This is a genomic window from Gottfriedia endophytica, from assembly GCF_017814275.1.
Classification (GTDB): Bacteria; Bacillota; Bacilli; order Bacillales; family Bacillaceae_G; genus Gottfriedia; species Gottfriedia endophytica.
In genome coordinates, this window is the sequence record NZ_JAGIYQ010000004.1 from 173,015 (window position 1) to 288,357 (window position 115,343).

General features: G+C 34.2%; 112 protein-coding genes, 1 riboswitch and 1 other annotated feature (2 of these 114 running past the window's edge). Of the genes, 99 read left to right on the forward strand and 13 right to left on the reverse strand.

The window, feature by feature from the left end; all coding sequences use genetic code 11:
• The 36 genes from rho to J5Y03_RS07680 all read left to right on the forward strand — a co-directional run.
• Positions 1 to 1,262, forward strand: partial view of a transcription termination factor Rho gene (rho, locus tag J5Y03_RS07505; RefSeq protein ID WP_209404186.1) — the 3' portion only. 10 nt of this gene lie to the left of the window's left edge; the window shows 1,262 of its 1,272 coding nt (coding positions 11–1,272); its start codon lies beyond the left edge, outside the window; the stop codon is at positions 1,260 to 1,262.
• Between the two features lie 400 nt (positions 1,263 to 1,662).
• A complete protein-coding gene (locus J5Y03_RS07510) occupies positions 1,663 to 1,908 on the forward strand; it encodes a type B 50S ribosomal protein L31 (protein WP_209404188.1) in 246 nt (81 codons plus the stop codon).
• Positions 1,909 to 2,213: 305 nt separating this feature from the next.
• Positions 2,214 to 2,828 carry a thymidine kinase gene (locus J5Y03_RS07515; protein WP_209404190.1) on the forward strand — a complete coding sequence of 205 codons (615 nt, stop codon included), beginning with the start codon at positions 2,214 to 2,216 and terminating at the stop codon, positions 2,826 to 2,828.
• Between the two features lie 74 nt (positions 2,829 to 2,902).
• Positions 2,903 to 3,970 carry a peptide chain release factor 1 gene (prfA, locus tag J5Y03_RS07520; protein WP_209404193.1) on the forward strand — a complete coding sequence of 356 codons (1,068 nt, stop codon included), beginning with the start codon at positions 2,903 to 2,905 and terminating at the stop codon, positions 3,968 to 3,970.
• Position 3,971: 1 nt separating this feature from the next.
• A complete protein-coding gene (gene prmC, locus J5Y03_RS07525) occupies positions 3,972 to 4,838 on the forward strand; it encodes a peptide chain release factor N(5)-glutamine methyltransferase (protein ID WP_209404195.1) in 867 nt (288 codons plus the stop codon).
• Positions 4,839 to 4,984: 146 nt separating this feature from the next.
• A complete protein-coding gene (locus tag J5Y03_RS07530) occupies positions 4,985 to 5,890 on the forward strand; it encodes a RimK family alpha-L-glutamate ligase (protein ID WP_209404197.1) in 906 nt (301 codons plus the stop codon).
• On the forward strand, positions 5,887 to 6,744 hold the full coding sequence (locus J5Y03_RS07535; RefSeq protein WP_209404199.1) for an ATP-grasp domain-containing protein: 858 nt from the start codon (positions 5,887 to 5,889) through the stop codon (positions 6,742 to 6,744). The genes J5Y03_RS07530 and J5Y03_RS07535 overlap by 4 nt, the downstream gene beginning before the upstream one ends.
• Before the next feature lie 66 nt (positions 6,745 to 6,810).
• Positions 6,811 to 7,584, forward strand: coding sequence for a stage II sporulation protein R (gene spoIIR, locus J5Y03_RS07540; protein WP_209404201.1), 774 nt, complete (start codon positions 6,811 to 6,813; stop codon positions 7,582 to 7,584).
• Between the two features lie 59 nt (positions 7,585 to 7,643).
• The gene (locus J5Y03_RS07545; protein WP_209404203.1) at positions 7,644 to 8,102 is read left to right on the forward strand and encodes a hypothetical protein; all 459 of its coding nucleotides are present in this window, start codon (positions 7,644 to 7,646) and stop codon (positions 8,100 to 8,102) included.
• Between the two features lie 97 nt (positions 8,103 to 8,199).
• Complete coding sequence (locus tag J5Y03_RS07550; protein ID WP_209404205.1) at positions 8,200 to 9,240, forward strand: L-threonylcarbamoyladenylate synthase; 1,041 nt, start codon at positions 8,200 to 8,202, stop codon at positions 9,238 to 9,240.
• A 337-nt stretch (positions 9,241 to 9,577) separates the two neighbouring features.
• Positions 9,578 to 10,144, forward strand: a complete 567-nt coding sequence (locus J5Y03_RS07555) for a manganese efflux pump MntP (RefSeq protein WP_209404207.1) — start codon at positions 9,578 to 9,580, stop codon at positions 10,142 to 10,144.
• 214 nt (positions 10,145 to 10,358) lie between these two features.
• Positions 10,359 to 10,784: a low molecular weight protein arginine phosphatase gene (locus tag J5Y03_RS07560; protein ID WP_209404209.1), complete on the forward strand. Its 426-nt coding sequence runs from the start codon at positions 10,359 to 10,361 to the stop codon at positions 10,782 to 10,784.
• A 23-nt stretch (positions 10,785 to 10,807) separates the two neighbouring features.
• Positions 10,808 to 12,124 (forward strand): methyl-accepting chemotaxis protein, encoded by a 1,317-nt coding sequence (locus tag J5Y03_RS07565; RefSeq protein WP_209404211.1) that lies wholly within the window; start codon positions 10,808 to 10,810, stop codon positions 12,122 to 12,124.
• Between the two features lie 75 nt (positions 12,125 to 12,199).
• Positions 12,200 to 12,643, forward strand: coding sequence for a ribose 5-phosphate isomerase B (rpiB, locus tag J5Y03_RS07570; RefSeq protein ID WP_209404214.1), 444 nt, complete (start codon positions 12,200 to 12,202; stop codon positions 12,641 to 12,643).
• Between the two features lie 184 nt (positions 12,644 to 12,827).
• Positions 12,828 to 13,400 (forward strand): TIGR01440 family protein, encoded by a 573-nt coding sequence (locus J5Y03_RS07575; RefSeq protein WP_209404216.1) that lies wholly within the window; start codon positions 12,828 to 12,830, stop codon positions 13,398 to 13,400.
• A 346-nt stretch (positions 13,401 to 13,746) separates the two neighbouring features.
• The gene (glyA, locus tag J5Y03_RS07580) at positions 13,747 to 14,988 is read left to right on the forward strand and encodes a serine hydroxymethyltransferase (protein ID WP_209404218.1); all 1,242 of its coding nucleotides are present in this window, start codon (positions 13,747 to 13,749) and stop codon (positions 14,986 to 14,988) included.
• A gap of 508 nt (positions 14,989 to 15,496) precedes the next feature.
• Positions 15,497 to 16,126, forward strand: a complete 630-nt coding sequence (gene upp / locus J5Y03_RS07585) for a uracil phosphoribosyltransferase (RefSeq protein WP_209404220.1) — start codon at positions 15,497 to 15,499, stop codon at positions 16,124 to 16,126.
• A gap of 429 nt (positions 16,127 to 16,555) precedes the next feature.
• Positions 16,556 to 16,819 (forward strand): CD3324 family protein, encoded by a 264-nt coding sequence (locus tag J5Y03_RS07590; protein ID WP_209404222.1) that lies wholly within the window; start codon positions 16,556 to 16,558, stop codon positions 16,817 to 16,819.
• 381 nt (positions 16,820 to 17,200) lie between these two features.
• Positions 17,201 to 17,839, forward strand: a complete 639-nt coding sequence (locus J5Y03_RS07595; RefSeq protein WP_209404224.1) for a FusB/FusC family EF-G-binding protein — start codon at positions 17,201 to 17,203, stop codon at positions 17,837 to 17,839.
• Positions 17,840 to 17,938: 99 nt separating this feature from the next.
• Positions 17,939 to 18,880, forward strand: coding sequence for a sugar-binding transcriptional regulator (locus J5Y03_RS07600; protein WP_209404226.1), 942 nt, complete (start codon positions 17,939 to 17,941; stop codon positions 18,878 to 18,880).
• Positions 18,881 to 19,176: 296 nt separating this feature from the next.
• A complete protein-coding gene (deoC, locus tag J5Y03_RS07605; RefSeq protein WP_209404228.1) occupies positions 19,177 to 19,839 on the forward strand; it encodes a deoxyribose-phosphate aldolase in 663 nt (220 codons plus the stop codon).
• 167 nt (positions 19,840 to 20,006) lie between these two features.
• Positions 20,007 to 20,405 carry a cytidine deaminase gene (locus J5Y03_RS07610; protein ID WP_209404230.1) on the forward strand — a complete coding sequence of 133 codons (399 nt, stop codon included), beginning with the start codon at positions 20,007 to 20,009 and terminating at the stop codon, positions 20,403 to 20,405.
• A gap of 188 nt (positions 20,406 to 20,593) precedes the next feature.
• Entirely contained in the window at positions 20,594 to 21,775 is a 1,182-nt protein-coding gene (locus tag J5Y03_RS07615) for a NupC/NupG family nucleoside CNT transporter (RefSeq protein WP_209404232.1), read from the forward strand.
• A 144-nt stretch (positions 21,776 to 21,919) separates the two neighbouring features.
• Positions 21,920 to 22,519: an AmiS/UreI family transporter gene (locus tag J5Y03_RS07620; RefSeq protein WP_209404233.1), complete on the forward strand. Its 600-nt coding sequence runs from the start codon at positions 21,920 to 21,922 to the stop codon at positions 22,517 to 22,519.
• 58 nt (positions 22,520 to 22,577) lie between these two features.
• Positions 22,578 to 23,879, forward strand: a complete 1,302-nt coding sequence (locus J5Y03_RS07625) for a pyrimidine-nucleoside phosphorylase (RefSeq protein WP_209404234.1) — start codon at positions 22,578 to 22,580, stop codon at positions 23,877 to 23,879.
• Positions 23,880 to 24,046: 167 nt separating this feature from the next.
• Positions 24,047 to 26,242 (forward strand): S8 family serine peptidase, encoded by a 2,196-nt coding sequence (locus J5Y03_RS19985; protein WP_209404235.1) that lies wholly within the window; start codon positions 24,047 to 24,049, stop codon positions 26,240 to 26,242.
• A gap of 249 nt (positions 26,243 to 26,491) precedes the next feature.
• Positions 26,492 to 26,716, forward strand: coding sequence for an AtpZ/AtpI family protein (locus J5Y03_RS07635; protein ID WP_209404236.1), 225 nt, complete (start codon positions 26,492 to 26,494; stop codon positions 26,714 to 26,716).
• 3 nt (positions 26,717 to 26,719) lie between these two features.
• Positions 26,720 to 27,100 carry an ATP synthase subunit I gene (locus J5Y03_RS07640; protein ID WP_209404237.1) on the forward strand — a complete coding sequence of 127 codons (381 nt, stop codon included), beginning with the start codon at positions 26,720 to 26,722 and terminating at the stop codon, positions 27,098 to 27,100.
• Position 27,101: 1 nt separating this feature from the next.
• Complete coding sequence (gene atpB, locus J5Y03_RS07645) at positions 27,102 to 27,836, forward strand: F0F1 ATP synthase subunit A (RefSeq protein ID WP_209404523.1); 735 nt, start codon at positions 27,102 to 27,104, stop codon at positions 27,834 to 27,836.
• Between the two features lie 73 nt (positions 27,837 to 27,909).
• On the forward strand, positions 27,910 to 28,125 hold the full coding sequence (atpE, locus tag J5Y03_RS07650) for a F0F1 ATP synthase subunit C (protein WP_209404238.1): 216 nt from the start codon (positions 27,910 to 27,912) through the stop codon (positions 28,123 to 28,125).
• 197 nt (positions 28,126 to 28,322) lie between these two features.
• On the forward strand, positions 28,323 to 28,832 hold the full coding sequence (gene atpF / locus J5Y03_RS07655) for a F0F1 ATP synthase subunit B (protein ID WP_209404525.1): 510 nt from the start codon (positions 28,323 to 28,325) through the stop codon (positions 28,830 to 28,832).
• The gene (locus J5Y03_RS07660; RefSeq protein ID WP_209404239.1) at positions 28,829 to 29,368 is read left to right on the forward strand and encodes a F0F1 ATP synthase subunit delta; all 540 of its coding nucleotides are present in this window, start codon (positions 28,829 to 28,831) and stop codon (positions 29,366 to 29,368) included. The genes atpF and J5Y03_RS07660 overlap by 4 nt, the downstream gene beginning before the upstream one ends.
• Before the next feature lie 22 nt (positions 29,369 to 29,390).
• On the forward strand, positions 29,391 to 30,899 hold the full coding sequence (atpA, locus tag J5Y03_RS07665) for a F0F1 ATP synthase subunit alpha (RefSeq protein ID WP_209404240.1): 1,509 nt from the start codon (positions 29,391 to 29,393) through the stop codon (positions 30,897 to 30,899).
• A gap of 74 nt (positions 30,900 to 30,973) precedes the next feature.
• A complete protein-coding gene (gene atpG, locus J5Y03_RS07670; protein WP_209404241.1) occupies positions 30,974 to 31,828 on the forward strand; it encodes an ATP synthase F1 subunit gamma in 855 nt (284 codons plus the stop codon).
• A gap of 84 nt (positions 31,829 to 31,912) precedes the next feature.
• Complete coding sequence (atpD, locus tag J5Y03_RS07675; RefSeq protein ID WP_209404242.1) at positions 31,913 to 33,325, forward strand: F0F1 ATP synthase subunit beta; 1,413 nt, start codon at positions 31,913 to 31,915, stop codon at positions 33,323 to 33,325.
• A gap of 28 nt (positions 33,326 to 33,353) precedes the next feature.
• Positions 33,354 to 33,755, forward strand: a complete 402-nt coding sequence (locus J5Y03_RS07680) for a F0F1 ATP synthase subunit epsilon (protein WP_209404243.1) — start codon at positions 33,354 to 33,356, stop codon at positions 33,753 to 33,755.
• Between the two features lie 189 nt (positions 33,756 to 33,944).
• Here J5Y03_RS07680 and J5Y03_RS07685 read toward each other — a convergent pair whose 3' ends face one another.
• Positions 33,945 to 34,553, reverse strand: coding sequence for a TetR/AcrR family transcriptional regulator (locus tag J5Y03_RS07685; protein WP_209404244.1), 609 nt, complete (start codon positions 34,551 to 34,553; stop codon positions 33,945 to 33,947).
• A 224-nt stretch (positions 34,554 to 34,777) separates the two neighbouring features.
• Here J5Y03_RS07685 and J5Y03_RS07690 point away from each other — a divergent pair, with 224 nt between their 5' ends.
• The 18 genes from J5Y03_RS07690 to spoIID all read left to right on the forward strand — a co-directional run bounded on the left by J5Y03_RS07690 (position 34,778) and on the right by spoIID (position 52,867).
• Positions 34,778 to 35,431: an HlyD family secretion protein gene (locus J5Y03_RS07690; protein WP_209404245.1), complete on the forward strand. Its 654-nt coding sequence runs from the start codon at positions 34,778 to 34,780 to the stop codon at positions 35,429 to 35,431.
• A gap of 12 nt (positions 35,432 to 35,443) precedes the next feature.
• The gene (locus tag J5Y03_RS07695) at positions 35,444 to 37,294 is read left to right on the forward strand and encodes a DHA2 family efflux MFS transporter permease subunit (RefSeq protein WP_209404246.1); all 1,851 of its coding nucleotides are present in this window, start codon (positions 35,444 to 35,446) and stop codon (positions 37,292 to 37,294) included.
• A gap of 416 nt (positions 37,295 to 37,710) precedes the next feature.
• Positions 37,711 to 38,250 (forward strand): hypothetical protein, encoded by a 540-nt coding sequence (locus tag J5Y03_RS07700; RefSeq protein WP_209404248.1) that lies wholly within the window; start codon positions 37,711 to 37,713, stop codon positions 38,248 to 38,250.
• Between the two features lie 221 nt (positions 38,251 to 38,471).
• Positions 38,472 to 38,876, forward strand: coding sequence for an NADH-quinone oxidoreductase subunit A (locus tag J5Y03_RS07705; RefSeq protein WP_209404250.1), 405 nt, complete (start codon positions 38,472 to 38,474; stop codon positions 38,874 to 38,876).
• Positions 38,867 to 39,385, forward strand: coding sequence for a NuoB/complex I 20 kDa subunit family protein (locus tag J5Y03_RS07710; RefSeq protein ID WP_209404252.1), 519 nt, complete (start codon positions 38,867 to 38,869; stop codon positions 39,383 to 39,385). The genes J5Y03_RS07705 and J5Y03_RS07710 overlap by 10 nt, the downstream gene beginning before the upstream one ends.
• On the forward strand, positions 39,382 to 40,665 hold the full coding sequence (locus tag J5Y03_RS07715) for an NADH-quinone oxidoreductase subunit C (protein ID WP_209404254.1): 1,284 nt from the start codon (positions 39,382 to 39,384) through the stop codon (positions 40,663 to 40,665). Before J5Y03_RS07710 ends, J5Y03_RS07715 begins: the two co-directional genes overlap by 4 nt.
• Positions 40,666 to 40,668: 3 nt before the next feature.
• Positions 40,669 to 41,769: an NADH-quinone oxidoreductase subunit D gene (locus J5Y03_RS07720; protein ID WP_209404256.1), complete on the forward strand. Its 1,101-nt coding sequence runs from the start codon at positions 40,669 to 40,671 to the stop codon at positions 41,767 to 41,769.
• Positions 41,769 to 42,770: an NADH-quinone oxidoreductase subunit NuoH gene (gene nuoH, locus J5Y03_RS07725; protein ID WP_209404258.1), complete on the forward strand. Its 1,002-nt coding sequence runs from the start codon at positions 41,769 to 41,771 to the stop codon at positions 42,768 to 42,770. The genes J5Y03_RS07720 and nuoH overlap by 1 nt, the downstream gene beginning before the upstream one ends.
• Before the next feature lie 33 nt (positions 42,771 to 42,803).
• Positions 42,804 to 43,223 carry an NADH-quinone oxidoreductase subunit NuoI gene (gene nuoI, locus J5Y03_RS07730; RefSeq protein WP_209404260.1) on the forward strand — a complete coding sequence of 140 codons (420 nt, stop codon included), beginning with the start codon at positions 42,804 to 42,806 and terminating at the stop codon, positions 43,221 to 43,223.
• Positions 43,220 to 43,732 (forward strand): NADH-quinone oxidoreductase subunit J, encoded by a 513-nt coding sequence (locus tag J5Y03_RS07735; RefSeq protein WP_209404262.1) that lies wholly within the window; start codon positions 43,220 to 43,222, stop codon positions 43,730 to 43,732. Before nuoI ends, J5Y03_RS07735 begins: the two co-directional genes overlap by 4 nt.
• Positions 43,729 to 44,043, forward strand: a complete 315-nt coding sequence (gene nuoK / locus J5Y03_RS07740) for an NADH-quinone oxidoreductase subunit NuoK (protein WP_209404264.1) — start codon at positions 43,729 to 43,731, stop codon at positions 44,041 to 44,043. Before J5Y03_RS07735 ends, nuoK begins: the two co-directional genes overlap by 4 nt.
• Positions 44,044 to 44,061: 18 nt before the next feature.
• Entirely contained in the window at positions 44,062 to 45,915 is a 1,854-nt protein-coding gene (gene nuoL, locus J5Y03_RS07745) for an NADH-quinone oxidoreductase subunit L (RefSeq protein ID WP_209404266.1), read from the forward strand.
• Positions 45,915 to 47,423, forward strand: coding sequence for a complex I subunit 4 family protein (locus J5Y03_RS07750; RefSeq protein ID WP_209404527.1), 1,509 nt, complete (start codon positions 45,915 to 45,917; stop codon positions 47,421 to 47,423). Before nuoL ends, J5Y03_RS07750 begins: the two co-directional genes overlap by 1 nt.
• Positions 47,424 to 47,426: 3 nt before the next feature.
• Complete coding sequence (gene nuoN / locus J5Y03_RS07755) at positions 47,427 to 48,923, forward strand: NADH-quinone oxidoreductase subunit NuoN (RefSeq protein WP_209404268.1); 1,497 nt, start codon at positions 47,427 to 47,429, stop codon at positions 48,921 to 48,923.
• A gap of 114 nt (positions 48,924 to 49,037) precedes the next feature.
• Entirely contained in the window at positions 49,038 to 49,250 is a 213-nt protein-coding gene (locus J5Y03_RS07760) for a DUF1146 family protein (protein WP_245208807.1), read from the forward strand.
• A gap of 126 nt (positions 49,251 to 49,376) precedes the next feature.
• Positions 49,377 to 50,123 carry a YwmB family TATA-box binding protein gene (locus J5Y03_RS07765; protein ID WP_209404271.1) on the forward strand — a complete coding sequence of 249 codons (747 nt, stop codon included), beginning with the start codon at positions 49,377 to 49,379 and terminating at the stop codon, positions 50,121 to 50,123.
• Positions 50,124 to 50,154: 31 nt separating this feature from the next.
• Entirely contained in the window at positions 50,155 to 51,459 is a 1,305-nt protein-coding gene (murA, locus tag J5Y03_RS07770) for a UDP-N-acetylglucosamine 1-carboxyvinyltransferase (RefSeq protein ID WP_209404273.1), read from the forward strand.
• Positions 51,460 to 51,856: 397 nt separating this feature from the next.
• Positions 51,857 to 52,867 carry a stage II sporulation protein D gene (gene spoIID, locus J5Y03_RS07775; RefSeq protein ID WP_209404531.1) on the forward strand — a complete coding sequence of 337 codons (1,011 nt, stop codon included), beginning with the start codon at positions 51,857 to 51,859 and terminating at the stop codon, positions 52,865 to 52,867.
• Positions 52,868 to 52,930: 63 nt separating this feature from the next.
• Here spoIID and J5Y03_RS07780 read toward each other — a convergent pair whose 3' ends face one another.
• A complete protein-coding gene (locus J5Y03_RS07780; protein ID WP_209404275.1) occupies positions 52,931 to 54,550 on the reverse strand; it encodes a peptide ABC transporter substrate-binding protein in 1,620 nt (539 codons plus the stop codon).
• Positions 54,551 to 54,599: 49 nt separating this feature from the next.
• Positions 54,600 to 54,894 (reverse strand) — a binding site (T-box leader).
• Positions 54,895 to 55,658: 764 nt separating this feature from the next.
• On the opposite strand from J5Y03_RS07780, the gene J5Y03_RS07785 reads away from it, so the two are divergent.
• The 6 genes from J5Y03_RS07785 to J5Y03_RS07810 all read left to right on the forward strand — a co-directional run bounded on the left by J5Y03_RS07785 (position 55,659) and on the right by J5Y03_RS07810 (position 62,211).
• On the forward strand, positions 55,659 to 56,441 hold the full coding sequence (locus J5Y03_RS07785) for a M23 family metallopeptidase (protein ID WP_209404277.1): 783 nt from the start codon (positions 55,659 to 55,661) through the stop codon (positions 56,439 to 56,441).
• Between the two features lie 372 nt (positions 56,442 to 56,813).
• Positions 56,814 to 57,083, forward strand: a complete 270-nt coding sequence (spoIIID, locus tag J5Y03_RS07790) for a sporulation transcriptional regulator SpoIIID (RefSeq protein ID WP_209404280.1) — start codon at positions 56,814 to 56,816, stop codon at positions 57,081 to 57,083.
• A 163-nt stretch (positions 57,084 to 57,246) separates the two neighbouring features.
• A complete protein-coding gene (gene mreB / locus J5Y03_RS07795) occupies positions 57,247 to 58,248 on the forward strand; it encodes a rod shape-determining protein (RefSeq protein ID WP_209404282.1) in 1,002 nt (333 codons plus the stop codon).
• A gap of 142 nt (positions 58,249 to 58,390) precedes the next feature.
• Positions 58,391 to 59,905, forward strand: a complete 1,515-nt coding sequence (locus tag J5Y03_RS07800; RefSeq protein ID WP_209404284.1) for a spore germination protein — start codon at positions 58,391 to 58,393, stop codon at positions 59,903 to 59,905.
• Positions 59,898 to 61,082 (forward strand): Ger(x)C family spore germination protein, encoded by a 1,185-nt coding sequence (locus tag J5Y03_RS07805; RefSeq protein ID WP_209404286.1) that lies wholly within the window; start codon positions 59,898 to 59,900, stop codon positions 61,080 to 61,082. Before J5Y03_RS07800 ends, J5Y03_RS07805 begins: the two co-directional genes overlap by 8 nt.
• A gap of 19 nt (positions 61,083 to 61,101) precedes the next feature.
• Complete coding sequence (locus J5Y03_RS07810; RefSeq protein ID WP_209404288.1) at positions 61,102 to 62,211, forward strand: GerAB/ArcD/ProY family transporter; 1,110 nt, start codon at positions 61,102 to 61,104, stop codon at positions 62,209 to 62,211.
• Between the two features lie 72 nt (positions 62,212 to 62,283).
• On the opposite strand, the gene J5Y03_RS07815 is transcribed toward J5Y03_RS07810, so the two are convergent.
• Positions 62,284 to 62,535 carry a hypothetical protein gene (locus J5Y03_RS07815; protein WP_209404291.1) on the reverse strand — a complete coding sequence of 84 codons (252 nt, stop codon included), beginning with the start codon at positions 62,533 to 62,535 and terminating at the stop codon, positions 62,284 to 62,286.
• A gap of 221 nt (positions 62,536 to 62,756) precedes the next feature.
• On the opposite strand from J5Y03_RS07815, the gene J5Y03_RS20090 reads away from it, so the two are divergent.
• From J5Y03_RS20090 to J5Y03_RS07845, 8 genes are all read left to right on the forward strand, one after another.
• Positions 62,757 to 63,416: an MFS transporter gene (locus J5Y03_RS20090; protein WP_322099559.1), complete on the forward strand. Its 660-nt coding sequence runs from the start codon at positions 62,757 to 62,759 to the stop codon at positions 63,414 to 63,416.
• Positions 63,417 to 63,490: 74 nt separating this feature from the next.
• Positions 63,491 to 64,027 carry an MFS transporter gene (locus tag J5Y03_RS20095; RefSeq protein WP_322099560.1) on the forward strand — a complete coding sequence of 179 codons (537 nt, stop codon included), beginning with the start codon at positions 63,491 to 63,493 and terminating at the stop codon, positions 64,025 to 64,027.
• A 61-nt stretch (positions 64,028 to 64,088) separates the two neighbouring features.
• Positions 64,089 to 64,211 (forward strand): hypothetical protein, encoded by a 123-nt coding sequence (locus J5Y03_RS19990; protein ID WP_280849729.1) that lies wholly within the window; start codon positions 64,089 to 64,091, stop codon positions 64,209 to 64,211.
• A gap of 229 nt (positions 64,212 to 64,440) precedes the next feature.
• Positions 64,441 to 65,412 (forward strand): nuclease-related domain-containing protein, encoded by a 972-nt coding sequence (locus J5Y03_RS07825; protein ID WP_209404293.1) that lies wholly within the window; start codon positions 64,441 to 64,443, stop codon positions 65,410 to 65,412.
• 195 nt (positions 65,413 to 65,607) lie between these two features.
• On the forward strand, positions 65,608 to 66,444 hold the full coding sequence (locus tag J5Y03_RS07830) for a flagellar hook-basal body protein (protein ID WP_209404295.1): 837 nt from the start codon (positions 65,608 to 65,610) through the stop codon (positions 66,442 to 66,444).
• 39 nt (positions 66,445 to 66,483) lie between these two features.
• Positions 66,484 to 67,305 (forward strand): flagellar hook-basal body protein, encoded by an 822-nt coding sequence (locus tag J5Y03_RS07835; protein ID WP_209404297.1) that lies wholly within the window; start codon positions 66,484 to 66,486, stop codon positions 67,303 to 67,305.
• A gap of 99 nt (positions 67,306 to 67,404) precedes the next feature.
• Positions 67,405 to 67,827 (forward strand): 3-hydroxyacyl-ACP dehydratase FabZ, encoded by a 423-nt coding sequence (gene fabZ / locus J5Y03_RS07840; protein ID WP_209404299.1) that lies wholly within the window; start codon positions 67,405 to 67,407, stop codon positions 67,825 to 67,827.
• A 287-nt stretch (positions 67,828 to 68,114) separates the two neighbouring features.
• A complete protein-coding gene (locus tag J5Y03_RS07845; protein WP_209404301.1) occupies positions 68,115 to 68,504 on the forward strand; it encodes a hypothetical protein in 390 nt (129 codons plus the stop codon).
• Between the two features lie 115 nt (positions 68,505 to 68,619).
• On the opposite strand, the gene J5Y03_RS07850 is transcribed toward J5Y03_RS07845, so the two are convergent.
• Both J5Y03_RS07850 and J5Y03_RS07855 read right to left on the reverse strand, forming a co-directional pair.
• Positions 68,620 to 71,376, reverse strand: coding sequence for a DEAD/DEAH box helicase (locus J5Y03_RS07850; protein WP_209404303.1), 2,757 nt, complete (start codon positions 71,374 to 71,376; stop codon positions 68,620 to 68,622).
• Positions 71,354 to 72,979, reverse strand: coding sequence for a hypothetical protein (locus J5Y03_RS07855; RefSeq protein ID WP_209404305.1), 1,626 nt, complete (start codon positions 72,977 to 72,979; stop codon positions 71,354 to 71,356). The genes J5Y03_RS07850 and J5Y03_RS07855 overlap by 23 nt, the downstream gene beginning before the upstream one ends.
• A 312-nt stretch (positions 72,980 to 73,291) precedes the next feature.
• On the opposite strand from J5Y03_RS07855, the gene J5Y03_RS07860 reads away from it, so the two are divergent.
• The 4 genes from J5Y03_RS07860 to J5Y03_RS07875 all read left to right on the forward strand — a co-directional run bounded on the left by J5Y03_RS07860 (position 73,292) and on the right by J5Y03_RS07875 (position 77,471).
• Positions 73,292 to 73,747, forward strand: coding sequence for a C40 family peptidase (locus tag J5Y03_RS07860; protein WP_209404307.1), 456 nt, complete (start codon positions 73,292 to 73,294; stop codon positions 73,745 to 73,747).
• A gap of 260 nt (positions 73,748 to 74,007) precedes the next feature.
• A complete protein-coding gene (locus J5Y03_RS07865) occupies positions 74,008 to 75,639 on the forward strand; it encodes a M14 family zinc carboxypeptidase (protein ID WP_209404309.1) in 1,632 nt (543 codons plus the stop codon).
• A 152-nt stretch (positions 75,640 to 75,791) separates the two neighbouring features.
• Positions 75,792 to 76,712 carry a lipase family protein gene (locus tag J5Y03_RS07870; RefSeq protein WP_209404311.1) on the forward strand — a complete coding sequence of 307 codons (921 nt, stop codon included), beginning with the start codon at positions 75,792 to 75,794 and terminating at the stop codon, positions 76,710 to 76,712.
• 558 nt (positions 76,713 to 77,270) lie between these two features.
• The gene (locus J5Y03_RS07875) at positions 77,271 to 77,471 is read left to right on the forward strand and encodes a cold-shock protein (protein ID WP_209404313.1); all 201 of its coding nucleotides are present in this window, start codon (positions 77,271 to 77,273) and stop codon (positions 77,469 to 77,471) included.
• 129 nt (positions 77,472 to 77,600) lie between these two features.
• Here J5Y03_RS07875 and J5Y03_RS07880 read toward each other — a convergent pair whose 3' ends face one another.
• The gene (locus J5Y03_RS07880; protein ID WP_209404315.1) at positions 77,601 to 78,080 is read right to left on the reverse strand and encodes a CarD family transcriptional regulator; all 480 of its coding nucleotides are present in this window, start codon (positions 78,078 to 78,080) and stop codon (positions 77,601 to 77,603) included.
• Positions 78,081 to 78,401: 321 nt separating this feature from the next.
• On the opposite strand from J5Y03_RS07880, the gene J5Y03_RS07885 reads away from it, so the two are divergent.
• The 5 genes from J5Y03_RS07885 to J5Y03_RS07905 all read left to right on the forward strand — a co-directional run bounded on the left by J5Y03_RS07885 (position 78,402) and on the right by J5Y03_RS07905 (position 82,321).
• The gene (locus J5Y03_RS07885; protein WP_209404317.1) at positions 78,402 to 78,926 is read left to right on the forward strand and encodes a signal peptidase I; all 525 of its coding nucleotides are present in this window, start codon (positions 78,402 to 78,404) and stop codon (positions 78,924 to 78,926) included.
• Positions 78,927 to 79,187: 261 nt separating this feature from the next.
• Positions 79,188 to 80,237, forward strand: coding sequence for a hypothetical protein (locus J5Y03_RS07890; protein ID WP_209404319.1), 1,050 nt, complete (start codon positions 79,188 to 79,190; stop codon positions 80,235 to 80,237).
• A gap of 13 nt (positions 80,238 to 80,250) precedes the next feature.
• Complete coding sequence (gene sipW / locus J5Y03_RS07895) at positions 80,251 to 80,808, forward strand: signal peptidase I SipW (RefSeq protein ID WP_209404321.1); 558 nt, start codon at positions 80,251 to 80,253, stop codon at positions 80,806 to 80,808.
• 109 nt (positions 80,809 to 80,917) lie between these two features.
• On the forward strand, positions 80,918 to 81,436 hold the full coding sequence (locus J5Y03_RS07900; protein ID WP_209404323.1) for a TasA family protein: 519 nt from the start codon (positions 80,918 to 80,920) through the stop codon (positions 81,434 to 81,436).
• A gap of 75 nt (positions 81,437 to 81,511) precedes the next feature.
• Positions 81,512 to 82,321 (forward strand): M73 family metallopeptidase, encoded by an 810-nt coding sequence (locus J5Y03_RS07905; protein WP_209404325.1) that lies wholly within the window; start codon positions 81,512 to 81,514, stop codon positions 82,319 to 82,321.
• Between the two features lie 582 nt (positions 82,322 to 82,903).
• Here J5Y03_RS07905 and J5Y03_RS07910 read toward each other — a convergent pair.
• Together J5Y03_RS07910 and J5Y03_RS07915 are read right to left on the reverse strand one after the other, a co-directional pair.
• Entirely contained in the window at positions 82,904 to 83,224 is a 321-nt protein-coding gene (locus J5Y03_RS07910; RefSeq protein WP_209404327.1) for a helix-turn-helix domain-containing protein, read from the reverse strand.
• A gap of 55 nt (positions 83,225 to 83,279) precedes the next feature.
• Positions 83,280 to 83,417, reverse strand: a complete 138-nt coding sequence (locus J5Y03_RS07915) for a hypothetical protein (RefSeq protein WP_209404329.1) — start codon at positions 83,415 to 83,417, stop codon at positions 83,280 to 83,282.
• Between the two features lie 34 nt (positions 83,418 to 83,451).
• Positions 83,452 to 83,625: riboswitch (cyclic di-GMP riboswitch) on the reverse strand.
• Between the two features lie 812 nt (positions 83,626 to 84,437).
• Between J5Y03_RS07915 and galU the strand changes: the two genes are divergently transcribed.
• The 19 genes from galU to J5Y03_RS08010 all read left to right on the forward strand — a co-directional run bounded on the left by galU (position 84,438) and on the right by J5Y03_RS08010 (position 105,306).
• Complete coding sequence (gene galU, locus J5Y03_RS07920) at positions 84,438 to 85,331, forward strand: UTP--glucose-1-phosphate uridylyltransferase GalU (RefSeq protein ID WP_209404533.1); 894 nt, start codon at positions 84,438 to 84,440, stop codon at positions 85,329 to 85,331.
• Between the two features lie 21 nt (positions 85,332 to 85,352).
• A complete protein-coding gene (locus J5Y03_RS07925) occupies positions 85,353 to 86,024 on the forward strand; it encodes a sugar transferase (RefSeq protein WP_322099564.1) in 672 nt (223 codons plus the stop codon).
• Positions 86,025 to 86,053: 29 nt separating this feature from the next.
• Complete coding sequence (locus J5Y03_RS07930; RefSeq protein WP_209404332.1) at positions 86,054 to 88,021, forward strand: alginate lyase family protein; 1,968 nt, start codon at positions 86,054 to 86,056, stop codon at positions 88,019 to 88,021.
• 34 nt (positions 88,022 to 88,055) lie between these two features.
• Entirely contained in the window at positions 88,056 to 89,414 is a 1,359-nt protein-coding gene (locus tag J5Y03_RS07935) for a phenylacetate--CoA ligase family protein (protein ID WP_245208808.1), read from the forward strand.
• 50 nt (positions 89,415 to 89,464) lie between these two features.
• Positions 89,465 to 90,541, forward strand: coding sequence for a glycosyltransferase family 4 protein (locus J5Y03_RS07940; RefSeq protein ID WP_209404336.1), 1,077 nt, complete (start codon positions 89,465 to 89,467; stop codon positions 90,539 to 90,541).
• A gap of 34 nt (positions 90,542 to 90,575) precedes the next feature.
• On the forward strand, positions 90,576 to 92,075 hold the full coding sequence (locus tag J5Y03_RS07945; RefSeq protein WP_209404338.1) for an oligosaccharide flippase family protein: 1,500 nt from the start codon (positions 90,576 to 90,578) through the stop codon (positions 92,073 to 92,075).
• The gene (locus tag J5Y03_RS07950) at positions 92,076 to 93,284 is read left to right on the forward strand and encodes a hypothetical protein (RefSeq protein WP_209404340.1); all 1,209 of its coding nucleotides are present in this window, start codon (positions 92,076 to 92,078) and stop codon (positions 93,282 to 93,284) included.
• Positions 93,265 to 94,470, forward strand: coding sequence for a polysaccharide deacetylase family protein (locus J5Y03_RS07955; RefSeq protein WP_209404342.1), 1,206 nt, complete (start codon positions 93,265 to 93,267; stop codon positions 94,468 to 94,470). Before J5Y03_RS07950 ends, J5Y03_RS07955 begins: the two co-directional genes overlap by 20 nt.
• Positions 94,471 to 94,578: 108 nt before the next feature.
• Entirely contained in the window at positions 94,579 to 95,817 is a 1,239-nt protein-coding gene (locus tag J5Y03_RS07960; RefSeq protein ID WP_209404344.1) for a glycosyltransferase family protein, read from the forward strand.
• A gap of 4 nt (positions 95,818 to 95,821) precedes the next feature.
• Positions 95,822 to 96,976: a hypothetical protein gene (locus J5Y03_RS07965; RefSeq protein ID WP_209404346.1), complete on the forward strand. Its 1,155-nt coding sequence runs from the start codon at positions 95,822 to 95,824 to the stop codon at positions 96,974 to 96,976.
• Entirely contained in the window at positions 96,973 to 98,364 is a 1,392-nt protein-coding gene (locus J5Y03_RS07970; RefSeq protein ID WP_209404348.1) for a glycosyltransferase, read from the forward strand. Before J5Y03_RS07965 ends, J5Y03_RS07970 begins: the two co-directional genes overlap by 4 nt.
• Positions 98,364 to 99,566 (forward strand): beta 1-4 rhamnosyltransferase Cps2T, encoded by a 1,203-nt coding sequence (gene cps2T / locus J5Y03_RS07975; RefSeq protein WP_209404350.1) that lies wholly within the window; start codon positions 98,364 to 98,366, stop codon positions 99,564 to 99,566. Before J5Y03_RS07970 ends, cps2T begins: the two co-directional genes overlap by 1 nt.
• A 14-nt stretch (positions 99,567 to 99,580) precedes the next feature.
• Entirely contained in the window at positions 99,581 to 100,474 is an 894-nt protein-coding gene (gene rfbA / locus J5Y03_RS07980) for a glucose-1-phosphate thymidylyltransferase RfbA (protein WP_209404352.1), read from the forward strand.
• Positions 100,475 to 100,497: 23 nt separating this feature from the next.
• Positions 100,498 to 101,049: a dTDP-4-dehydrorhamnose 3,5-epimerase gene (gene rfbC / locus J5Y03_RS07985; RefSeq protein ID WP_209404354.1), complete on the forward strand. Its 552-nt coding sequence runs from the start codon at positions 100,498 to 100,500 to the stop codon at positions 101,047 to 101,049.
• An 11-nt stretch (positions 101,050 to 101,060) separates the two neighbouring features.
• Positions 101,061 to 102,080 (forward strand): dTDP-glucose 4,6-dehydratase, encoded by a 1,020-nt coding sequence (gene rfbB / locus J5Y03_RS07990; protein ID WP_209404356.1) that lies wholly within the window; start codon positions 101,061 to 101,063, stop codon positions 102,078 to 102,080.
• Positions 102,081 to 102,083: 3 nt separating this feature from the next.
• On the forward strand, positions 102,084 to 102,953 hold the full coding sequence (rfbD, locus tag J5Y03_RS07995) for a dTDP-4-dehydrorhamnose reductase (RefSeq protein ID WP_209404358.1): 870 nt from the start codon (positions 102,084 to 102,086) through the stop codon (positions 102,951 to 102,953).
• A gap of 40 nt (positions 102,954 to 102,993) precedes the next feature.
• Positions 102,994 to 103,761, forward strand: coding sequence for a tyrosine-protein phosphatase (locus tag J5Y03_RS08000; protein ID WP_209404360.1), 768 nt, complete (start codon positions 102,994 to 102,996; stop codon positions 103,759 to 103,761).
• A gap of 146 nt (positions 103,762 to 103,907) precedes the next feature.
• Entirely contained in the window at positions 103,908 to 104,657 is a 750-nt protein-coding gene (locus J5Y03_RS08005) for a YveK family protein (RefSeq protein WP_209404362.1), read from the forward strand.
• Entirely contained in the window at positions 104,617 to 105,306 is a 690-nt protein-coding gene (locus J5Y03_RS08010) for a CpsD/CapB family tyrosine-protein kinase (protein WP_280849747.1), read from the forward strand. Before J5Y03_RS08005 ends, J5Y03_RS08010 begins: the two co-directional genes overlap by 41 nt.
• Before the next feature lie 358 nt (positions 105,307 to 105,664).
• Here J5Y03_RS08010 and J5Y03_RS08015 read toward each other — a convergent pair whose 3' ends face one another.
• Both J5Y03_RS08015 and J5Y03_RS08020 read right to left on the reverse strand, forming a co-directional pair.
• A complete protein-coding gene (locus tag J5Y03_RS08015) occupies positions 105,665 to 107,218 on the reverse strand; it encodes a right-handed parallel beta-helix repeat-containing protein (RefSeq protein ID WP_209404364.1) in 1,554 nt (517 codons plus the stop codon).
• A gap of 81 nt (positions 107,219 to 107,299) precedes the next feature.
• On the reverse strand, positions 107,300 to 107,455 hold the full coding sequence (locus J5Y03_RS08020; protein WP_209404366.1) for a hypothetical protein: 156 nt from the start codon (positions 107,453 to 107,455) through the stop codon (positions 107,300 to 107,302).
• A 231-nt stretch (positions 107,456 to 107,686) separates the two neighbouring features.
• Between J5Y03_RS08020 and J5Y03_RS08025 the strand changes: the two genes are divergently transcribed.
• Complete coding sequence (locus J5Y03_RS08025) at positions 107,687 to 108,250, forward strand: hypothetical protein (protein ID WP_209404368.1); 564 nt, start codon at positions 107,687 to 107,689, stop codon at positions 108,248 to 108,250.
• Between the two features lie 50 nt (positions 108,251 to 108,300).
• On the opposite strand, the gene J5Y03_RS08030 is transcribed toward J5Y03_RS08025, so the two are convergent.
• Complete coding sequence (locus tag J5Y03_RS08030) at positions 108,301 to 108,840, reverse strand: sigma-70 family RNA polymerase sigma factor (protein ID WP_209404370.1); 540 nt, start codon at positions 108,838 to 108,840, stop codon at positions 108,301 to 108,303.
• 318 nt (positions 108,841 to 109,158) lie between these two features.
• Between J5Y03_RS08030 and J5Y03_RS08035 the strand changes: the two genes are divergently transcribed.
• Positions 109,159 to 109,716 carry a competence protein ComK gene (locus J5Y03_RS08035; protein WP_209404372.1) on the forward strand — a complete coding sequence of 186 codons (558 nt, stop codon included), beginning with the start codon at positions 109,159 to 109,161 and terminating at the stop codon, positions 109,714 to 109,716.
• A gap of 64 nt (positions 109,717 to 109,780) precedes the next feature.
• On the opposite strand, the gene J5Y03_RS08040 is transcribed toward J5Y03_RS08035, so the two are convergent.
• Positions 109,781 to 110,683 carry an accessory Sec system S-layer assembly protein gene (locus tag J5Y03_RS08040; RefSeq protein ID WP_209404374.1) on the reverse strand — a complete coding sequence of 301 codons (903 nt, stop codon included), beginning with the start codon at positions 110,681 to 110,683 and terminating at the stop codon, positions 109,781 to 109,783.
• Positions 110,667 to 113,048: an accessory Sec system translocase SecA2 gene (gene secA2, locus J5Y03_RS08045; RefSeq protein ID WP_209404376.1), complete on the reverse strand. Its 2,382-nt coding sequence runs from the start codon at positions 113,046 to 113,048 to the stop codon at positions 110,667 to 110,669. The genes J5Y03_RS08040 and secA2 overlap by 17 nt, the downstream gene beginning before the upstream one ends.
• Positions 113,049 to 113,541: 493 nt before the next feature.
• On the opposite strand from secA2, the gene J5Y03_RS08050 reads away from it, so the two are divergent.
• A protein-coding gene (locus J5Y03_RS08050; protein ID WP_209404378.1) for a beta strand repeat-containing protein crosses the window boundary here: on the forward strand, positions 113,542 to 115,343 show its start. 1,999 nt of this gene lie beyond the right edge of the window; the window shows 1,802 of its 3,801 coding nt (coding positions 1–1,802); the start codon lies at positions 113,542 to 113,544; its stop codon lies beyond the right edge, outside the window.

Below are 115,343 nucleotides of genomic sequence, written 5' to 3' on the forward strand. Positions count from 1 at the left end.
CGATCTCCGCATTAGAAAATATGAAGTTAAAAGACCTGTATGAGCACGCGAAAGTTTTGAAAATTTCGTATTACAGTAAATTAACAAAGAAAGAATTAATATTTGCAATCTTGAAAGCCCAAGCAGAAAAAGATGGTTTGTTATTTATGGAAGGTGTTCTTGAAATCATCCCGTCTGAAGGATATGGATTTTTACGTCCTATTAATTATTCGCCAAGTTCAGAAGATATTTATATTTCGGCTTCTCAAATTCGTCGTTTTGATATGAGAAATGGGGACAAGGTATCAGGGAAGGTACGTCCACCAAAAGAAAATGAACGCTATTTTGGATTGTTACAAGTTGAAGCTGTAAATGGCGATGACCCAGAGAATGCAAAAGAACGTGTTCACTTTCCAGGATTAACTGCACTTTATCCAAATCGTTTCATGAAATTAGAAACGGAACCGCATAAGTTTTCAACTCGTATCATTGATATGATTGCTCCAGTTGGATTTGGGCAACGTGGATTAATCGTTGCGCCTCCGAAAGCTGGTAAAACGGAATTATTAAAAGAAATCGCAAATAGCATTACAACGAATCATCCTGAAGCAGAATTAATTGTATTGTTGATCGATGAACGTCCTGAAGAGGTAACTGACATTGAGCGTTCAGTAAAAGGTGATGTTGTAAGTTCTACATTTGATGAAACTCCAGAAAGTCATATTAAAGTTGCAGAACTTGTTTTAGAAAGAGCAATGCGATTAGTAGAACATAAAAAAGACGTTATTATCCTGATGGATAGTATTACTCGTCTGGCACGTGCCTATAACTTAGTTATCCCTCCAAGTGGTCGTACTCTTTCTGGTGGTATTGATCCTGCAGCATTCCATAGACCAAAACGTTTCTTTGGGGCGGCTCGTAACATTGAAGAGGGTGGAAGTTTAACAATTCTTGCAACTGCATTAATTGATACCGGTTCACGTATGGATGATGTTATCTACGAAGAATTTAAAGGAACAGGAAATATGGAGCTTCATTTAGATCGTTCATTAGCAGAACGTCGAATCTTCCCTGCGATTGATATTCGTCGCTCTGGAACACGTAAAGAAGACCTTCTAATTCCTAAAGCTCATTTAGACAAGCTTTGGTTAATGAGAAAAACGATGTCTAATATCCCTGATTTTGTAGAAAGATACTTTAAAATGCTTCGTCAAACAAAAACAAATGAAGAATTTTTTGAGATGATGACAGAGGAAAGCAAAAAGATTCCTGTTTCAAGATAAACGAGCTTACTCCACATTTCCTTGTCTAGTTCCGGTGCCTATCTCCTCGGCCGTTTCGCAAATAACAAATGAAGTGGAAAGCACACTTCCTTTGTTATTTACTCCAACGTCTGTCGGAGATGAGCAAGGCACCTACACATTTCCTGGTGTCTAGTTGCGCAAGCTAGCTCTTCGGTCTTTTCACAAAAACTAAGTGAAGTGAAAACCGCACTTCCCTTAATTTTTGCTCCAAAGCCTGTCAGAGCTAAACGAGCTTGCTACACATTTCCTTAATTAAGCAGTTGCATTCTCCTGGTGGAGTTGCTATAATTTCTCTTGTATGTAAAGTGTCTAAGTGTAAAATCACATAGATAAGATAACTCTGATTTCGAGTATTTCAGGGCGGAAGGAGATGAAAATCATGAAACAAAATATTCATCCAGATTACAAGAAAGTCGTGTTCATGGACATTAACACTGGCTTTAAGTTTCTAACAGGATCTACAAAATATTCTAACGAAACAATCGAGTGGGAAGATGGAAACTCATACCCTCTTATCAAAGTTGAGGTAAGTTCTGATTCACACCCATTCTACACTGGTCGTCAGAAATTTGCTAACGCTGAAGGTCGTGTTGCACGTTTCAACAAAAAATACGGCATTAAGTAATAATGTTGAAAAGCAGGCAGGTTATTGCTACTATGCCTGCTTTTTTTACGCACGAATACTTAGTTTCTCCTTGTAAAACATACATTTAATAAAATCCATTTAATAATACATTTTATAAATTACATCATGATATAAAGAGAAGCGTAAGTGGCTTGATTACCTTCGAAAGACATTGGAGCAAAATCCAAGAGATGGTAGCCACTGAAGCTAGACACATAAAAAAACGGAATGAACTGATCAGTTCACCAATATAAACAATAGACAGAAATAATCTTAGATTGATTTGTAGAAAGGTGAGAGGCTTAATGTTTATGATGAGAAGAGACGGTTGGGTCGAGGTGATTTGCGGAAGCATGTTTTCGGGCAAATCAGAAGAATTGATCCGTCGAGTTCGTCGTACGCAGTTTGCTAAGCAAAAATGCGTGACGTTCAAACCATCAATTGACAATCGTTACAGTGAAATAGAAGTGGTTTCTCATAATGGAATGAAAGTCCCTGCTTATGCAATAAGCCAATCATCCCAAATGCTTGATTATGTAACGGAAGATATTGAAGTTGTTGCGATTGACGAAATACAATTTTTTGATGATGAAGTTCTGCATGTAGTTCAACAGTTGGCTAATATGGGAAAACGAGTTATTTGTGCAGGGCTTGATCAAGATTTTAGAGGCCTTCCATTTGGACAAGTACCACAATTACTAGCAATTGCTGAGCATGTGACGAAACTAAATGCAGTATGTGCGGTATGTGCATCACCTGCGAGTCGTACTCAACGATTAATTAATGGAAAACCTGCGTCATTCCATGATCCAATAATTCTAGTTGGTGCTTCTGAATCGTATGAGCCAAGATGCCGTCATTGTCATAAAGTACCTATGGAAGAATCTTTGCATGCAGAATTGCATCATCAAGAGGATTAATAGAGAAACTTGAAAATTAATTGATAGAAATTTATACTGATTAAAATAGACAGGGAAAATGTGAGGTGAAGCAGATGTTTGATCGTTTACAAGCTGTTGAAGATCGTTACGATAAGTTAAATGAATTTCTAAGTGATCCAGAGATACTTAATGATTCGAAGAAGTTAAGAGAATATTCAAAAGAACAATCAGACATTCAAGAAACGGTAGATGCTTACCGCCAATATAAAACGATTAAAGAACAATTAAAAGATGCTAAAGCGATGCTTGAGGATAAGCTTGATGCAGACATGCGTGAAATGGTGAAAGAGGAAATTAGTGAATTAGAAGTTGAAGTAAAAGAACTTGAAGAACGTTTAAAAGTTTTACTAATTCCAAAAGATCCAAATGATGATAAAAACGTAATTGTTGAAATTCGTGGTGCTGCAGGTGGAGATGAAGCGGCTCTATTTGCTGGAACATTATACCGTATGTACAGTCGTTATGCTGAGGTACAAGGCTGGAAAACGGAAATCATAGAGGCTAACTATACAGAGTTAGGTGGCTATAAAGAAGTTATTTTCATGATTAGCGGAAGAGGTGCTTATTCTAAACTTAAGTTTGAGAATGGTGCTCACCGTGTACAACGTGTTCCTGAAACTGAATCCGGTGGACGTATTCATACTTCGACTGCAACGGTTGCTGTATTACCAGAAGCTGAAGAAGTTGAAATTGAAATCCATGAAAAAGATATCCGTGTTGATACATTTGCATCAAGTGGGCCAGGTGGTCAGTCTGTAAATACAACAATGTCAGCAGTTCGTTTAACACATATTCCTACAAACACAGTTGTATCGTGTCAGGATGAAAAATCACAAATTAAAAATAAAGAAAAAGCAATGAAAGTATTACGTGCACGTGTTTATGATAAATTCATGCGAGAAATTCAAGCAGAATACGATCAAAACCGTAAGCAAGCAGTTGGTACTGGTGATCGTTCTGAACGTATTCGTACGTATAACTTCCCACAAAATCGTGTAACTGATCATCGTATTGGTTTAACGATTCAAAAGCTTGATCAAATTATTGAAGGTAAACTTGATGAGTTTATCAATGCATTAATTATGGATGACCAAGCGAAAAGAATGGAACAAGACCAATAATATGACAACTAAGATCTATGAAGCCCTCAAATGGGCTTCTTCTTTTTTAATAGAAAATGAGCGAGACAACAATGTGGGTGAAATTGTCTTGCAACATTTGCTAAAACGAAATCGCACACAATTATTGACTGGTATGCACGATTCTTTAACGAAAGAGCAGTGGGAATTATTTCAGAATTTGCTAGAGCAGCATGTAAAAGGTGAGCCTATTCAATATTTATTAGGTGTTGAGCAGTTTTACGGACGAACTTTTAAAGTAAATGAAGAAGTATTAATTCCTAGACCAGAAACAGAAGAGCTTGTAGAAGGTGTTTTGCATAGAGTTCAAACTATGTGGAATGAAAATGAAAAATTACAACTAATTGACGTTGGTACTGGTAGCGGGGCAATTGCAATTACTTTAGCCCTTGAAAATCCTAATTTACATGTTCATACCATAGATATTGCCCAGGAATCCATTGAGGTTGCAAAGAGTAACGCTGAAATCTTAGGGGCAAGTGTAACCTTTTGGCATGGGGATTTATTAAATCCTTTTCTTGAAAATGGCCAAAAGCTTGATATTGTGGTCTCGAATCCTCCATATATTCCGTATAAGGATTGGACAGAATTAAGTGATCTTGTAAAAGAACATGAGCCGTTTCGTGCACTAGTTGGTGGAGAAGATGGCTTAGATTTTTATCGTCGATTTGCGAATGATTTGCCGAAAGTTCTTCAGAATAAAGCTCTTGTTGCCTTTGAAGTTGGTGCTGGGCAAGGAGAAGATGTTGCTCAATTACTTCAATCATCCTTCCCGATGGCTAAAGTCGAGATAGTGTATGATATTAATGGAAAAGATCGAATGGTATTTATGGAAAAGGTGGACGAATAGTCTACCTTTTTTTACTATTGTTGCTTATTGAACATACTCCCTTTTGTTATTTACTCCACCGTCTGTCGAAGCTAAGCAAGTCTACTTCACTTTTCTGTAATTAATGGTACACTAAAACAAAAACTAGGTGAAAGTAGTAGGGGATAATGGCAGAATACAGTGGATGGATCATACGAAATGGTCATATTACGGCAAACAAATTTACTGAGTTATTTGATATGCTTCAAAATGCTGCAAGAAAAAGCGGACTAGAAGTAAAATTAGTGAAACATCATGAGTTAGTTCCTGTTATTGAAAATGGTAGTCCCGTTTTAAAAGGAAAGTACTCAAATGAAAAACCTGATTTTATCCTTTTTTGGGATAAAGATGTTCGATTAGCACGTCATTTAGAAAACATGGGATTTAGATTATATAATTCAGCCCAAGCTATTGAAAATTGTGATGATAAATCACTTACTCATCAAGTTCTTTCGAAGTATGGTATTTCAATGCCAAAGACAATCACGTCACCTTTACTGTTTCCTAATTGTGATCTCACAGATTTCACTTTCTATCAATATGTTGAGGAAGAACTAGGATATCCATTTGTGATGAAAGAGGTTTATGGTTCGTTTGGGATGCAAGTTTATTTAGTAAGAAATCATTCTGAATTTATGGAGAAAGTAAATCAGCTTAAACACAAGCCTCATGTGTATCAAGAATTTATTCAGTCTAGTTCAGGTAAAGATATCCGTTTACATGTTGTTGGCGATGAAGTTGTTGCTACGATGATGAGAAAGTCAGAAAGTGATTTCAGGGCAAATGTGACGAATGGAGGAAAGATGTATCAATATACTCCTACTGAAGAGCAAGCGGCTTTAGCTGTGAAATCTGCCAAGCTTCTAGGTGCAGATTTTGCCGGAGTCGATTTATTATTTGGTGAAAATGACGAGCCGATTATTTGTGAAGTCAATTCAAATGCACATATGAAAAATATTTTATCATGTACAGGGATAGATGTATCAGAGTTTATTATGGATTACATCTATAAAGATTTGGAGGCAAAGAGATGAACGGATGGATTGTATATACGAGGGAGGAGTCCGTTCGGAACGAATTATTCATTAATAGATTTCTAGAAAATGCACCGTCCTTTGGAATAGAATTACGATTAGTTCTGGTTGAAGATTTAACAATTGGAATTGAAAGACATAATCCAATTTTAAAATACAATGGTGTTATGTGTGATTCACCTGATTTTGTCATTATGAGAACCATTCATCCGGTCCTATCCATTCATTTTGAAGAAATGGGTAGTAGAGTATTCAACTCTGCGTCATCATCACTTCTCTTTAATCACAAATTTAAGACACATCACCAACTAACAAAACTTAAGATTCCAATGATGGACACTTATTATTCAAAAAAACATAGTTTACTAGATAGTAAACTTCCTTTAGATTTTCCGTTTGTCTTAAAGGCGTGTCATGGACGTGGAGGGAACCAAGTTTTTAAAGTGTCTAATCAGAAAGAATTACAATTAGGTCTGGAGAATATTGACGAAGAAGAGATTATTTTACAAAAAATATGTCCTAATCCTGGCAAAGATTTAAGAGTATTTGTTGTTGGAAATGAAGTGATTGGTGCTGTACTCCGTGAATCAAACAGTGATTTTCGTGCAAACTATTCCCTTGGTGGTAATGCGCGTTTCTATGAGCTGAATGAGTCAGAAAAAAGGATCATTCAAAAAGTCACAGGCAACTTTACATTCGATTTTGTAGGGATTGATTTTATTTTTGATGAGAATAACTCACTCATTTTTAATGAAATTGAGGACGTTGTTGGGAGTAGAACACTGAGTGCGACAAGTGAGGTTGATTGTGTCAGTATTTATTTACACTATATCAAAAATACACTAAAAAAATGAGTTTACTAATGTTTAAGATTTAAGGATCTTGTCTAAACTGTTTCCTAGAGGGATGGTGGAGATAAAATGAAAATAAAAATAATTGCTTTTTTTATCATATTATTAGTAAGTTCATCAGTATTAGTACCAATTCAAGATACAAATGCTAAAGGAAATGAAACGGTTATTATTCCAAAAAAGGCTGTTCGATTACGGATTCTAGCAAATAGTGATAGCTCACCTGATCAACAATTAAAAAGAGATGTTCGTGATGCGGTAAATCATCAAATAAATTCGTGGGTAAAAGATTTAACAAGCTTTAAAGAAGGGCAAAAGGTTATTCAAAGTCATTTATCAGATATTCAAAAAACGGTTCAAGAAGTATTAACGAAAGAGAAAAGTAACCAGTCTTTTACAATTACGTATTCGAAGCATGTAAAATTTCCAACAAAATTATACGGAAGCTTTTTCTATCCCGCAGGAGAATATGAGGCTGTGTTAATTAAGTTAGGTGCAGGACAAGGTGCTAATTGGTGGTGTGTTTTGTTTCCACCACTTTGCTTCCTAGATTTTTCAAATGGTGATGCAACAACATCAGTTCTAAAGAAGGAGCAAAAAACTGATGAGAATCAATCAACTAATATCGAAAAACCGCCAGTTGAGTCCGGTGTTACAGTACCTAGAGTAGAAACTAGTAAAGTTAATAAGGGAACCGAGCAAACTGAAGAACATCAGCAAGATGTTCAAGATGGAGATCATCAAAAAGTGACATCAGAAGAAACGACTGAAACAACTACTAAGCCAGAAGAGCAAGTAAAGGTGAAAAGTTTTTTCTGGATGATGATTAAAAAATTATTTTAGTTCTAATCACCTTCCTTGCTGCATATAAGTTAGACAAGCAGAAATAGGGAGGTTTTATGATGAAAATAAGGACATCGACTCGTGAGGATCAATCAGTCATTTATAAATTTTTAGGACAAGCAGGGTTATCCACTGAAGGTATTGAAGAGAATGAAGAAGCCTTTTTCTTAATGGAGGACGAAGCTGGTGTTGTACAAGCCATTATGGGTTATGAACAAGAGGATAAAGAGGTTTTATTGCGTTCTTTAGTTGTATCGCCTACAATTTATTCACAGTACATGTTACTTTTTTTGAAAAGTGTCATGTTAAAGCTTAGTGAAAAACTTGTGGATAACGTATACTTATTAACAAAGCATAGTGTTGTGCAAGATTTGTTTTTACAGCTAGGTTTTCAACAAGTTGATGAATTGGACGTCTCAGAAGAAGTTAAAAAGATGAATCATTATCAAAAAACAATTCAAAATGAAGATATTCTTGTCTATAAAATCAAAGTATTCACAAGTTTATCAACAGATTAACAACTTTTATCCACAATTTGTGGATAAAAGTTGTTTTTAAAACAAAGAAATTTGTCAAAATATGTAGTTTTGAGTGTTTTAGCAGAGGTGAAATAAAATGGAAACGAAAATATGGAATGTGGATAAATTTGTTGATAAAAAAGAAATTTATTCACAAGTTGTGGATGCATCAAGCTTGTTAGCGGAAGGACAAGTTGTGGCATTTCCAACAGAAACGGTTTACGGACTAGGAGCAGATGCTACATCTGATGAGGCAGTGCAAGGTATTTTCCAAGCAAAAGGAAGACCGAGTGATAATCCACTGATTGTCCACATTGCGAGCAAGGAGCAGTTAAAACAGTTAGTTACAGACATTCCTTCACAAGCCGAACAACTAATGGATGCATTTTGGCCAGGGCCATTAACCATTATTTTGCCAAGTAAGAAGAGTGTTTCTTCTTATGTAACGGCAGGATTATCCACAGTGGGTATTCGTATGCCGGACCATCCTGTGGCTTTAGCAATTATTGAAAAAAGTGGTAAGCCGATTGCTGCACCGAGTGCAAATACATCAGGAAAACCAAGTCCAACAACTGCCATCCATGTTTGGGAGGATTTGAATGGGCGAATTGCAGGGATTGTGGATGGTGGTCCAACAAATGTTGGTGTTGAATCAACAGTTATAGACTGCACACAGCTTCCACCAATGATTTTACGACCAGGCAGTATAACTCCAGAAATGATTTCGGAGGTTATTGGGCATATAGAAGTAGATCCATCCACAACAAACAAGATGGAAAAACCAAAATCACCTGGAATGAAGTACACACATTATGCTCCTAATGCTCAGATGACTTTAATTGATGGTAGCCAAGAATTTATCAACAAACTAATCCACAAAGAACAAAAGAATGGAAAAAAAGTAGGTATCCTCACAACAGAAGAAAATAAAGCAGCTTATCAAGCAGATGTTGTAATAACTTGTGGATATCGTAATCGATTAGAAACGGTTGCTACTGGATTATATGATAGTATTAGACAATTTAATGAATCCGGGGTAGATCTTATATTTAGCGAAATGTTCCCTAATGAAGGAATCGGAATTGCAATAATGAACCGTCTGTGGAAAGCGTGTGGACATTCTATTATTAGAGAGTAGAATATGATAAATTTAGCTATTCCTAAAAAGCTCTTTTCTAAAAGATTGTTGCTTTTGAAATTATTAATTTTAAAGACAGAAGTTGATTACAATGGAAGGTGCGAGACTCCTGTGGGAATAGCGGGAAGGCTGAGACCCCGCAGGAGCGATAGCGACGAGTAGGCTCACCGCCCGCCCCAAGGAAAGCGAGTATCCCTACGTTCCAATCAACTAACACCTTCTTGAATAGAAACGAAGTTTACGAGAACATCCAAAATAAAAAAGATAATTTCAATATCCCCTCATATCAAGAAGTGGACTTGCATATCTTTAAATAGCAAGTCCTAGGAGGGGAATCATGGGAAACTTTTCGTTTATAGATGAGCTCGTAACTTTATCATTAATGGCATCTGCACTAGGATTAGATGCCTTTTCAGTAGGACTCGGGATGGGAATTATGAATTTGAGATTAAGGCAAATCTTTAAGATAGGATTAGTAATTGGCATTTTTCACGTCGTTATGCCATTGCTAGGAATGCTTATTGGTTTTGCAGTTTCAGATACATTTGGACGAGTAGCGGTCATTGTTGGTGGTACACTTATACTCGGAATTGGATTTCATATGATGTATACAACATTATTTAGTAAGGAAAAAAATAAATTTTCTCCGTCAGGTATTGGATTATTACTGTTTGCTTTTAGTGTAAGTGCTGATAGCTTTTCAGTAGGAATTGGTTTAGGGATGTTCGGAGCAAGAACGGGGTTAACCATATTACTATTCGGTTTAATTAGTACAATAATGACATGGGCCGGTTTAATTCTTGGCAGAAAAGTTGAACAACAGTTTGGGAAATTTGGCGAACTATTAGGTGGAACGTTTTTATTGTTTTTTGGGTTAAAATTATTGTTTTTTTCCAAGTTATGAAATGAAATAATAGAGGTGTGCTAATAATTTGTTATAGCTCACCTTTTTTTTATGACTTTTATCCCGCATTAATGAGCAGTAAGACTCATACCTAGATTCACTTTATCCCCCATAAAGTTGTAATCTAAGTAAGTTTTTATAAAATAATTGAAAATCACTTAAAAAAATGTGAAAAAAGTACGAAAAAAGTACGATAAATAAAGGAGGACTATTTTTGAAGAAAATATTATTTGTTTGTACTGGGAATACATGTAGAAGCCCAATAGCTGAAGCGTTATTAAAGCATTATTCAAAAGGTGAATTTGAGGTAAAGTCTGCTGGTGTATTTGCGATGGATGGTTCAAAAGCATCATTTAATGCATTAGAGGCACTGCGAAAAAAAGGAATAGAGCATGAACACAAATCTCAGTTGCTAACGAATGATCTAGTAGAATGGGCAACCCATGTATTAACAATGACAAAAGGCCATAAGCAAGTAATTTTATCACAACTTGAAACAGCAAAGGATAAGGTATTCACTCTTTATGAGTTTGTAAACAATGAAGATAAGGATATTTCGGACCCTTATGGTGGCTCACTTCAAACGTACGAAATGACGTTAGAGGAACTAGATATACTGATTTCAAAAATGGTTGAATAAGTAAAGGAAAATGGGGGATTTATATGGTACCGGAGAAAAGGGGTTTAAGTTTACGAATTAAACTGGTCATCTTTACAACTATGCTTGCAATTATTACGTATACAACATCAGCAATATTTATATATGTTATGTATCCCTACATAAAAGAATATATAGATATTAGTGAAAATGTCTATACAATTATTGATTTATCCCTAGGAGTAATATGGTCAGGAATCCTTGCGTTTCTCGCATCGAGCTTCATTACAAAACCACTTATTCGCCTAAAAGAAGTTACAAAAGAAGTTGCTGAAGGGAATTTTGATGTAGAGGTTCCAATTCCAACTTCAAAAGATGAAATTTACCATTTAAGTGTTGGCTTCCAAAGTATGATTGACCAAATTTCAAAAATGGTATTGATTATTGAACAAAATGTTCATCATACTTCGGAAAAAGTAGCGAATATCTCCCGTTCATCTTCAGAAACTGCAGATCAAACTGAAATCGTAACAAGAACTATTGAAGAGATTGCGAAAGGTGGACAAAGCTCTGCAATAGCAATCCAACAAACAGCTGAAATAATGAGCGACATTAATGATTTTGCACATGATATTGAAAGAAATGCAAATCATTCTAAAGAATTAACTACATATATGCAAACAAAATTAATGGAAAGTAAAGAAAGAATCGAACAATTAATTTCAGGAATTAAAACAATTGCTATAAATAACCAATCCTATTTCCAAACAGTAAAACGATTAGAGAATAATGCCTCTGAAGTTGAAAAGATTATTAGTCTAGTAGGCGAAATTGCTGCTCAAACGAACCTTTTAGCATTAAATGCTTCCATTGAAGCAGCAAGAGCTGGTGAGCATGGAAAAGGCTTTGCAGTAGTCGCAGAAGAAGTAAGAAAGTTAGCTGAGCAATCTGCAAAAGCAGTTTCAGGTATTACTTCATTAATTCATAGTATCCAAGAAGAAGTACAAAATGTTGTGAAAGAATTAACCGTTCAAGTAGAAGCAGTGAATGTAGAAGCTGAACAAGGTATGAAAACAGAAACGACTATTACCGAAATGAGTAATATAGTAGGTGAAGTTGTGGTAGCTGTGAACGAAATTACTGGTTTAATCGGGCAACAAGTAATCAAATTAGAAAGAACATCAGAGCAAACAGAAGAGGTTGCTGCTATTGCTGAACAGACATCAGCGGCTTCACAAGAAGTTGCAGCTTCGGCTCGTGAGGCATCAAATTCTGTTGCAGTGATTAATTCGTTAGCTGAAGAATTACAAGAAGGTGCAATGCAACTTCAAGATTCAATTAGTCATTTTAAAGCAAAAGAAATGAATAGTGAGAATAGCTAATAGATAGACTAGGCAAATAGTAGTATAATAAGGGCGTTAAAAATTTTACAATTACACAATGGAGGTCAATCAGAAATGAAAGTAGCGATTGCATCTGATCATGGTGGAGTAAATATTCGCCAAGAGATTATAAAATTAATGGATGAAATGGGAATTGAGTATGAGGATTTAGGTGCAGAATGTGGAGTTTCTGTTGACTATCCTGATTATGCTTTACCAGTAGCAAGAAAGGTTGCTTCAGGTGAAGTAGACCGAGGAATTTTAGTTTGTGGGACTGGCATTGGTATGTCAATTGCGGCTAATAAAGTTGAAGGTATCCGTTGTGCATTAGTACATGATACATTTAGTGCAAAAGCAACACGTGAGCATAATGATAGCAATGTACTTGCGATGGGTGAGCGCGTGATTGGAGCAGGTTTAGCTCGTGACATTGCAAAAATTTGGTTAACAACTGAATTTGAGGGTGGACGACACGAAAACCGAGTAAATAAAATCAAAGCAATTGAACAGAACAAATAATTCGGAAAAGTAAATGCCTAAATTGGACATTTAAACTATTAACATTTTTTAATAGAGAGCTCTGTTATATTTTATTTGTTTTTAGATAGTTTAATTAGGTAGAGAATCCGAATGATTATTGCGGATTCTCTTGAATATTAACAATGTAGCTTAATAGAGCTAATAGGAAAGGACGATAGTTGGGATGATTGAAGATTTTGGACTTGTGAAGCAGCAAATCCAAACACTCCTAAATGAACTTCAAGAGCAGGCTAAATTATCAAGTGAACACGTACTTGTTATAGGATGTAGTACTAGCGAAGTAGTTGGTGAGCGGATTGGCACATCTGGAACAATGGAAGTAGCTGAGAGCTTATATGAGGTTCTTAAAGCTTTTCATGTTCAAACTGGTGTTCAACTTGCATTCCAATGCTGTGAACATTTAAATCGTGCACTCGTTGTTGAAAAAGAAACTGCAAAGAGTTTTCGATTAGATGAAGTAACTGTTACACCAGTACGATCAGCAGGTGGTGCATTAGCAACATTTGCCTTTCATCATCTCGAAGATCCGGTAATTGTTGAATTTATTAAAGCAGATGCAGGAATTGATATTGGGGATACATTAATTGGTATGCACCTAAAACATGTTGCTGTTCCAGTTCGTACTAGTATTAAAAAAATTGGAGAAGCACATGTAGTTACTGCGAAAACTAGACCAAAACTAATTGGTGGACCAAGGGCAATTTATTCGGTAAATGAAGAAACTATTTTACGCTAAAAAAGATTTTTCAATTCGTTTTTCAAGAATAATGAATAGTATGCTCAGGGAAAGATGCATACTACAAAAAATAATTGAATGAATGAGTTAGAAATAAAGGCAGTTACATAGAAGGAATCTCAATAAGAATTAGAGGGATTCCTTTTTTATTATTCAAAAGTTAAATTGATTAGCTTTTATTTACTATTCTAAAAAATAATTAAAAAATGATTTTTTAAACAAACTGTTAAAAAAACTCCCAAATTTCGAATTATCGTGGTAAAATAAAGTGGAAATTAGGTTATTTTCGAATGTTATTCAAAAAAAAAGTTTGATTGTTCGTTTTTTTAATAAGGGGGATGTTAAAATGGAAAATTTAAAAGTGCAAGACCCGTCATTATTCGAAGCTATTCAACTAGAACTTGGTAGACAACGCTCTAAAATTGAGTTAATTGCATCCGAAAACTTTGTAAGTGAAGCGGTAATGGAAGCTCAAGGCTCTGTTTTAACAAACAAATATGCGGAAGGATATCCTTCTAAACGTTACTATGGTGGCTGTGAGTATGTTGATATTGCAGAAAATATTGCAAGAGATCGAGCAAAACAGTTATTTGGTGCAGAGCATGTAAACGTTCAACCGCATTCAGGCGCACAAGCAAACATGGCAGTTTATTTTACAATTTTAAAACATGGCGATACTGTATTAGGTATGAACCTATCTCATGGTGGTCACTTAACACACGGAAGCCCTGTTAACTTTAGTGGATTACAATATAACTTTGTTGAATATGGTGTAGACGAAAACACTCAAACAATTAATTATGAAGATGTACTTGAAAAAGCACGCGTACACAAACCAAAATTAATTGTCGCTGGTGCAAGTGCATATCCAAGAGAAATCGATTTTAAGAAATTCCGTGAAATCGCAGATGAAGTTGGAGCATACTTAATGGTTGATATGGCTCATATTGCAGGTTTAGTAGCAGCTGGCCTTCATCCTAGCCCAGTACCTTACGCTGATTTTGTGACAACAACTACTCATAAAACATTACGTGGACCTCGTGGTGGAATGATTCTTTGTAAAGAAGAATATGCGAAAGCAATTGATAAGTCTATTTTCCCTGGAATTCAAGGTGGTCCATTAATGCACGTTATTGCAGCTAAAGCAGTAGCATTTGGGGAAGCTCTTCAAGAAGATTTTACTCAATACGCAAAATCTATTATTGAAAATGCAAAACGTCTTGCAGAAGGATTACAAAAAGAAGGAATTCAATTAGTTTCTGGTGGTACAGATAACCATCTAATCTTAATTGATGTGCGTTCTTTAAACTTAACTGGTAAAGTAGCAGAGCATGTTCTTGATGAAATTGGTATTACTTGTAATAAGAATACAATCCCATTTGATCCAGCAAGCCCATTCGTTACAAGTGGAATCCGAATTGGTACTGCTGCAGTAACATCACGTGGCTTTACATTAGAAGATATGGATGAAATTGCATCAATCATTGCAGAAACACTTAAAAACCCAGAAGACGAAGCTGTTTTAGAAACATCTCGTCAACGAGTAGCAGCACTTTCTGGTAAATATGAGTTATATCCTAACAAATAATAATTAGTGAATACGACTAGCATCTAAATTAATAGGTGCTAGTCTTCTTTGTGTTCGATCTTTAGGGTTTTTATAGGAATTAGCTCTATTAGAGATTATTTTTGTTTAAATATGATATTGTTCAAGCAAAACGTTGATACTGTAGTTGATTGTAGTGGAAGGTGCGAGACTCCTGTGGGAACAGCGGGACAGGTGAGACCCCGCAGGAGCGTTAGCGACGAGGAGGCTCACCGACCGCCCCACGGAAAGCGAGTATCCTGGAGCGGAAATCAACTTCTCTCATTTCTATATAGCAACAATATCTGTGAGACTCTTGCGGAAAGCGAGTGGATTTTTGCTAATAGCAATAATCTTTTTTTTCAGTGCCATCGCATTAAATAACTTAATAGTAAAAATAATCAAATATAAAAACGTTCACATAATCTTACTTGAATTCTCTTAAAACTTTCTGTAAAATTCATAGGAGTATATAAATGATAGATGTTAGAAGTTGGAAGGAGCGGAATAAATGAGTAAAATTTATGTTTTTGATCACCCACTTATACAGCATAAAGTAACATTAATTCGTAAGAAAAGTACTGGTACAAAGGAATTTCGCGCATTAGTTGATGAAGTAGCAGGATTAATGGCGTTTGAAATTACTCGTGACCTTCCACTTGAAGAAATTGAAATCGAGACACCAGTTGCAAAAGCGAAGGCAAATGTCATTTCTGGTAAAAAACTAGGGATCGTTCCGATTCTACGTGCGGGCTTAGGAATGGTTGATGGTTTCTTGAAGTTAGTTCCAGCTGCAAAAGTTGGACATGTTGGTTTATACCGTGATCCTGAAACTTTAAAGCCGGTAGAATACTATGTAAAATTACCAACTGATGTGACTGAACGTGATTTTATTGTAATTGATCCAATGTTAGCAACGGGTGGTTCTGCTGTTGAAGCGATTAACTCGTTAAAAAACCGTGGAGCTAAACATATTAAATTCATGTGCTTAATTGCTGCTCCTGAAGGGGTTAAAGTATTACAAGATGCACATCCAGATGTTGATATTTACATCGCTGCATTAGATGAAAAGCTAAATGATCATGGTTACATCATTCCAGGTTTAGGCGATGCTGGCGACCGTTTATTCGGAACTAAATAATGTCGATGAGTTAACAGTTCTCTTATTTTAGAGGACTGTTTTTTCTTTAATGTTTTTTCAACCCTATGTTCTAATTAACTACTCTCGTTGTTGGCTACAAAGTTTACGAAAACTCCTATTTAAAGTGACAAGATGCAATGAGCATTTGTTTTATGTATAATAATGAAAAAGAAATTATTATTAAAATTATTTGAATAAACTAAAACTGGAAGCTTATTTTAGTTTTTAGGAGGTGTAAACAATGGCAAGTAATTTGGTATTGCCAAACACTAAAGCGACTCATGCAAAGCCTAATATTAGAAAGGCGATACTTTGCATGGGGTGGACTTTCTTGAAATAAATCGCCCAAATAAGCGTATATCATCATTTCTACTATTCGGCTTTGCACCTTATTTTTATTTTTAATTAAAGAATAAGGGGCCGGCAGAAATGAAATATGTAAAAGCGAATACTATTTTACCAAAAGAATTATTAGCAGAAATTCAAAAGTATGTTCAAGGTGAAATAATTTATATCCCCAAACCTGAAAAGACTTATCAAAAATGGGGTACACGTTCTGGTGGAAGGAAACTAATTGATGATCGAAATACTTCAATTCGAAATGCATTTAAAAATGGTAGGAGTATTCATCAATTAGGTGAGGAATATTATCTTTCAATAGAAACAATAAAGAAAATTGTTTACTCTAAATAACGATAGAAAATAAGGCACTAATGATCGTGAAAATGGATTATTAGTGCTTTGATTTTGGCTTTTTTCTAAATGATAGTTGCTTATAGATTTTAATTTTAAAGACAGAAGTTGATTACATCGGAAGGTGCGAGACTCCTGTGGGAATAGCGGGAAGGCTGAGACCCCGCAGGAGCGTAAGCGACGAGGAGGCTCAGCTCACGCCCCACGGAAAGGGAGCAACCTGGAGTTGTAACGAATTCTAAAATAGGAACAATGTACACGAAAACAGCCTTGTTTTTTATATGGCAAATTTAATTTTAAGTTATTCTATACATTTTCTTTCTTTAATTTATCTCATAAAATAGATACAAAATAGCTACAATCTGTTTAGGAGAGATAAAAATGGAACCATTTTTAAGAAATGACCAGTATAATTTTATAAAAGCCCAGACACAGATTTTAATTAATGGCCATTCGATGACAAACGATAAAGATGTTCTTCGTGCGTTAAAAGAGATTTCAAAAGAAAAAGTGTTCAAATTGTTCATGGATATGAATGATGAGCAAAAAAATATGATCGATCCCATTCACACTATTATAGATAAATCTGATGAAGAAGCATTTTTATTACAATTAAAGCCATATGTAATTCCTTTTAAAGAGGTAACTGAGCAAACATTAAAAAAATTATTTCCAAAAGCAAAGAAGTTAAAGCTTCCATCAATGGAGAATATAGATTTAAAAGAGTTATCTTACTTGAGCTGGGATGATAAAGGTTCAAACAAAAAATTTATCATAACAGAACAGCAAAATAAGCTTATAGGGATACAAGGAACATTTTCAAGCTTAAATAAAAAAGGTATTTGTGTACTATGTAATCGATTTGAAGAAGTAGGAATGTTTCTAACAGAAATAAAAGGTTCAGTTCAAGGTACGTATATAAAAAGAGGGAATCATATTTGCCAAGATAGTCAAAAATGTAATCAAAATATAGCAACGTTAGATAAGTTGAATGATTTTATTGTGCGGCTCAAAAGTTGAGTTAACTGGTAAAGTTGTGTTACATTTTTATAATATTTTGTACTAAAGTAATAAATAACAACTTTACCATTGTTTTACAGAAAAGTGAGATGAACCAAAGTGGAAAAAGGAAAACAACGATTAATTATAGATGCTGCGAGATTATATTATGAGTCAGATTTAAGTCAGCAGGAAATAGCGAAAAAATTAGGGGTATCACGCCCAACAATTTCTAGACTTCTTCAACAAGCAAAGGAATTAGGTTTTGTTCGTATAGAAATTATGGATCCCATGGAAAATAATAAAGAATTAGCAAGAAAGGTAAAAAGTAAATATGGCTTACATACTGTATTAGTGTGTAACTCTCCCATAAATGATGATAACGAAATCATTCAATTTATTGCGAAAAGAGCAGCTGAGTTATTGAATGAAATTGTAACGGATGGTGATATTGTAGGTGTTACTTGGGGGAACACAATGTACCACATTGCGACTAACTTGAAAAAGAAGCGAGTGAAGGGTGTAGAAGTCATTCAATTAAATGGTGGTATCAGTCAATCCCAAGTAAATACATATGCCTCAGAAACAGTAAATTTGTTTGCTGAAGCTTTTAATACAATTCCTCGTTATTTACCCTTACCAATCATATTCGATAACCCTGAAGTAAAGAAGATGGTTGAATCTGATCGCCATATTAGACGAATTATTGAAATGGGGAAACAGGCAAATGTTGCAGTATTTACAGTTGGAACTGTGAAAAAGAATGCATTACTATTTCGAGTTGGCTATTTTAACAAAGAAGAAGAAAAAGACATTCAGCAACATGCTGTTGGAGATATTTGCTCTCGATTTTTTACTGAATCAGGAGAAATTTTCAGTGAAATAATTGATAAAAGAACAGTTGGAATCGAATTAGAAGAATTAAAGAAAAAAGAAAAATCAATTTTAATCGCAGGTGGAGAGAAAAAAATTGAGGCAATCCATGGAGCGCTTTCCGGAAAATATGCCAATTATTTAATTACGGATCAGTTTACAGCTAAACACTTGCTAGAGTTAGAATGACAATGTTGAATAAGCACGAGCGGAATCCATTGAGGAAACCTGTCTGTGCTTTTTTTATTTTGTTATGTATTCGCTTTCAAGTAGGATGGGTTGTTTTTCCTTTTAAGGGAAAATCTAATCCTCTGGAGTTGAACATAATTTCATAAACCATTTTACAAAAGTTCAAGCTGGTGATATAGTAAAAATGTACTTTAAATAGGTTGTCAGACATCTAACGACCTATTATAATAAAAATCTAATACATTTAAGCAATAATCCAATATTGAAAAATGTGTTTCAAATAGGAGCGGATATAAATGGATTTTACAAATTTAATTGACCATACTTTATTACGTGCGGATGCATCTAAAGCTGAAGTTACAAAACTGATCGAAGAAGCGAAAGAATATAATTTTGCATCTGTTTGTTTAAATCCAACATGGGTTTCTTATGCTGCAGAATTATTAAAAGAATCAAATGTAAAGGTTTGCACTGTTATTGGATTCCCTTTAGGAGCTAACACGCCTGAAACAAAAGCATTTGAAACAAAAAATGCGATTGAAAACGGTGCTGGGGAAGTTGATATGGTTATCAACATCGGTGCATTAAAAGATAAAAACGACGAATTAGTTGAAAAAGATATTCGTGCAGTAGTTGAAGCTGCAAAAGGTAAGGCTTTAGTAAAAGTAATTATTGAAACTTGCTTACTAACTGAAGAAGAAAAAATTCGTGCTTGTGAATTATCTGTAAAAGCTGGTACAGACTTTGTAAAAACATCAACAGGATTTTCAACTGGTGGAGCAACTGTAGAAGACGTAGCTCTTATGCGTAAAGTAGTTGGCGAAAACGTTGGCGTTAAAGCATCTGGTGGTGTACGTAGCTTAGAAGATATGAAAAACGTAGTAGAAGCTGGAGCTAATCGTATCGGTACAAGTTCAGGTGTAAAACTTGTAAACGGCGAAACAACTACATCATATTAAGATTATTGAATGAAGAAAAGAGTGAAAGGATAAGTAGGAAATCTTGCATTCTACTAAAACTATTTTTATAGTTTGGAGATTGCCTATTATCCTTTCCTTTTTCTACATAAATACTCTTTCCACGATTATTTAACATCATTTTACCAATAATTTTTGAGGTGAAAAAAATGAATGCAGATCAATTAGTAAAAAAAGCGATAGAGGCAAGAGATTTTGCTTATGCACCTTATTCAAAGTTTAAAGTCGGAGCGGCGATTTTAACAACTAATCAAAAAGTATATAGTGGTTGTAATGTTGAAAACGCTTCATACGGTCTTACAAATTGTGCTGAGAGAACAGCAATTTTTAAAGCGGTATCAGAGGGTGAGTCGAAAGTAGAAGCGATTGCAATCGTTGCTGATACAGATGGTCCAGTTTCTCCGTGCGGAGCTTGCAGGCAAGTTATAGCAGAGTTTTGTCATGAAAAGACACAAATCATTTTAGCTAATCTAAAAGGTGATGTTGAAGTAACGACCATTGATCGTCTATTACCTGGATTCTTTGCTTCTAGCGATTTAAATAAATAAGGTAACCGGTCCGTTTAGATTTTTTTCCAGTTGTTGAAGACGCTCTAACATACTAGTTGATTAGTAATCATTGAAAAAATGATAAAAAATAAAGCAATTTTAATGTTTTACCTGTATAATATATTTTTTAGCAGATTGAATAAATTGCAAATCATCTAGTATATTTATACATCTGACGGAGGAATAATATGAAGTATCTTATAGCAGCATTAGGATTACTTGTTGTATTAGGGATAGCGTATTTCGCTAGTAGTAACCGTAAACAAGTTAAAATTCGTCCTATTATCGTAATGATCGTAATACAAATTGTTTTAGGATATATTTTGTTAAATACTAAGTTTGGTCTTGTATGTATTCAGGGATTTGCTGATGTATTTGGAAAGTTATTCGAATACGCTGGTGATGGTGTGAACTTTGTTTTCGGAGGTCTTTTAAATAACGGAGCAAGTTCATTCTTCTTAGGAGTATTATTACCGATAATATTTATCTCAGTATTAATCGGGATTTTACAATACACAAAAATATTACAATTTGTCATTAAATATATTGGTTTAGTCTTAAGTAAAATTAATGGAATGGGTAAATTAGAGTCTTATAATGCTGTTGCATCGGCAATTTTAGGACAATCTGAAGTATTTATTTCTGTAAAAAAACAAATTGGTCTCCTGCCGAAACATCGTTTATATACACTTTGTGCTTCAGCGATGTCAACTGTTTCAATGTCAATCGTTGGTGCTTATATGACAATGATTGAACCAAAATATGTCGTAACAGCAATGGTTCTGAACTTATTCGGTGGATTTATTATTTCGTCAATTATAAATCCTTATACAGTAACACCAGAAGAAGATATTCTTGAAGTACAAGAAGAAGAGAAACAATCATTCTTTGAAATGCTTGGCGAATATATTATGGATGGTTTTAAAGTAGCGATTGTTGTTGCAGCAATGTTAATTGGTTTTGTAGCATTAATTAGTGCAATTAATGACATCTTTAATATGGTTTTCGGTATCTCTTTCCAAGGAATTCTTGGTTATGTTTTTGCACCGATTGCATTCATTATGGGTATACCACTTCATGAGGCAGTAAATGCTGGTAGCATTATGGCGACAAAACTTGTTTCAAATGAATTCGTGGCGATGATGGATTTAGCTAAACAAGCTCATCAATTCTCACCACGTACATTAGGGATTATTTCTGTATTCTTAGTATCATTTGCAAACTTTTCGTCAATTGGTATTATTTCGGGTGCAGTAAAAGGATTACATGAAAAGCAAGCTAATGTAGTTGCGCGTTTCGGACTTAAATTATTATTTGGTGCAACATTAGTTAGTATTTTAACATCAGTAATTGTAAGTGTTATTATTTAAAAAATTGTAATGAACGTTCAATTGACTTTGTTGATTGGACGTTCAATTTTTCATTTTAGAATGTGAAAAAATTTCAATATTATGCAATATAAAGAGGAGGGTATTGGAAGTTAGACACAGAATCTAATTTTCAAAAGAAAAACTATGTCTACTATAGGTTTACTTTTTTCAGGAGCAACTTTATTTCTAAATAGTCTTGTTTTGTTAAAAAAAGCAGACGCAAAAGCAATTGCGGTTTTTAACTTATTTGTGGGACTACTTCAAGTCATCGTACCCTTTTATTTATTGACTACTACCCCTAATAATGATCCGTGGGCAATCTTCAACACTTCTGCCATTTTCTTATTTGGTTTTACGTATTTATATGTTGGTTTAACAACACTAATGAATCTTAATGGAAATGGATTGGGATGGTATTCAATTTGGGTATCGATTATGGCTGTAATGTATGGTCTTGTATACTTTATTCATTTCCATGATATTTTAAATGGAGTAATATGGTTAATGTGGGCTTATCTTTGGTATTTATTTTTTGCCTCATTGGTATTAAATAAAAAGATTGATCACCATGTAGGTTGTGTTGCTTTTATACAGTCTTGGATAACCCTTACTATTCCGGCTTTTTTGACACTTCTTGGGATTTGGCAAAATCAATATTTAATAAAAGCTTGGTATATTATCTTGGCAATTTCGATAGGCTATTTTATAGTTAATGAAATTAAATTGAAAAAAATTGCTAAATAAGAAATTGGATTTTATATATAAAAATCATCAAAACTCAAATTAAAGGAGCAAGATTACAATGAGAATGGTAGATTTAATTGAAAAAAAACGTGAAGGACATGCTTTAACAACAGAAGAAATTCAGTTTATTATTAAAGGTTACACAAATGGGGATGTACCTGATTATCAAATGAGTGCATTAGCAATGGCAATCTTTTTCAAAGATATGAATGACCAAGAGCGTGCTGATTTAACAATGGCGATGGTAAACTCTGGAGATACAATTGATTTATCTGAGATTGAAGGCATTAAAGTAGATAAACATTCAACTGGTGGTGTAGGTGATACAACAACTTTAGTTTTAGCTCCACTTGTTGCAGCACTTGATGTACCGGTTGCTAAAATGTCTGGACGTGGCCTTGGTCATACAGGTGGTACAATCGATAAATTAGAATCTATTGAAGGTTTCCATGTTGAAATCACTAATGAGCAATTTATTGAATTAGTAAATAAAGACAAAATTGCTGTTATTGGTCAATCTGGTAACTTAACACCAGCTGATAAAAAGTTATATGCTTTAAGAGATGTTACTGCAACAGTAAACTCTATTCCATTAATCGCAAGTTCAATTATGAGTAAAAAAATTGCAGCTGGTGCAGATGCGATTGTACTTGATGTAAAAACAGGTGCTGGAGCATTTATGAAAACAGTTGAAGATGCAAAAGAATTAGCACATGCAATGGTAAGCATCGGTAATAACGTTGGTCGTAAAACAATGGCAGTTATCTCTGATATGAGCCAACCACTTGGTTTTGCAATTGGTAATGCATTAGAAGTAAAAGAAGCGATTGATACATTACAAGGTAAAGGACCAAAAGACTTAGAAGAACTATGTTTAGTACTAGGAAGTCAAATGGTTTACTTAGCTGGCAAAGCAAGCTCATTAGAAGAAGCAGAGGCTAAACTGAAAGAAGTAATGGCGAACGGTAAAGCGCTTGAAAAGTTCAAAGTATTCTTAGCTGGTCAAGGTGGAGATGCTTCTGTAGTAGATCAACCAGAAAAATTACCTCAAGCTAAATTTAAAATTGAAGTACCTGCAAAAGAAAATGGCGTAGTATCTGAAATCGTTGCTGATGAAATTGGAACTGCTGCGATGATCTTAGGTGCTGGACGCGCTACAAAAGAATCTGAAATTGACTTAGCTGTAGGGTTAATGTTAAACAAAAAAATTGGTGATAAAGTAGAGGCTGGAGATTCATTAGTAACAATCCACTCTAACAAAGAGAACGTTGAAGACGTAATGAACATAATCTATAAAAACATCAAAATTGCTGATAAAGCAGAAGCACCAACTTTAGTATATAGTGTTGTAACTGAATAATATTGGAAAAAAGCTTTCTCTTAGGAGGGAGCTTTTTTTATTTTGGACATTTCTGTTTTATTGGTAAGTTTGTGAAGAGTGAAAAAGAAAAATCATTTAGATACATAGACAATAGGTCATTAACAAAAGCTAATGGAAATCTTTTTTCTGAGGAGAACGTATTATTTATGCTAAAAAGACTGACTGTCACTATCTTATTAATCATTTTTCTGGCATCTTCATTACCGAGTCATTCAAGTGCTAAAGACCAAGATCAAGTAGCACTTCTTTCTTTAAAGGAAGGGTCTATTCGTCAAGTGCTGCATTTAATTAAACAAGATTATCCTAATGTGAAAATAAGACATCGTTTTACTGAAACTTTTTATGGAATATCTGTCGCTGGCTCACTGCAAGATCTCACTCTACTTACAAAAATTCCATCAGTTAATGAAATGCATTTTGTTAAAACTTATTCAGCGCATTTAGAAGAAAGTGTCCCTTTTGTAGGAGCAAACCAAGCGAGAAAGTTAAAAGATCCAAAAGGTCGAATGGTTACAGGAGAGGGAATAAAGGTAGGGATAATAGACACTGGGATTGATTATAACCATCCTGATTTAAAAAGAAATTATGCAGGAGGTTATGACACAATTGATTTAGATAAAGATCCAATGGAAACGAAACAAGAAGATTTAAGTACATTTCATGGAACGCATGTGGCCGGAGTTATAGCAGCAAATGGAAAACAGAAAGGAGTAGCTCCAAAAGCTAAACTATATATTTATCGTGCACTTGGACCGGGAGGCTATGGAACAACAGAAACTGTCATTGCTGCTATTGAAAGAGCCGTAAAGGATCGGGTTGATATTCTTAATTTATCACTTGGAAATGATGTCAACGGTCCCGATTGGCCAACAAGTATTGCCTTAAATAAAGTTGATGAAAAAGGGATATTAGCTATTACAGCTGCGGGTAATTCTGGACCAGCACTATGGTCAGTTGGTTCACCAGCAACATCATCTAAAGCACTTTCTGTCGGGGCGAGTTATCCCCCGTTATATTTCCCTTCGATTCTCATTAATGGGAAAGAAAAAATCATCACTCCGATGGTAGGGACGCCTAAGTGGAAACCGAATTTAAAATTTCAAATTGTTGATGGGGGATTAGGTGAAATAAGTGACTTAAAGCGCGTCAAAAATAAAATTGTCTTAATTCAAAGAGGGAAAATTACGTTTTCTGACAAAGTGAAAAATGCACAGATTAAGGGAGCAAAAGGAGTTATTGTTTACAACAATGAAGATGGAAATTTTGCTGGAAAAGTAAAAGGGGAATTTAAGATTCCAGCAGCTACTATATCAAAAAAAAATGGAGAATGGTTAAAAGGGTTAATTAATAAAAAGAAACGCTACATCCAAATTGATAAAGAAAAAAAAGTTGATGTACTTGCAAGTTTTAGTTCTAGAGGTCCGGTAACCGGTACATGGCAGATGAAACCTGATTTGGTAGCTCCAGGTGTTGAAATAAAAAGTACAATTCCAGGAGGATATTTATCACTTCAAGGTACGAGCATGGCAAGCCCTCACGTAGCAGGAGCAGCAGCATTGTTAAAGCAATTACACCCAAAATGGACGCCAAACGATTTGAAAAGTGCGTTAGTTAATACGGCTACACCATTATATCGCAATAAAAAATCCTTATATCATGCATACGAACAAGGTGCAGGTCGGTTAAATATTAATAATGCCTTGAAAACAGAAACGTTAGTTTATCCAACTTCACTTTCATTAGGTGTTACTAAGACTAACCAAGGAAATGTACAAAAAAGCTTTCGTATCAAAATTAAAAATACTTCAGGAGCAAAAAAGCAAGTTGTATTAACTGAGTCAAATGTAACGAAAGGAATTCAGTGGATTTTGCCAACGAATCTTACATTACCACCTTATTCTTCAAAGTTGATTGAAATCAAAGCAATGATTCAAACAAAACTTTTGAAGGATGGTTTTTATGATGGGGCATTATCGATTGTTACGGATACAGAAAAATTAAGAGTGCCATTCTTACTTTTGCAAGGAGAACCTAATTTTCCATCAGTAATGGGTTTTCATTTCGGCAAGGTAAAAGGAACAAATAAATACAAATATGAATTATATCTGCCGAGCAAAGTGGAAGAATATAAAATTGCAGTTTTTGAAGCAGAAACATTCCGATTTGTTAGTATCATTGATGAACAAAAAAATAGTAAACGAGGAATTATCAAAAAAGAACTGATTCTGTCGAACTTTCCAAAAAAAGGTGTGTTTAAATTTGTCATATTTTATAAGCGAAAACAATATGAAAGTGCAATTGAGTCTTACGTAAATGTGGCAAAAACATATGTCGAAGAATAGTTCAATTTTCTTGAAATTTTTAATCATTTTCTAATATTTGAGATTGACACATTTTTGTAACATATTGTATGCTAAATGTGACTGTTTAAAAGAAGAAAAGCAACATGAAAACCCTTTCTAGTTGATTCTTTTTGAACATTTTGTGAACAAATCAAATAAAAGTAGGGAAAATGGTCACAAACGTTGTAAAATAGTAATTGTGGTTATACGTCAATTTACAGAAAAAAAGTATATTATGGAGGGTTGTCTATGCAAGGAAAAAAGCAACAACCTTATAAGGCAATGGCACTTATGTCTTCCATTTTAGCCCAGCTTGTTGGGTGTATACTAATTGGAATTTTTCTAGGTATGTGGATTGACTCAAAATTACATTGGCCTGTACCAGTTTTTTTAATCATTTGTTTGCTTCTTGGCTTAGCAACTGGTGTGTACGGGACGTTAAAACTAATACAGCGATTTTCATCAGGAGACTAGAACATGGAAAAAGTACAATTTAGAAAATTTATTCAATACATGCTATACATTTTGTCAGCTTCCGTGCTCGGTTTTGCTATTACACCCTATAAACCAATCTTCACTGGTCTGATTCTTGGGACAGTCACAAGTTTTTATTGTATGTGGATTCTTCATCGAAAGATTAATACCTTCTTTGATAGAGTCTTAAAAAAACAAAAAGTACGTTCTTTAGGTACGGTACTCTGTCTTTCAGCGGTGGCGCTAACTATGGTCATTGCCATTCGGTATGAAGATTATGTCAACATACCCGCACTAGTTTTTGGACTAATGACAGGACATCTTGTCGTTATGATAATTTTTATGCTTCATCATACATCTATTGGAAGGAAGAGAGGTGAATAAATTGGAACACGGTACATATACTATTGAATTTTTGGGTTTAACGTTCACATTAACAAATATTCTTATGACTACTATTGCTGCACTAATCGTTTTTGTGATCGCAGTAACATGCGCTAGAAATCTTCAATTACGTCCAACGGGAAAACAAAATTTCTTAGAATGGATCGTAGATTTCGTTAAAAACATTATTAACAGTACGATGGATTGGGAAACAGGTGGTCGCTTCCTTACATTAGGTGTAACGCTGCTAATGTACATTTTTGTTTCAAATATGTTAGGTCTTCCATTTGATATTTCTATTGATGGTAAATCTGTATGGAAATCACCTACATCTGACCCACTTATTACATTAACATTAGCAACCCTAGTAGTTGGTTTATCACACTATTATGGTGTGAAGATGAAGGGTTTCAAGGGATATGGAAAAGGTTTCTTTGAACCAATGCCATTTTTATTCCCATTAAAGATTATTGAAGAATTAGCAAATACTTTAACGTTAGGTCTACGTCTTTACGGTAACATTTTTGCTGGTGAAATCTTATTAGGTCTTCTTGCAACAATGGCTACTCATGCATATGCGCATAGTACAGGCGGTGGAATCATTTGGACTGTAATTGCAGCTGTTCCTATGCTGATTTGGCAAGGATTCTCTGTATTCGTTGGTTCAATCCAAGCATTCATTTTTGTTATGTTAACAATGGTGTATCTGTCACATAAAGTTGCAGATGAGCACTAAAAGATTATTAATTTAGTAGTTAGTTAAAATTAATATAAAATAAAAATAAGGTTTAATAAGGAGGAAAATTGAAATGAATTTAATCGCAGCGGCAATCGCAATTGGTTTAGGTGCACTAGGTGCTGGTATTGGTAATGGTTTAATCGTATCTCGTACAGTAGAAGGTGTTGCTCGTCAACCAGAATTACGTTCAACTTTACAAACTTTAATGTTCATCGGGGTTGCATTAGTTGAGGCACTTCCAATCATCGCGGTAGTTATCGCATTCATGGTTTACGGACAAAAATAATTTTAAATTTTTTGTACATAAAAATGGCGAAGTTTGTGTTCACATTTACTTCGCCATTCCTTTATGACACTTTCTTCAAACTTATTAATATTGATCATTCAGCATTCCTTTTTTTTTGGAAGGCTAGTAATATAGACGGCTTATTTTATAAATAATGAAACCTTTGAAAGGAGTGAAGGATTGTGTTAAACGGATCAATGTTCGTTTTAGGCGAAGCTGCTGGCAAAATTCCTTATGGCAATATTATTTTCCAACTTGTGATTTTCGTAATCTTATTAGCACTACTGAGAAAGTACGCTTTAGGACCAGTAATGGGCATCATGAAACAACGTGAAGACCATATTTCGAATCAATTAGATTCAGCAGAGAAAAACAATGCTGAAGCTATGAAATTAGTAGAAGATCAAAAGAAAGAATTAGTTGCAGCTCGTAAAGAAGCACAAGAACTTCTTGAGAAAGCTAGAAAGCAAGCTGATGTACAGCGCGATCAAATCGTTGCAGCAGCAAAAGCTGAAGCTGAAAATATGAAAGAAAACGCTAAGCGTGAAATTACTCGCGAAAAAGAGCTTGCAATTCAATCAGTCCAACAACAGGTTGCTTCTCTATCTGTATTAATTGCTTCAAAAGTACTTGAAAAAGAAGTGAAATCAGAAGATCAATCTGCTATTTTTGAACAATATCTTAAAGAGGTAGGCGACGCGAAATGAGTAACGAATTAGTTGCAAAACGCTACGCAAACGCTCTCTTTGAAATTGCTACTGAACAAAATTTAGTAGAAACCGTTGAACATGATTTACATGTTGTGAAAAAAGAGTACGTACAAAATGTAGAATTACATAAATTTTTACAACATCCTGGTATTACAAAAGAAAGCAAGAAATCTGTTTTAAATGAAACTTTCTCTTCAATTTCAGAAACAGTTTTAAATTTAGTTTGCTTACTTGTTGATCGTCAGCGTTTAAATATTATACCTGATTTAGAAAATGAGTATGTATTAATTGCAAATGCAGCACGTAATATTGCGGATGCAACTGTTTATTCTGTTAATGAAATGCCAAAAGAAGAGCTAGATAAAATCGGAGCGTTATTTGCTCAAAAGCTTAATAAAAATGCAGTTCGTATAACAAACGAAATTGACCCATCACTTATTGGTGGATATAAAGTACGTGTTGGAAATCGCATTTTTGATGGCAGCTTGAAAAATAAGCTTTCTCGTATGGAACGTGAATTAATAGCAAAATAGATTGTAGATAGGGGTGAAATGCATGAGCATCAAAGCTGAAGAAATCAGTGCGCTGATTAAAAAGCAAATTGAAAATTACCAAACTGAAATAGAAGTTAGTGATGTTGGTACAGTTATCCAAGTTGGTGACGGTATCGCTCGTGCTCATGGTCTTGACCAATGTATGTCTGGAGAGTTAGTAGAATTCTCTAATGGCGTAATGGGACTAGCACAAAACTTAGAGGAAAACAATGTAGGTATCGTTATTTTAGGACCTTACACTGGCATTAAAGAAGGAGACGAAGTTCGTCGTACTGGCCGCATCATGCAAGTACCAGTAGGTGAAGAACTAGTCGGTCGTGTAGTTAATTCATTAGGTCAACCAGTTGATGGTTTAGGACCAATTAATGCTCAAAAGACTCGTCCAATCGAAAACGCAGCACCTGGCGTAATGGCACGTAAATCAGTACATGAGCCATTACAAACTGGTATTAAAGCGATTGACGCATTAGTACCAATCGGTCGTGGACAACGTGAGTTAATCATCGGGGACCGTCAAACAGGTAAAACAGCTGTAGCAATCGATACAATCCTTAACCAAAAAGACCAAGATATGATCTGTATCTATGTGGCAATTGGCCAAAAAGAATCAACAGTTCGTGGTCTAGTTGAAACATTACGTAAACATGGTGCCTTAGATTACACAATCGTAGTAACTGCACCTGCATCTTCTCCTGCTCCAATGTTATACTTAGCTCCTTTTGCTGGTGTAACAATGGGTGAAGAGTTCATGTACAACGGTAAACACGTATTAGTAGTATATGATGATTTATCTAAACAAGCTGTTGCTTATCGTGAGCTGTCATTACTATTAAAACGTCCTCCAGGTCGTGAAGCTTATCCAGGGGATGTTTTCTACTTACACTCTCGTTTATTAGAGCGTGCAGCAAAATTAAACGATGAATTAGGCGGAGGTTCTTTAACAGCTCTACCTTTCATTGAAACACAAGCTGGTGATATCTCAGCTTACATTCCAACAAACGTAATTTCAATTACTGACGGACAAATCTTCTTACAGTCTGACTTATTCTTCTCTGGCGTACGTCCAGCGATTAATGCGGGTCTTTCTGTATCACGTGTAGGTGGATCAGCGCAAACAAAAGCGATGAAAACAGTTGCAGGTACGCTACGTCTTGACTTAGCGTCATTCCGTGAGCTAGAAGCATTTGCTGCGTTCGGTTCTGACTTAGATAAAGCAACTCAAGCAAAACTTAACCGTGGAGCTCGTACAGTTGAAGTATTAAAACAAGGTTTACACAAACCACTTAGAATGGAAAAGCAAGTTGCGATTCTTTATGCATTAACTCGTGGATTAATTGACGATGTTCCAGTTGAAGACGTAACACGCTTTGAAGATGAAATGCTTAACTGGATGGAAAGCAATACAAAAGAAGTATTAGCTGACATTAAAGCATCTGGTAAAATTAACGACGAATCAAAACTAAAAGCTGCAATCGAAGGCTTTAAAAAGAACTTCGTTGCATCTAAATAATAATAAATGAAATGAAGGAATGGGTGTAATGCTCTTCCTTCCTTTAACTGTTTATCAGAAGGTGGTGAAAACCTGTGGCATCATTACGTGATATACAATCGAAAATTAAATCGACAAAGAAAACAAGCCAAATCACAAAAGCGATGGAGATGGTTTCTGCTGCAAAACTTAACCGTGCTGACACAAATGCTAAGCAATTTGTTCCTTATATGGAAAAAATGCAAGAAGTAGTTGGAAGCATTGCAAAAGGTGTGAACAGTAGACATCCAATGTTAGTAACTCGTCCTGTCAAAAAGACAGGTTACATAGTTATTACATCAGACCGTGGTTTAGCTGGTGCTTTCAATAGTAGTGTTCTTCGTTCAGTTACAAATGCAATTAAAGAGCGTCATCAATCAAATGATGAATTTGCAATTGTAGTAATTGGACGAATTGGCCGTGACTATTTCAAACGTTTAGGATATCCAATCGTTGAAGAAGTACTAGGTGTACCTGATCAACCTTCATTTGAAGATATTCAAAAGTTTGCTAACCGTACGATTCAAATGTATGAAGATGGTATTTTTGATGAACTTAACTTATTCTATAACCATTTTATAAGTAAAATTTCACAAGAAGTTACTGAAAAGAAACTTTTACCATTAACAGATATTGACACAGGGAAAGCAACAACGAATTATGAATTCGAGCCAGATGAAGATGAAATTTTAAAAGTTTTATTACCTCAATATGCAGAAAGCTTAATTTACGGTGCATTATTAGATAGTAAAGCAAGTGAACATGCATCTCGTATGACTGCAATGAAAAACGCTACTGACAACGCTAATGAAGTTATCCATAAGTATACGCTTCATTTCAACCGTGCCCGTCAGGCTGCAATTACGCAAGAAATTACAGAGATTGTTGGTGGAGCAGCTGCTCTAGGATAAGCAAAGCGGACCAAGCTTGTGAATCTTTAACAACAATTCAGATAAAATGATCGGTTTCAGGAAACAATGCTAGGAGGAAAAGCGATGAGCAATGGTATTATTACTCAGGTATTAGGTCCTGTAGTAGACGTAAAGTTCGAAAATGGCCAATTACCACAAATTTATCATGCACTTAGAGTTCGTCATGAAGCTGCAAGCGCTAATGAAGTAAACATTGATTTAACATTAGAAGTTGCTCTTCACTTAGGTGACGATACTGTTCGTACAGTAGCTATGGCTTCCACTGACGGAGTAGTTCGTGGATTGGAAGTAGTTAACACAGGAAAACCAATTTCAGTACCAGTTGGTAACGCGACATTAGGTCGTGTATTTAACGTGTTAGGTGATAAAATTGACTTAGGTGATGAAATTGGAGAAGACGTACGTCGTGATCCTATTCACCGTCAGGCACCAACATTTGAAGAATTAACTACAAAAGTTGAAATTCTTGAAACAGGTATCAAAGTAGTAGACTTATTAGCTCCTTATATCAAAGGTGGTAAAATCGGTCTATTCGGTGGTGCTGGTGTAGGTAAAACTGTATTAATTCAAGAATTAATCAATAACATCGCACAAGAACACGGTGGTCTTTCAGTATTCGCTGGTGTTGGAGAACGTACTCGTGAAGGGAACGACCTTTACCATGAAATGAGCGACTCTGGTGTTATCAAGAAAACTGCGATGGTATTCGGACAAATGAATGAGCCACCTGGAGCTCGTCAACGTGTTGCCTTAACAGGTTTAACAATGGCTGAATATTTCCGTGATGAAGAAGGACAAGACGTTCTATTCTTTATCGATAACATTTTCCGTTTCACTCAAGCAGGTTCTGAGGTTTCTGCGTTATTAGGACGTATGCCTTCAGCGGTAGGTTACCAACCAACACTTGCAACTGAAATGGGTCAATTACAAGAGCGTATTACTTCAACAAATAAAGGTTCTGTTACATCAATTCAAGCAATTTATGTACCAGCCGATGACTATACTGACCCGGCTCCAGCTACAACTTTCGCTCACTTAGATGCAACAACGAACTTAGAGCGTCGTTTATCTGAAATGGGTATTTACCCAGCTGTGGATCCATTAGCTTCAACTTCTCGTGCACTTTCACCTGATATCGTTGGTGAAGAGCATTATGAAGTTGCTCGTCAAGTACAATCAACATTACAACGTTATAAAGAACTTCAAGATATCATTGCAATCTTAGGTATGGATGAGTTATCAGAAGAGGACAAACAAGTCGTAGCGCGTGCACGTCGTATCCAATTCTTCTTATCTCAAAACTTCCACGTTGCAGAACAGTTCACTGGACAAAAAGGTTCTTATGTACCTGTAAAAGAAACAGTTAGTGGATTTAAAGAGATCTTAGAAGGTAAATATGATTCTCTACCTGAAGATGCTTTCCGTTTAGTTGGACGCATTGAAGAAGTAGTAGAAAAAGCAAAATCAATGGCATAATAAAGGTGCACCCTAGGAGGAGTTTAGTATGAAGACAATGAAAGTCAGTATCGTCACTCCTAATGGACCGGCATATGAAGGCGAAACAGATTTTGTCAGCACAAAGGCAACTAGTGGTGAGCTTGGTATTTTACCAGGGCATATTTCGACTGTTGCACCTTTAGCAACAGCACCTGTTAAAGTTAAAACACAAGCTGGTACCGATTATGTAGCTGTAAGTGGTGGGTTTATTGAAATTCGACCTGAAGCCGTTACAATATTGGCTCAATCCGCAGAATTATCAAATGAAATTGATATTGAACGCGCAGTAGAAGCAAAAAAACGTGCTGAGCAACGCATTCAGGAACACCGTCCTGAAATAGATATTAAACGTGCAGAATATGCACTTCGCCGTGCAATTAACCGTTTAGAAGTTGCGAAGCATAGATAAAAAAGAGAGTCCTTGTGGCTCTCTTTTTTTTTGCCTTTTTAGCTGTTAAATTAGAAAATTGGCCGAATAACTGAAATCATGGCGAATAACTAAGAAAACAGAAGAATAACCGGAAACTCCGCCGGATAACAGAAAACCTGGTAGGCTACACTGAAACCCGACAGAATTACCCAATTTTATAGAGCAGCATCATTTAGATCCAATCCCTGCTGCTACAAAAATACCATTTTTCGCAAGGTAGAGAAGCTGTTCAGCAATATACCTCGGGGTGTACGGCATATCCTTTTCTAACCAGTTTTTGATAGTACTCATTGTCGCACCTGTAATATAGCTAGTTAATAAATCATTAGCTACTTTAATATTTAAGTGATTCGGTTGTAGGTAATGAATTGCCTTTTCATAGCTTTCTTGTAGTAATGTGTACATTCTATTTATAAAAATAGTAGAACCTTTTCTACTTAATAGAACTTTATAAAAATAATTGTTTTCTTCGATGTGTTCAAATAAGTGTAGAAATGATTGATAAGCCATTTCTTCCGGTGGGACATTATTTGAAGGCTCTAAAAATTTAGTTGCCTGAACTAGTTGCTGAAGCATATCTCTGCAAATTTGCCTAATCATATGATATTTATCTTCGTAATGTGCATAGAAAGTAGCACGGTTCACTCCAGCTTGCTTAGTGATATCTTGGACAGTTATCGCATCAAATTCTTTATCAGACATAAGTGAAAGAAGAGCTTCCTGCAATAATAATCTTGTTCGTTTAACACGTGGATCTAATTCATTTTTTATAGACATAATTCTCGCTCCTGTTTATTTAATCATTTTTTCTATACAAAAATAACGAAAATGTTGTTTAAGCAACGGAAATGATATTTTTTATTGGTTGTGAAGAATTTTGATTTCATTATAATTAAGAAATGGATTCATTAAACAACAACGTGTTGTTTAATTAGTTTAGTACATTATGTGTAAGAAAGAAATAATTTTATTTACATCTAGGAAAAATTAAGGAGGACTACATGAGAAAGTTAATTATCGTAAACATTATTACACTAGTCGTTTTAGCAGCTGCGGGAATTGGTGGATATTATTATTATGATCAAGCTACCAATTATATAAAAACAGATAATGCTAAAATTGATGGTCAACAGATTGTTATTTCAGCACCAGCAACTGGTAAATTAGAAGAATGGAACGGGGATTTTGGAAAAACGTTCGGAGCAGATTCTGAATTTGGAAAAATTTTAGCTGCACCGACATCTACTAATTCAAAACCAACAGAAGTACCAGTTTCATTACCAACTTCTGCAACGATCGTTCAGTCAATGGCGATTAAAGATCAATTAGTAGCAGCAGGAACACCACTTGGTTATGCATATAATTTAAATAATTTATGGGTAACTGCCAACATAAAAGAAACACAAGTAGAAGATGTTAAAAATGGTCAAGAAGTGGATGTATATGTAGACGCTTATCCAGATACAACGTTAACAGGAACTGTAGAACATGTTGGGTTAGCAACAGCAAGTACATTTAGTTTACTACCATCAGGTAATTCATCAGCAAACTATACAAAAGTAGAGCAAGTAGTACCTGTAACCATTTCTTTAGATCGTAATAAATCACTGGATATTGTACCTGGTATGAATGTTTCTGTACGTATTCATAAATAAGGGGGATATACAATGTCCACAACAATTATGATTGGTTACGGAATCTTTAGTATTCTAGTATTTATTTTAGTAAATAGATTTGTTGTGAAAAAACAAATTAAAAAAAATGTTCTACAAGAGAAATCAGTTAGTACGAAAAGTTCTGTGGTTGAACATAAAGAATCATCTAAAAGTTCAACGATTGAAAAAATAGAAGATAAAGCAACACAACAAAACTTAGACTTACCTCAAACAGAAGAAATTAAAGAAGAGTCTATTCAAACAAAAGTTAAAAAAACGAACACAAAAGAAACACCTCAAACCTTTAGCACAGGTAAGGTATTAACAGTTTTATTAATTGGTATGTTCCTTTCGTTATTAAACCAAACACTTATCAATGTTGCTTTACCAAAATTGATGACTGAATTTGCTGTTTCAACTTCAACAGCTCAATGGTTAACGACTGGGTTTATGTTAGTGAATGGGATCTTAATTCCAATTAGTGCGTATTTAGTAGAAACGTATACGTATAGAAAATTATTTATAAGTGCAATGGCCTTTTTTACAGTTGGTTCAATTATTTGTGCTTTATCCGGCAATTTTACAATCATGCTGATAGGTCGCTTAATTCAGGCAGTTGGAGCAGGAATCTTGATGCCTTTAGGAACAAATGTTTTTATGGTATTATTCCCACCTGAAAAACGTGGTGCGGCAATGGGATTAATGGGAGTAGCAATGATTTTAGCTCCTGCAATTGGCCCAACTATAACAGGATATGTCATTCAAAATTATAATTGGCATATTTTATTTTATGCTATGACTGTCTTCGGAATAGCCACTATCTTTTTAGGAAAAACTTGGTTCCATCTGGATCGTGCGAGACGTTTCCCTCGTCTTGATTTATTAGGAATCATTTTCTCTTCAATTGGTTTTGGTACGTTACTGTATGGCTTTAGTGAAGCGGGGAATAAAGGTTGGAGTAGCGGTGAAGTAGTTAGTTCGCTGATTATAGCTTTAATTGCTTTAATTATCTTTGTCTTGAAAGAATTAAAGACAGAAGAACCGCTTATTAACTTAAGGGTATTTAAAAATTTCCGATTCTCTTATACAGTTATCATTAACATTATTGTAACAATGGCATTGTATGGTGGGATGATTTTACTTCCACTTTATTTACAAAATATTCAAGGCTACACTCCCTTGCAATCAGGATTACTGTTACTACCGGGTTCATTAATAATGGGAGCTATGGGGCCGATTACGGGTAAACTGTTTGATAAAGTAGGGATAAAACCACTAGCAATCTTCGGATTATTAATCATGACAATTACAACCTATGAGTTAACGAAACTATCAATGGACACGCCATATTTCCATTTGATGTTGCTTTATACGATTCGTTCATTTGGTATGTCATTTATTTTGATGCCAATCTCAACAGAGGGTTTAAACCAATTACCATTAAAAATAATTCCGCATGGATCGGCTGCACAGAATACATTACGTGCAGTAGCTGGATCAGTTGGTACAGCTATTCTTGTTACGGTTATGACAACCCAAACTACAAGTCACTTGGCAGACTACTCAAATGAAATTACAAAAACGAATCCAGTAGTCATGAATTGGGTTCATAACACAGCAATCCAATTATCTCATGCAAGTGGTATACCTGAGCAAAAAGCAAGTGGTGTTGCAGGACAATTATTATACGCTCAAGCATCCAAACTATCGTTTATTAAAGGAATCAACGATGGATTCCTACTTGCTACGCTATTTTCATTTATTGCACTCGTATTAGCAGTTTTCTACGGAGGTAGAATGGTAAAAAAAAGAGTATCAAACAAAACTAATCTAACTTCGGAAAATGAGAGTGTAGCGTCATAAGTTCACGAAACTATTTAAATAGCTTCATTAGGAAAGAACTCCTTTTAATTTAGGGAGTTCTTTTTTTATTAAAGCATCCAAATAAAGTGATACTTCCATCAGTGGGGACTTTTTCATCCCCTACTGATGGTTAGCCCCCTACATCTTCCTCATTTTTCTTTAAATCTTGAGGTGATGGTTTTGCTGTCCGTTAATGCGGGATAAATAAAATTGTTACTAACTTGTTGATAACTTTCCAAAAAAATATGGAAAATGTCTAAAATTCAATTTTACTTAAGCAAAAATTGACTAAAGTCTATCTAAAATTCAATTTTGGACATCAAAAATTATAAAATGAAACAATTTTAGTCTTTTTACATATTGGTAGTTAATGATTATATTGAGATTAAATCCTAATAGAAAAAGGAGCTGCTAATATGGTGTTTTATAAAGATGCTGATCAACTTGAAAAAGAAAGCTTGAGTGAACAAGATGAATTAGAAAATGATGATTTCAAAGTTGCAGAAGAGCTTATTATCTACCTGTTAGACGCGTTAAATAAGTATGCTATTCGTTCGGTTACGCAAAAAAAAGAACCAATTCATGTTACAGATGTATCATTAAATGATTTTGAAAATGCTCAGAATCAGGTTTGGTTAGGTACGCATCTAAAAAAATATGTTAATAAGGAAGACTTTTATTTTAAAAAAATTACACTTCCAAATGATTCGGTTATACTAGGCTACATTCTATATGAAAAAAAATCTACTGATTATAAAATACGTGCTTTTGAGATTGCACCTTCAGAAAATCAACATGCCCCATTATTTGAAAACCTCCAGCTAAATTTAATTGCAATTCCATTATTAGAAGCTAAAAAAGATTTCAATTTTATAAGTGCCAATTTGATAATGGATGCACTAAATGGAAGAACGTTAGAGCAAGAACAATATGTCGATTTAGAGAGCTTAACCTAAGTAATATCTATATATATCGTAAAAGTCATGCCGAAATGGGTATGGCTTGTTTTTATAGGTAGGAAAATCAAAGCATTTAATTAACAGACTGTTTTAATTTTTAGATAAAAACCAATATTTATCGACACTTTTCTGCCACATTTTGTTATAATGGTTACGATTACATTACTGAAAAATAAAAATTAATGAAAAATACATTATATTTGTAATATATATGTATAATGTACAGGTTTGTGACCAAGGGAGGAGCAGGTACAGTGAACGTGTATTTAAATAATTATGTCATTGTTGCTGTGTTTTTAGTAATCGGTATTGCTTTGCCTGTTGTAGCACTAAATGTATTTGGAAAGATGTTGCGACCAAATGCACCAACAGATGCAAAGAAAACAACATATGAAAGTGGAATCGTTCCATTTCATGATGCAAAGGTTCGTTTCCATGCGGGATATTACATATTTGCACTTTTATTTGTCATTTTTGATGTTGAAACAGTATTTCTTTACCCATGGGCTGTAGCCTTTGATAAGCTAGGCTTTTTTGCATTTGTTGAAATGATTATTTTTATCCTGATGTTATTATTAGGACTTATTTATGCTTGGAAAAAGAAGGTGTTGAAATGGTTATGAAATTAGACGGACTGTCAGTTGAAGAAATGCAAGAACTTCAAAATAATATCTTTTTCTCGACACTGGAACAAGTAAAAGGTTGGGCGCGTAGCAATTCACTATGGCCGTTAACATTTGGTTTAGCTTGTTGTGCAATTGAAATGATGGGGGTAGGTTCATCTCACTACGATTTGGACCGTTTTGGCTCGTTCTTCCGTACATCTCCGAGGCAATCCGACGTGATGATTGTTTCAGGTACTGTAACGAAAAAAATGGCACCTATTGTAAAACGTTTATATGATCAAATGCCTGAACCGAAATGGGTAATTGCGATGGGATCTTGTGCAACGGCAGGAGGACCTTATGTGTACTCATATGCAGTTGTAAAGGGAGTAGATCAAATCGTACCAGTGGATGTATATATCCCAGGATGTCCACCAAATCCAGCGGCATTAATTTATGGAATCAATAAATTAAAAGAAAAAATTCGTTACGAAGCTAAGACAGGAAAGCAGGTGACGAATAAATGAGTGAGGAAAAATCAAAAGAGCAATTAAAGAAAGAAGCTGCAGAGCGTGCAAAGGAAGCAGCTCGTAATAAGATGGAGCACCTAAAGGCGCAAGAAGCAGGTTCAGATGAGCAACCAACTTCAGCAGAAGATGAAAAAGCCAAAGCGGTAGCACTTGCAAAGGCAAAAGCAGCAGCTGCAGCGAAAGCAAAGGCAGCGGCCCTAGCGAAGCAAAAAGGTGAAGATGTAGTGTCATCAGATGAAACTGCTAAGCAAGAAGAACAACCGGCTTCAGCAGAAGATGAAAAAGCCAAGGCGGTAGCACTTGCAAAGGCAAAAGCAGCAGCTGCAGCGAAAGCAAAGGCAGCGGCCCTAGCAAAGCAAAAAGGTGAAGATCCAGTGTCATCAGATGAAACTGCTAAGCAAGAAGAACAACCGGCTTCAGTAGAAGATGAAAAAGCGAAAGCAATTGCAGCAGCAAAGGCAAAAGCAGCAGCTGCAGCAAAAGCGAAGGCAGCGGCACTTGCGAAACAAAAAGGTGAAGATTCAGTACAAGAAAGTGAACCTGCTTCAGAAGATGATGAAAAAGCAAAAGCAATAGCAGCAGCAAAGGCAAAAGCAGTCGCAGCAGCAAAAGCGAAGGCGGCGGCACTCGCGAAACAAAAAGCGGGAGAATCAGGACAAACTAGTGAAGCTTCTTCTGATGATGAAAAAGCAAAGGCAAAAGCAATTGCAATCGCAAAAGCAAAGGCAGCTGCAGCAGCAAAGGCGAAAGCTACATCTGGTGATGAAGCGCCTAGTGAAGTTGTAGAAGAACAACCTTCACACAATCAGCCACATCTTGATGAAATTAAATCATTAATTGAAAAGCAATTTGGAGCAGACGTAATTGAAGAGGCTCAAATCAACAAGCTTTCAAAACATGATCCAACTTTTACAATTAAAAAAGAGCAATATCATCAAGTGGCGAGTTTCTTAAAAAATCATGATGATCTAGCATTTACTTACTTATCTGAATTACATGGAACAGATTATGTACAGTATATGGAAGTATATGTGTACCTTCATTCATATAAGCGTAAACATGGTATCGCCTTAAAAGTAAAATTAGATCGGGAACAACCAGAAGTACAATCTGTGTCTGACATTTGGGAAGGTGCAAACTGGCCTGAGCGTGAAACGTACGACTTACTAGGTATCCAGTTTATAAGTCATCCAAAATTAGAGCGTATTCTTTTACCAGAAACATGGGTAGGATATCCTCTGCGAAAAGATTATGTCCAATTTGATGAGGGGGTGTAACACATGATTCGTACAGAAGAAATGTTACTAAACGTAGGCCCACAGCATCCTAGTACGCATGGTGTGTTTCGCCTTGTATTAAAGATTGATGGAGAAATTATAAAAGAAGCAACACCTGTCATTGGTTATTTACACCGTGGAACAGAAAAAATAGCAGAGAACTTACAATATACACAAATTATTCCATATACAGACCGTATGGATTACTTATCTGCCATGACAAACAATTATGTACTTGTTCATGCTGTTGAAACAATGATGGACATTAAAGTTCCTGAAAGAGCTGAGTATTTACGTGTTCTTGCAATGGAGTTAGGGCGTGTAGCAAGTCATTTAGTATGGTGGGGAACAAACCTACTTGATATTGGTGCTGTCAGCCCATTCCTTTATGCATTCCGTGAACGCGAAATGATTATTAATCTATTAAATGAACTATGTGGCGCTCGTTTAACCTTTAACTATATGCGTGTAGGCGGAGTGAAATGGGATGCGCCAGATGGTTGGATTGAGAAAGTTAAAGAATTTATCCCTTATATGCGTGAACAATTAAAAGGTTATCATGACCTTGTTTCAGGTAATGAGATCTTTATTAATCGTGTAAAAGGTGTAGGAGCCTATTCTCAAGAAGATGCGATTAATTACTCTTTGAGCGGGGCTAACTTACGTTGTACGGGTATTAAGTTTGATTTACGAAAAGATGCACCATATTCAATCTACGACCGTTTTGATTTTGATGTGCCAGTTGGAAAAGTTGGAGATGCGTGGGACCGCTATATGTGCAGAATGCTAGAGATCGAAGAGTCATTAAAAATCCTAGAGCAAGCTGTTGAACAGTTCCCAGCTGAAGGAGACTTTTTAGCTAAGGTTCCAAAAATTATTAAAGCTCCTAAGGGAGAAGGGTACGTTCGCATTGAGTCTCCACGTGGAGAAATAGGTTGCTATATTTCAAGTGATGGAAAGAAAGAGCCTTACCGCCTGAAGTTCCGTCGCCCATCGTTCTATAACCTTCAAATTCTACCGAAATTGTTACAAGGCGAAAATATAGCGAACTTAATTACAATATTAGGTGGAATTGACATTGTGCTTGGGGAGGTAGACGGCTAATGATGACAAACCTACTGCAAAGTACGCCATCATGGGTTAATTTTCTTATTTATTTGGGTCTTGGTGTAATTTTCCTATTCGTTGTTCTAGGATTCGTAACGTATGGAATCTTATCTGAACGTAAAGTTATGGGATTCATGCAAGGCCGAATTGGGCCTAACCAAGTTGGTGGACGTTTTGGATTACTTCAAACAGTAGCTGACGTATTAAAGCTACTTTTAAAGGAAGATACGATTCCAAAAGCTGCAGATAAACCATTATTTATCATTGCACCAATTATCGCTTTTGCACCAGCCTTTATGGTACTTGCAACAATTCCGTTTACAGACAAATTACAATTTGCAGATATCGGTGTTGGATTACTTTACTACATAGCTGTATCAGGCTTAACAACACTTGGCGTTGTAACTGGTGGTTGGGCTTCTAATAATAAATACTCATTAATTGGGGGTATGCGTGCTGCTGCCCAAATGATTTCATATGAAATTCCACTTGTTATGAGTGTACTAGGCGTAATTTTATTATCAGGAAGTTTAAATTTAAACGATATTGTAAATGCACAGGATAAAGTATGGTTTATTTTTACACAGCCAATCGCATTTGTTGTCTTTTTAATTGCAGCGGTTGCTGAATTAAATCGTACACCATTTGACTTGCCAGAAGCTGAATCAGAGCTTGTAGCAGGTTATCATACTGAATATTCAGGGTTCAGATGGGCATTCTTTATGCTTTCTGAGTACGTTTATTTCTTTGCAATGGCATCATTAATTACAGTTCTATTCCTTGGGGGATGGAAACCAGTAATGTTTTTAGACTTTATTCCAGGAGCAATCTGGTTCGCATTGAAATTTAGTGCCGTTGTGTATTTATTAATTTGGTTCCGTGTAACGTTCCCTCGTTTACGAGCAGACCAACTAATGGAATTTGGATGGAAGGTTCTGTTGCCAGTTTCATTAGCAAATATCGTCTTAACAGCACTTATCAAGAGCTTGTTCTATTAAAAAACAGCTTACCAATCAAAAGGGGTGGAAAATATGATTGGGTTAATGAAGGGTTTAAAATATACTCTACAAAATTTAACAAAAGAAAAAGTAACATACGATTATCCAAATCAACCAATTCCGATACCGGATCGTTTTCGTGGCATTCAAAAGTTTTATCCTGAAAAATGTATCGTTTGTAATCAATGCTCGGCTATTTGTCCGACAGATTGTATTCAACTAACAGGAAAAAAACACCCAGATCCAACGAAAAAAGGAAAAATTATTGATACTTACGATATCAATTTTGAAATATGTATCTTATGCGATTTGTGTACAGAGGTTTGCCCAACGGAAGCAATCATTATGACAAATAACTTTGAGCTAGCTGAATTTTCTAGGGATGATTTATTTAAAAACTTAGAATGGCTAGATGAAAATGATGAAAACATTCGAAAGGAGAATAAAGCATGAGTGGAGTAGCAGTTGCTTTCTTTCTTCTTTCACTTTCAGCTATTTTGGGCGGTGTCATGATGCTAAATGCTTCAAAGGTTATGCATATGATGCTTTCTCTTGTACTAACCTTTATTAGCATTGCAGGTATATACGTTTTATTATCAGCTGAATTTGTAGCAGTTGTTCAAATTTTAATTTATTCTGGAGCCATTACAATCTTAATGATTTTCGGAATTATGTTAACGAAACATGATGCTAGTGAAAATCACAAAAAAAATTGGCGAAATCTTTGGGCGCTGCTAGGTGTCATTGCATTTGGAGCAGTTCTATTCTTTGGAATTAATGGATTAGACATATCTTCAAGTGCGACAGATTTAACAACAAATAATACGAAAAATATAGGAAAACTTCTTTTCTCTAACTATATTGTTCCGTTTGAAGTAATGTCTATTTTGCTACTTGTTGCACTAGTTGGAGCAATTGTTTTAGCAAAATCAGATGACAAAGGGGAGGGAACAGAAGGATGAGTTCAGTACCAATTCAAGCCTATCTTCTTTTAGCTTTAATTTTATTTTGCATTGGATTATATGGTGCGTTAACGAAGCGAAATACAGTTATCGTATTAATTTGTATTGAATTAATGCTAAATGCTGCAAATATTAATTTGGTTGCATTTAGTAAGCTTGGCGTAACACCATCATTAACGGGTCAAGTATTCTCATTATTTACAATTTCTGTTGCTGCAGCTGAGGCAGCTGTTGGCATTGCAATTTTATTAGCATGGTACCGTCATCGTCAGACGGTCAATGTAGACGAAGCAAATACGTTACAAAAATAGTAAGGAGGGTGAACGTCTATGATGCAGTATGCTTGGATTATTCCAGCACTTCCACTCCTTTCGTTTGTTCTATTAGTTATTTTAGGAACAAAAGGAAAGAAGCTAAGTGGAATAATTGGAATTTGTTTAACCGGAATTTCGTTTATACTCTCCTTATTCGTCTTATTTGATCGTATGCAGGGAGAAAATGTACAACATCTTTACACGTGGCTTTCATTCGGAAAAGTAGATGTACATGTAGGGTATGTTGTAAATGCACTTAATGCATTAATGCTTGTTATTGTTACATTTGTTAGTACATTAGTACATATTTATTCAACGGCTTATATGGAAGACGATAACCGTATTACAGTCTTCTTTTCTTATTTAGGACTATTCACTTTTGCAATGCTTGCACTAGTGTTATCGCCTAGTATTCTACAATTATATGTATTTTGGGAACTAGTAGGTTTAGGATCATTCCTATTAGTAGGCTTCTATTTCTATAAAGAAGAAGCAAAGGCAGCGGCTAAAAAAGCTTTCATTATGACACGCATAGGGGATGTTGGATTATTTATCGGCATGGTGCTGTTATTCTGGAAAACAAAAAGCTTTGATTTTGATGTGATTTTTCAATCAATTTCAAATGGTGATGTTAGTTCAGGATACATTACTCTAATTGCGATTCTTATCTTTGTTGGAGCTATGGGGAAATCAGGTCAGTTCCCATTACATACATGGTTGCCTGACGCAATGGAAGGTCCTACACCAGTTTCAGCTTTAATCCATGCTGCAACAATGGTAGCTGCTGGGGTTTACTTAGTAGCAACAACTTATCCGATTTTCCTTGCAAGTGGAACAGCAATGAATGTAGTAGCAACAATTGGTGGCTTTACAGCTATTTTTGCTGCTAGCATCGGAATTGTTCAACGTGATATTAAGCGAGTACTTGCCTATTCAACAGTTAGTCAGCTTGGTTACATGATGCTTGCATTAGGTGTAGGTGGATATACAGCGGGTCTTTTCCACTTGATGACACATGCATTTTTTAAAGCTCTATTATTCTTAGCAGCGGGTAGTGTAATTCATGCTGTTCATACACAAGACATCTTTAAAATGGGTGGACTTCGTCATAAGATGAAATGGACATCTACTCTCTTTTTAATTGGTACGCTTGCTATTACAGGGGTTCCGTTATTATCTGGATTTTTCAGTAAGGATGAAATTCTAGCGGCAGCTTGGGAAAATGGGCATTATGTTCTATTTTTCATTGCATTAATTGCTGCATTCTTTACATCTTTCTATATGTTCCGTTTATACTTCCTTGTATTTACAGGTGAAGAAAAAACAAAAGGTGCTCATGAATCAAAGATGACAATGGTTGTACCTATGACGTTATTAGGTATTCTTGCGGTATTAGCAGGTTATGTAAATACACCATTCTTTGGTACGTATTTAAATGACTTTTTACTTGAACAGGTACCATTTAAAATTGTTGAGCATGGGGAACCTTCATGGATTTTAATTGTCGCAACGCTAGTATCACTTGCGGGAATCTCGTTAGCATATAACATTTTTGGTCGTAAAGGTCGTGAGCTATCACAAAATGAAGATGGCGTTTGGTTCACAATTCTTTATAACAAATACTTTATTGATGAAGTATATAATGTAACATTTGTTCGTGGAATGGTACTGATCGGCCAATTTGCGTATGCTGTTGAGCGTTATATTGTAGAAGGAATTGCTTCAACAGTGAAAGGGTTTGTGAGTGGAATTGGCTCAATCGGATCTAAATTGCAGAGTGGCCAAGTTCAAACGTATGGCTTTATAACATTACTTGGAATTGTATTATTGTTAATCGGGATTGTCGTAACAGGGGGGTACAACTTATGATGAATTCAACATTTTTATTATGGTTTGTTTTATCTCCTCTTGTAGGATTAATCCTTGTCTCAATCGTACCTGAAGTATCACGTAAGGCAGCTGCTCTATTTTCAACTGCTATTACGTCTGTTATCGCAATTTACGCATTTGTTATTGGGCAAGATCCTTCCATTTTAAAAGAATGGTCAATGTCTTATAATTGGTTCCAATTTGGAAAGTATGCTGTTGATGGTCATAAATTGTTTGAAGTGAAATTTGAATTGGGAGTAGACGGGCTATCACTAGTCATGCTGTTATTAACTGCTGTTGTTTCGGTGATTGCTGTTCTAGCTTCTTATCATCTTAATAAAGGAACAAAACAATTTTATCAACTGTTTTTCATACTACAAGTAGGTATGCTTGGCGTTTTTGCTTCTCAAAATTTAGTGTTATTCTTCTTATTCTTTGAAATGACATTAATCCCAATGTTCTTCTTAATTGGAAAATGGGGACGTTTCGAGAGTGAAAAAGCTGGTTATCAGTTTTTAATTTATAACGGATTGGGTTCTGCATTTTTACTTTTCGTGATTGCGGTCTTGCTTGCGAGAACAGGGACATCAAATTATAGTGAACTCGTAGCAATTTTACAATCTGGGATGAATACTGTTAGTCCAATTTCTGAAAATCTAAAGATGGCTCTATTAGTTTGTTTATTAATAGCATTTGCTATTAAGCTTCCTTTGTTCCCGTTCCATCGTTGGATGGTCAATGTACATACTCAGGCAAATCCTGCAGTTGTTATTGTCCACGCTGGTGTACTATTGAAAATTGGTACATACGGATTAATACGCTTTGCTTACGGGATTTTCCCAGAGCAAGTTCATAAAATGGGAACGGTTCTAGCGATTCTTGGGGTCGTAAACCTACTATATGGAGCGTATATTGCGCTTGTTCAAAAAGACTTACGTTCTGTTCTTGCTTTCTCAAGTTTCTCTCATATGGGAATTGTTATTATGGGGCTTGCTGCAATGAACAGTGCAGGTATACAAGGTGCAGTATTTCAATCTGTCTCACACGGGCTAATTGCTGCAATTCTATTTTTAGTTGTAGGAATGCTTGAAAGCCGAGTGGGATCAACTAGTTTGCAAAAAATAAGTGGGTTAGCAAAGGTATCTCCTCGTATGGCAGGAATATTGTTATTTGGTGCAATGGCATCATTAGGCTTACCAGGATTATCTGGCTTTGTCGGTGAGTGGCTATCTTTTGTTGGATTATTTCAATCACACAAAATCATTGCAGCAGTCGGTACTCTAGGAATTATTTTAACAGCAGCATATATGCTCCGTGCAGTACTTGCAATGACATTTGGTAATACAAGTGATGAGATCAAAGAAGTTCAAGACATCACAGCAATTGAAGGAATAGCTTCTCTAGTATTAATACTTGCAATTGTATTACTAGGTGTAGCACCAAGTATTGTCAATGATTCAATCATGGCATCAGTTGATTTCATACTTCAAGGGTTAGGGGGGATCTAGAAGATGACTTGGAAAGCATTATCAACTTTTCAATGGGAAACAATGGGACCAGAAATTATCTTAATAGCTGCTACCATTCTTCTATTGATCCTAGAATTGATCTTACCAAAAGAATCAAAGAAAAAAGTAATAGGTTGGATTGGGTTTATCGGTCTAGTTGCGTCATTTGTGTTTCTATGTACACTGTTTCATCATAAACCAACGCAACTATTATATGGCTCATTTAAGTTAGACTCTTTTTCAATTTTATTTAAATTTATCTTATTGATCGCTGCAATATTAGTCTACCTAGTTGCGTTAGGTGATGATAAGATTGCAGATCGAACAGAATATTACACTTTATTTATTACAGCCTTACTAGGTGCAATGTATATGGCATCTAGCAGTGATTTAATTACATTATTTGTTGGCTTGGAACTATTATCAATTTCTTCTTATATTTTGGTTGGTATTCAAAAGAGAAGAGAGAAGTCAACAGAAGCTGCTCTAAAATACGTCATAAATGGCGGTATTTCAACAGCGATTACTTTATTTGGATTAAGTTATGTGTACGGATTAACAGGCACGACAAATCTTACAGAAATGAATATTGCCTTATCACAAGGTATGGCAAGTAGTAATGAATTTCTTCTTGTCATTGCATTTGTTTTACTATTTGTAGGATTATCATTTAAAATTGCTTCTGTACCTTTCCATATGTGGGCTCCAGATGTTTATCAAGGTGCTCCAACACCTGTAACTGCCTTTTTAGCAACAGTTTCAAAAGCAGGTGGATTTATCATCATATTACGTATTTTCTTATCGATCTTTACAGCTGCGGTATTAAATGAAAAAGGTGTAACAATCTTTGAAAATATGCAGCCAGTAGTTGGTATACTTGCAGCCTTATCAATGATCATAGGAAATACTGTAGCATTAAAGCAATCTAGCGTTAAACGTATGCTTGCTTACTCTGGTATTGCACATGGTGGTTATTTATTAGTATCATTTGTATCACTTTCTCCATTTATGTTTGAAAGTATGTGGTTCTACTTATTGTCATATGCCTTTATGACAATTGGTGCAATGACCATCACATATAATGTTGAAAAACAATATGGAAATGATTCATTAGCTTCTTTTGCGGGTTTAGGAAAAAGCAATCCGATACTAGCTCTCTTCATGACAATCTATGTATTATCATTAGCTGGAATTCCTTTAACAGCTGGATTCATTGGGAAGCTGAACATTTTCATGAGTGCATTTGTAACAGTAAAAGGCTTTTACTGGTTAGGTGCAATTCTACTAATTACAACGGTTGTTTCGTATTTTTACTATTTCGGTATCCTTCAACATATCTTCTTCCGTGAAGGAGAAAATCGTAAAATTAGAATACCTGCACCTCATTTACTTGTCATATTAGTGTGTGCAGTAGTAACAATCCTATTAGGTGTGAAGCCTTCACTTGCATACGAAGTATTTCATAAAATGGAAATCATAAAGGATTTCTTCGCAGCCTAAATTATATGGTATATTAATAGTAATAACGAAGTGTAGGAGATGATCCTACACTTTTTCTTATGGTAAAAAGAATGGGAGGCGTCTATTATCGAAACGGTTATAGGAACTCAAGCAATGTTAGCGATTATTATTCATTTAGTGTTTATCATTTTGACATGGTGGGCGATATCTGCAATTAAATGGGAAGCAATTATGAAACAAGGAAAAGTAGCCCAAATTCGTTTATTCATGGTGTTACTGACATTAACAATCTCTTCAGCAGTCAGTAACTTTTTCTTAAACTATCTCCAATACACATCAAATCTAACATTCTTCTTTCACAAATAGAAAAGCGAAGCGGACTCGTTCAGCTCCGACAGACATTAAAATTTTTGTCAAAAAAAGACTACTATTCATACCGTATAAACCTCTTTAAATCTGTGAAAAATGAGAGTAAGGAGAGGGGAATCGATTATGATAACGGGGAAAAGATGGATAAGTAGTCTATTAGTCATAGTTTTTGTTTTTCTTGTTTTTACTCAGTGGAATAAACCTAGTGAGGCCCAAGCAGACTTGAGCCAGGCTAATCAATTTGCTGACGTTTTACAGCAGAAGGGATTAACTGTTTCGGAATGGTCAATTTATGCAAGGGAGACTGAGAGTCAATCAAATAAAAGTTTACAAAAGGTTGAATTAGAATTAGAGAGTAAATTACCTAACTTCTCATGGACTCATGAGAAAGAGGGATCAAAAATAGTTGGGGTTAGGCAAATAGGAAATTTTAAAGAACGTGTCGTAGCTACAGCTGATTCTCAAATTTTAAAACAAGATGGACAAGTATACATACTTTATCAATTAATAGGCAAGAATTGGTCGGAAAAAGTAAAAAATCAAGCTAGTAACATAATTACAAAGTCTTTGTCAAAAATTTTTAATAAAAAACCAAAAATTTTCACTTGTGTAAAAGGGACAATGGGTGATAAACTTGAAAGTGTTTTGCAGGGTATGAAAAGTGATTTATTAAAAACTTTTCATGCGACCGAATTAGAGCATGTAAAAGAAGGGGCATTCATCTCTGTTTCAGCATATACTAAACAGTGGAACGACGCTCTTAGCGTAAATCAAAAAAAAATGAACTTTCAGATGGCCATTCGGGAAAATGACGTTGATCATAAAACAACGGTCACACTAGGGTCACCAATTATTACAGTAGAATATTAATAGATATACTTTAGACACGGAGGGGAACAGCTTGGAAAAAATCATTGTCCGTGGCGGGAAACAGCTAAAGGGCACAGTACGTGTAGAAGGTGCTAAAAACGCTGTCTTACCAGTTCTTGCTGCAGCACTACTTGCTAGTAACGGAAAAAATATCATTCATGACGTACCAACATTATCAGATGTTTATACAATTAATGAGGTACTACGTAATTTAAATACAGAAGTTGAATTTACCAACAATACTGTTACTGTGGATGCTTCAAAAGAATTATTCGTTGAAGCTCCATTTGAATATGTACGTAAAATGAGAGCATCTATTCTTGTAATGGGTCCTCTTTTAGCACGTAATGGCCATGCTCGTGTAGCTTTACCGGGTGGTTGTGCGATTGGTTCTCGTCCGATTGAACAACACTTAAAAGGTTTTGAGGCAATGGGTGCGGTTGTAAAGGTTGGTAATGGCTTTGTTGAGGCAAAAGTAGACGGACGTCTAAAAGGTGCGAAGATTTATTTAGACTTCCCAAGCGTTGGGGCAACAGAAAACATTATGTCTGCTGCAACATTAGCTGAAGGTGTAACAATTATCGAAAATGCCGCAAAAGAACCAGAAATCGTTGACTTAGCAAATTTCTTAAATGGAATGGGTGCAAAAGTACGCGGAGCAGGTACTGGAACAATTCGTATTGAGGGTGTTCCTACGTTGTTTGGTACAACTCACCACATTATTCCAGACCGCATTGAAGCAGGAACATTTATGGTTGCTGCTGCAATCACTAACGGAAATGTATTGATTGAAAATGCTGTACCAGAACATTTAAGCTCAGTTATCGCAAAAATGCGTGAAATGGGCGTAACAATTATTGAAGAAGATGAAGGTGTGCGTATCATCGGATCTGATAATTTAAAACCTGTTGACATTAAAACGATGCCACATCCTGGCTTCCCAACAGATATGCAATCTCAAATGATGGCATTGCTGTTAAAAGCAAATGGTACTGGTATGATTACTGAAACGGTATTTGAAAATCGTTTTATGCACGTAGAAGAATTCCGCCGAATGAATGCGAACATTAAAATTGAAGGTCGCTCTACAATCATTCAAGGACCTTCTATGCTTCAAGGAGCTGAAGTGACAGCAACAGATTTACGTGCAGCAGCATCTTTAATCCTAGCTGGTTTAGTTGTAGATGGTTACACACGTGTAACGGAATTAAAACATTTAGATCGTGGTTATGTTGGATTCCATAAAAAGCTTGCTGCACTTGGAGCGGACATTGAACGTATAAATGAACCAAGCGTTATTACTGAAGAGCAAGAAATTAAAGACTTACACGCTTAATTCTACAGAAATCATATATTTATCAGATATAGTTAAATTTACTTAACAAGAGAGTCGCCTTTTTGGTGACTCTTTTTTTGATTGTGTCTAACTCACAGACTAGCTTTTTTAGCCATTTCACAATTACTAACTTATTGAAAATCGTTCATTTAGTAGTTCCATTCTATTTATCCCGCATTATCGGACAGTAAGACCCCCACTGATGGAAGTTTCACTTTATTTATGTTATAGGCGAAATTTCTTAATTTTATTCAGAAAATTCCGAAATAAATCGCGCGATGAACCGTATTCTTGCTTTCTGTTCTACTTGCTTGTCCACACTCATATATTATACAAATCAAATAAAACTGTTTGGATACTGAAAATAGTTGGATGATCATAAGTGAATAGGAGGAATATGAAGATGTCCATTAAGTCCTTTTTCGTTACTGGACTGGCAACTTGTTCTGTCGTTGTTCTGTTGCCTACACTACTTGTACTTCCGTTTCACGAAAAAACGGATGGGAAGTTAGGAGACCATCTAAACCAGCAAATCATTTCAAATCAGATGAATCCTGGAAAAGAGTCGAATGGTATAAAAGTATCGGTCTATCGGTCTAAAATTGATAAGGTGGAAAAAGTACCCCTTGATGACTATTTAGTCGGTGTCGTTGCATCAGAAATGCCAGCTAAATTTAATGAAGAAGCATTAAAGGCACAAGCTCTAAGTGCGCGTACCTTTATTGTAAAAAGGTTAGAACAGGGAGAAAAAAATCCTGAAGGCGGAGATGTCACAGATACCGTGATGAATCAAGTTTATTTAAATCGAGACGAACTTAAGAAAGTATTTGGGGCAGATTATGATTGGAAAATAAAAAAGGTTGAGAAAGCTGTCGCATCAACAAAGAACGAAATTATTACTTACGATGGACAACCTATCACAGCTTCATTTTTTTCATCTAGTAATGGACTAACTGAAAATGCAGAGGACTATTGGAAAAAAAGTGTACCTTATTTAAAAAGTGTCCCAAGTCCATGGGATCAAGTTGCGAAAGATTATATTGCCAAAAAGGTTCTATCGGTCGAAAGCTTTCAAAAGAAATTAGATATAAAGCTAACATCTAAATCAAAAGTAGGGAAAGTGATTGAACGAACAAAAACAAATCGAATTGGCAAAATTGCATTTGATAATAAAATTATGACAGGTAGAGAAGTACGTGAAAAGCTTGATTTACGCTCAACAGACTTTACGTTAAAACGAGAAGGTAACGATATTATTATTACGACAGTTGGAAATGGACATGGGATTGGCATGAGCCAATACGGAGCAAATGAATTGGCTAAACAAGGAAAGACATATAAAGAGATAGCACAGTACTATTATCAAGGTGTTCAAATTTCAAAAATTAGTCCTTCATTGTTAAAGTAGTAGAATAATAATGAAACCGCACTTTACCATTAGGTTAGTGCGGTTTTTAGGTTTGAATATTTTTTAATTTGTAGTTTTACTAGCATATTTGTAATAAAAATAGCCAACAAATGGGCGAACTTTAATGCCATTTACGTTTGGTTTTTGAAGGTAGACATAACCAGCTTGGTAGATTGGTGCAACTGCTCCATCATTTAATAGCGTATTTTCTGCTTGATGAAGAACAGAAAAACGTTTTGACTCATTTTGTAAATCAACTGTATTTGCTTCCTCTACAAGACGGTCATATTGTTCATTTTTATAGTGAATAAAATTTAAAGCTGAATTAGATGTAAATAAGTCTAAATACGTTGTTGGATCTGGATAATCCGCACCCCATGTATCTAAAGAAAGATCATATCCACCTTGTCTTCTAAGGACATTCTTCTGCTGAATTGGTTGAACAACAATATTAATCGTTAAATGTGGTAAATTACCTTCAAGCTGTGCCTTTAAATACTCTCCTATTTTACGTGAAGTCTCACTATCACTTACTAATAAAGATAAAGTTGCACTCGTTTTACCTTCTTCTTTTAGAGCTTCTGAAAATAATTGTTTCGCTTGACTCAATGAAACGTTTGAGTCAACTGTAGTGGAATTTACGAAATCCTCACCTTTTTTTGTTTTGACCAGCCCTTTAGGAACAAAGCGATCAGTTGGGATTGAACCATCTTTTAATAAATCATTTGCAATACTATTTTTATCAAATGCGTGAGCAATTGCCACGCGAGCTTTTTTGTTACGTAATAAAGGGTTCATTTCATTGAAACTAATGTATGAAATAATCGGCATTGCAAGTGTGTGGAGTTCTTTTGATGATTTAAAACGGTCAATCACATCTGAATCAATAATCGCTTGATCTAATGCACCAGTTTCGTATAAATTAACAGCTGTTGAGGTTTCATTCATCACTTTAACATCAATTGTATCAGCTTTTACATTTTGTTTATCGTAGTACTGGTTGTTTTTCTTCATGACGAAGCCAACTCCATGATTCCATTTGCTGACGACAAATGGTCCATTATACACCGTCGTGTTAGCCTCTTGACCATATTTATCTCCCTCTTTCTTGACGAACTTTTCATCCAAAGGGAAGAACATAGGTAGACTAGTAAGCTGAATGAAATAAGGGATTGGTCTATTTAATTCAATTTGTAATGTTGATTGATCGATTGCTTTTACACCTAATTGATCAACAGGTAGTTTTCCCTTATTAATAGCCTCTGCATTTTTTATATCATACATATCATAAGCAAATTGAGCTTTTGTTGCAGGATCAAGAGCTCTTTTGAAAGCAAAAACAAAATCATTTGCCGTAACAGGGTCACCATTTGAAAAGTGTGAGGTCCTTAATTTAAATGTGTATGTTTTTCCATCCTTACTGACTGTGTGCGAAAGCGCAGCAGCAGGAGTATATTCACCTTTTTCGTTTGGCATATATAATCCTTCCATCACACTATTTAATGCATTCAATGAAGGGCCATCTAAGGCAATAGAGCTATCTAGACTTGTGATATCAGCTGTGTCCATTAATTTGATCGTTTTATCGTTTGATGTTGAAGTTGATTGATTTCCACTACATGCAGCTAAAAGGAATGATAATGATGTAATTAATCCAATTGATTTAATCATTTTATGTTTCATTTGTACTTACCCCCTAAAAAAATGTAAATAAAAAGAGTCCCCGCCTTATAAAAAGGACGAGGACTCCCGTGGTGCCACCTTTATTAGCTCTTAAAAAATAAGAACTCACTTAAAATAGTATCGAAACAATTGGATACTATTTAAGTGAGGACACCTAATCAGTATCGAAACAAATGTTTGAATACCTGTCTCTTTTATCGGTAAGACAATCCGCCAAAGCCTACTGTACATGTTCGGTTTGGTTGCTCAAAAGCCCATTCAACAATACATCCACACTGATTCTCACCAACCATCAGCTCTCTGAAGTTTCTGTAAAGCCTACTCTTCTTTGTCAAAGCATTGCATTATTTAATTATTTTTATAGTAAATTTCGATTTAAATTTCAGTTTGATTTTAAATAACAACTTTTACTTGGCCAAGTAATTAGTTTGTGTAATGTGATTATAGAATAGGAAAAATGGTTTTGCAACAAAAAAAATACTAGAAAATTTTTCATTATGATAAAAAGTTAGGATTTTATGAATTCTTTAAACTAAAGATCTAATAAGAGGATGAGTCTGTTTAAGTTAACTTTGTAGTTATTTAACAATTAGAGAAGTTCATTGGAATGGAAGGGTGTCAGGCTCCGGGGGAGATACGGGAAGGCTGAGATCCCGCAGGACGATAGCGACGGGGATGCTCACCGGCCGTCTTATAGAAAGACTCTTTTTTAAAAGATTGTTGATTTTAGGTTTTATAAATTAAAGACAGAAGTTGATTGGAATGGAAGGGTGCTCGACTCCGGTGGGAAATGCGGGAAGGCTGAGACCCCACAGGAGCGATAGCGACGAGGAGGCTCAGCTCACGCCCCTCGGAAAGCGAGCATCCTGGAATGGAAATCAACTTACACATACTGAAATAGCACAATATATCTGAATTATCCACAATTCCTGTTGATAAGTAAATGAAAAGTGTGGATAAGTCGTTTGCATTTGTTAATAATTTGTAGAAAAGTTTTCCACAATTATTCAATAACTGTGGAAAATTAAGAATTTTGTCGAATTAAAATTTTCTAAATTGAGTATATAATTTAGCGAATCTGTTGAAAATGATTGCAGAGGTGATAAGGATGAGAGAGGAACAAAACAAGAAACCTTCTCAGAAAGTGATTAAAATGTTAAGAAAACGTTGGGTAGTACCAGCAATTTATTTAGCAAGTGCAGCAATTATACTAACAGGTGCTCTCTGGTACCAATTTAGCAATTCGTCAAAACCGATGAATCCACCATCTACAGAGGTTAATACGAATAATGGTCCAGAAGCTCTACCAGTTTCAAAAGTGGACGAAAAATTGGCTTACCCTGTATCAAAAGACACTAGTGTTGAAGTAAAGAGTCATTTTTATGATGACACAGCTTCTGCATCGCAACAACAGCAATCTTTAATTGTAAAAGATACAACGTATACGTTGAATACTGGAGTTGACCTTGCTAAAAATGATGGCAAATCATTTGATGTAACAGCTGCATTAAGTGGTACAGTTACAAAAGCTGAAAAAGATTCAGAGTTAGGATATGTTGTCACTGTTGATAATGGTAAAGGACTAGTTTCATATTATGAAAGCTTACAAAAAATTTCTGTTAAAGCTGGAGATAGAGTGAAACAAGGACAAGTTGTTGGTGTGTCAGGCACAGCGCTGATCGGAAAAGAAAATGGTACACATGTTCATTTTGAATTACGTAAAGATGGTGTAGCAATTAATCCAGAAAAATATTTTAACCAAGAAGTATCTGTCATTTTAAGTTCAGAAAAAAATAACACAGATGCTACGAATGGATCAAGCACATCAGATAAAAAACCATCTAAAGATAATGGAAATGATAAAGGCGATTCAGCCGACTATCAAGGATAAGCAAGGAAAAACCGTACACAAACTAAAGTTTGGTACGGTTTTTTTGTGGTGTTTTTTTGTGCGTTTTCCAAAAATTTGTCCACATTTTATCCACATTTCAAAAGTGACAGGCACACAACACAACACACAATATCAAAAAAAGTGACAACCACAAAAAGATAAATTACAGATTCGTGCATAGGAATAGGCTTTAGCTAATACAATGTTATAAACCCATCAAAGAGGTGTTTGAGGTGAGGGATCGTGGTTTTTTTACCTAATCAAAATAAATATTCCTCAGCAAGTCAGTCACAGCAGGAAGTGCAGCAGTTAGGTCAGTCAGAACGAGTCTCATTTCACGCTTCTCACATCCAATTCGAGGAGGAGAGTAGTGTGCACGATTACATCAAAGAGAGAACAATCAAGATAGGGAAATATATCGTGGAGACAAGGAAAACAGTGCGAGTTATTGCGAAAGAATTTGGTGTATCAAAAAGTACAGTGCATAAGGATTTAACTGAACGTCTTCCAGAGATAAACCCTGAGCTTGCAAATGAAGTAAAAGAAATTCTAGACTATCACAAATCAATCAGGCATCTTCGGGGTGGTGAAGCAACGAAACAAAAGTATCAAAAAGAAGATATCGAAAAATTAGTAAAATAAGACTTTACGATTCCTTTAAAACAAAGTTAGTAATTTTTAACCTCCAGATTCAAAATAATTTTATTACTAAACTCATGCGTTTATGGTAAAATTATATTTTGGAATAGCACATATTCGGAAACTGCTCAAGTAGTGCATAGTGAATAAGGAGGAGCTTGAACGAATGTTTTCAAAGGATATCGGAATAGACCTTGGTACTGCCAATGTCTTAATACATGTAAAAGGTAAAGGGATTGTTTTAAACGAACCATCCGTTGTTGCAATAGAACGTAATAGTGGAAAAGTACTTGCTGTCGGTGAAGAAGCTAGCCGCATGGTAGGTCGTACACCAGGGAATATTGTTGCAATTCGTCCACTTAAAGATGGTGTCATTGCTGATTTTGATATTACAGAAGCAATGCTAAGATACTTTATTAACAAATTAGATGTAAAAGGATTTATGTCTAAGCCTCGTATTTTAATCTGTTGTCCAACAAATATCACATCTGTTGAGCAAAAAGCAATTCGTGAAGCTGCTGAAAAAAGCGGTGGAAAACAAGTATATCTTGAAGAAGAGCCTAAAGTTGCTGCAATTGGTGCAGGTATGGATATTTTCCAACCTAGCGGAAATATGGTCATTGATATTGGCGGTGGAACGACTGATGTTGCTGTATTATCTATGGGAGACATCGTCACCGCCTCTTCAATTAAAATGGCTGGAGACAAGTTTGATATGGAGATCTTAAACTATATCAAACGTGAGTACAAATTATTAATTGGTGAGCGTACATCTGAACAAATTAAAATTGAAGTAGGAACAGTATTCCCGGGTGCACGACAAGAGTCTATTGATATCCGTGGACGCGACATGGTTACTGGTTTACCACGTACGATTACAGTTCATTCTGAAGAAATTCAGAAGGCATTAGCTGAACCAGTTTCACTAATTGTACAAGCTGCAAGAACTGTACTAGAACGTACTCCACCAGAATTATCAGCAGATATTATCGACCGTGGAGTCATCTTAACAGGTGGCGGAGCATTATTACATGGAATCGATACGTTACTTTCTGAAGAATTAAAAGTACCTGTTTTCATTGCTGAAGATCCAATGCAATGTGTTGCAGTCGGAACTGGTATTATGCTAGAAAACATTGATAAAATTCCAACTCGCTATTTAAAATAATCGATTAATTTAAAAGTTCTGAGCTATAAAAAGCTCAGGGCTTTTTTTTTGTACCTATAAGTAAGGGAACAAGTACATACATTAACATTTTTTGGGAACTGTAAATACGATGGCCTTTCTTCTTAGTGGAGGTGGAGTATACATGACGTTAAAGAGTGATAAGAAAAAAAACAAACGGAAAAACCATCCAATTGAATATAAGTCTGGTAATACTGGTCCTTTGGATAAGGATATCAAAAATAATATTGCTAGAATTAAAAAAGATTTAGGAAATAGCGTCGATTTGCTTATTCGTGAGATTTGTATTGATGAGCAGAAAAATATCTCTATTGCCACTATACATTTTGATGGTATGTCTAATGAGCAAGTCATTGATGAGTTTATTATTGAGAAGCTAGTACGGTATTGTTCAAACGCAGGTGAAGACTTCTCAATTGATGGGATTAAGAAACAAATGCTCAAGCATATAACTGTTTCAGCTTTAAGAACCGATTCTAAATATGACAAATTAATGTCAGCTATTTTATATGGTGATACTGTTATTTTACTCAATAATTGTACTGAATTTCTAATTGCCTCTACAAGGATCGTGCAATCTAGAGGTATAACAGAGCCAACGACACAAACAGTTATTCGAGGACCAAAGGATTGTTTTACAGAAAGTATTCGTACGAATACATCGCTTATTCGGAATCGTATACAAAATCCGGCCTTACGAATAGAAGGTTTGGTAATTGGTGATGTAACGAGAACAGATATAGCGATTGTTTATGTAGAAGGCCTTGCAGAAGAATCATTGATAAACGAAGTAAGAACTCGATTGCAATCAATTAAAATCGACGAAGTATTAGAATCGAGCTTTATAGAAAATTTAATAACAGATGACCAAAAAACGATCTTTCCAACAATGTTAAATACTGAGCGTCCCGATGCAGTTGCTGGAAATATATTAGAAGGGAGAGTTGCCATATTAACAGGAGGTACCCCGTATGCTTTAATTCTTCCTGCTACGTTTTTGCAGTTCTTCCAATCTCCTGAGGATTATTATCATAATCAATATATTGGTTCTGCAGTAAGACTACTTAGATTTATAGGATTTCTTGTTGCGTTACTTGCACCAGGAGTCTTTGTTGCGATTCTTACTCACCATCAAGGGATTGTTCCAACTGTTTTGCTGGTTAGTTTAGCTGCCCAACGTGAAGGTGTTCCTTTTCCAGCAATTGTAGAAGCATTATTGATGGAGTTTACGTTTGAAGTTTTAAGAGAAGCTGGTATTCGGATGCCCAGGGCAGTAGGTCAAGCCCTTTCGATTGTAGGTGCATTAATTTTAGGTCAAGCGGCTGTACAAGCTGGCTTCGTTTCTGCAGCAATGGTTATTCTCGTATCCATTACAGCAATTGCAAGTTTTACGATTCCTTATTATAACCTTTCAATTACTGCTAGATTGTTACGTTTTGGATTTCTCCTTTTAGGAGCCTATATTGGATTATTTGGTATTATTGTAGGTTGGCTTCTTGTTGTAATCCATATGTGTAGCTTACGTTCTTTTGGTGCACCATACTTAGCGGCACTCGCACCATTCCGCCCTGGAGAGCATCAAGATGGCGTATTAATATTTCCGTTAAAAAGTAACAATGAAGGTGAGCAGGATGGCTAAAAAATGGGTTATTATTCTTTTTTTGATAAGTGGTCTAGTCACGGGGTGTTCTAGTTACCAAGAATTAAATCAGTTAGGTATTGTCATCGCGATGGGACTTGATTATTTACCTGAAAATGATTTATATAAAGTAACGTTTCAAGTTATAAATCCAAGTGAAAATTCTAGCCAAAACCCTGGTGCTGGGGGTACACCAGTAATCGGATATTCTGATACAGGAAAGACCTTGTCTGAAGCAGCAAGAAATTCTACTAGAAAATTTTCACGTCAAAATGTCTATTCACAGGTTGCTTTAGTTTTAGTAGGTGAAGACCTAGCAACAAAGAAGGGATTAAATTTTATTTTTGATACATTCGAGAGAGACGCAAGGGTACGTATAAATATTCCGGTCTTAATTGCTAGAGGTTCAAAAGTAGAAAATGTTTTAGATATAATGCCTGCATTAGATAAAATACCAGCAGAATCAATTATAAGTAAACTTAAAAATACATCAGCTGTATTAGGTGAACATAAAGACATAAAATTGTATGAACTTGTTTCGCAATTAAGTAGTAAAGGGAAGGAACCATCGATTAGTGGAATTAGTGTAAAAGGAAGTGTAGAGCTAGGAAGCACTAAAGGCAATACAGAACAATCAAAGAATGCGTACACCTATTTAAATGGGGTAGGTATGTTCAGAAGTGGAAAGTTGGTTGGGTGGTTGGATGGAAAGAAATCAAAAGCAATCCAAGTGATCGACAATACGATTAAACAATCTAATCTATCGATTAAATGTGAAGATAATAGATACAGTTCTATTGAAATAACGCGTTTAAAAAGCAAATCGAAAGTAGATGTTAAAGGTGGGAAAGCCTTTATTAATATTACACTATATGGATATGGGTATCTTGACGAATTACTATGTAATAAAAACATTGGTAGAGAAAAGGTAATGGAAAAATTCCAAAAAGAAGCAGCCCAGGAACTAAAAAAAGAGGTTCTATCTGGAATAAAGGCAGCTCAAAAAGCCAAGAGTGACATATTCGGATTTGGAGAAATGTACCACATGTCAAATCCTAAAAAGTGGAAATCTGCTGAAAAGAAATGGAATCAGCTATTTGCAAATGCAAGTGTGAAAATGACTGTAGTGTTCAAATTAAGACATACTGGCATGAATATTGAAACTTATCCTTACTAGAAAAGAAGGTAATTAAAATATGAATCGAATAGCAATTAATGGATTTCAGTTTTTTTCTTTAATTATATTATATGAATTAGGAAGCTCAGTCTTAATCGGTATTGCTTCATCTGCAAAAAAAGATGCATGGATAGCGACTGCAATAGCAACTTTATTTGGCTGCCTTTTATGTTTAATTTATTTTAAACTATATCAATATTACCCTACATTCACATTAACATCATTTATTCCAAAAATCGTTGGGAAACAGTTGGGTTTTCTAATTGGAGTTTGTTATATAGTCTATTTTATTTATATGGCAGCAAGAGTCTTAAGAGATTTTGAACAATTATTAATCATATCTTTATATCCAACCATTTCACTTATGATAATGGGTATATGTTTAATCATTACGGTTATGTATGCAGGTTTAAAAGGGTTTGAAGTGTTTTCAAGAGTAGGAGAACTTTGTTTTTTTATTATGATATTTATTATCGTAGTGGTAGTTAGTTTTCAGTTTATAAGTGATTTAATTAAGCTTGATCATTTAAGACCCGTGTTAGAAAATGGATGGAAACCAATTGTAAAAGCGATTTTTCCTACTACTCTAACTTCTCCATTTGGTGAATTGATCACATTTACAATGATCTTTCCACTTGTTAATAGTCAGCGCTCGGTAAAAAACATAGGTTTATCAGCCATTGCTGTTAGTGGCATTTTAATTTCTATCTTTTTATTACTTGAGATTTCAGTAATAGGAGAAACCGAATATAAGATTTCGACTTATCCAGTTTTGACAGCAGTAAGCTATATAAACATTGCGGGTTTTATCCAACGATTAGATTCATTAGTAATCGTCATTATGGTACTCATTGGTTTCATAAAAATAGGCATATTATTCTTTTGCGCAGTCTCTGGAACTGCTGATTTATTTAAACTGAAACAAGCCAACAAGTTAATCTATCCGATTGGCTGTATTATTTTATTTTGTTCACTCGCTATGGCACCAAATCAGATTATTCATTATAAAGAAGGATTAAATTTTATTCCTTATTATTTACATATTCCATTTCAAATCATCATACCATTTTTACTTTTGTGTATAGCATTTTTTCGAAACAAAAATGAAAGGGCTGTCCCAAAAGGATAAATTTATAGCTGTTTAAAAGTCAAAGGCATTGATAGATCAACCTTTCTAAAATGTAAAAGAGGTGTCTCTAAGTCAAGTAATCGACTTATTAGACACCTCTTTGTCTTTTTTCTTTTGATTTTGATAGATATTCACAACCCATGGAATGACTAATGGTAAAAAGAAACCAATTAATAATACATAATCCTCCCTTGATAAGTTGTTTCGAAATTGAATGATATATTGAAAATAGGATGTGAAAGTTTCATATTGGCTCATATTAGTCCATAAAACGACTGCGAATGTTAGACAAAATAGAAGAATAAAAATAGCGAAAATTTTCATTGAAACAGTCCTTTTTAGTTTAGTTTGGTAGAAAACGAGTATTTTTATGTATTAGGAAGAAAAAAATGGCAAATTGAAGCGATGTGTTCAAGTAGATGCTGAAATTAAGAAACAAAACACAAATGTCGAAAACAATTGTGTGAAAAAAGTCTTATTTTATCAATATTTTCTGAAGATTTAATATATAATGGAAAGGATGGTTATGAAGAGGGGGAACAAAGGTGTTTAGTGTTTTTAAAAATCGAAATTTTAGTATGCTGTTTTTAGCAAACTTTACTTCTCAGTTAGGTTCAATTGTTGGTATGACGGCATTTATGCTTTATTTACTAAAGCGTTTTTCACATCAGCCAGTCTATGCAACGATAACAGAACTCATGTACTCACTACCGACTTTGGCGGTATTTTTTCTTGTTGGGGTAGTAGCGGATCGATTAAATCGTAAGAAGGTTGCCTCTTATTGTGATTACATAAGCGCAGCATTATCTATAGCACTTCTAATTTCTGTCATGAATGGATTTATTGTTCTGACATTCGCAATTATCTTTTTACGAAGTGGAATATCAAAATTTTTTCAACCAGCCCAAACTGCAATTCTTCAAGGGATATTAAAAAAAGATGAATATGCGACATCTGCTGGTTTAAATCAAATGATAAGTAGTATATTTATGTTATTTGGTGGAGCAATCGGAACTTTTGTTTATTGGAATTTAGGGGTTGAAGCGGCTATTATCACTGATCTAGTTTCATTTCTACTTTCAGGATTATTAATCAGTGGATGTAAAATACCTGTTGAAGTCACAAATCCGAACGGAAAACATTCTTTACGTGATTTAAATATGAAGATTGTTTATAAAGATTTAAAGAAGGGTTTTCATATATAATCAATTATCCATTGCTTCGTTCACTCTTAATTGCCTTCATCTTATTTGGTGTCATTAATGGTGGATTTGCTGTCATGCCAATGTTTATCTTGAAATATAAATTTGCACCCCATTCTTATGAAGAAATGAATATTTACATTGGTATTGTATTTGGAGTTACCGTAATGATAGGAAGTATTCTTGGATCAATTCTAGCGAAAAAGTTTTCGCTTCAAAATCTCATTATCATAGGATTAATTTTAACTGGATTAGGTGTAGTTGCCGCAGGATTTTCACCTAGCATCATTTTATATTTCACATGTATTGGATTCACGGGACTTGCGCTACCAATTATTAATATCGGAATAGGTGGATGGTTTCCTCAAATAGTTGATCGTAAAATGATGGGACGTGTACAAGGCTGGATTAATCCAATTAACATGCTATTCCACAGCCTCACATTAGGTGCAATCGCATTACTATACCCAACCTACTTAAAAATTGAGTGGATCCACGCAATCGTCGGAATCAGCTTAGCAGTAGTTGGAGTCTACTTTGCGATTATCCTACCAAAGTTTAGAGATGAGAAGAGTACGACTAAAGTTGAAATTGAGAGAGGGGTTTCTCAATAGGAGAATGAGCCGGTGACTGTTGTGGGGTTGCCGGTGATTTTTTTTGTGTGGACGGGGCGGGTTGTCGAATTTTGGTGGATTTTGGGGAATGGCCGATATAATCCATGAAACGGCCGATATAATTGCGAAAATGGCCGATATAACAGATGAAACGGCCGATATATTTAAAAAATGGCCGATATAGCAGATAAAACGGACGATGTAATCCATGAAATGGCCCATATATTTAAGAAAACGGCCCATAAAAAGTAGAAAACACCAAAATAGTAGAAGAAAATAAGCAATTTAATAGAAAATCCAGCCATAAATTTTACCAGACACTAAAAATGCTCATCATACCACTTCATTAATAAAGGGATATTGTCAATTTTAGACGAATTGATTATCAAACTACATTTGTAAGGAGAGGTAAGATGATCGTAAAACCTCGTAACATGCCAATCTATATAAAAAAGCTAGAAGCACTCCTACGAAGACTTCCACAAGACCACCCAAAAAGAGAGTTTATATCTAATAATTTGTTAAAAAGAGCTACTGGATATAAAGGAGAAAAAGAATTAGATTATCCTTTAAGCTTTTTACCTGAAGATGAGTATATGATTTTTCATGATTTAAGATTATATGATGGGAGCCATTATTTTCAAGTTGACTCTCTTATCGTGTCACAACACTTTGTCCTTATTTTAGAAGCAAAAAATATTCAAGGAACACTTCAATTTGATCCAGACTTCAATCAACTAATACGAATCTATGGTGGAAAAGAGGAAGCATTTTCAGATCCATTATTACAAGTCGAGCGGCAAACCAGTCAGCTTAAGAAATGGTTAAAAATGCATAAACTCTCACAACTCCCCATTGAATCTCTCGTTGTTATTAGTACACCGCGCACTATTATTCAAACATTTTCAAATAACCCTCAAATACGTAATAAGGTGATCCACTGCGCTAAACTGCCATTTAAAATCAAATCAATTAAAGAATCATTTCCCAATAAGATATTAAATACGAAGAAGTTCCTACAACTTAAAATAGAACTAAAGGAAAATCATATTCCACTAGAAATAGATATTTTTAAACATATGGATATTTCTGAGTCAGAAGTACAGAATGGAATCCAATGTATAAATTGTTTTGCGTTCTCTATGGAAAGACGGGAAGCGAATTGGATTTGTTCTATTTGCCAGCATAAGTCAAAAACAGCACACATTAACTCTCTAAATGACTATGCCTTACTTTTTGGAAAAGAAATCACAAATCAAAAACTAAGAGAATTTTTAAATGTGCATTCTAGTTCTGTTGCTAAGAAAATTCTATCTTCAATGAACTTAAACTCCACTGGAAAAAACAAAGGCAAAATCTACTATCTAGAAATTAACGACAACTAAATCCTTGTTTATCTTTATCCACGCTAGCTTTGCGAATAAAATCACCCTATACCCCCACATTTCTACCTAAAAACATATTTTTCGACATATGCTATTAGACTGATACATCTTGCATTCAGTTGAGATATAATAGATTCTGAAATATTCTATGGGTTCAGAACTTTTTGTATTGTCAGGCTAGAGAGGGGTTGCGAAATGCTTAGAGGCTTTTATACAGCAGCGGCTGGGATGATTGCACAACAGCGAGTAACTGAGTATTTAACGAATAATTTATCAAATGCGAATACACCTGGATATAAAGGAGAGCAGGCATCATTGCGTGCATTTCCGGAGATGTTAATGCAACGCATGGGCGTGGATGATATTCCGCAAAGTCCAAATGCAACGCAAAATGGTCCTAATATTGGAACATTAAATAATGGTGTGTATATGCAAGAAACAATTCCAACATTTACGCAAGGTGATTTGCAGCAAACAAACAAGTCAACTGACATTGCGATTCAAGAGCGTATTATGCCGTTTAATACAGCTGCCAAAACAAAGGGAGCACTGTTTTTTGCTGTTCAAAATGAAGAAGGTAAGCAACGCTATACGCGTAACGGTAACTTTGCCCTTGATCAACAAGGATATTTAACAACAAATAATGGTCTATATGTGCTAGATGAAAATAATAAGCGAATTCATGTTCAATCAACAGATTTTAAAATGCTTGAAGATGGAACAATTTTAGAAAATAATCAAAGGGTTGCCAAACTAAAAATAGCTTTTTCTAACAATCCGTATTCTTTGTTAAAAGAAGGAGAAGGTCTATTTAGAACGTCAAATGGCCAACCATTACCAAATGCTCCAAGAAATAATCAACTCTCTTATACTGTCAATCAAGGTTTCTTAGAGCGATCTAATGTGGATGTAACATCAACCTATACAAATTTAATGTCAGCTTATCGTTCATTTGAAGCTAATCAAAAAGTAGTGCAGGCATACGACAAAAGTATGGATTTGGCCGCAAATGACATTGGTAAATTGAGATAGTTATAAATTATTTTAATAAAATGAAAGGGAGGGGAAAAAATGAACCAAATGATGAGCATTGCTTCAAATACGATGGGGCAGTTACAAAATCAGCTTGATGTAATCAGTAATAATATCGCAAACATAGATACGACTGGCTACAAACGCCGTGATACAAATTTTAGTGAATTATTATTCCAACAATTTAATAACCAGCCAATTAATAGTGCAGAGGTAGGGCGCAAAACACCGTACGGAATACGATATGGAGTTGGTGCAAAATTAGCTGATACTGCACTTCAGCTTGATCAAGGTGCGATTCAACGGACTGAAAGAAACCTAGATATGGCTTTATTAGATAAAAATCAATTTTTTCAAGTGCGAACTGAAGAAAATGGGGTATATGAAACACGTTACACAAGAGATGGTTCTTTCCAATTGCTTCCGATTAATAAAGATGGTTCTAAGCTTCAGCTTTCAACAAGTGAAGGATATCCTGTATTAGGAAAAAATGGCCAACCTATTATCATTGATGGGAGATCTAAGTTTACATTAGATGATAAGGGTCAATTTATTGTTACGAATCCAAATAAAACACAAACAACCTATCAACTAGGAATTGTAAATGTGCTGAAACCACAAAACCTTGAAAGTGCCGGAAGTAATCTGTTTCGTATTTCAAATAATGCAACAGTTGGGCAAACAATAGGACAGTTAAGTAGCAATGATGTAAAAGGGTTAAGTGGTGCTTTAGAAAAGTCAAATGTCGACTTAGCTACTGAGATGACCAACTTAACAATTACTCAAAAAGCTTACCAGTTCAGCTCTCGTGCAATTACTATGGCTGATCAAATGAACGGATTAATTAATGGTTTGCGTTAATTGCATAAAAGTTATACCATAGATAGAAGCTTATTAAAAATTAAGCTTCTTTTCGTTTGTATATTATACATAAATTATGCATTGAAAGGATTGAATAACATGTTAGATATTCAAGCAATAAAAGAAATCATTCCTCATCGTTATCCATTTTTATTAGTTGATCGTGTAACTGAATTAGAAGTAGGAAAACGCGCAGTAGGATTCAAAAATGTAACTGCGAATGAAGAATTTTTTAATGGACACTTTCCTAACTATCCAGTAATGCCAGGTGTGTTAATTGTAGAAGCGCTTGCGCAAGTTGGAGGAATTGCTGCCCTAAGTCTTGAGGAAAATAAAGGACGTCTAGCGCTTTTTGCTGGAATTGATAGCTGTCGCTTTAAAAAGCAAGTTGTTCCTGGTGATGTACTACGTTTAGAAGTAGAGCTAACAAAAATGCGCGGACCAATTGGAAAAGGAAAAGCAGTTGCAACTGTGGACGGACAAGTTGCATGTGAAGCTGAATTAACTTTTGCATTAAAATAATTTATATAAAATAGGCTTTATATGAGGCTCTGTTACAGTTTTTTAGATAGTCATATTCTCAATCCATCTGGATAAACTGCCGAACTCTACAGTTAAGTAGGTTTGGTTGTTTGTCCTAAAAGAGTTGGATATTTTTACCAGAGCCTTGTGTAAAAATAGCAATACATATTATTTAAAAATTACAATTATTTTGCTCAATAATTGAATTTTATGTTATTATAACAATTATATGGTAATTAACATCTTAGAGATTTTTCACAAAAAACGAAAATGGGGGTATGTCTACCATGCTCAAAGATTTACCACGTGGTACGAAAGTCAGCATTACAAACTCTATTAAATCAGCTTTTGAATTATATATGAAAGGTCTAGAGTGGAATCTAGATGAATATAGCTGGGAAGGCTTCCTTCAAGAGTGGAAGCAGTATAATGAATGTAATGCTTCATGGCAAGCGAATGTGGACGAGTCGTTACTGAATAGTGAAGAGTTCCATACAGATTTAGCGAACAAAATGAGCAAAGACATCCAGAAAATGCTTAATGAAGATCCTTCAGAAGAGCAGGTGCAACAAATAGAGTCTCTAATAAAAGAACTTGAAGTGGAAGACCCTACATATTCTTGCAAGCTAGAGGCAAAGTACCACATCGACCGTTTACTATCATTAGTTAAGGCATAAATAAAAGAAGTAAGTTCTACAATTTAGGTAGGACTTACTTCTTTTTAATAAAAATAATTATTTTACGATAAAGTGAAACTTCTATCAGTCGATTAGTTTAATCCCGTTAACTACCCTAAACTCCTAACAGTTCAGCAAGTTCATCCATCGATAGCTCGGTGATCCATTGTTCGCTCGTAATGATCGTGTCATTTAACGATTGTTTTCGTTCGAGCATTTTGTCGATTTTTTCTTCAAGCGTGCCGATGCTAACAAACTTGTGCACTTGAACAAATTTTGTTTGACCAATTCGATAAGCACGGTCTGTCGCTTGATTTTCAACAGCAGGGTTCCACCATCGATCAAAGTGCATGACGTGGTTTGCTGCAGTTAGGTTAAGCCCTGTACCACCAGCTTTTAGTGATAAGATAAAGATCTTAACTTCACCATTTTGAAAACGTGAGATCATTGAATCACGGCCATTTTTCGGAACACTTCCATTTAAGAACAACACTTCTTGACCAAATTGGTTTTGTAAAGCTTCCTTCAGCATTTCACCCATTCGTACATATTGAGTAAAGATTAAACAGCTTTCTTTTTGTTCAAGAATTGCCTCAACTAACTCAAATAAGGATTCGACTTTATTTGAACGATTTGCAAAATCAATTAACTGTGTTTCCTTTAAAAATAAGGAAGGGTGGTCACATATTTGCTTTAACTTATTGAGCATCCATAGAATACGGCCCCTGCGTTCGATGCCATTCAGTGATTCAATTTGTTTCAAGCTATCTTGAACAACCTGTTCATATAATGCTGCTTGCTCCACCGTTAAAGGGCATAATAATTTTTGCTCTTGTTTCGGAGGAAGATTTAATGCAACCTCTTCATCTTGCTTCGTTCTACGTAATAAGAACGGGGAAATGAGCCTATGGACTGCATTAATTTTAGCTTCATCACGATCTTTTTCAATTGGATTTACATAACTAGAAGCAAATCGGCCAAGTGTGCCGAGATAGCCTCGATTAATAAAATCAAATATCGACCAAAGCTCCGTTAAGCGGTTTTCCATTGGAGTTCCTGTTAGTGCAATACGATGTTCAGCCTTTAGAGAACGTACCGAACGAGATTGTTTTGTCATTGGATTTTTGATGTTTTGGGCTTCATCAATGATAATGCTCTTCCAAACATAATTTTTTAAATCCTCATGATCAAGTACACTTAATGCATAAGAAGTGATCACGACATCTGCTCCGCGGATAGCTGCAATAAATTCAGCATCCTTATATCGATTTCCACCATAGTGAACATGGACTTTAAGACCAGGATAAAAAGTTTCAATCTCATTTTTCCAATTGGTCATAACAGAGGTAGGACAAATAATGAGTGAAGCACCATCCTTTTCCTCATTCTCTTTTCGATAAGCTAAATAAGCAATTGATTGGATTGTTTTTCCGAGTCCCATGTCATCAGCTAATAAGGCACCAAACCCTAAATCCTTCAAATGAAGAAGCCATTCAAAGCCTTTTTGCTGATAAGCACGTAATGTCGCATTAAGATTTGATGGAACTTCTCTTACAGGAACATTTGTCAGATTCGTTAACCGCTTCGTTAATTCTCTAAAGACTTCATCAACTTCGATTTCAACATCTGCAAAAGGTGAGTCTTCATCAACAACTTGCTCTTCTATCTGTAATAATTCACGCTGCAAGACTTCATGAAAACGTAATCCTTGCTTTTCAGCTTTTACCATCATTTTTTTCATTCGAGCGATAAATGCAGGGTCAAGTGCAATCCACTGTCCATTAAACTGAATCAAACGACGTTGATTTTCTACATATTGCTGAAATTGATTTTCCGATAGCTCCATACCATTAGTTGATATTCGCCAGTTAAAATCAACAAGAGTATCCATGCTAAAGAAAGATTGACCAGCTGGTTTTCCTTTTACACTTGCTTTTAATGTCATACGGTTTTGCTTCAATGCTTGCCACCAAGAAGGGAGTAGCACTTGGATATTTGCTGCTAGTATTTTTTCGCTATCATTTGTTAAAAATGTCCAAGCTTCTTGCTCTGATAAAAGCTCTTTTGGCTTGTTATCTTCTATTAAATTTGGAACAAGTAAAGCGACACCTTGGAATGTACGATCGATATATTCCGAGTATGATTGATGCGATTTATTTAAAGTAGTATGTCCTTTGTATTCATAAGGCTTAATGGTTTTTCGTTCGTCAATGATAAATGTCCGTAAGCCCCAATCCTCATTTTCACTCAGTGGTTCCTCAAGTACTAAACGGATTGAAAATGGTACTTCATCATCACGAAGTCCAATCTTTACATGCCAGTCATCTTCATCAATGCTATGTTCAAGCTGTCGCTTCAAATACTCATCTTTAAAGAACAACCCGCGAGCATGTAACCATCTTTTCGTTTCAAACGAAGGTGACCCGAATTCAGATTTGATTGCTTTTGAAACAATGTCTTGTAAGGTTGAATCAACTGAATCCATTCCATCAACCTTCCATAGCTCATTTCCAATTTGATAATGCGAAAAAGAGGGTGACACTCTTCCTTCTAAAAAATCAGTATAAAAAGACTGAACATGATGATGATAGTCTTTTGCCTCATCTAAGTAGTCTACTTCAACAAGCTCATTTTCCATATGTTGATGAAAAAATTTTAAAGCTTGCTTTGGAGAGAGAAGAATACCCTCTAAATGATCAAATCGCTTCGGTTCAAGTAACGTCCCGTAATAGGATTCCTCATCCCATTGGAAAATAAGATGCTTCCATGAACTAACCGGCAACAATGTCCCTTCAGGTTGAGTAGCATATAAAAGGAGTCCTTTGTGAGGAAACCATTTTGTTCGAATACTAAGATTTGTTAGTAGGTTCATTCACTAATTTCCCTTTCATTATTTCCTCTTGTAAAGCACGCAGTCGATTGTAAGTTGATGTGATATACGTGATATAGCGTTCCCAGTCTTCTAATCGTTTTAACTTACGGTAAGATGCCCGTAGCTTTTTTAAATGTCTTACAGCAATTTTATAATGATCACGACTTCTTAGTTCAATGTGATAAATCACTAATAAATGATAAATTGGTAATACAATATGGGGTTGTTCTCGATAGACTTCTTGAAGATCAGATGGTTCAATTTGATCAGGGTTTTTACCGTACAATACCATTTGAAGCTCAACCCAGCGTTTATATTCGCCATGATGCATTAGGTAATCACCATACTCATTCTCACTGTATGGCAACAACGATTGATATACAACCTCTAATCCAGCAATTTCATTTTGTTTAAAGCTGAAATACTCATATCTTGATAGAAATTGCTTTGCATACATTCGTTTCATATATTCATCTTCTGACGAGCGTAAAAAAACACGTAATTTTTCATAAAAAAACGTTAGATAAGGAAATGAGCGTTTTTCGTCTGAATCTGTGCGTAATGACTCAATCCAATACATAAGGAAATGAATAGAATCTTCAACTTTTGATAGAATCGCAATTGTTTTCTCATCATCCTGTAATATAAATGACAAGTGTGCTCGTGCAAGTTCAACCGTCATGGATGAATTCATTTTTTGTAATTCTTCCATCGAATCTTTTATAACAGTTGGTGAATATTGTAGTAATTCTTTATAAACATCCCGGAACACGTTATATCGGGCTACTAAACAGTGTGCGGGTTTAAATAATAATTCATGAAGCTGTTCCTTTAATACTCGAACATATTTTTCGTTCAAGGATCCACCTGTTATATTACGTAGCTGACGAGTAAATGCGTCTATTTGATTTTCGAGCATGATGATTTCTCTAGGCTGATGATTCGTTCGGTAATGTGAAGATTGAATATCCATTTGTAAAGCCATTTTTTTCATTGTAAAAATAGCCGCAAGTAACTGATAATGTAATTTTTCCTTTTCTTGCTTTGGCTGTGAGTTTAATAACAGTTGATAATACCGTTCGTATAGTGGATAGATAAAATAAACATCCTGATAAACCGAATTCCGCTGATTTTCAAGATAATTTTCATATTTTTGCTCAAACAGACGAATGGTTTCTTCGTAATCAGCTGATTCAACAATCGTCATTTGTTCAAGTAATTGTCTTCCAGTCATAACACTAGGGATTGCTAATAAAGCAGACTGTTTAAATTTGCGCATGATCTCACCTACAAGCGAATGAGAAGCTGCCGCATAAAAAAGTAGTGCAACTTGATGATGACATGGCGGCGCCCCGTAGCAATCACAACCATTTTGATCAGGGTGATCAAGATGTAAGATTGGTAAGTAGATGCGCTCTTCGTCCTCAACAACTCCAACAATTCTCCCTTTATCAACTGCTACATTGTAAACTAACCCTTGGCGGTAAAGCTGTAGACTATCCTCGACAAGTTCCGAATCACGTTTATTAGTTGGCGAAAGCTTGGATAAAATCGAGTAGGCTAGTTGAAGTACATCGTCCTTTTTTAAATCTCGTTGAAGCATTGTCAACCTCCTGTTCCGAAACAACGTATCTTATTATTATACCCTTAAAAATTAAATGAGTTAACAAGATTGTTCTGAAAAAGATTGAATGTAACAATACATGTTATATCGTTAAAATCGTAATAAACAAGGGGAAAACGGACAAGTTTTTCCAAAGATTTACAAAATATGAAATAAAACTCCATAAAAATGACATGTTTTTTAAAAGAACAGTAAACAACCTGTAATATTACTGTAATATTCAGATGTTATTATCGAATTATCAGAAAAGTTCGTAAAAAATGTAGAAAATTACATGTCATAGGAGTGAAAATGGTGAAAAAAGGGATCTTACTACTTTCAATACTTTTTCTTATCCTAGTTGGTCAACCTCTAAGACACACATCAGCAGCAACTATGGATGGTAGCGATATAGTGCAACAAGCAAAAGAACATATTGGTACTCCATACGTATTTGGAGGAACTACTCCAAATGGATTTGATTGCTCTGGATTCGTCCGTTACGTGTATAAACAAGCTGGCATTAATTTACCACGTTCTTCAGGAGATCAATATAATGTTGGTTCATCTGTTGACTCTGATGACTTACAGCCTGGAGATTTAGTATTCTTTGGTAATACGTATAAGTCAGGAATCTCTCATGCAGGTATTTATGTAGGTAAAGATAAATTTATTAGTGCATCAAGCAGTAAAGGGATTGCAATTGATTCGCTTAAAAGCGGTTATTGGGGCCCTAAGTTTGTTGGTGCAAAAAGAGTATTAAAATAAGTTAGATAGAATAAGAGATGCTAAGACCTTATCATTTTGATGTTATCAAGATGTAGGGTCTTTTATTTGGTCTCAAATTAACATTTGTTAAAAATTTGAAAGATTATTTAAATAAAAGATAGATTCTCGACTTAATCTAATGTTTATTGTATTTTTGATAGTCAAGAATCTGTTCGCTAGTATTCTTTTAAATTATATAAATATTGTTTTGTTATTTAGAAATAGAGAGAAAATGTTAGTTCTATTGGGGGGATGACTACATGAGGAAAATAGTAAGTTTGATTGTTGTATTATTAACGGTGTTTCAATCATTTACGATTGTAAGTGCGGAAACAACGATGCCACCAACAGATAAGAAGTATGTTGTAACATTAGGGGAAACAACAATGACAGTTGTGGTGAACGCAGAAACAGAGGAAACAAAAACAGTACAAATTCCAGCCAATCAGTTGTTACAAGTTGATCATGAAGAAGAAGGCAAAGTATATGTGCTTTTTCAAGGTCAAGTTGGGTATGTATTGAAGGACAATGTGAGAGAGGCGACTCCTTGGGAAATTTATAAAGATGCGCCATTACTTCAAGTTATTTCAAACGCAAATGTCTATCAAAATGAGAATGGTAAACTAGTAAAAGTAGGGACACTACAAAAGGGCCAAGTTTTTAAACGTACCCGAGTACAAGGAGACTATTTTGTATTGAAATGGTCAAATGGACAGGCGCTAATTGAGAAAGTAAATACACTGCCTTTTGTAACTGATCAATTACCTTCAAAAGCTCCGATTGGTAAGCCGGTCAAATATAATGAAATAATGACGTTACATACTACAAACGTATATGATGCTTCAACTTATCCAATTACTAACCTATTAGCTCAGCTTAATGCAAATCAAAAACTAACAGTTCTGCAAGAGTATGGGAATTATTTTCTGGTAGAATTGGGCGATAGAAAAGGGTTAATCAATAAACAAGATGTATCTGTGCGTACTTGGGACTACGTGAATCCAAAAGGAAACTATTCGTACGATCAAATGGTTAAAGATTTAAATGAAATTGTTTTATGGTACCCTAACTTTGCTAAGCTTGAGAAAATTGGAACATCTGTTGATGGACGAACTCTATATGCGTTGAAATTAGGAACAGGGAAACAAGAGATTAGTATCAATGCTTCTCATCATGCACGAGAGCATATGACGACAAACTTAACAATGGAAATGATCGATGACTATGCAGCAGCTTATGAAAAAAATTCAACCATTAATGGATATAATGTACGTTCTACATTAAATCGAACATCAATATATTTTGTTCCAATGGTGAATCCTGATGGGGTCATGCTTGTCCAACAAGGATATAAAAGTGCCAAAAACCCTGCTCAAGTTCTTAAACTAAATAATGGGAACAAAGACTTTTCTGCTTGGAAGGCTAATGTTCGAGGCGTAGACTTGAACCGTCAATATCCTGCAAACTGGGATCGTATTAAAAATAACCAAAGTAAACCTGGACCAGATAATTATAAAGGGACAAGACCACTTAGTGAGCCAGAATCAAAAGCGATGTATCAGTTTACCTTAAAGCACCATTTTAAAAACACTGTTGCCTATCATTCATCTGGTAATATCATATTTTGGAATTTTAAACAAGATAGTAAGCGATCTGCCCGCGACCGACAGATTGCATTAAAAGCAGCTAAAATGACAGGATACTCTTTAGTTCTTCCTGAAAAGGATCCTAGTGGTGGAGGATATAAGGATTGGTTTGTTACGATGTCAAAGCAGCCAGGCCTTACAATTGAAATTGCTCCATATATTGGGAAACGTCCAATTCCAAATTCATATTTTAATGACATATATAGACGTAATCGTTCAATTGGCTTACTAATGGCTAGTCAATAAGTTTTTTTAGCCCACTTATTCTTAAAAATAGGTGGGTTTTTAAATCACTTTATGTATTGTGAATAGAAAAAGCCTATTTTGGAAATAAAAAAACACGAGAACTGTGCATGGACATATGATATTAAAAAACGTTTCTGGAGGGGGAAGGATAAGTGAAGCATGTACGAGTGGTCTTGTTTTGTGTCGCTGCAATGACATTTATGACTACATCAGCAGGATGCAGACAACAACAAATATTTCCGAAAAAGTTATCAAATGAAACTTTTTTAGCGGCAGCAGAATTAGCGTATGAAAAGTTTCAACCTGATGAAATAGGTAAGCCAATTATAGATCATCAACTGATAACACAGCCTCTCTCTACAAAGGTGCACAATAATTTATCAGGCTATCGTCTACTTTCAGCAAAAATGATTAATGGAAATCACGGAGCGATCGCATTAAAAAATGTGAAAACCAATAGCATCATTTTCTCATTTAGTGGACTACGATCAATTAATTTACAGGCAATCTATTTAAAATTGGCAGATTTTCAACCTCCCACAAATCAAACATCCCCAGTCGTTGTCGATGACGAAGGAACAGTAGCTTATGACTGGGTCAGGTCTGTCCTAAAACAAAAGAAAAATGCAAATTCATCCATTTATCTAACGGGGCACTCATTCGGTGGGTACATAGCTCAATACGTCGGATACCGTCTGAATGAAAGCAACAAGAACAAATACCCAATTATCCAAGGAGTCACATTCAATGCATTAGGTATCCTATTAGACAATCAAGATAAAAAACTACACAATAAAACGGTCGCATTACAAAAAGCATACAAACCAATTTTCACAAATTACATCATAATGGGAGACCCACTAGACTACGCAAACGGAACATTCTTTAAAGAAATCACAGGCTACACGTTACAACATCTTGGTAACACCAACTACATCACAGTTGACGAAAAATACAAAACAGCACTTCAAGCTTTAAACCAAGGTAATGATATGTGGACTAGAGCGTCTAAACTTCGCCCACTTTATCCCTATCATTCTTTGACTGAATTTGAAAAGGTGTTTTGGAAGTAGTGGGTTTGGTGGGGGATGGCAAGATTGAATTTTATGGATAGCACTACTGAATCATCTTTAATTAGATGGGGGAGTGCTATTTTATTTTTGTGTTTGGACTAAATGGTTAATGAGGGGGGGCTGATAGAAAGAGTGGAATGGCCCATATAATGGAAAAATGGCTCATATATTGTAGAAAATGGACCATAAACAGTTTGGTCGGCCGAATAATTGGATGAAACGGCTGGAAAACACTGAGAAATGGTTGAATAAATTGGCAAGGCGGGCGGAAAACCGAGCAAGCCTGCCAAAAACAAAAAGAAAACGGCTGAATTATCAAGAAAAATAAGAAAAATAAACCTGAAATGAGGGTAACCTATAAATTGGTAGTCGGGAAATGAAAACAAAGTTTGATATTAACGCTTATCAATGATAAAATTAAATAATACTTAATAAGAAACGGTAATTAAAAATCATGTGTTAAAACGGCCGAATTTATTTCCTGTTCTAATATATGTATTCTTTCTTAACAGTACTCATTGAGTAAAAAAAAATAAACAGGATATATGGAGGTTCATTATGAACACAGGTACAGTAAAATGGTTTAATGCAGATAAAGGTTTTGGATTTATTTCAGTTGAAGGTGGAGAAGATGTTTTCGTACATTTCTCAGCAATCCAAGGTGACGGATTCAAATCTCTTGAAGAAGGCCAAAAAGTAAGCTTTGATATCACTCAAGGTAACCGTGGCGCTCAAGCTGAAAACGTAACAAAATTATAATTTTCACGAGTGTGTGAAAAAGGCTGTCGGCATAATGCTGACAGTTTTTTTTATGCTCAAAAGGTCAAAAAATCAAAAAATCACAAAAAAAAATAGAGTCTAATCTACTCTATCTCAATAAAGTTCTATTCACTTAACCCAAGTCTCATTAAAATATTCAGTTGCCTGATTATGACTAATACCTTTAATTAGACTAATTTCGCTAATAAACATTTTTTTCGCATTATCAAGCATCTGTTTTTCGCTTGAATTCAGTTTCTTTTCCTTATTCTGAAGTGTCAAATCACGAACGACTTGTGCACCTGCAAGTAACTCACCTGATTTTAGCTTTTTCATATTTGAATCGTATCGTTGTTTCCAAGATGAAAATTGATCAGGCTCCCCATGTGAAAAGTCATCTAAAACTGTTTCAAGTAATGCTTGATCACCGACTAGACGAATGTTTGAGTTAGATACATTTGCTTTAGGAATCATTAATTTCATATCATTGGTAGAGATATGAAGGACAAAGTATTGTTGCGTTCTACCTTCAATCTCTCTTTCTTCGACTGAATCAATTACTGCTGCACCGTGCATTGGATATATAATTTGATCGCCAATTTTGAACAATGTATCCACCTCCTAGAAATCTACTTACTAAGTATAACACTTTTTTCGAGAATAATAAAATTACTATATTATCATTTGTTTCTAAAAAATGTCAATAGTTTTTTTATCGATTAGTATGTATTTAGGAATATCCTGCAAATGTCATAACATTATAGTAGGAGTGAAGACAGTAATGATAACAAATTATCGAACAAATCCATATTCCCCTTATAAGAAGATCCTTAAATGTAATTGAAAAATCTTGTCTATATTCCAATAAATGTGACCATGCTAATGTTGGCTAGTAAAGAAAAGTATAACTTTTATTTAGGAGAACAATAAATGAATGTTTTAAAAAAAATGTTAACTGTACTATTTATTAGTTGTTTATTATTCACATTTTATAAAGTAGCTTTAGCAAGGATAAATGGAGAAGTTCCAACAATTTTTGGCCATCAATTGTATTATGTCTTATCTGGTTCAATGGAGCCTAAACTCCATACAGGTTCAATTATTCTAGTGAGTAAAAAAACACCTTCATTGAAACTAAGCAAAAATGAGATTATCACATTTAAAATGCCATATAATGAAACAATTCTTGTAACTCACCGTATTCATAAGATTATTCACGCTAACGGAAAGAACTTTTACGAAACAAAAGGTGATGCAAACCCAGTGAAAGATCCTTGGGTAGTAACACAAGATCAAATTGTTTCAGTGTATAGTGGTTTTACGATTCCATATGTAGGATATGTATTTAAATTAGTTAATGGTAATGGAAGATCGTATTTACTATTAGTTATTGTAGGAGTATTGCTTATTTTAATGGGACTTAAATTTTATAAGAAGTCTTATGTAAAGGTATAGAACCCGTTACGAAATCAAATTTTAGAAAAAAATTTGTTAAAAGAAGGATTTATTGAATATAAGAATGAATATATAATATTGTTCTTTATAATGAATTCGACTAATAGGTAATTTATTCCATTTCAACTCCAAAAAATGCAGAAAATGTAGAAAAAACAAGAACTAAAATTCTAAAAAAACTATTGCAAAGAATAAATTATTCTTTATAATAAACATTGTAGGGTGTTCTTTAAAAAGAACAAAAGAAACTGGAGTGATAAAATGTATAAGACGAGAAAAGACACTCACAAAACTTTGCGAAAGAAGAAATTACGAAAGTGGTTAATAGTCAGTTTAACTTCAGGTTCAATGTTTGGATTAACTTATGTAACTGGGAACACATACGCACTTCTTTCTGATCAAACTTCTTTTACAACAGGAATGAGAGCAGCTTGTGTATTTCCAAGTACATTACAAAACATCACTAACAACTTACCATCACTTAACCAAAAGCAAAAATATAGTGATGAACAGCTTAATGAAATGGCGCATCAAGCATCAGTAAGAGAACAAGAATTTTACTTATATTTCAAAGAGGCTCAAACTGAATATAAACAGCTAACTGAAGTATATAATCTGTTAAATACTCATTATATGAAACCTGATAGTTTAAAACAAATTAGTTCTGATGAAAGCAATGTTGCAGTTAATACTGTTAAAAATTATTTGATGGAAAGTAATAGCCTAGTAGATTATTTACTACTATCCGATGAACAAAAATATCAAGATCTACTAAGTGGATTATTGAAAGGTGAAATTGCTCCTTACACATTCGTTCTTTATTTAGAACAAACTGAATCCTTCAAAAATGATCTAAATAATAGTTTATCTACATATATCGAAACTTTCCAATTGGAAGTTGAAAGTAGTAAAAAAGTAAATGATTTTGTGCAGTCTTACTACAGTGATTTTGAAAACCAAAAAGATAGTTTACTAAACGAGATTGCACACGCAAAAGCTGAAAATGAAAGAGTTCGACGTGAACAAGAAGAATTAGCAAGAAAACAAGCAGAGGAAGCTAAACGAAAAGCTGAAGAAGAAGCTAAGAAAAAAGCTGAAGAAGAAAAGAAGAAACAAGAAGAAATTGAAAAAAAGAAAAAAGATCATGAAAATGCTACCTCTTCAGATGCTACTTCAGACACTCAATCACAAGAGAAGCAAGATTCATCCTCACAAGATTCTCAAAATAATAATAGTGAGAACGATCAAAACAATAATGTAAAAAATGATCAATCACAAAGTCAGCCAACAAATTCAAATACAAATCAATAAGGGAGTAAGCAGGATGATTAAAAAAATTATTAGTAATACAATCACATTTGTCTTAGTTATATTTTTGGCAACGATGTTATTCTTTACAATCTCTGCAAAAATAAATGGTGGCCAACCAAAGATCTTTGGAAATGAGTTACTGACTGTCCTATCTGGTTCAATGGAACCCACTTTTATGACTGGTTCAGTCATTGCAGTTAAACCTGTCACTGATCCCAAAACCTTAAAAGTTGGCGATGTAGTTACTTATAAAACTATAAATGATCCTAACATGAAAATAACACATAGAATTAAAGAAATTAAAACCGAAAATGGTCAATTATCTTTTATTACAAAAGGGGATAACAACGATTCGCAAGATCCAAAACCAATCCCACAGGCGAATATCGTTGATAAATATAGTAATTTTACAATTCCTTACCTAGGATATATCATTGCTTTTTCAAAAACAAAGATGGGAATCATTTCACTGATGATTGTACCAGGAATTGCAATCTTTTTATGGCAAATGATTAGTTTATTCCTTTCCATCATAAAACTGGATAAGAAAGAAGAAAGTGTAAAAGCTTAAAATTAAAGTATCCTAAATCTGTTTAAATTCTTTCGTTCTTAATAAAGAATGAAGGTTTAATATAATTAATTAAAAAAATTACTTAAAAAACAAAGGGAGGACATTTCAAATGTCAATTAAAAAGAAAATCGCTTTAGCAATGGGTGGTACTGCATTAGCAGCTTCAATGGTAGCAGGTGGAACGTTTGCATTATTTACATCACAAGTATCTAACACTGGTAATACATTTGCAGCTGGTAATGTAAGCATCCAAGATACAACTGGTGGTAAAGTTTATAATGTTAATGGTACAACAGGTTTCTTAGTACCTGGAGACAATGGAACTTCATATTTAAAAGTAAAAAATAACGGGAATGTAGCTTCTTGGGTTCATTTAGCTAGTGTTGAGAACAAAAATGGTGGATTATTTGCAGGTTCAAAACCAGTAACATTAGATATTCATGATGGAAATGCTCAATTATTAGCACCTGGTGAAGAAAAATCATTTGCAGTTAATTATAATTTCGATATAAATGCTGATAATTCATATGAAAATGCAACAGGAACATTCGATATTAAAGTTCAAGCTGTTCAAGCTAAAAATAATACAAAAACAGATAACTCAGGCCCATCTTCTTGGGGTAACTAATAAATCATAGGAGAGAGTATGAAAGTATTCTCTCCTAATTTCTGGAAAAAAATCGACTAAAAAGGAGAGTAAGTTATGAATTTTTCTAAAAAGAAATTAGCTTTATTGGCCGGTACAAGTACGCTTACAATTGGTCTATTAGTAGGCGGAGCAACATACGCTCTTTTCACTGGATCAGCATCAAATGTAGGGAACACGTTTAAAGCAGGTAATGTACATATTTCAGAACATCGTCATGATATTCCAATTGAAGGACCAATGTTCTATACAAATGATACGGTTGATGGAAGAATGGGTACTGGTTTATGGCAGCCAAAAGATACACACACAAGAGGAATGTTCTATGAAAATGATGGTAACGTGGATGCAATGTTAGGAAGTATTAAAGCAGAATACACAGGTGAAGATGCAAAGAATTTTGCAAAACAATCGATTGTTACATTAATGTCTTTTAAAACTAAAGATGGTAAGGCATTAGATGCAACAGCAATTGATAAGGCAAATCAAATTGTAGATGACTGGTTTAAAGATTATAAAGAATGGGGTTGGGACTTATCAGCTAAGGCACTTCAAACATTAACTGCCGATCTTAGAGAGTATTTTCTTGATAAGGAGATTCTAGTTAATGATAAGAAAAATGAACCTATCACAGCTATTCCAGAGGATATTTATGTAAGTTCCCTTGAGAATTTAGCAACTACAGGTGCAACTGAACCATTCTTAAATGGAAAGAACTTTGTTGTGCCTGTCGGAGAATCAAGATACTTAGCGTATAATGTAACACTAACAGATAATCCAGAAAATAACTTAGTTAAAAATAAGGAAGTTAAGTTTAATTTCGTATCAACTTTTGAGCAATTAAAAAATAACCCAAATAAAAAGTAAGATGAATGCACTATCCATCTACGGGTAGTGCTTTATTTCTTAAACTGATCTAATTGAAAAAGACACTAGTATTTGGAGCTCAATTGGTTCATTACTGTTTTGATATTATACGAGTAAAAGAAGATTTTTTTTATAACTATTCGATAATACATATTACTACTAACTCTATTCTATTTACCCTTTTTTGTTCTTTATAATGAAACTATGAAAACAAATGATTTAAAGAATGCTTTAGAAAGGATACCAAAAAAATATGCGCCTATTCCCAAATATCCCACCAGAAGCCGAACCTCCAATAATCTTTAAACTCCAAAATCAATCCATCTCACTAAAACCAATAAACAAATCTATTGCCCTACTTTATATCAATGATATGTATATCGGCAAATGCAATCTAAAAGAAACAATAGAACAGCTTAAACAAGTAATGGAGAAAAGTAAGATTGTAGAGTTCTATAGGAAGAAACCTAATAGCAGAGGAAAGATCATTAATTTTTTATTGTAAAGTTCTTTATAAAGAATAAATGCACACTAAACAAGGTAAACTATAATCCCCAACTAACTCAAAATGAGTGTTGAGGCTTACTGTTTACCTTGTTTAAATTTATTAAACTCTATGAAATTCTTGAATTCTTCTTTTGATACACCGGATTCCATTGCTTCTTTAAGGATTTGCATCCACTCGTTGTCTACTGCAACTGGTTCTTGGTTTTCTTTTAATAGATTCTCTGCTGTTGTATGAAAGACTGTTGCTATTTTTTCAAGTACTTGAATGGAAGGATTGCTTTGTAGGTTTCGTTCGATCGAACTGATGTAGGATTTCGCGACCCCTGCTCGTTCTGCTAGTTCTGTTAGTGACATACCGTGCTGCAAGCGTAGTTTTTTGATACGTTCTCCAATCATTGTCTCCACACCTTTAAATTATTACTAGTATTATATCATAAGGGTATGGGTTCTCCTAGCCTTGATTTGCAACAGTAGTTGATTGAGAAATGAATGCTTGAACTTCAGATGGAGTCATTCCTATTTCGATACATTCGAGTAGTAAATCCATCCAGCTTAGCTCATTTGTGCTTTCTTTCAAACTAACTTGCATGAATACGTACCTCCTAAAAGTTGGGTTTTTATACCCAGGTAGCTCAGCCATCATGATACATTATTCCTAAAAGTTTCGCACGAACTATGTATACGTTGAACTAGTGTCATTCATGCATAGGATTGTGCGAAAAATTTCTAATTTAAGAGTGTATTGTAGATCTGTAGCTTTGCGTCCCATTTTTTCAAATGGTTTGCCTTTTTCTGAAGGAATTGCTAAGACAAAGGTGGATAATGTTAAAAAATATTTAATGAATTTTCTAACTATTTTAATCCATTTCTTATTATACAAACTTTCTAAAGAAAGAATTGTTATAATTTGTAATTTACTCAAATCCTCCAAATTATATTTGTATAGTACAAAAATCCTATTAAACAAGAGAAACACCGAAAAAATGATACTAAATTACTTAATGAGGAAAATATTTAAGAAATAATCTTTCGACATCTATTAAAAATATCATCGAATGGCTGAATAGATACCTCTTCATGAACTGGTCATTCTATACCTCTATTCAAAAAGATAACTCCTTCTAAATAATAGGTCAGTTCCCATCCATATTTGTCATTATTTGTAATGTTCGAGACTAGCTTTGTCGTATTAAAAAACGGAAGGCTTTGTACTAATTTGAAAAATAGAAGGATAAACATTAAATAGGACTTAGAATGTTTTTGAAATAGTCATTTCCTCCTGCTAATAAATTCAAAATCCTTAAGTTAAGCAAATGAAGGTTATTAAAAAAAATTATTGATATATGAATAGACTAAAAGTTTAGGTTCTATATATTTTGAAGTTTTTTAAGTAAAAAAAGGTGATGTCTTCTTACCTTTATCAATGAAGGCACTCGGTCATATTGTGGGTAGAAGAATCTACCTTAGGCGTTAGTCGCCATTGGTGTGGTGTGAGGATGGGTTAGATGCCCACATACATACTATTTAATTATGAATGTTTACCTAAGCCTATTACTGGTAAGTTTAGCTAAATATTTATAAGAAATTAAGAAAAGAGGGGTATAGAGTGCTGAAGAAAAAAGTTAAGAAAGCCATTATTCCAGCTGCAGGACTAGGCACCCGATTCCTTCCTGCAACGAAAGCAATGCCAAAGGAAATGCTTCCAATTATTGATAAGCCTACAATTCAGTACATTGTGGAGGAAGCAATTGAATCTGGGATTGAAGACATCATTATTGTTACTGGAAAAGGAAAGCGAGCAATTGAAGATCATTTTGACAATGCTTTTGAATTAGAGTACAACCTGTTGCAAAAAGAAAAGTTCGATTTGTTAGCAAAAGTGGTACATTCCTCAAGTATGATCGATATCCATTATATCCGCCAAAAAGAACCTAAAGGACTCGGACATGCGGTTTGGTGTGCTAGAAAGTTTATTGGAAATGAACCGTTTGCTGTATTACTTGGTGATGACATTGTACAAAGCGAAAAGCCTTGCACGCTGCAATTAATTGAAGAGTATGAACGAACAGGGGCATCGATCATTGGTGTAAAACAAGTACCAACAGAAGAAACATCTAGGTATGGCATTATTGATCCTGCAGAAGCAATGGGAAGGCTCTATCAAGTCCATCAATTTGTTGAAAAGCCGAAGCAAGGAACAGCACCTTCTAATCTAGCCATTATGGGAAGATATATCTTAACTCCCGAGATTTTTAGTTGTTTAGAAGGACAAGATGTAGGAGCTGGTGGCGAAATTCAGCTTACAGATGCGATACAAAAACTGAATGAGTTCCAAAATGTATATGCATATGAATTTGAAGGAAAAAGGCATGATGTTGGTGATAAGTTAGGATTTATTAAAACAACGGTGGATTTTGCGATACAAGATGAAACAATCCGAAATGAACTATTAACTTTTTTAGATTCATTTATTAAAGAGAGAAAAGTTCAAATTACCAAATGAGTGAGGTGAGATTTCGTGAGCATAGAAATAGCATCAGAACCAAAACAATCATCCCTTCAGGAGTCACAATATTTTACCGAGAAAAGTGCGTTTTATCATTTTTTAAAAAGAACATTTGATATTTTAGGAGCTTTGTTGGGCTTAGTATTATTTTCTCCGATATTTCTAGTCATAGCATTTTTTATTAAATTAGAAAGTAAGAAAGGCCCAGTATTCTTTAAACAAGAACGTGTAGGAAAAAACGGTAAAGTATTTAATATGTATAAATTTCGCTCAATGGTTCCTGACGCAGAGGAAAGACTGCAAGAACTTTTAAAGTACAATGAAATTAGTGGGGCAATGTTTAAAATAAAAAATGATCCAAGACTTTTAAAAATAGGAAAGTTTATTCGAAAGACGAGTCTGGATGAGTTTCCGCAACTCTGGAATGTGATACGTGGAGAAATGAGCTTAGTTGGTCCAAGACCTCCATTACCGAGAGAAGTTCAACAATATACAAACTATGAGAAGTTACGCCTAAAGGTGATTCCAGGGTGTACAGGTCTTTGGCAGATTAGAGGTAGGAACGGTTTGAATTTTCATCAAATGGTTGAGTTAGACTTGGAATATATTAAAAATAGAAATTTTTTATTTGATCTGCTCATTATTCTTAAAACATTCAAGGTATTAGTTGGTTCAAACGGTGCTTATTAAAATCATTTTTCACTTTTTTGGAGGAGAATATGGCTCGATTTTTATTGAAAGTACGAAAGCTAAAAGGGAAGCCACCACGTGTCATTATTCAAAAAGTGCTGAACAAACTAAAAGAAGAAATTTATTATAAAGGACGTAAAATTATTATTTCTAAAAAACCGATACACATTGAAGACTCTTTGTTTAAAGATTTTAAGTCTTCATGTGTATTTTTTTTTCAACCGGAAAATAAATTACATTATTTGAAAAAGCTAAAGGACTTATGTGTAGAAGAAGACATTAGAAAAGATGCGGAAAGAGTTTGTAATCATGTGTTTAACTTATTAGGTTCGGGAGATAAGAATCTAGGTGAAAAGCTACCTTGGAACGAGGACTTTAAAACTGGATTTATATGGGACAACCAATTTTATAAAGACATTGAAATTATAGACTTAAAGAATAATGCTGACGTAAAGGTACCGTGGGAATTGTCTAGATCTCAACATATTGCTACGTTAGGAAAAGCTTACTGGCTGACAAGCAATGAGAAATATGCAATTGAGTTTAAAGATCAGTTACTAGATTGGATAAAGAATAATCCGGTTGAGATGTCTGTGAATTGGACTTGTACAATGGATGTAGCAATTCGAGCTGTTAACTGGATTATAGGTCATTATTTCTTTCAGGATTCTAAAGTACTGAATGAAAAATTCTGGCTCGATTTTAATAAAAGTCTTTATTTACATGGAAAGTTTATTTATAAAAATTTAGAGAATAAGGATGGTCATACTGGAAACCACTATTTATCGAATATTGTAGGCTTAATTTGGATTGGTCTATATTTTCGAGAGTTAAATATTCCGAGTGCTAAAAATCAAAATCAACCTAAACATTGGTTAGAATATGGCCTTAAAGAAATAGAAAAAGAAATGAATGTTCAAGTAAATAAGGATGGGACGAATTATGAAGCCTCTACAGCTTATCATAGACTAGTGACAGAATTATTTTTGCTGACAACCATTTTATGTACAAAGAATAATCTAACGTTTTCCAAAGAATTTATAGAGCGGTTAGAAAAAATGTGTGAATTTATTTTGCATTTAACACAACCAAATGGGAAAAGTCCAATTATAGGTGATGCCGATGATGGGAGACTGACGATATTTTCTAATTACGCCAAATGGGACAAGGATGATTTTAGACACTTACTAGCTGTCGGAGGCGAATATTTTAATCGAGACGACTTTAGATACTTTGGATCCTCTTTTAAAGAAGATGCTTTATGGATAAATGGTGACTTGAATAGTAGCGATAGCAACCCAGTTTTACCGTCTAGGTCATATGAAAATGGAGGGTATTATATTCTCAGAAATGAAAGAGCATATTGCAGCATTCGTTGTGGTGAGAATTCTTTTAGAGGTGAAGGTGTACACAGTCACAATGATCAATTAAGTTTTACTTTGAACATAGATGGAGAAGACATTTTTGTTGATCCCGGAGCTTTTATTTACACTGGTGATTATAAACTTCGTAACCTATTTAGAAGTACAAAAATGCATAACACATTAGAGATTCCTGGTTACGAACAAAATGATTTTGACAGTGAAAATTTATTTTATATGAAGGAACAAACATTTTCAGAGTGTTTAGAGGTAGATACTAATAAATTCGTTGGTCAACATCACGGGTATGTCAATAAGTGTGGTGTTATTCATAAAAGAAGTTTTTTATTAGGGGAAAAATCTATCGAACTAAAAGAGGAATTAATCGGTGCGAAAAATCAATCAAGTTATAAACTCAATTTTATTTTAGATTCACAAACGTCCATTAATCTATCTAAAAACTATATTGTAATTCAAAAAGGTGATCTTACTTTAATGATTCAATTTAATAAAGAGGTCAAAAGTAAAGTTGAAGATGTTGATATTTCTACCAGTTACGGGTTAAAGAGAAAAAGTAAAAAACTTGTCATAGAGAGTGTTCATGATTCATTAGAGACAACGATAAACTTTGTCTAAGAGGGTGAGTAATTTGATCAGGATAATTAAAAAAATGCCGAACCGGATGAAGGTTCCGCTACTATATGCAGCTTCATTGCTTCCAAAGAATTTAATAGAAAATAAGGAATACAAAGACTATGTAAAATTTCTAGCTGAGTCTGAATTATGGGACTCAACCCAAATATCAGAATTTCAAAATATGCAATTAAAATTATTGATAAAGCATGCGTATGAAAATGTTCCGTATTATACAGAAGTATTTAATGAGTATGGAATAAGAGTAGAAGATATTCAAGATACAGGAGATTTAAAAAAGCTGCCACTTATAAACAAGGAAATTATTAAAAATAATAAAGATAAATTTATAGCGAAAAACTTTAATTTTACTCAACTTAACAAAATTAGTACGGGTGGAACAACATCAGGACCTATGGAATTTTTTGATACACATACTACAGTTAATAGAGAAATGGCATTTTTTCATCGGATTTGGAACAATTATGGATACAATGATCAATTGTGTTTGGTATTAAGAGGAGATGCTGAAAGTAGTGAAAAACTATATAAATATAATCCTTATAAAAAACTTATTTCAATAAATACTCGGAATATCAATGATCATAAAATGAAAGGCATTATAGAAATAATAAATAAATATAAACCACCCTACCTTCAAGCATATCCATCTTTAATCTACTTACTTTCTAAATATATAAATGAGCATGATTTATCTAGAAAAATACCAAACTTTAAAGCTATTTTTTGTTCATCTGAAAAAATGTATGATTTTCAAAGGGATGAAATAAAGAGAGCATTTTCAACAGTAGTAATAGATTATTATGGGCATTCTGAGCGTACAGCTTTAATGGAGTATTGTCCAATATGTAAAATGTATCATGTTATACCAGAGTATGGAGTTATCGAATTTTTAGATAAAAGTGGTAATAGTAATGATGTAGAGAATCATTTAACTGAAATTGTAGGAACTAGTTTTAATAACTATGCATTTCCTCTAATACGTTATCAAACGTTTGATATAGCGACAATGTCAGGAAGTAATTATAAAAATAAATGTAATAAACCATATGTAAGTATAAAAGAAATCGATGGACGTTCAGGTGATTTTTTAATTACGAAAGACGGTAAACTTTATTCACCAACTATATTGGATTTTGCAATATACTACATTCCAAATTTTAAAGAAATGCAATTAGTCCAACACGATTATGAGCAATTAGAAGTGTTAATTGTTCCTTCAAAATCGTATAAGAAAGATGAGGGCAATAGATTTGTTGCTGAACTTCAAAAGAGAATAGATACAAAGATGAACATCTATATAACATTAGTAAATCAAATTGAGCGGCCATCTAATCAGAAACATAGATTTGTGGTGTCTAAGATTAAAAAGTAAATAATCTTGAATATACTTTACGTCGAATACTCTTACGAAGGAGAAGTATTATGAAAGTTAATATAGTTGGCCCCTTGCCACCTCCTGTAGGTGGTATTTCTGTTCATATAAAAAGAGTTAAAAAGCAACTAATCTCTAAAGGGGTAGAATGTAATATCTATAATGAGGCAAATGTGGAAAATGAAGCTGAAAATGTGTACCCAATCCACTCTTATAAATTATTTGTTTTAAAAATCCCCTTTTTAAAAGCTGATGTGTTTCATTTTCATTCCATTAGTCTAAAAATGAGAATTCTTTTAGGAGTGTATAAACTTCTAGGGAAAAAAATAATCTTAACAGTACACGGTGAAAGTTTAGCTGATCAAATCAACAACTCTAATAGATTAGTAAAATTCTTCTTATTAAAGGGATTACGTTATATCGATCAGGTTATCTGTGTTAATGAAAAAAATACTAAGCAGTTAATTGATTTGGGCTTTAATGCTGCTAAATTAAAGACTTTGCCAGCGTTTATCAAACCATTTGAAGATAAACAAGATATTGAAGCTATTCCTAATTTTGTATGGGATTTTATAAATAACAGCGAGTTTGTCATTACTGCTAATGGTTGTATAAGGTTTTATAAAGATGAAGATTTGTATGGAGTAGATTTATTAGTTGAATTAGTTAATAGATTACTTAAGAATTCGATTAAAGTTAGCTTAATTTTTGTTGTTTTAGATAGAGATAGTCAGAATGAAAAAGAAAGAATGTACTATAAGCAAATAAAAGAAAAAATAAAAGACAACAAACTAGAGAGCAACTTTCTATTTTATGAAACGAAGGATACGGAATTTTATCCAATTTTGAGCAGAAGTCATTTATTTATTAGACCAACAAAAAGTGATGGATATGGTGTTTCAATTGCTGAAGCTATACATTATAACATTCCGTCAATTGCTAGTGATGTATGTACGCGTCCCGAACAAACCATTTTATTTAAATCCGGAGATCTAAACGATTTATATAATACGACTGCTAGTGTGATCCACAATTATGAAAAGTATAAACGAAAATTAGAGACATATGAGTCAACAGATTATTTTCAAGAGCTCTATGATACTTACAAAAGTATCAGTGGAAAGTAAATATAATAATAGAAATAAGTAGAATGGTGAAAAAATGAGTGAAAAAAAATCATTTTTAAAACTAGGTATAATCTATGCAATTGGACAAATTCTTTCAAAAATAATAGCTTTTCTTTTGCTTCCTATTTATACAAGGGAGTTAGGTACAATTGGTTTTGGCCAGCTTTCGTTAGTTGATACTGTTTTTGATTTTATAAGTGCTTTTACTACTCTTAGTATCTATTCAGGCTATATTCGATTTCATAAAGAATATGAAGGAATAAATAGAATCGAATTAAAAAATACAGCTATTAACTTTTCTATAATCATGTCATTATTTGTATTTTTACTGGTTTTAGTTATTGGTAAATTTACCTCTCCATTAATATTTCATTTTAAAAATTCATATGGATTACTCATATTAACCATTTCAAGAAGTATTTTATTCCAGTTTATAACTTTGTTTATTTGTGATTATTCACTACGATATGAAGCTAAGAAGGTAGTATTGATTAATTTAGTAAAATTAATACTTGAATGTAGTCTAATTATTTATTTCGTATTAGATGAAGATGGAGTTATAGGTGTGTATAAAGGGTATGTGATCAGTAACTTTATAATAGTAGTTTATTTAATTGTTAAAAATTTAGGAAATTACAAATTCAATATAAATAAAAAGATGTTAAAAGAAATGCTTACATTTAGTGGAGGATTTCTCCCTTCACAAATGGCTGCAACGATTTTAAATTTATCTGATCGATACTTTTTAAGCAGTGCTAAAGGAGTAAGTCAAACGGGGATCTATTCAATGGGATATAAGTTCGGTACTTTAATTAATCCTTTATTTGTAGAACCTTTTAAGCAAATATTTACACCTTATAAATTTGAAATATGGAAGGATTCTGATGCCGAGAAGAAATTCAATCGTTTTTTTCTTATGTATCATCTTATTGGTTGCTTTGTTATTTTAGCCATTTCATTTAATAGCAAGATATTACTAACCTTATTTGCTACAGCAGAATACCTTAAAGCTTATAAAATTATACCGTTAATTCTATTTTCTTATTTTTTATATGGAAAGTCGTGTTTTTATTGTTTAGGCATGCAATTAAGAAATAAGACGTATTTAGATGGTCCAATCATGATTTCAGGTGGAGTCCTTAATATTATTTTAAATCTCCTATTAATTCCTTCTTGGGGAATGTATGGAGCGGCAATTGCGACATTAATTTCCTACGTATTTATCAATTTCATCTATTTAAAAGCATCTCTTCCAATGTATCATATCCGTTATAAAAAGAGCCCTATCGTTAATATTTATCTAGTTTCCATAGCATTGTATATTGTTTATTACCTAATATCGCTCCAAGGATTTTCTATATGGATAGATCCTCTATTATCAATTTTCTTACTAGTTAGCTATTTTTTATTATGTGTACTAATTGGAGTAATAAAACGAACAGATCTACTAACATTTTATCAATCTATTTTAGCGAAGATATTTAAAAAGAAAACTATGAATAGTATGCAAAGGATCAGTTCTGGAGGAAAATAAATGAACGGTAATATAGAAGTATTAACCTTTGATACAGAAAGTGCTACACAACTAAGTTTAATTAGAAACATTGGAGAAAAAGGTATAAACATAACACTCTGTTTTTTTAGGAAATGGTCACTTAACTATCTTTCGAAATATGTAATTAGCAAGATTAGAGTTCCTAATTGGAATGACTATGAAGAAGACTTTATTGACGTATTAATCAGTATTGGCAAAGAGAATCCAAACAAGTATATGATTTTCAGTTGTAGTGACTATATTAATTCATTGATTGTAAAGTACTATCATGAATTAGAAAAGTACTTTTATTTTCCATTTTCTAACCCTTTAAATATTGAGTTATTAATAAATAAGGAATTATTTTATAAAAAGATGAGTGAGTTAGACATCAAAATTCCTAAAACCAGCTTTATTAGCTCCGTTGAACACTTAGAAGAACTATTTTGTACAAGTAATTATCCAGTAATTGTTAAACCTAAGACAATATTTAATAATATGTTTTTTGAGTTATTCCATACCAAAGTAATAAAGATCCATTCTTTGAAAGAGTATTATGAGCATAAACCAAGCTTAATCCAAGTGTATGACAGCATACTTGTTCAAGAATATATTGAAGGACCAGTTTTTTCAATTTATGGATATTATAAAAATGGATTTTTAGCTTATTGCACTTTTAAAAGAGATTATAGTGATCTATTTGGTACTTCTGTTTTAGGCCATTCCATAGACTCTGAGGAATTGAAGCTTTATGCAGAGCAAATATTATCCCAAATTCAATATGATGGTTTTGCAGAATTAGAATTTATCTATGACACACAAGATCATTCCTATAAATTACTAGAAATTAACTCACGTCCAACGCAATGGTGCAGATTACTCAAATATGCGGCAAAAACCGTTGAAAGTATACCCTTAGAAATGATTAATAGTGGCAATTATCTTAACACTGGAGAAAGTTTTGAAGTGAAAAAAGATATTTCTATTTATTATGAAGGTGGATTACTAGAATTAGTTAAAAATAAAAATCTTACGTTTAAAGAAATGATTAGGCATATATCAAGAAAAAATTCATTTTCTATGTATTATGATAAAAAAGATTTAGTACCTTCATTAAAATATAGGCTACATTTCATAAAGTCACTCATCAAATGGTTTGTATCTTACAACAAACAAGGTGTGTTTAAATATGGCAGTAGAAATTTGTAAATGGTTCAACAATGCAGATTGTCCTGTTTTATTGATGGTAGACGATCTTGCGAATGTATGGGTAGATACGAACTGTAATGGAGAACTTGATCTAGGTGAAGATTGGGGGTATTGGAAAAATGCCGATAACTCTTCCTTTAGATATTTAAATGAAGTCGTTCTAAAAAATTTTCCTGAAGTTAAAACTACTTTTTTTGTTCCTGTAGGAAGAAGATTAGGAATGATTAAAAATTCGTCAATTCCTTCAATATCTGAAAGAATTGATTGCGATGAAGAAACGAAATCATTTTTTAGGGATATACACCAAAATCCAAAATATGAAATTGCATACCACGGAACAACTCATGGACAAGTTGGAAATACAAACTTGGATTTTATACAAGAATGGGAATTATTTAATAGTTTAGAAGAAGCGGTTCAAACAATCGAGTATGGGAAAAAGATATATGAGAATGCCATAGGTGTTATGCCAAAAGGTGGAAAGTATTGTGGGTACGCTAGCAACCAATTTTCGGATACTAGTATAGATCATACAGATTTTCTATGGTGGTGCAGATATTGGAATCGAGGAGTAGAAGAGGAGATAGTACCAGATTTTACAGGTAAAGATGGTAATCCTTTAACAAATTATGATGTTAAATTTTTTGGAGAGAACAATGTAATAGATATCCCTTCAACAGTTAATGGAGCGTTATTAACTGGCATTTATAATAGTAACTTTAAATCCATTAAAGGGATTGCGAAGAGAATACTAAAAACCTATTTAATATATAAGAAACTAGAGCAGATAGATTACCTACTAATGAATAAACTTGTCATTAGTATTCAAGAACATATAGCTCCATCACGAGATGATGGTAGAAGACAAAGTCCAAATATTTTTGATGATACGGAGAGTTTAAAAAGAATATTCGAATACCTAAATACAAAAAATGTTTGGTATTGTACGGGAACAGAGTTGGCTAAATATGTATGTCTTAGGGAAAATATTTGCATTACTTCTGTTGATACAAATAGTTTTATAGTACAACAAAAAATTAGCAAAGGTGTTGAACCTGGTGTTATAACAGTTAACTTTGATGAAAGAAAAGACTTTAAATTAGTGCTTCCTGATCAGAGTGTAATATATGTAGAAGGTTCGATTTGTAATTTACCTATTCAAGATGGTGAATATTCAATTATTTAAATAGATTTAGGATGCAAAGAGAGGTGAATGTTTACTTCTCTTTTTTTGTTTTTATTAGACTTTGAAGAGATAGTTTTCTACAAACTAATTATCGGGGGAAGTAACAAAATGAAGACGGTCTTAATGATTTCAGACTATATTGAAGGACAACCAGTTGTTGCATCTGTTAGATATACTGGATTGATGAAGTACTTTGCTAAGTATATGAACATTGTAACCATTAATAATAAATTACTAGGAGAAGAACAGAGTAAATTTTCAATAATAAATTATAAGTATTTAACCCCTAACAATATTTATTCTCAGAATTTTAATGCCAAAGAATCGATCCCCAATAAAAAACCTTTGGAAAAATTATTAAGAAATAGATGGGTTTTATCTTCTTGGAGAAATTATAAATATAATGAATACAAATTTAAACAAGCAAATCGTGCATTGTTTAATAAATTGGATCTTTATTTAGCGGAAAATACTGTAGATGCAATTTTTGTTACTGTACCAGATATATATGGATTATTTATCTTAAAGGATATTAAAAAAAAATATCCCAATTTGCCCGCTATAGTTGAAGTACGTGACATATTAAATAATAAGATCGGAACAGGGAACCCAACTTTTGCATTAAAAAAGGCTGAAAAAATTATGCTAGAGTACTCTGACGGAATTATTGCACTATCCCAAGGTATATATAATTACTACAAAGATTTAAAGCCAGATATCAAAATTACCATAATTAGAAATGGGTATGATCATGAATTATTTTTAGATAGTAAATATGAATCCGTTTTAGTAAAAGATAATAAACTGGTTTTAGCTCATATAGGGTCCATATATAAAGGTAGAAATATTAAAGAATTTATATATGGTTTAATGGATTTTCATATCAAAACAGGTATTTTTGTAGATTTCAATATAATAGGTATTTTGGATAAAGAGGCAATCGAAGGAATAAATGAGTTTAAAGTTTCTAATGGAGTTAACGTTAATCTTCTTGGAACTCTACCACATAAAAATGCAGTTGAGTATCTAAAAAAGAGTAACATTGCAGTGATTATTACACACAAAAAGGGTAGTGATTACGCTATTCCTGGTAAGGCATTTGAATACATTGGTGCATGTAAACCCATTTTGGCAGTAACGGAAGACAAAGAATTAGTATCTCTTATACAATCTAAATATGGAGAATGTGCTGAACATGATAGAAAAGATATTGCAATGAAATTAATCGATCTAATCAATTATGATTACCATTTTTCAGATCGTATAAAGTATTCTAGAGAAATTCAAGCAGAGAAGATTATTCAATATATAATGGGAGTATTATCAAAATCTAAGTGTAAGGTGTAACTAAATGGAAATATTAATTAGTTTGCTTTATTTCTTTCATGAATTTTTAGATGCCAATCTTGATTTATTTTATTTGTTAGCCTTAGTACTGATTTTTAAAGATTTTATTAATAGTAAAAAACGTAATTTAGAAGTAATCAAGTATATGTATGTGATTATATTGTATGGTTGTCTTCAAATTGTATTAAATCCTGATATTATTTTATTAAGGCTTATCATTAATTTGGCAAAAATGTATATTAATCTATTCTTATTTGTTTATGTAAAAGAAATGATATTTGATTTAAAGTTTTTAAGGAATATTGTTTATAAAACTTCATTTCTATTTCTATTATTTATTCCAATTAGTTTGGTTTTTAAAGTGCCAATGTTATGGAGAATGAATGATTTTGTAAATTCTTATAATCAAACAAGATTAAAACTATTTTATTATGAACCAAGTGAGTTATCTTTTCACGCTGCATTAGTAGCGGTGTTATTAATTTCTTTTCTCTTATTAGATAATAATGCTAGAGAAAAACGGAAAATCATTCTATATCTAATCAGCAATTCATTATTAATTGTTTTGTCTGCTGGAATGGGTGGAATTGTAAGTTTAGTTTTGGGGATAGTTACAATTTATCTCTATAAATTAGTTAAGTCTTTTAATATTAAGAGGATATTAATTAGCTTTTTATTATTTTTTGTCTCTGTAAGTACACTCATATATTTAATGTATAGTAAAAATAATTTTTATTTAAGAGTTGTAGATATCTTTAATGGAAAAGATGGATCTGTTGTTTATAGATTTAATACTAGTTATGAAGTGATGGTTCAAATGTTACAAAAGACTAATGGATTAGGTGTCGGGTTTGGAAATCTTAATACTGATTTAACAAGAAGTATTTACAGTGCTTATGGATTAGTAGATGTAATATCAAATTCTTTTATGTATTTCATAGGAGAAGGTGGAATCATTTCAATTGTAACTTTACTTTTTCTATTACTCTTCCTTCTAAGAAGGATAAAAAAAGAAGAAGGTATTCTTAAATATGGTTTATTAGTATTTATTGTAATTTACCAAGTTGCTGGCGGCTATTATACAAATCCAGTGAATTGGATAGTGTATGGAATTATTTGTAATAACTATTTTATGAAAACAAAGGGAGAGCGGCTTTGAAAATTTTACACGTAACCCTAGGACTATCCCCATATCGCACCGGTGGACTTACAAAATATTCAGTTGATCTCATGCATGAACAATCAACTAATCATGAAGTCTATCTTTTATATCCAGGAAGATTCACTTTCCCATATTCATTATCCATTCAACAAAATAAATCGTATAAAGGAATTAATGTATACGAGCTTATAAATCCCAACCTAGTTTCATTATTAAATGGAATCAATCGCCCTGATCTATTCATGAAAAAAGTGGATAAGTCAGTATACGTAGAATTTCTTGAAAAACTAAAACCTGATGTACTTCACATCCATACATTAATGGGTGTACATAAAGAACTTTTTGAAGCAGCAAAAGAGTTAGAGTTAAAAATAATCTTTACTACACATGATTATTTTGGTCTTTGTCCAAAGGTGAATTTAATCGATAGCTGTAATAGAGTTTGCGAAGACTTTAATGATGGACAGAAATGCTTAGATTGTAATGTTCATGCTTTGAGTACTCCAATGATTCATGTCATGCAATCATATACTTATAGATATTTAAAAAATAGTAAGCTTGTTAAATCGCTGAGGTATATCAAAAAGAATCAATCAAAAAAGAACGTAGAGATACCTACTAAAAATAATACTTCATCAAAAATAGATCATCGTTTAGCTAACCAATATATAGACTTACGTAATTATTATTTAAGTATGTTGAAACTAGTGGATTATTTTCATTTTAATAGTTCAGTAGCGAAAGAGCAGTACGGGAAGTATTTAGACGTAGAAGGAAAAGTCATTTCAATCAGTCATTCCGATATTATAGATAATCGCCAAACCTATTTTATAGAAGACAATCCAACTAAACCATTAAATATCACTTACTTAGGCCCTGTAGATCAATACAAGGGTTTTTATTTTTTAAAGGATAGTTTAAAGCAATTACTAGAAAATGGGCAAGAGAATTGGCATTTGAATGTATATGGAGATTTTATGAACGATCTAGATACGTATGATCCTAGATATTTTACTTTTAATGGAAAATATCAATATAGTGATCTACATGCTATTTTTTCTAATACTGATGTTTTAGTTATCCCTAGTCTTTGGAAGGAAACTTTTGGTTTTATTGGCTTAGAAGCACTGTCATATGGAGTTCCTACACTTGTATCAGAGAATGTAGGTTTTAAGGATATGATAGAAGATGGGAAAACAGGGATGATTTTTACGATAAATAAAAATGATTTAGCAAACAAATTAAATCATTTAATCGAAAATCGAACCATTTTAAAGGATATTAATGCCAATCTATTGAATATAAATTTTTCCTACTCTATGAATGAACATACGAATGAAATCATAAACTTGTACAAACAAGTAGGTGTGGGGGTAGGTTCTTAATGAAGCATGTATTTATTATCGGTTCAAAGGGAATCCCTGCTAAGTACGGAGGCTTTGAAACATTTGTTGAATGTTTAACAGCTAAAAAGAAAAATAGTTCTATTCAATATCATGTATCCTGCTTAGTTGATGATAATCAAGAATTTGAACATAACGGAGCAAGATGCTTCAATGTGAAAGTTCCTAAAATAGGAAGTGCTAGAGCGGTTCTTTATGATTTATTAAGTTTAAGAGAATCGATTAAATATATTAAGCAACATAATCTAACAGATTGTATCATCTATATTTTGGCTTGTCGTATTGGTCCATTTATCTCTTATTACAAACGAAAGCTTGAGAAAATGGGGGTTACAGTTTTCGTAAATCCAGATGGCCATGAATGGAAGAGAAGTAAATGGAATGCCTTGATTAGAATGTATTGGAAATTATCGGAACGGTTAATGGTGAAGCATGCTGACTTATTAGTTTGTGATTCGAAAGGAATTGAATCATATATTCTAGCAGACTATCGACAATATATACCGAAAACAACATTTATTGCCTATGGTGCAGATGTCAGTCCATCTGTTCTTTTTGATGATGCAGCTTTGGATGAATGGTATACAAGTCATAATGTGAAATCAAATGAATATTATTTAGTAGTTGGGAGATTTGTACCGGAGAATAATTATGAAATAATGATTCGAGAATTTATGGGGTCTAATAGTAAAAATGATTTTGTAATTATTTCGAATGTTGAAAAGAACCATCTTTATGATGATTTATTAGCGAAGACAAATTTTGATAAGGACCCTCGTATTAAATTTGTTGGGACAGTTTATGACCAAGAACTGCTAAAGAAAATTAGAGAAAATGCATTTGCTTATTTTCATGGTCACGAAGTAGGTGGAACAAATCCTTCCTTATTAGAAGCTTTAGCTTCCACAAAACTCAATCTATTGTTAGACGTTATTTTTAATAAGGAAGTAGGAGAAGATGGAGCAGTTTATTTTTCTAAGCAGGAAGGTTCTTTAACTAACTTGATCCATGAAGTGGAGAAATACTCACAAACAACGATTGATCAACTAAGTGAAAAAGCGAAAAAGCGTATCATCAATGAGTATTCATGGGAAAAAATTGTAGACAAGTATGAATCCGTATTTATAAAAGAAAATGTAAAAGGGGAAATCCATCCAATGGTAGAATCTCTTTTTATATCATAAAGGAGCCATTCTCTATGAAAGGAATTATTTTGGCTGGTGGCAGTGGTACTCGTTTATACCCTTTAACGCAAGCAATATCGAAACAATTACTTCCCATTTACGATAAACCAATGATTTATTATCCCTTATCCGTATTAATGTTAGCAGGGATACGAGATATTTTAATCATTTCTACTCCTCAGGATACACCACGTTTTAAAGAGTTATTAGGCGATGGAGCAAGACTTGGTATTCATCTGGAATATGCTGTTCAGCCTTCTCCAGATGGACTAGCCCAGGCATTTATTATAGGAGAGAAGTTTATTGGTGATGATTCGGTAGCTTTAATACTTGGAGATAACCTATTTTATGGTCATGGATTGACGAAATTATTAGTAAATGCAGCTGAAAGGCAAGAGGGTGCAACAGTCTTTGGATATTACGTAAATGATCCAGAACGCTTTGGAGTTGTTGAATTTGATGAGTATGGTAGGGTGATTTCTATTGAAGAAAAACCTACTAATCCAAAATCACATTATGCTGTCACAGGATTATATTTCTATGATAATCGTGTCGTGGAAATTGCTAAAAATATCGAACCATCTGCACGTGGAGAACTAGAAATTACGGATGTGAACAAAGTGTATTTAGGGTTAGATAGCCTACATGTTGAAATTTTAGGACGGGGTTTTACATGGTTAGATTCAGGTACGCATGAATCTTTATTAGAAGCATCACAATTTATTGAAACAATTGAAAAACGTCAAAGTCTGAAGGTAGCATGTCTCGAGGAAATTTCCTTTAGTAAAGGATATATTTCAAGTGAACAGTTACTGTTGATTGCTGAGGGGATGAAAAAGAATCAATATGGTCAATATCTTTTCCGTCTTGTTAATCAAAGCAAACATAGTCAGCCGATCTATTTTTAAATAATGCATGGGGGTGGATTTCTATGAAAGTAATTGAAACGAAACTACCAAATGTATATATTTTAGAACCAAAAGTGCATAAAGATCATCGAGGTTTTTTTATGGAAACCTATAATAAGAAAGTGCTAGAAGACTATGGTATTAACTTCGAATTTATTCAAGATAATCATTCTTTATCTGTAGAAGCAGGAACGATACGCGGATTGCATTATCAATTAGAAAATAAAGCGCAAACAAAGCTTGTTCGTGTGATCCGTGGTGCCATTTTTGATGTGGCTGTAGATATTCGGAAAGGGTCATCTACATATGGGAAATGGGTAGGTGCTATTTTAAGTGAAGATAATAAACGTCAACTAGTCATACCTAAAGGATTTGCCCATGGTTTTTGTACATTAGTATCAAATACAGAAGTGCATTACAAGGTCGATGAGTTTTACTCTCCAGAACACGATCGAGGTATTTTATGGAACGATCCTGAAATTGGTATTTATTGGCCAACTTCATCTCCAATCTTATCTGATAAAGATTCAAGACATCTTGTATTATCTGAGGCAGATAATGATTTTAAAATTTAGGAGGAACAGGTATGAAGCTTTTAGTCACGGGCGGAGCAGGTTTTATTGGAAGTCATTTTATTCGTTATATCGTAAAAAAATATCCTGATTATTTCATCGTAAATTTAGATGCTTTGACGTATGCAGGTAATTTAGAGAATTTGAAGGACGTTGAAGAATACAGCAATTATAAATTTGTTAAAGGTGACATTACAAACCGTGAATTAATTAATCATTTATTTGAAGAAGAGAAATTTGATTATGTAGTAAACTTTGCTGCAGAATCTCATGTTGACCGCAGTATTATAGAGCCTGATCTATTTATACAAACAAATATTCTAGGAACACAAATTCTATTAGATGTATCCCAAACATATAAAGTACAAAAATACTTACAGGTGTCTACGGATGAAGTATATGGAACACTTGGTGAGACTGGCTATTTTACTGAAACGTCACCGCTAGCACCGAATAGTCCGTATAGTGCAAGTAAAGCTGGAGCGGATCTGTTAGTTCGTGCGTATCATGAAACATTTAATTTGCCAATCAATATCACTCGTTGTTCGAACAATTATGGTCCATATCAATTTCCTGAAAAGTTAATTCCTCTTATGGTTATTAATGCAATGAATGATAAAACACTTCCTGTATATGGCGATGGATTAAATATTCGTGATTGGTTACATGTTGAAGATCATTGCCAAGCGATCGATTTAGTTCTACTTAAAGGTCGAAATGGTGAAGTATACAATATCGGTGGAAACAACGAGTTTACGAACATTGAAATTGTTAAAACAATCTTGAAACAATTGGATAAACCAGAGTCACTGATTCAATTTGTAGCAGATCGTCCTGGCCATGATCGACGCTATGCAATTGACTCTACAAAACTACGAAAAGAATTAGGGTGGATCCCAATCTATACATTTGGAAGAGGGATTAAAGAAACAATCGACTGGTATCAAAATAATAGAAGTTGGTCGGAAAATATTATTTCTGGGAACTATCAACAATACGTTGAAAAACAATATTCTCAAAGACTTGAGGTATAGCATATGAGAGTGCTAGTAACGGGTGCAAAAGGACAGTTGGGTCAAGACTTGATTGTTCATATAGAAAAGTATCCTTGGGCTATTTACGGGTTAGGGAAAGCAGAATTAGATATTACAAACGTTGAACAAGTTTCAAAAGTTATTACCGGGTTTAACCCAGATGTAATCATACATACTGCAGCGTATACAAAAGTAGATCAAGCTGAAAAAGATAGAGATGATGCATTTCGAGTAAATGGTGAAGGTACTAAAAATATAGCCAAAGCAGCGGCTAGTATAGGTGCAAAATTTTGCTATATAAGTACGGATTATGTCTTTGATGGAGAAAATAAGATCCCATACTCGACAGAAGATAAGCCAAATCCGCAAACAGTCTATGGAGAATCAAAATTAGCTGGTGAAAAGTATACAAAACAATATTGTGAAAAGTACTTTATTGTTCGAACATCTTGGGTATTCGGGTTATATGGAAATAATTTCGTCAAAACGATGCTTCGTTTAGCAAAAGAGAAAGATGAGATTGGTGTTGTGCATGATCAAACGGGATCTCCTACTTACACAGCTGATTTAGCAAAGTTTCTTATCGAATTAGTTCAAAGTGAAAAGTATGGTACTTATCATGCCTCGAATTCAGGGCAATGTACTTGGTATGAATTTGCGAAAGAAATCTTTAAGCAAGCAGGTCTGGATACAAAAGTGATCGCTCTTACAACTGATCAATTTCCTCGTCCTGCTAATCGCCCTAAATACTCTGTAATGGCAAACAGTACAATAGAGAATAATGGATTTCAAATACTTCCGCATTGGAAAGAATCTACTCAACTATTTATAGAAGTTTTAAAAGAAAAAGAGAAAGTTTTTTATAAAGGATGATTAATGAAAGGATTGTAAATTGTAGAAAGGAGAAACGCAAATGATCGATTTACATTGTCACATTCTTCCTGGACTAGATGATGGAGCTACAGACATGACTGTTTCACTCCAAATGGCACGTCAAGCTGTTGAACAAGGGATCAACTGCATTATTGCGACTCCACATATTAGAAGTAAATCCTACAATGTTACAAAAAGTATGGTTAAGGAATCTGTACAAGCTTTAAATGAAGAATTACTAAGTCAAAATATTCCTCTAAAAATCTTTCCAGGCCATGAAATTAGAGTGACGAGTGCATTTGAAGATGAATTTTCTGCTGGTGAATATTGTTATTTAGATGAAGAAGGAAAGTATCTATTAGTTGAGTTTTCATCAACCTTTGTCCCTGAAACGGCTGAACAGTTGATTTATAACTTAACTTGTGATGATGTTATTCCTGTAATTGCCCATCCTGAACGAAATGCAATTTTTCATAGTAATCCAGATTTGTTATGCACGTTAGTAGAAGCAGGGGCATTAACTCAAATTACTGCTGGTAGTTTGAGCGGTAAGTTTGGGAAACAAGTTCAAAAGTTTTCGTATCAATTAGTTAAAAATAATTTAGCTCATGTAATTGCTTCTGATGCTCACAATACCTCGGGCCGTGGCTTTTTTATGAGAGAAGCATATGAAAAGATAGGGAAAACATTTGGAGAGCACACTAAACGTTCGTTTGAGGATAATGCACAGTTAGTATTTTCAGGAAGTAGTATTAAAAAGCGACAACCAATGCCAATAACTCGGAGGATTTTCCCAAACATGTTTTAAATAGGAATACTATTTTGTAAGATTACTAAAATTTGTGTAGGAATTTTTGTCTTACTATTCAGTCTTCGCTCATTATCTGCGTGCTATAATTACGTAACAAAGAATATAGATTACTAAAACGTAGAAGTAAGACGTAGGAGGAGACTATGGAAGAGACCATTAGTTTGAAAGAATTGTATCAAGTCTTGAAAAAGAGATTACTCATTATCATTTTATCCATCCTTCTATCAACTACAGTGGCAGGGGTACTTAGCTACTATATTCTAACTCCTCAATATGAAGCATCATCTCAAATCCTTGTGAATGAGAAGAAAGCGGGCGAAACGGTCTATCAATCGAATGACATTCAAACAAACTTACAATTAATTAACACCTATACTGTCATCATTACTAGTCCTTCTATTTTAGATAAAGTAAATAGTTTATTAGATATAAATTTATCTGCCGATGCATTGAAAAATCAAATTACGGTGTCTAGCGAAAAAGACTCTCAAGTTATGAATATAACTGTTAAGAGTAAAAATCCTAAACAAGCTATCCTCATAGCGAACACAATTGCAGATGTTGCCAAGCAAGAAATACCGAACATTATGAGTATTAATAATGTGTCGATCTTAACGAAAGCCGATCCAGAAAAAAAGTTAGCCCCTGTTAGTCCAAGGAAAAAGTTAAACTTGGCGATTGGCTTTGTAGTGGGGGCAATGGTTGGTGTAGGGATAGCGTTCTTACTTCATTACCTTGATAACACAATAAAAGATGAAAAAGATCTCGAGAAGGTACTAGATTTTCCTTTTTTAGGAACTGTTCATGATAGTGGAAGGAAAAGAAAAAAGCGAGAAAAGAGAGGTGTGGCACTTGTCCAGGAGGAAGAAAAAAACCTCGAAGCATTCTCTTAAATTAACGATGATCGATGAACCGATGAGTGTTGTAGCGGAGCAATATCGGACAATCCGTACAAACATACAATTTTCATCTGTCGATACAATCGTAAAAACCATTATGGTTACTTCAGCAAATATGTCGGAAGGGAAATCAACGACAGTTTCGAATCTGGCAGTTGCATTTGCTCAGCAAGGTAAAAAGGTATTACTCATTGATGCGGACCTAAGAAAACCAACTCTACAGTATATATTTAATTTAAAAAATTCAGTAGGGCTATCATCAGTGCTGTCATGGCGATCTCAATTAGCAGACTGTATTAATAATACAGATATTCCAGATTTAGATGTCATTACATCAGGTCCGATTCCACCAAATCCATCTGAATTACTTGGCTCAAATTCAATGAAAAGCCTACTGACATCACTAAAGAGTTCATATGAAATCATTCTAATTGATTCTCCACCTTTACTTCCTGTAACAGATGCGAAAGTATTAGGTGGTATTGTTGATGGATTAATACTCGTTTTAAAAAGTGGTAGCACTGAAATAGAAGATTTAAAGAAAGTCAAAGCGATGATCGATGGAATTTCAGCTAAGATTTTAGGAACCGTATTAAATAAGAAGAAAGTGAAAACAAGTCACGATTATGGATATTATCATTAAGATAAATAAACTGCCTCTATTTCTTTATGTGATTTTTCATAGTAAATCGGATTTTTTTCAATAACATCCTGAAAATTTTTCATAATCTTCCGGAATGAAAATCATACCAATTAGAAAGGAACATATTCTTTTTTGGAATATGTTTTTTTTTAAAATAATTCCTTTTCTTATTCAACTAGGGCAGGATAGTTGAACAAGAAAAGGAAAATCTATCTACCAAATTGTATAGGTAATCAAAACAGTAAATAGTATTTTTATTAATTTGCCTGTCGTCTAATCTAATCCAGGATAACCACCTGGTGTATCTTTTTCATTTTTCATTTGAACATCCATTTTTCGCCATATTTACCCCCTTTTTTTATGAACTAATCGACCCATACGGCTTAAATACCGCTAATGAATTAAGTCGTTTCCATGTTACCGTTCCGTCTGTTGCAGTACCTGACGTATGGGAAGGAGCAATTGTGCCTGTTGTTCCAGGTACAGTACATTGGTACACATTTCCATTAGCGTTTACTTGTTTACCTAACGACATTGCCGTTTTTGCGGTCCACGGTACATTGTTTGCAATACCATCAGTCGTGCATATCCATCCAGCATAACTACCTGGCGTTAATTTAATATTTCCTACAGTATCCAATATTTGCCATGCCCCTGAAGTCGGTGGAGCAGATTTTACGTTATAGCAACTCGAAAGAGCAAAAGAATGAACAGTTGCTTTATACCCAAAACTTCTATTATTGTTTATTAAATTACCTTTATCTACGTTGTTTGTTGAATAGATACCAAATTTAGTTGATAAATTAGGACTTATCCCATCAATCGTGTTATTTGTAATTGTAATATTTGTTGGGTCATTTCCACCGTTAGAATCAATCAATATCCCATTACCTTGATAATTATTACTAAAATTACCTAAATTCGTTTCAAGAATATGGTTATTTGAAACAATACATTTATCACTTCCTCTTACAATACCAATACCGTTGTTTGCAGCGTTTAAAATAGTATTATTCACTACTTTTGATAAATAGGATTGATATAATGTAATCGCTCCAATGTTCCCAGTTGTTGCATTTTCTTCTACGATATTCCCCTCTACAATACACTTATTTGATTGCCAAATCTCAATTTGATGAAATCTATTATTTCTACAAGTATTTCCTATAATGATGTTATTAGAAGTTAGGAAACTACTACCACCGAAGCAAGTTATTCCTTCTTGTCCATTTCCTTCAACAATATTTCCAATCGCTTTACAATTAGTAGAACCGGCCTTATTTACTCCAAAAATAATACCTTGTCCACCATTATTAAAAACTTTGTTATTGATTACTCTTATATCTGAACCATTTAATACATTAACATGAGCCGTTATTTGTGCTGAAGAATACCCACCATATAAACTAGGGTTGTTAAATTCGTTTCCTTCAATCGCAATATTATAGGCGTTGTTATCAATGTTAAGACTATCTTTTGCTATATTGTAAAAATAACTATTCTTCACAAAAGATGAATCAGAACCGTAATAATAGATTGCTACACCACTAATAGAAATAAATCTACATCTTTGAACAGAAACAGATGTTTTACCATTTGCCCAAATTGCAAAATTAAAATTCCGAAACTCTATCCCTTCAAAGTAGTTATTATTACCCGTCAAAATACCGTTATTTGTACCAATTCCTACAAGTACAGATTGAAATCCAATCATACTCTTACTATCACTTAATGTAAGTGTATTTTTGATTTTATAAGTCCCATATGGAAGGTAGATTGTGCTATTTGTTGAACCTAAGCTATTTATGGCGTTTTGTATTGCTGATGTATCATCTGTCACACCGTCACCTTTAGCACCAAAGTCTTTTACGTTAATATAAGGTAAATCACTTGAAGTAAATTGGTTAGCCATATTGCTCCTCCTAAATTTGAGCAGTTTTTAAGTTACTTTTATCATCAATAAACAAAGTCCATTTCGTACCATTTGGCGAAATCAAATTGTACTAGGAATTGCTATTTGAATTGTAATCTTAATATTTTTATTAATATTATTAAATGCGTTTAAAAGGTTTTCAAACTCGGCATTTACCTCAGCAGAAAGTAATTTTGTACAAGGTTTAAATACTTTTAACCTTGAAATTTGGGACATTATTTCACCTTCAATCGTTTAGGTTATATAAATAATATGAAAAATCACACTTTAAGAAATGGAGGTAGATTTATATTCTCCACTACGAATTTCTTCTTTTTTATAAGATTGACATTCTTCATCGAACAATGCCTAATCTAAGTCTAATCACCCCTCCAACTGAATACACTAATAATGGACAGGTTGTTGTTTAGCAGATCCATAAAAATAGAGTATTAGGATGTGGTGAAATTGAAAAGAAACAACTTTGGGAAAAGGAGCCTAATCTTTGGTTTAGCGGTAGTTATCATTGCAGTGTTCACGTTCATTTACTCCAAAGTTTCAACTTCAAAGACAGTTACACCACCTGCTACAATTCAACTAAACACTCAAAACCAAGAGCCTTCTTCTACTGATCTATTTACAATTAAGGACAATGAAAAGAATGGCACATTATATGTTATAAAAAGACAACTGAAGAATGCAGGCAATGTAGACATATCTTATCTATCAATGGAATTGATGTTATTAGAGAAAAAGCAAAACCGAATGGGTGCTTTTTTAATTGTAAATCGTTTGTCATTTGGGGGAGAGAATATCTCTACAAAACAGCTTATTCAGCAAGGTTTTGATTTGAGCGGTGACAAGCAAATTTCTCTATTTGAACTTTCACTCAAACCATTACATTTAGGCAATTTACCAGTAAATAAAACAAAAACGCTTTTTATAGAATGCGAATATTTGAAAGGCCTGCCACCATTTAATAGCCATAATAAAAAAGCAACGGTTGTAGTTGATATTAAATATAAATACTGAGAAAAAGCGAAGCCTCACCATTAATAACGAGTGAGGCTTCGCTTTATTTTTTATTTTCTCAATCTTTTTAGTGCATACCGATAGCTAGACCTTGTACTATTTTCAGGCATTCCTGTTTTTGCAGCTATTTTTTGAAAACTCATATTATAATAGAAACGATCGATTAAGATTAGTTGTTGAAGCGGTGATATGCCTTTAAGTAAAGAGACAAACTGTTCAAACGAAAAGGCTGCTTCTTGGTCTTGAATATACGGTTGTTCGTCATACACATCCACTGGAACAAATCGTTCTTCGTATAATCTTTCCTTTGAAAGTTGATTCAGCATCTTCCCTCGAACTGTAACATAAGCAAATGTAGTAAACGTTCCTTTTTCCTCATTATAGTTTTCGTATGCTTGCCACAATGCAATTTGCCCAATTTGGTAATAGTCTTCAAATTGCTTATATACTCGGATTTTTTTAATGAGTGATTTGATCATCGGTTCATATTGTGTTAAACATGCTTCAAATGTTTCAGGTTTTCCATTTGACTTGTTAAAGTTGTCGCTCCTCGCCTTCAATAAATCCTCGTTCGTTCCGTTCTTGACCATTTCCTTCGCCTTCATTTCTTCGGCGCGCCATTTTGTATTCCGCGGTAACTTCACTTTAGAAAAATAGAGATGAATTTTCATATGAAGAAACAGTTCATTTTCATGTGTCGGTATTTGTAAAATAGGCTATTTTCCTTAGAGGAAATGATGTCTTTTGAGTGTCAATTGAATGAGAAATATCGATTTTCAGCAATCTTTTACATAATTTTTGAATAAATTGTGTCAAAAAATGAAATTTGTTCACAAAAGGTTAAAATTTTAGGGAGAAAACATTTGTTATAATCAGAATTGTTAAATAAGTTAAAAGGAGAGATGTTTGTGTCAAATGGTGTAGATTATGATTTAAATAGGAATACTGTTTTACTAGGAATATCTGATCGGCCTGAGTATTTAACGAGGATTTATGATAGGAAATTAGGGATCGTGTACTCAAGATTTAAGGCACTTACGCTAATTAATCATGCACTTATGTTAAACGGCTTTACTATTGATGGTCAGCGAAAAGCAATGGATTATAATTATCCAAAAATGAATAAATTACCTGTTGTCATTAGTCCTTTCTTTACCTTCGTTATGATTCCAACACATTCACCGTCTCATCCAAATTGCGTATGGGTTAATATGGCATTTTGCAGAAACATTAAAACTCACAAAAGTCATTCAATTATCAAACTATCCAATGGAAAAGCAATCGAACTACCAATCTCACGTAATGCCCTTGTAAAACAAATTGAAAAAGGGGCTTTATGTTTAATTCTGCAACAAAAAAGCTTCAATACATATATGGTCATGGCGCTACAAAAACAAGGCCATCGAATGCCTAGAAAAGGAAGAATCATAAAAGTTAGATACATAAAACCGAAAGATTTCAACTGATTTAACAAGAAAGCCCCCAATCTCACAGATTTGTGAAAAAGGGGGCTTTACATACGTTATGAAATTACTGAGGAACTCGGATTCTCCATTTCGTAAATTCTCTTAGTTGGACAAGTTCTGCTGGGAAGATAAATGTCCAAGGTTTGCTTGTATTTGGTTGAACGATTAATGGTGGTAATTTAAATGAACCACTTGCAATCAGCTCGTTATTTTCATTTATTAACTCAAGTGGTAATTGTTCTAGATTAATTGCTTGTTTCGCACCATTTCGAACGAGTAATGTAGCAGCTAGAGTTCCATCAGGTTGAAGTCCAGCATTTACAGCATGGAAGCTTACTTCATTTTCACCAAGCTTTGGAAGGCTACTTACAAGCTCACTAAGTTGTTGTTTTTGATCTTCAGACAATCTTTCCTCCCATGATGGCTCTAAAGCTAAACGGTGAACACTTGTACTTAAATCAAATAATAATTGGAAACCTGATTCAGGCATTTCTTCTTTTGTTAATGTATCAGTTTCAAAGAAAAATGAATGTGGTCTAGAACTGCATGCAGGCAGTTCGCCTAAATCCTCTAAAGTGAATAGCTTTTTCGCTAAAAGCTCACGTTCTTCATTTAATAGAAGTAACATGACATTTTGAAGCGAAAAAGACTTTGGTAAACTGTTTCGAACGAATGCTAGTACGCTTACTCCATTTTCCTCTTTAACTAACTCAATTGCCGATAAGGACACTTGATTTGGTTTTAAAGGTGGCAGTTCATTACTTAAAAATTGATACACATATCGCTTTTCATCTTCCAACATCATGAGTGGATGAAATGAGATGGTTGGAAAAATTTCTTCTTGGTCAGAGCCAGACTCAGACTCGATCGTCGCCACTTGTTCCTCTTCACCATGCTTGAATAAATCTTTTGATGAAACTGTTGTGTCTTTTCCTTTTTTAAATAAACCTTTAATCGATGATAGCATGTTCCTCTTCCTCCTTAGGTGTCACAATATATTGGAAAAAATCTGAGACGTTCGAAAGAATCTCACGCTGAATCTGTCCAAATGTCTGCTCGAATAAACGGAATCCTTCAAATTCGTATAATCGAATCGGATCTTCTTGTTGGTATTGTCGTAAGTGTATACCTTCATTTAATTGATGAAGACGATCTAAATGCTCTGTCCAATGATTATCAATGATACTGACAGCAATCACTTGAATACTGTCTAGTAATTGTTCAAGTTGTTCCTCATTTAAACCACGTAGTAATTCGAAATAGACTTTCATTGCTTCAAATACAACCTCTACTATATCTTCACGATCTTCCATTGCATCTTCACAGATGTGAAGTGGTGGAATGAGTCGCTCAAGAGTTGATTTTCCATCAAGCATTTGCCAGTCTTCACGTATAGAATCCTCAGGGAAATAAGTATCTAGAACTTTTTTAGTTGTATCTTCAATTTGTTTAATGATCCAATCTAATTCAATACCATGATGTAATAAGTTATCACGGAGCTGGTAAATCACACGGCGTTGCTCATTGCCAACACCATCAAGCTTTAGTGACCATTCGCGAGCAGAATATTGATTTCCTTCACATAAACGCTGTGTAGTTGTTACAAATTCATGTATCTTTGCCGAATGGACTCTACCTGTTTCATCGTATTTTAGTTGTTTTTTCAACTTTTCAAGACCTTCAGGATTATAACGAATAAATAATTCATCCTCTAATGATAAATAAAATTGGGATGAACCTGGGTCACCTTGACGTCCTGCGCGGCCACGAAGCTGTAAATCAATACGCTCACTATCATGGCGTTCTGTACCAATGACGTGTAATCCACCAAGTTCAGCGACACCTTCACCTAATAAAATATCTGTCCCACGTCCAGCCATGTTCGTAGAGATGGTAATCATCCCTTTTTGTCCAGCTTGGGCAATCATTTCTGCTTCCTTTTCAACATACTTAGCATTTAATAATTGGAATGATAACTTTTCTTTCGTCAAAAGATCAGCAATGATTTCTGACTGGAGAATGGAAGTGGTTCCTAATAAAATTGGCTGTCCTTTTGAATGACGAGTTTTAACATCTTCTAAAACAGCAGCCAGTTTTTGTTCTGTTTTTTCAAAAATAATATCTTCACGATCTTGTCGAAGAATAGGTCGGTTCGTTGGAATTTGAATAACTTCCATATTGTAAACTTTTAAGAATTCTTTTTCTTCCGTTTTTCCTGTACCAGTCATACCAGACAAAATGGGATATAGACGGAAGTAGTTTTGAATAGTGACACTTGCAACGGTATGATTTTCTTCCGTTGAAGTTAATCCTTCTTTTGCTTCAATTGCTTGGTGGAGTCCATCACTTAATGAACGTCCTTCCATGACGCGACCTGTATACAAGTCAATCAGTTGAATTTCACCTTCATGAACAATGTAGTCCACGTCTCTTTCAAATAGAACTTCTGCACGTAATGCATTGTGTATGTAGTGGAAGAGAGTAGAATGTTCTAAATCATATAAGTTATCAATGCTAAAGGCACGCTCAACTTTTGTAATCCCATCTTCCGTTAATGCGACTGATTTAGATTCTTCATCAAATAAATAATCCGATTTTTTTTGTAAAGTACGAATAAATCGAGCACATATTAAATATAAATGACTTTGTGCTGATTTTTTTCCAGCAATAATAAGTGGTGTTTTTGCTTCATCAACTAATATTGAATCAATTTCATCGATGATCGCAAAATGATACGGACGTTGAACTTGTTCCAGTGCTGTACTTGCCATATGATCACGTAAATAATCAAAACCAAATTCCGTTCCAATACCGTATGTGATGTCAGCATTGTATGCAGATTGCTTTGCTTCTAATGGAAGATCTGGAACATTTAGTCCGACTGATAATCCAAGAAACGTATGAATCTTCCCAATTTGCCCAGCATCACGTTTTGCTAAATATTCATTAACTGTAATAACATGGACGCCTTTTCCTTCTAATGCACGTGTGTAAGAAGGAAGAGATGAGACGAGCGTCTTACCTTCACCAGTAGGCATCTCTGAAATATTCCCATCTAGCAAACCAAGACCACCAATCAGCTGTACATCATAGTGGCGCATACCTAGAACGCGTTTTGAAGCTTCACGAACGACTGCAAATGCATGAATTTTAATTTGATCAATAGTTGTTTCATTTAATTGAAGTTGTTGTTTCCATTTATGTGTTAATTCGCGTAATGCTTCATCTGAATAATTTTCATAGTGAGCTTCTAATTTATTAATCTCTTGAACTAGTTTTTGATATTCTTTTAACTTTCGATTTGCAACAAGCTTTTGAATTGGTTTAAACAATGAAGTTCCCTCCTAGGATGGTAATCATTTTATTCTATAAATGTATCATATGAACGACTAATCTAATACGCAAAAAGTTAGAAAGTACTGAAAATAAATAAAAACACAACTGTTTACACAATATTTTTCGACAAAGATTAGGAAAATTGACTCATTTTAAAAAAAAAACGACAAAACACTCTAAAAAAATGAATTGGCGACGATGAAACAAGTGTGAGACTCCAAGGATTGTGTAACATTACTGAAAACTTTGTAATTTAAAATTATTACTAATTTTTAGAAAAAAATCTACAAATTCATTTTCAGATGATGTATACTATCGTTGTTAGACATTTTAGAAAATAATGTCACAATGTAGCAATTTTTGGAAAAGTCTTTTGATGACATACGATATGTCCTCTCAAAAGCATACTTTTATGATTACCTAGAGTAGGAGAATGCAATCTTTTATTCTAGTTCATAACTACATAAGATAACAGGGAGGAATACTAGAATGGCATTTAATAAATCAAACAAAAAGATCGTTACTACAGCATTAACTGCTGCAATGGTAGCGTCTGCTGTAGCTCCAGTAGCTGCTGCAAAAATCACACCTGCACAAGACGCGACAAATAAGGTGAACGCGTACTTAAAAGTAACATTAAAAACATCTGCTGATATGAAAAAAGCTGATTTACTTAAAAAAGCTGCTTTAGATGCAGTTAAAAAATTAACTAGCAAAGCAGATGCAAAAGTAAAAACATCATTAACTGGTAAAATCAACGCTAAATCTGCTTCATTAAGCAAAGACTTAGCTAAAATCGTTGCAGCTGAAAAAGTTGCTGCTGCAAAAGTTGCTGCTGACAAAGCTGTTAAAGCTTACACTGCATCTTCAGTAAAAGTAGAAGCTGATTTTGCTAAAACTGAATCATTAAGAACTGCTGCTGTAAAAGCAATCGCAGTATTATCTGATAAAAAATTAAAAGATTCATATACAGCTGCTGTAAACAGTAAATATGCATCACTTAAAAAAGTGTATGATAAATTAGTAAGCGATCGTAAAGCTGCTGAAGCAGAACAAGCTGCTGAAAATGCACGTATCGAAGAAGCTACTAAAGCTCTTAAAACAGCTACAGATGCATTCAATAATGCTACAACAGTAATTACTAAAGAAGTAGTAGATGCTGCATACAAAACTGTTAGCGATAAAATTGCTGTAATTAAAACAGTTAGCAAGAAAACTGAATTACAAGGTCAAGCAGATGCATTAAAAGCTGCTGCTTACAAAAAAATCGATGATGCTGCTACTGAAAAAGCTTTAGAAGAAGCTGCTACAAAATCAGTTACTGATTATGAAGCTGTAGTAATTAAAGAATTAACTGACAAAGGTCAAGCAGATACATTAAAAGCTGCTGCTGATGCTGCTGTAGCAAAAGTTGGAAATGCTGATGTGAAAAAAGCATTAACTGACCGCATTGCTGCTCAAGATGCTAAAGTTGCAGACGCTCTTAAAGAATTACAAGCACAAGCTGATGCTACAACAGCAGTAAAAGCTTATGAAGATGTAAAAATTACGGCTTTAACTGATAAAGACAATGCTGATAAATTAAAAGCTGATGCACAAGCTGCTGTTGATAAAGTAACAAATGCTGATGTGAAAAAAGCATTAACTGATCGTATTACTGCTCAAGATAAAGTAGTAGCAGATGCATTACAAGCTTTAGCTGCTCCAGTAGTTACTGGTGTAAGTGCGACTAACCTTAAAGAGGTTGTTGTAACATTTAACAAAGATATTGATTCAGCAAACGCTGGTACTTATACATTCCCAGCTGCTTCAGGTTTAGTTGTAGCTGTTTCTAAAGTTGACGGTAATACAGTTACTCTAAAAGTAACAGCAGGTACTGTTACACAACAATTAAGTGCAGACTTAACAATTGATGCTGTAAAAACAGCAGATGGTGCTTCTGTAGCTAAAACTGTAAAAACAGTTAAATTTGGAGACGTTACAGCTCCAGTAGTAAGCTCAGTAACTGTTACTGGTCCAACAAAAGTAACTGTTAAATTCTCAGAGCCATTAGCAACAAAACCTACTTTCTCTTTTGACAATGGTCAAGTTGCGATTGTAAGTGATAACTTTACTGCAGGTGCTAAATCTGTAGAACTTACTTTAGGTACTACTCCTTCTGAAGGTTCACATACAGTTACAGTAAGTGGTGGAACTGATTATGCTGGATTTACAGTAGATAAAGTAGATAATACAGTTGCATATGCTAAAGATACTACTGCACCTACATTTACAGTAACATCTGCAAATGA

What these genes read in the sequence shown, in the direction of transcription:
- J5Y03_RS07510 (WP_209404188.1), top strand. Translation starts at nt 1,663, where the DNA reads ATGAAACAAAATATTCATCCAGATTACAAGAAAGTCGTGTTCATGGAC.
- J5Y03_RS07515 (WP_209404190.1), top strand. Translation starts at nt 2,214, where the DNA reads ATGTTTATGATGAGAAGAGACGGTTGGGTCGAGGTGATTTGCGGAAGC.
- prfA (WP_209404193.1), top strand. Translation starts at nt 2,903, where the DNA reads ATGTTTGATCGTTTACAAGCTGTTGAAGATCGTTACGATAAGTTAAAT.
- prmC (WP_209404195.1), top strand. Translation starts at nt 3,972, where the DNA reads ATGACAACTAAGATCTATGAAGCCCTCAAATGGGCTTCTTCTTTTTTA.
- J5Y03_RS07530 (WP_209404197.1), top strand. Translation starts at nt 4,985, where the DNA reads ATGGCAGAATACAGTGGATGGATCATACGAAATGGTCATATTACGGCA.
- J5Y03_RS07535 (WP_209404199.1), top strand. Translation starts at nt 5,887, where the DNA reads ATGAACGGATGGATTGTATATACGAGGGAGGAGTCCGTTCGGAACGAA.
- spoIIR (WP_209404201.1), top strand. Translation starts at nt 6,811, where the DNA reads ATGAAAATAAAAATAATTGCTTTTTTTATCATATTATTAGTAAGTTCA.
- J5Y03_RS07545 (WP_209404203.1), top strand. Translation starts at nt 7,644, where the DNA reads ATGAAAATAAGGACATCGACTCGTGAGGATCAATCAGTCATTTATAAA.
- J5Y03_RS07550 (WP_209404205.1), top strand. Translation starts at nt 8,200, where the DNA reads ATGGAAACGAAAATATGGAATGTGGATAAATTTGTTGATAAAAAAGAA.
- J5Y03_RS07555 (WP_209404207.1), top strand. Translation starts at nt 9,578, where the DNA reads ATGGGAAACTTTTCGTTTATAGATGAGCTCGTAACTTTATCATTAATG.
- J5Y03_RS07565 (WP_209404211.1), top strand. Translation starts at nt 10,808, where the DNA reads ATGGTACCGGAGAAAAGGGGTTTAAGTTTACGAATTAAACTGGTCATC.
- rpiB (WP_209404214.1), top strand. Translation starts at nt 12,200, where the DNA reads ATGAAAGTAGCGATTGCATCTGATCATGGTGGAGTAAATATTCGCCAA.
- J5Y03_RS07575 (WP_209404216.1), top strand. Translation starts at nt 12,828, where the DNA reads ATGATTGAAGATTTTGGACTTGTGAAGCAGCAAATCCAAACACTCCTA.
- glyA (WP_209404218.1), top strand. Translation starts at nt 13,747, where the DNA reads ATGGAAAATTTAAAAGTGCAAGACCCGTCATTATTCGAAGCTATTCAA.
- upp (WP_209404220.1), top strand. Translation starts at nt 15,497, where the DNA reads ATGAGTAAAATTTATGTTTTTGATCACCCACTTATACAGCATAAAGTA.
- J5Y03_RS07590 (WP_209404222.1), top strand. Translation starts at nt 16,556, where the DNA reads ATGAAATATGTAAAAGCGAATACTATTTTACCAAAAGAATTATTAGCA.
- J5Y03_RS07595 (WP_209404224.1), top strand. Translation starts at nt 17,201, where the DNA reads ATGGAACCATTTTTAAGAAATGACCAGTATAATTTTATAAAAGCCCAG.
- deoC (WP_209404228.1), top strand. Translation starts at nt 19,177, where the DNA reads ATGGATTTTACAAATTTAATTGACCATACTTTATTACGTGCGGATGCA.
- J5Y03_RS07610 (WP_209404230.1), top strand. Translation starts at nt 20,007, where the DNA reads ATGAATGCAGATCAATTAGTAAAAAAAGCGATAGAGGCAAGAGATTTT.
- J5Y03_RS07615 (WP_209404232.1), top strand. Translation starts at nt 20,594, where the DNA reads ATGAAGTATCTTATAGCAGCATTAGGATTACTTGTTGTATTAGGGATA.
- J5Y03_RS07620 (WP_209404233.1), top strand. Translation starts at nt 21,920, where the DNA reads ATGTCTACTATAGGTTTACTTTTTTCAGGAGCAACTTTATTTCTAAAT.
- J5Y03_RS07625 (WP_209404234.1), top strand. Translation starts at nt 22,578, where the DNA reads ATGAGAATGGTAGATTTAATTGAAAAAAAACGTGAAGGACATGCTTTA.
- J5Y03_RS19985 (WP_209404235.1), top strand. Translation starts at nt 24,047, where the DNA reads ATGCTAAAAAGACTGACTGTCACTATCTTATTAATCATTTTTCTGGCA.
- J5Y03_RS07635 (WP_209404236.1), top strand. Translation starts at nt 26,492, where the DNA reads ATGCAAGGAAAAAAGCAACAACCTTATAAGGCAATGGCACTTATGTCT.
- J5Y03_RS07640 (WP_209404237.1), top strand. Translation starts at nt 26,720, where the DNA reads ATGGAAAAAGTACAATTTAGAAAATTTATTCAATACATGCTATACATT.
- atpE (WP_209404238.1), top strand. Translation starts at nt 27,910, where the DNA reads ATGAATTTAATCGCAGCGGCAATCGCAATTGGTTTAGGTGCACTAGGT.
- atpF (WP_209404525.1), top strand. Translation starts at nt 28,323, where the DNA reads ATGTTCGTTTTAGGCGAAGCTGCTGGCAAAATTCCTTATGGCAATATT.
- J5Y03_RS07660 (WP_209404239.1), top strand. Translation starts at nt 28,829, where the DNA reads ATGAGTAACGAATTAGTTGCAAAACGCTACGCAAACGCTCTCTTTGAA.
- atpA (WP_209404240.1), top strand. Translation starts at nt 29,391, where the DNA reads ATGAGCATCAAAGCTGAAGAAATCAGTGCGCTGATTAAAAAGCAAATT.
- atpD (WP_209404242.1), top strand. Translation starts at nt 31,913, where the DNA reads ATGAGCAATGGTATTATTACTCAGGTATTAGGTCCTGTAGTAGACGTA.
- J5Y03_RS07680 (WP_209404243.1), top strand. Translation starts at nt 33,354, where the DNA reads ATGAAGACAATGAAAGTCAGTATCGTCACTCCTAATGGACCGGCATAT.
- J5Y03_RS07685 (WP_209404244.1), bottom strand. Translation starts at nt 34,553, where the DNA reads ATGTCTATAAAAAATGAATTAGATCCACGTGTTAAACGAACAAGATTA.
- J5Y03_RS07690 (WP_209404245.1), top strand. Translation starts at nt 34,778, where the DNA reads ATGAGAAAGTTAATTATCGTAAACATTATTACACTAGTCGTTTTAGCA.
- J5Y03_RS07695 (WP_209404246.1), top strand. Translation starts at nt 35,444, where the DNA reads ATGTCCACAACAATTATGATTGGTTACGGAATCTTTAGTATTCTAGTA.
- J5Y03_RS07700 (WP_209404248.1), top strand. Translation starts at nt 37,711, where the DNA reads ATGGTGTTTTATAAAGATGCTGATCAACTTGAAAAAGAAAGCTTGAGT.
- J5Y03_RS07705 (WP_209404250.1), top strand. Translation starts at nt 38,472, where the DNA reads ATGTACAGGTTTGTGACCAAGGGAGGAGCAGGTACAGTGAACGTGTAT.
- J5Y03_RS07710 (WP_209404252.1), top strand. Translation starts at nt 38,867, where the DNA reads ATGGTTATGAAATTAGACGGACTGTCAGTTGAAGAAATGCAAGAACTT.
- J5Y03_RS07715 (WP_209404254.1), top strand. Translation starts at nt 39,382, where the DNA reads ATGAGTGAGGAAAAATCAAAAGAGCAATTAAAGAAAGAAGCTGCAGAG.
- J5Y03_RS07720 (WP_209404256.1), top strand. Translation starts at nt 40,669, where the DNA reads ATGATTCGTACAGAAGAAATGTTACTAAACGTAGGCCCACAGCATCCT.
- nuoH (WP_209404258.1), top strand. Translation starts at nt 41,769, where the DNA reads ATGATGACAAACCTACTGCAAAGTACGCCATCATGGGTTAATTTTCTT.
- nuoI (WP_209404260.1), top strand. Translation starts at nt 42,804, where the DNA reads ATGATTGGGTTAATGAAGGGTTTAAAATATACTCTACAAAATTTAACA.
- J5Y03_RS07735 (WP_209404262.1), top strand. Translation starts at nt 43,220, where the DNA reads ATGAGTGGAGTAGCAGTTGCTTTCTTTCTTCTTTCACTTTCAGCTATT.
- nuoK (WP_209404264.1), top strand. Translation starts at nt 43,729, where the DNA reads ATGAGTTCAGTACCAATTCAAGCCTATCTTCTTTTAGCTTTAATTTTA.
- nuoL (WP_209404266.1), top strand. Translation starts at nt 44,062, where the DNA reads ATGATGCAGTATGCTTGGATTATTCCAGCACTTCCACTCCTTTCGTTT.
- J5Y03_RS07750 (WP_209404527.1), top strand. Translation starts at nt 45,915, where the DNA reads ATGAATTCAACATTTTTATTATGGTTTGTTTTATCTCCTCTTGTAGGA.
- nuoN (WP_209404268.1), top strand. Translation starts at nt 47,427, where the DNA reads ATGACTTGGAAAGCATTATCAACTTTTCAATGGGAAACAATGGGACCA.
- J5Y03_RS07760 (WP_245208807.1), top strand. Translation starts at nt 49,038, where the DNA reads ATGTTAGCGATTATTATTCATTTAGTGTTTATCATTTTGACATGGTGG.
- J5Y03_RS07765 (WP_209404271.1), top strand. Translation starts at nt 49,377, where the DNA reads ATGATAACGGGGAAAAGATGGATAAGTAGTCTATTAGTCATAGTTTTT.
- spoIID (WP_209404531.1), top strand. Translation starts at nt 51,857, where the DNA reads ATGAAGATGTCCATTAAGTCCTTTTTCGTTACTGGACTGGCAACTTGT.
- J5Y03_RS07780 (WP_209404275.1), bottom strand. Translation starts at nt 54,550, where the DNA reads ATGAAACATAAAATGATTAAATCAATTGGATTAATTACATCATTATCA.
- J5Y03_RS07785 (WP_209404277.1), top strand. Translation starts at nt 55,659, where the DNA reads ATGAGAGAGGAACAAAACAAGAAACCTTCTCAGAAAGTGATTAAAATG.
- mreB (WP_209404282.1), top strand. Translation starts at nt 57,247, where the DNA reads ATGTTTTCAAAGGATATCGGAATAGACCTTGGTACTGCCAATGTCTTA.
- J5Y03_RS07800 (WP_209404284.1), top strand. Translation starts at nt 58,391, where the DNA reads ATGACGTTAAAGAGTGATAAGAAAAAAAACAAACGGAAAAACCATCCA.
- J5Y03_RS07805 (WP_209404286.1), top strand. Translation starts at nt 59,898, where the DNA reads ATGGCTAAAAAATGGGTTATTATTCTTTTTTTGATAAGTGGTCTAGTC.
- J5Y03_RS07810 (WP_209404288.1), top strand. Translation starts at nt 61,102, where the DNA reads ATGAATCGAATAGCAATTAATGGATTTCAGTTTTTTTCTTTAATTATA.
- J5Y03_RS07815 (WP_209404291.1), bottom strand. Translation starts at nt 62,535, where the DNA reads ATGAAAATTTTCGCTATTTTTATTCTTCTATTTTGTCTAACATTCGCA.
- J5Y03_RS20095 (WP_322099560.1), top strand. Translation starts at nt 63,491, where the DNA reads ATGCCAATGTTTATCTTGAAATATAAATTTGCACCCCATTCTTATGAA.
- J5Y03_RS07825 (WP_209404293.1), top strand. Translation starts at nt 64,441, where the DNA reads ATGATCGTAAAACCTCGTAACATGCCAATCTATATAAAAAAGCTAGAA.
- J5Y03_RS07830 (WP_209404295.1), top strand. Translation starts at nt 65,608, where the DNA reads ATGCTTAGAGGCTTTTATACAGCAGCGGCTGGGATGATTGCACAACAG.
- J5Y03_RS07835 (WP_209404297.1), top strand. Translation starts at nt 66,484, where the DNA reads ATGAACCAAATGATGAGCATTGCTTCAAATACGATGGGGCAGTTACAA.
- fabZ (WP_209404299.1), top strand. Translation starts at nt 67,405, where the DNA reads ATGTTAGATATTCAAGCAATAAAAGAAATCATTCCTCATCGTTATCCA.
- J5Y03_RS07845 (WP_209404301.1), top strand. Translation starts at nt 68,115, where the DNA reads ATGCTCAAAGATTTACCACGTGGTACGAAAGTCAGCATTACAAACTCT.
- J5Y03_RS07850 (WP_209404303.1), bottom strand. Translation starts at nt 71,376, where the DNA reads ATGAACCTACTAACAAATCTTAGTATTCGAACAAAATGGTTTCCTCAC.
- J5Y03_RS07855 (WP_209404305.1), bottom strand. Translation starts at nt 72,979, where the DNA reads ATGCTTCAACGAGATTTAAAAAAGGACGATGTACTTCAACTAGCCTAC.
- J5Y03_RS07860 (WP_209404307.1), top strand. Translation starts at nt 73,292, where the DNA reads ATGGTGAAAAAAGGGATCTTACTACTTTCAATACTTTTTCTTATCCTA.
- J5Y03_RS07865 (WP_209404309.1), top strand. Translation starts at nt 74,008, where the DNA reads ATGAGGAAAATAGTAAGTTTGATTGTTGTATTATTAACGGTGTTTCAA.
- J5Y03_RS07875 (WP_209404313.1), top strand. Translation starts at nt 77,271, where the DNA reads ATGAACACAGGTACAGTAAAATGGTTTAATGCAGATAAAGGTTTTGGA.
- J5Y03_RS07885 (WP_209404317.1), top strand. Translation starts at nt 78,402, where the DNA reads ATGAATGTTTTAAAAAAAATGTTAACTGTACTATTTATTAGTTGTTTA.
- J5Y03_RS07890 (WP_209404319.1), top strand. Translation starts at nt 79,188, where the DNA reads ATGTATAAGACGAGAAAAGACACTCACAAAACTTTGCGAAAGAAGAAA.
- sipW (WP_209404321.1), top strand. Translation starts at nt 80,251, where the DNA reads ATGATTAAAAAAATTATTAGTAATACAATCACATTTGTCTTAGTTATA.
- J5Y03_RS07900 (WP_209404323.1), top strand. Translation starts at nt 80,918, where the DNA reads ATGTCAATTAAAAAGAAAATCGCTTTAGCAATGGGTGGTACTGCATTA.
- J5Y03_RS07905 (WP_209404325.1), top strand. Translation starts at nt 81,512, where the DNA reads ATGAATTTTTCTAAAAAGAAATTAGCTTTATTGGCCGGTACAAGTACG.
- J5Y03_RS07910 (WP_209404327.1), bottom strand. Translation starts at nt 83,224, where the DNA reads ATGATTGGAGAACGTATCAAAAAACTACGCTTGCAGCACGGTATGTCA.
- J5Y03_RS07915 (WP_209404329.1), bottom strand. Translation starts at nt 83,417, where the DNA reads ATGCAAGTTAGTTTGAAAGAAAGCACAAATGAGCTAAGCTGGATGGAT.
- J5Y03_RS07930 (WP_209404332.1), top strand. Translation starts at nt 86,054, where the DNA reads ATGGCTCGATTTTTATTGAAAGTACGAAAGCTAAAAGGGAAGCCACCA.
- J5Y03_RS07935 (WP_245208808.1), top strand. Translation starts at nt 88,056, where the DNA reads ATGCCGAACCGGATGAAGGTTCCGCTACTATATGCAGCTTCATTGCTT.
- J5Y03_RS07940 (WP_209404336.1), top strand. Translation starts at nt 89,465, where the DNA reads ATGAAAGTTAATATAGTTGGCCCCTTGCCACCTCCTGTAGGTGGTATT.
- J5Y03_RS07945 (WP_209404338.1), top strand. Translation starts at nt 90,576, where the DNA reads ATGAGTGAAAAAAAATCATTTTTAAAACTAGGTATAATCTATGCAATT.
- J5Y03_RS07950 (WP_209404340.1), top strand. Translation starts at nt 92,076, where the DNA reads ATGAACGGTAATATAGAAGTATTAACCTTTGATACAGAAAGTGCTACA.
- J5Y03_RS07955 (WP_209404342.1), top strand. Translation starts at nt 93,265, where the DNA reads ATGGCAGTAGAAATTTGTAAATGGTTCAACAATGCAGATTGTCCTGTT.
- J5Y03_RS07960 (WP_209404344.1), top strand. Translation starts at nt 94,579, where the DNA reads ATGAAGACGGTCTTAATGATTTCAGACTATATTGAAGGACAACCAGTT.
- J5Y03_RS07965 (WP_209404346.1), top strand. Translation starts at nt 95,822, where the DNA reads ATGGAAATATTAATTAGTTTGCTTTATTTCTTTCATGAATTTTTAGAT.
- cps2T (WP_209404350.1), top strand. Translation starts at nt 98,364, where the DNA reads ATGAAGCATGTATTTATTATCGGTTCAAAGGGAATCCCTGCTAAGTAC.
- rfbA (WP_209404352.1), top strand. Translation starts at nt 99,581, where the DNA reads ATGAAAGGAATTATTTTGGCTGGTGGCAGTGGTACTCGTTTATACCCT.
- rfbC (WP_209404354.1), top strand. Translation starts at nt 100,498, where the DNA reads ATGAAAGTAATTGAAACGAAACTACCAAATGTATATATTTTAGAACCA.
- rfbB (WP_209404356.1), top strand. Translation starts at nt 101,061, where the DNA reads ATGAAGCTTTTAGTCACGGGCGGAGCAGGTTTTATTGGAAGTCATTTT.
- rfbD (WP_209404358.1), top strand. Translation starts at nt 102,084, where the DNA reads ATGAGAGTGCTAGTAACGGGTGCAAAAGGACAGTTGGGTCAAGACTTG.
- J5Y03_RS08000 (WP_209404360.1), top strand. Translation starts at nt 102,994, where the DNA reads ATGATCGATTTACATTGTCACATTCTTCCTGGACTAGATGATGGAGCT.
- J5Y03_RS08005 (WP_209404362.1), top strand. Translation starts at nt 103,908, where the DNA reads ATGGAAGAGACCATTAGTTTGAAAGAATTGTATCAAGTCTTGAAAAAG.
- J5Y03_RS08015 (WP_209404364.1), bottom strand. Translation starts at nt 107,218, where the DNA reads ATGGCTAACCAATTTACTTCAAGTGATTTACCTTATATTAACGTAAAA.
- J5Y03_RS08020 (WP_209404366.1), bottom strand. Translation starts at nt 107,455, where the DNA reads ATGTCCCAAATTTCAAGGTTAAAAGTATTTAAACCTTGTACAAAATTA.
- J5Y03_RS08030 (WP_209404370.1), bottom strand. Translation starts at nt 108,840, where the DNA reads ATGGTCAAGAACGGAACGAACGAGGATTTATTGAAGGCGAGGAGCGAC.
- J5Y03_RS08040 (WP_209404374.1), bottom strand. Translation starts at nt 110,683, where the DNA reads ATGCTATCATCGATTAAAGGTTTATTTAAAAAAGGAAAAGACACAACA.